The sequence below is a fragment of the Enterococcus sp. 3G1_DIV0629 genome (assembly GCF_002141285.1).
Taxonomy (GTDB): domain Bacteria; phylum Bacillota; class Bacilli; order Lactobacillales; family Enterococcaceae; genus Enterococcus_B; species Enterococcus_B lactis.
On record NZ_NGLI01000003.1, the window covers coordinates 1 to 115343 of the forward strand.

Sequence of the window (115343 nt, forward strand, 5' to 3'; positions counted from 1 at the left end):
AACGGAGGCGCCCAAAGGTTCCCTCAGAATGGTTGGAAATCATTCGAAGAGTGTAAAGGCAGAAGGGAGCTTGACTGCGAGACCAACAAGTCGAGCAGGGACGAAAGTCGGGCTTAGTGATCCGGTGGTTCCGCATGGAAGGGCCATCGCTCAACGGATAAAAGCTACCCTGGGGATAACAGGCTTATCTCCCCCAAGAGTCCACATCGACGGGGAGGTTTGGCACCTCGATGTCGGCTCGTCGCATCCTGGGGCTGTAGTCGGTCCCAAGGGTTGGGCTGTTCGCCCATTAAAGCGGCACGCGAGCTGGGTTCAGAACGTCGTGAGACAGTTCGGTCCCTATCCGTCGCGGGCGTTGGAAATTTGAGAGGAGCTGTCCTTAGTACGAGAGGACCGGGATGGACTTACCGCTGGTGTACCAGTTGTTCTGCCAAGGGCATTGCTGGGTAGCTATGTAGGGAAGGGATAAACGCTGAAAGCATCTAAGTGTGAAGCCCACCTCAAGATGAGATTTCCCATTTCTTTAAGAAAGTAAGATCCCTGAGAGATGATCAGGTAGATAGGTCAGGAGTGGAAGTACAGTGATGTATGGAGCGGACTGATACTAATCGATCGAGGACTTAACCAATAGGTTAAAAAGAAAAGAACTCGGCAAAAAACTTATAGAACTTCAAATCCAGTTTTGAGTGAACAAAATTTACTCAATAAAAGATAACACCACAGTGTGGTGGCGATAGCGAGAAGGATACACCTGTAACCATGCCGAACACAGAAGTTAAGCTTCTTAGCGCCGATTGTAGTGAGGGGTTGCCCCTTGTGAGAGTAGGACGTCGCCACGCAAAGGTAAAAAGATGAACTAGAAATAGTTCATCTTTTTTTGTACCATTAAAAGGCTACCTGTTACAATAGATTGATGATGCGCTATCTATGAACATCGAAGTTCAGTTTTTCAAGTTTCCTTGTTCTTTTTTTAGCCGATTCATTCATTAAACAAAAGGTTACGTAAACGTATAATTAGTAAAAATAAAAAAAGAGAAAAGGGCGTTAAAGGTATGATAAAAATGACTAAAATTAGTTTATTTTTTTATATTAAATACGAACAAATTTTCGGTTATTGATGAAAAAAAACATTGAAAATGGTATGATAAAAGAAAAAAAGGAGGAAATTTTTAATGGTGAAATTTATCCATGCGGCAGATTTACATATGGATCGGTCATTTGAAGGACTGACAACTCTTGATAAAACTGTACAGGAAAAACTATTGAAGACGAATCTGATCGTTTTATCAAATATCATTGAACAGGCAATAATAAATAATGTTGATTTTGTTTTACTTGCAGGAGATAATTTTCATCAAAATCGTCCTTCATTAAAAATACAGAAACATTTTTTAGAACAGATGAAACGGTTAGAAAAGAACCATATACCTGTATTTATAATATTCGGAAATCATGATTTCTATCAAAAAGAGCGGTATTGGTTCTCCTTTCCTAAAAATGTCCATTTATTTACATCCGAAACGGTAGAGACAAAAAAAATAACGATAAAAAGTGGAGAAACTGTCTCTCTCAGTGGATTCAGTTATCGACAACCATGGATTCAAAAAGACAAAGTGATGGAATTTCCTTCTAGAGAACTTACAGATTACCATATTGGTTTGTATCACGGGGAACCGGGTACCTCGCAAAAAGGGAACTATGCCCCTTTCCAACCTTCAAAAATGCAAGAAAAAGGATACGATTATTGGGCTTTGGGGCATATCCATGTGCCAACAGTTTTAAATGAAAAGCAAACCATCGTTTATCCAGGTGCGCCTCAAGGACACACTAAAAAAGAACAAACTTCTACATCCATTCTACTTGTTGAATTAAGTAAAGGAAGTTGTCAAATACATCCGATTAAAGTAGCAGAGGTCTATTGGAAGACAAAGGAAATATCATTGAGGCAAGTGAGGACGACAAAAGAGGTGATTGTTCATATTCGTCAGCAACTTTCAAAAGTAGAGGATGGGTTTAGTTTAATTGAGATAAAATTAAAAGATTATGACCATCTCAATACAGATGTTCTAGAGCGAATACAATCAGGAGAGTTATTAGATTATCTGTTAGAGGAATTTTCAGATAGGATAAGTGATTTATTTATTTGGCGTATTTCTCTCATGGAGGATACTTTTTATACGAAGATTCCACTTGCTGCTTCTGCTAAATTGATGGAACAGCTATTTCAATACTATCAGACACCTCAAGATTTCCAACAAATTTTAAATGAAGTATATAGCCACCAAGAAGCAGCTAAAATATTGAGCGAACTGCCGGAATATCAAGAAGAAACACTTGAAAAAGCCAAGCAGCTACTTAATCAAGATTTTTTATTTGAGGAGGATCAGGAATGAAGATTTTAAGGATCGAGATTGCTGCTTTTGGAAAATGGCGTCAAAAAAGTTTTGATTTTTATTCAGGCAATCAGCTGATCTATGGGGGAAACGAAGCAGGAAAATCAACGATTTATCAATTTATCCAAGCCATCTTATTTGGATTCCCTTCAAAAGGCCGTAAAAAAAAGGATTATACACCAAAAGACGGCTCAGCCTATGGCGGCAAAATATGGCTTATACATCCTGTATACGGTGAATTTGCTGTCGAACGCTATAAACAGCAAAACCGTGGAAAATCGAAGGTATGGCTGGGGAATCAAGTTGGAAGTGATGAATTACTAGAAAAATTGATTGCACCTTTGACGAAAGAGTTATTCCAGCAGGTATTTACTTTCCAGCAAGAACAGCTGATGGAACTAGATCACTTGAGAGAAAAAGAGCTACATGATGCATTGATTTCTTTAGGGATTACGGGCAGTTCTCAAGTATTCCAAAAAAGACAAGAATATTATCAGAAAGCACAACAGTTATTCAAGAAAAAAGGCCAAAAACTGCTGATCAATCAAAAATTAAATGAATGGAAAGAGCTTCAAGAGAAAATCCATCTAAAACAAGAACAGGAAGCTTATTTTGGCAAGTTGATCCAACAAGAACAGGAATACGAGTCGCAACAGCAACAGTTACTGGAACAACTAAATGAAGCGAATAAACAATTTGCACTAGCCAGACAGCAAGAACTCAATTTTTCTTTATATGAAGAATGGCAATCCCTCAAAAAAAACATCGCCACAGGTCTTCCTGATGAACAACTTCTTCTTGATCTGGAGTCTTTTTCCAAACGATATCAGCAAACAAATGAGCGTTTAGAAGAATTAGAAGCAACTCTGGAAAAGCATAGCGGGATGGATCAGCAGTCAGCTAGATATTATTTTTATTTAGAGCAGGAGCAAGAACTAAAAGACCTCCAACAACTCCAGTTTACAACGGAACAATTAAGCGAAGAATGGCAAAGACTTCAAATAGAGACTAGAGAAACAAATTCAGAATTGAAGATCTTGGAACAAAGATGGCAGTGGCAGAAAAATCCGTTACCGGAAGAATTTTTATATGAAGAAGAGTGGAAGAATCTTCTGGCTGAAGAAAGAAGGATTGCTGATTTAGAAAGCCAGATTTCTGTGCGTCTCCAGATAGCTAAAGAACAGCAAAAAATGATCGAAGCAGAAGTGAATGAGTTGGAAGAGACTTATCCAGCATTATTACAAAATCAGTCAGAGATAGCACCAACCCCTTCATCTAAACCATATATGCTAATTGCTGGCGGAGCAATAATCATTGCAGGTATATTTGTACCAATGCCCTTAAAAGTGGTCTTTTTATTGATTGGTGCAGGCATGGCGGGCTATTTCTTCTACAAAAAGCAATCAAAGGTCAAACCTAAAAATGATTTATCAGAAATAAAAGGAATGTGGCAAGAAAAACTAGGTCAGCTTGATTTAGCTTTAGCCCAATTAGCAGAAGCAGAAGAAAAACAAAAGAGAATAGAAGAAGAAAAACAAATTCTTCAGCAAGAAGTATATCGTTTTGCTGATCATCGGCACTTAGGAAAGATGGATACACTCAAACTCATGAAAGAATATGGGCAAGAAGTCATAGATTATCAGAAATTGTATGGCGTATTTGTGCGGAAACATAAAAGAGAGCAGGAAATCCAAGAAAAACTACGACAGATTGATCAGAAATTTGAGTCTGTTAAAGAATGGCTACCCATACAAGATAAGACGATCTCAGAAAAAATGGCTATGCTTTCCCGTTTTATCCAAGAAATGGAACAGATGAAATTTGCTAGAAGCTATCAGCAAAATACTTTATTGAAGCAAGAAATCAATCAATTGAAAAAGAAACAAAAAGTATGGGTACAAGAATACAGCGAACAATTGAGCCAAGCTGGATTATCTTATCCTTCGGAAGTACCTGTCTTTTTACAAAAAGCCAAACAAGCCGAACATCAGATGAAAAGGTACAATGAACTGTCAGAAATGCTTCGCCCACTGTTTCCTGAAGAACTGACGAAAGAGAAATTATCTGTAAGACTGCGGCAACTGAAAGAAAAGCAAGCCCAGCTCCACCAAGAAGAAAAAGAAGCAAGTGAAAATCGGCAACGACTCCAACTTCAAGTAGAAGAGCTGCAAAGAGACGGCACATTGGACGAACTCTATCAACAAGCTAGCCGACAAAAAGCAAAATTGCAGGAATTGCTAGAGGAATGGGGCGCATTTGAAATCGCCGGGACATTTTTAGGCGATCTTTCAACAGAGATGAGTGAAAGACAATTACCTCAGTTGTTAAAAGCAGCGGGTGATTATTTAGGTATTTTAACAAAAGGAAATTATCAGAAGATATTACTGAAAAACGATACACTGACTTTAACAGACGGATATACAGACTTTCCAATCTATGAGTTGTCTACAGGTACGAAAGATCAGCTGATTATGGCGATGAGGTTTGCTTACCTCTCGTTAGAAGCCAATCGTTCGATATGTCCGATCATCATAGATGATGGCTGGCTTCATTATGATCATCAGCGAAAGTATCAATTAGCTGAACTTTTAGCTAAATTTGGAGAAAAGTATCAAATAATTTGTTTTTCTTCTGATAAAGAAATGGTAAGCTATTACCATGAGATGAACCAAACCGTAAAACAATTAGAAGGAGCAAATAATGAAAAAAATTCGTGATTTAGTAATCGATGAGCAGTTTGAGCAATTTGTCCTGATCAAAAGTGCAGATGTAAGAATCGCTAAAAACGGAAAAAAATTTATTGCTTTTACTTTCCAAGATACTTCAGGTACCATCGATGGCAAGTACTGGGATGCTTCGGAAGAAGAAATCAATAAATTTACAGCCGGCACAGTCGTTTTTCTAAACGGTAAAAGAGAGGTTTATCAAGGGAACCCGCAAGTAAAGATTCTTCACATGCGTTTAACAAGGATGGATGAGCCAGGGGAACCTAGTTTATACATGGAAAGAGCCCCTTTGAAGAAAGAAGAAATGGAAGAAGAAATCAATCAATTATTATTTGAAATCACAAATGCGCATTGGAATCGGATCGTTCGCTATCTACTCAATAAATACCAAAAACAATTTTTTGAGTTTCCGGCAGCCAAAAGAAACCATCATGCATTTGCCAGTGGATTAGCTTATCATACTTTGACAATGCTTCACTTAGGAAAATCAATTGCCGATGAATATCCTGAGTTGAATCGACCATTATTATATGCGGGTATCATTTTGCATGATTTAGGAAAGGTGATCGAACTTTCCGGTCCTATGTCGACAGAATATACGCTTGCAGGGAATTTAATCGGACATTTGGTATTGATTGACGAAGAAATAACTAAAGCCTGTCTTGCGCTGAAAATCAGCGAAGCTGACGAAGATGTTCTCGTATTACGACATATGGTTTTAGCACATCACGGCCTATTAGAATATGGTTCACCTGTACGTCCAAGAATAATGGAAGCAGAAATATTACATCAAATCGACAATATTGATGCTTCCATGCAGATGATGTTGACTTCGATTCGTCAAACAGAACCAGGAAAATACACAGATCGGATTTTCGGTATGGACAACCGAAGTTTCTATGTACCAAAAGATTTATAGCAAAAATTTATTTTTTTCATTCAAAACAAAAAAGCGAGACATAAGTCTTCGCTTTTTTGTTTTCTTTTATTTTGATGAATCAGTTGTTTCTTCAGTTGAAGATTCTTTTGTTGAATCAGTTGATTTTGTGTCAGAGCTCTTTGTTGAAGATGTGGCTTCACTTGAGTCTTTAGCACCTGATGAAGTTGTTGTGAATGCACTCAACACATTTTCAAAGGCATCGTCTTTGATTTTTACATTTGCATCTTTTAATTCTTCACCGATTACTTTAGTCGTGAATGCATTGTCACTTAATTTTGTTTCAGTAGCGATTTCTTTTAATTGATCTTTGTATTTATCCATGTCGTTGCCTTTATTTTGGTTTTTCACCATTTTGACAACATAGTATTCTGTTGCATAAGAAGTAGTGTTTGTTGCAGTAATAACGTCAGAGACTTCGCCGTCTTTCAATTTGAAAGCTGCTTCTTTTACTTCTGCAGGAATAGTTGTCGTCGTCGAGTCGAATTTGACTTTACCGCCATCTTCTTTTGTCTCTGAATCAGTTGATTTGTCTTCGGCTAATTTAGAGAAATCATCCCCATCGTCCGCTGATTTTTTTACATCTTTTGCTTCATCTTCACTTGATAATTTGATGATTTGTGCTTCTACTTCTGGATGGAAAGATTCCCAAGCAGTTTTCAGATCATCATCTGTAATATCTACATGAGCCTTCAAACCAGCTTCAAAAGCTAGATTGTTACGGATATATTCTTTGTAAGAATCTTTCGTATACCCAGCAGTTTCTAATTGTGATTCAAAAGTATCACCTAAAGATTTCGCTTGTTTGTCGTATTCTGCATCCACTTGTTTATCTGTTACTTTATCGCCGTATTTGTTATTGAATACTTTATAGATGATCATCCGTTGTACTAATGATTGGTTCGATGATTCGAGCTTTGCTTCATCGTAGAAATCAGATACAGTGATCGTTCCGCCTTTCATCGTTGCGATATCTTTATTGGTATCGCCTGAACAAGCCGCTAGAGTTAAAACAGCCAACGCACTAGTAGCTGCCAAAATAATTGATTTTTTTTTCATTAATGTTTGCACTCCTGTAATTAGTTATTATTTTTTATATATTAACTATACCATATCCCATGCCCTTTAAAAGCGTTCTCGTGATAGTTTCAAACAAAATTCAAAATTTCATCACATTCCTAGGAAATGTGCAATTATTCCTCTATTAGACAGTCGTATCTGTTGAGAAAATGATCATTATTGTATTTGATCAGGATACTCAGGCAGATCAGCTGTTAGTTTTTCTACTTGTTCATTGATTTGGGCGATACGTGGTTCGGCCTGGAATTTAAAATCTTCGATATCTTTGTTGATGGCTTCTTGGAAAGCGGGAATCACAGATTCAGCTGTTTCTTTTGTCTCGATCAATGCGCTTTTAAAATGATCCAAACTGTTATTTAAATCGTTTGTCAGAGTGGTTGCTTCTTCCAGTTCTTCAATCAGTTTTTTTCTTGTTTCGTTCCCGCTCCTAGGTGCAAATAACAGACCTCCGACAGTTCCAGCAGCAGCTCCGAATAACAGTCCTTTGAAAAAGTTTTTAATCATCGCTGTGCACCTGCTTTACGATTGTTTCTTGAATAGCTTTTAGTTCTTCGGGTCCATAACTGTCTTGATGGTTGCCAAAGTGGATAGAAAAATCGTCCTCTTTGCTATAGCGAGGAACTAAATGGATATGTGAATGAAAAACAGATTGATAAGCTAATTCACGGTTGTTATTCAAGATATTAAGACCTTTCATTTCTGGAAAAGCTTTTTCTAAAGCTTGAGCAATCTTAGGCACACGTGAAAAAACTTCTCCTGCAAGTTCAGGATCATATTCAAAAATATCTGCTACATGACGTTTAGGAACAACTAACGTGTGTCCTTTCGTTGCTTGAGAAATGTCTAAAAAAGCATAGACTTTGTCATCTTCATAAACTTTATAGCTTGGGATTTCTTGATTGATGATTTTGCAAAAAATACAGTTTTCCATAAAAAACATCCTTTCCATAAAGAATAAATACTTCAGCTTAACTTTACCATAAGTTAAAGCCATTGTAAGGAAAAAAACAAAATACCGTCATTTTCTTCGTGGTATAATAAATAAAAATAAATGGCGGAGGAAAAAGAATGAGTTTAATTATCGATCATGTCACAGGAGGGTATGGACATCTCCCTGTGTTAAAAGATATCAGTTTCAACGTACAGCCTGGAGAGATAGTAGGATTGATTGGGCTGAACGGAGCAGGGAAAAGTACAACCATCAAGCACATTATCGGTCTGTTGGAAGCTACAAAGGGAACGATAGAAATCAATCATCTATCTTTAAAGAAAAATACGGAAGAATATCGTAAACAAATTGGGTATATTCCAGAGACGCCTTCTTTATATGAAGAATTGACTTTGAGGGAACATATCGAAGTCACTGCGATGGCCTATGATATACCTATGGATACAGCAATGAAAAGAGCTGAAAAGCTGTTAGAGACTTTCCGTTTGTCTAATCGCCTTGACTGGTTTCCGGCTAATTTTTCAAAAGGGATGAAGCAGAAAGTGATGATCTTATGCGCCTTTTTGATCGAGCCTTCTTTATATATCATTGACGAACCATTCTTAGGATTGGACCCACTGGCTATCAATGCGCTGCTTGAATTGATGGTAGAGATGAAAAAAGAAGGAGCCGGTATTTTGATGTCTACGCATATTTTAGCTACTGCAGAAAAATACTGTGACCGTTTTGTGGTCTTACATAACGGAGAGATACGAGCAGATGGGACCCTTGAGATGTTGAGAAAAGAATTTCATCTGCCGGATTCTTCTTTGGACGAAATCTATATCGCTTTAACAAAGGAGCAGGCACATGAGTAGTTTTTTTCAAAAACGTTTAGCAAGGCATCAAAAGAAAATGATGAAATATATGCGCTATGTGTTGAACGATCATTTTGTTTTAGTTTGTCTTTTCTTAATTGGTGGCGTGGGATTGTACTATTCTAGTTGGTTGAAAACCTTGCATCCGCCTTTTGCACTTGGGGGAATGATAATCTCTGTATTTTGGATGCTCTGTTTATTTGTAGGCAAGATGGCTACTTTTGCGGAGGCAGCAGATATTGTTTTTTTACTTCCGAAAGAAAAAGAAATGCAGACCTATTTGGAACGAGCTTTTCGCTATTCTTGCATTTTTCCGATGATCATTTTGATATTGGCATGCGGATTTGCTATGCCATTAGTGGTGGTTAGTACTCAGCAAATCTTTTCGATGTTTTTCGTCTATCTGATCATATTATGGAGTTTGAAATTCAGTCATCTGCAAATCAAGCGAGCAGAATTGTTTCGACTAGATCAACAGGTCATTCGTTATTGGAAAACAGGTTGGTTACTTTCTTCTATGCTCATTTTGCTTCTTTCATTTTATTGGCTGGTCTGGGCAGGGGTAGCAGGTGCATTGGTACAGGCAAGTCTATATTACTGGTTTTTGTGGAAGCAACAGGAAAAAAGATTGGATTGGGAGAAAATGGTGCACGCAGAAGAACAAAGGTTGCATCAGATCTATCAATTTATTAATTTATTCACAGATGTTCCTGAAATTACGGCAAAGGTAAAAAGAAGACGCTACTTGGATCCTCTATTGACTCATATTAAAAGAGAATCAAAAAACACTTATCTTTATTTGTTTGCAAGAAGATTGGCAAGAGGTTCTGATTTTAGTGGTCTTTACTTCCGGTTAGTAATTATAGGTGGGCTATTGATTTTCGGAGTGATCGACTTTTATTTTAGTCTGATAATCGGTTCTTTATTTTTATATTTGATCGGTTTCCAATTGCTGCCTTTAGCGAGCCAGTTCCGCTATATGGTACTCGTTCAGCTTTATCCAATCCATGAGAATCAGAAGAAGCAGGCGATCCAGTATCTGCTCACATGGGTATTAGTTATCGCATCGGTTATCTTTGGGTTGATTGCTGCAGTCGTATTGGATGGTCAGCAACGATGGGTTCCGCTAGCGGCTTATTTGATTGTTACGGGTCTCTTTGTTAAACTATATGTACCAACTCGTTTGAAGAAGATGTCAGACTGAAAACAAAGCTGTGTAGGATAAAAATGAACATGAAAAATAGAGCGTTGACAGTAAGAATGCTGTTCGTTCTATTTTTTTTGAGAAAAGTCGGTTTTTTGAATGGCAAATAAATGAAAAAGAACGTATATGTGCTTGACGTGTAGTGATCAGGCGACTAGAATAATAAGTACTGCAAAACAAAGAGTAAGAGGACGGGAGAATGCATGATGGAGTTTCAGTTAGACCAAGAGTGGCGGTTACGTCCCATCAAAGGCGATACAGGAAAAACATACATAGGCATGCGTGATGAAGACAAAGTCTTTATTAAACGAAACACGACTCCGATGTTGGCTGCTCTTTCAAGGGAAGGAATTACACCAAAACTTGTTTGGACAAAACGAACGGGGAATGGCGATACCTTGACAGCACAAGAATGGCTAGAAGGCCGCTTGCTAACTCCTAATGAGATTGGTCAAAGAAATGACGTGATTGATGTTTTGTACCATTTACATCATTCAAATTCTCTTAAAACCATGCTGACCCGTATCGGCGGACGTGTTATGACGCCGGAGAAGATGTTGCAAAAATATGAAAAAGAATTACCAGAAGAACTCCAGAAAAATCAATTTCTGCAAATCGTCCATCGATTTCTTCGTGAGCAGATCCCGCCGATAGATAAGGAAAATCTATCAGTAGTGCATGGAGATGTAAATCATCGAAATTGGTTAGTATGTAAAAATTATTTATATCTCGTGGATTGGGATTCAATCATGTTTGCAGACCCTGCGGTAGATATTGCAACGATTTTAGGAAATTATGTGCCTCTATCCAGTTGGAATCAATGGCTGATCAGTTATGGCATACGTCCGACTGACGAAATGCTTGAAAAATTTCACTGGTATGCGGCCATGAATTTGCTCCAAGAAATCACTAGATACTGCAAACGTGAAGATCATCGACGAATGAACGAAGAAATTTTACAATTAAAACGAATTTTCAGTGGCTGAGGTTTGGCCCAAACTCTGCGGAGATTTGGCCAGACCTTTTTAATTAGAGAAAGGAATGGAGATAAATAATGCGTGTCCGAAATCGTCCGGGAGCAGCGGAAATGTTAGCGGCTCACCCGAATTTTGTAATTAGTGATCCAACATTGTGGAAGGGAAAATGGAATGAATTGTTTGGAAACGATCATCCAATCCACATTGAGATTGGAATGGGGAAAGGCCAGTTCATCACTGGAATGGCAAAAGCCCATCCTGAAATCAATTATATTGGAGTAGAAATGCAAGTAAGTGTTGTTTCTATAGCATTAGACAAGTTGATTGAACAACCGCTTCCTAACCTGAAGCTTCTGCATGTGGATGGATCAGCATTGACAGAATATTTCGCTGACAGCGAAGTAGATCAGATCTATCTGAATTTTTCTGATCCATGGCCGAAAAAACGACATGAAAAACGGCGCTTGACATACAAAACTTTTCTTGCTGTAGATGAACAGATCCTCCGCCCAAATGGAGAAATCCACTTCAAAACAGATAATCAAGGATTGTTTGAGTATTCGCTGGCAAGTTTTTCTCAATATGGCATGATCCTCAAACAGGTATGGTTGGATTTGCATCAAAGTCAATTTGAAGGCAATATTATGACGGAGTATGAAGAAAAATTTTCTTCGAAAGGTCAACGTATTTATCGAGTAGAAGCTCAATTTAAAGATAAGACCAAAAAGAAAAGTCTGTGAATGAACTTTTTACTTTCATAAAAAGATAAATCCCAGAAAACACATTACATCTGTCATGTGCATTTTCTGGGACTTTTTTGATTTAAGATATACCTATTTCCTCGGTTTTCAACAAGGTGGAATCAATTGGAATCGAGAGAATGAAAATAATCCTTTGTCGGTGATCTTCAATTCGGGTATGACAGATAATGTTAAGAAAGAAAGTGTCAAAAAAGGATCAAAGGTTTTAGCTGCCCCTAGTTGATGTGTTTCAGCTATTAATTCATTCAACTGTTCATTGACGATCGAAAAAGGTTCCTGTGTCATGATGCCGCCTATCGGTAGAGGAAGACAAGCTATTTCCTTCTGTTTGTTGACAACAGTCATCCCGCCACCTTTTTGAATCAAAAGATTAGCAGCATACAGCATATCCTCATCATTTGTCCCCACGACAACTAGATTATGAGAGTCATGAGCAATCGTTGTCGCTATCGCCCCTTGTTTCAGCTGAAATCCTTTTACGATGCCTAACCCAATATTTCCGGTTTGATGGTGACGCTCGATCACCGCAATCTTTAATTGGTCTTTTTCGATTGAAGGAATGAATCGTTCGCCTTGTCGGTCCACTTTTTCTACCAAATCGTTCGTGACGAGACTATTCGGGATAATTTCGATCAAATGGGCTTGCGAAGAAGGGAGAAGCAGCTCTAACGAACGAGGGTGCAACGGTTGAGCATTTAGGTTTGGTAGACAGCATGTATATGGATTTGAATGATCAGCAAATAAATGGTCTTCGAGTTGACCAGATTGGACGACCAATGTTCCCTTATAGAAAACTTCATGAATTGGCAACTTGGTAAGATCGTCTGTTAAGAAGAAATCAGCTTGATACCCAGGAGCAATCGCACCTAGTGTTTTCAAATCAAAACATTCTGCTGCATTCAATGTTGCCATCTGGATTGCCTGTAATGGATCCATTCCCATTGAAATAGCTTGACGGACGATATGGTCAATCGATCCTTCTTTAACTAAATCATTGATGAGTTTATCATCGGTGACAAAGAAGCATCTTCTTGAATTATCAGGCGTGATCGCCGGTAGTAGCGATGCCAGATCTTTTGCAACGGTCCCTTCTCGAACCATTAAATACATACCAAGATCCAAACGTTCTTTAGCCTCTTTTGCAGTTGTAGCTTCATGATCCGTCCGAATACCTGCTGCAGGATAAACATTTAATTCTTCCATGCCGATACCAGCTGCATGTCCGTCAATCTTTTTCTTATGCTGGTGCATCAATTGGATCTTTTCTAGGATATCTGCTTCATTATTTGCTACTGCTTGATAGTTCATGACTTCAGCTAAGCCTAAAACTTCGGGATTTTGTAAAAAAGGTGCTAGATTTTTGGCATTTAGATTTGCACCATTTGTCTCAAATGGGGTGACAGGTACGCAAGAAGGGAGCATAAAGAAAATATTCATAAGCGTTTGTCTTGCGTCTTCTATCATAAATTGAAGACCAGTACTCCCAGCGATGTTTCCTATTTCGTGGGGGTCCGTTACTACAGTAGTGACTCCATGAAGCAAGGATACTTTTGAAAATTCACTTGGTGATAAAAGTGAGCTTTCAATATGCACATGGCCATCAATGAATCCTGGTACTAGATATTGCCCCTTAGCATTATGTACGCTTTTTCCTTCATATTCACCAATCCCTACGATCATTCCTTCGTAAATCGCTACATCTTTTTCCATGATCTCTTTCGTAAAGACATTGACGATCTTAGCCTGTTTGATCACTAGATCAGCGGGCTTTTTTTTACTTGCTACTTCGATGTATCTCTTTAATGTTGATTCCAATGGAATGCCTCCCAAGATAAATTTTTATAAGTATAACATAAATTCGTTTTTTGCCAATGTTTTTTAATAAATTCATTTTATTTGAAACAAAAAGTTCAAAAAGACGTATGTTTTTTGTGGAGGGGAGAATAATGGAAATAAAACGATTATCAGATCAAATGATAAGTGAAAGTTTCGCCAAACATGCCCAAGACGTATATGTCTTGCCAGCTTCAGAAGTATTTTACATCTATTTTCGCTATGGAAAAAAACGAACATTCTGGAAGGAAGTATCTTCGGCAGATGGCCAGCAATTGATTTCAAGATTTAAGTATTTGGGACAAATGGATATCGGAGAAAAAAGAAAAGCTCAATTAGGTGCATTGACCTATTCTTTAGAAAAACAGAAGGTTCGGTTACGACTGTCTTCTGTAGGAGATTACCTTCAACGAGAAAGCTTAGTGATTCGGCTATTATACGGTATTTCTGAAACACTTCATCGTTGCTTTAGTTCTCGAGATTTTGCAACTATTTTGCAGAAAACCGCTAGACGTGGATTATACCTATTCAGCGGACCAGTCGGGTCAGGAAAGACGTCATTGATGTATCGGTTGGCTTTGAAAGAAAAACGACAAGTAATCACCATCGAAGATCCTGTAGAGATCGAAGAACCATTCTTTCTGCAATTGCAGATCAATCCCAAAATAGCACAGACTTATGACACACTTTTGAAGCTCGCATTACGGCATCGCCCTGATTTGTTGATCATTGGCGAGATAAGAGATGAATCAACTGCACATGCTGCGGTAAGAGCTGCACTAACGGGACATCGGGTATTCGCAACCGTACATGCACGCAATCTTGAAGGTACATTGATCAGAATCCATGAACTAACAAAGAAAAAAGAAGAGCTATCTGAATGTTTAGCTGGAGTCATTTATCAAGAACTTTTGGAAGATGCCGATCACCATCCTTCTGTCTTGTGGAGTTATCAATTTATGGAGGAAGAACCAGTAAAAAAATCATGGGAGGAAAGCTATGAAGAAGCTCAGAAAAAAACTTGGCAGTCAGAACTATTCTAAAGGATTGACAAGAAGCCAGCAAAATCAGTTTGCACAAACCATGGGAGAGCTGCTTTTAACTGGTTTTAGTTTGCAAGAATCCCTTTATTTATTACTCACGATCCGTTCGTTCCAGCCTGCTATTTTGGCAAACATCCAACATCAGCTAAAGGAAGGACAACCGTTTAGTGAAGTACTTTCGCAAACAGGGTATGGAGCAGAACAACTGGTACAGATCGAATTAGCTGAACTCCACGGGAATCTGCCGGCAACTTTGTTGGAAATTGCCAAACAGTTTCGTCTGGTCGAAGGATTTCGCAATGATTTGAAAAAGGTGCTTGCCTATCCGATGCTATTGCTCACCTTTTTGCTAGGTATCTTATTTAGTATGCGTTTGATCGTTTTGCCTCAGCTTATTGGTTCAGGGATGGTTATGGAAGAGCATTGGGGGATTCAGCTGATACAAGTCTTTCACTGGTACGTTCTACTATTTATCCTAGTGGTTACTTTATTGACTTTTCTAGTAAGGTATCGGCTGATGAAATTGTCTCCTATTGATCGGAGTGAATGGATAAGCAGACAATTGGTGATTGGGCCGATATATTCCTTGTATCAATCTGCTTATTTGTCGCTAGAGATTGGCAAACTTTTTCATGAAGGTTTCGAATTAAGGCAAATCATCGTTTGCTTGAAGGAGACGAAACAAGAAAGTCTCCTTCAACACCTTGCTTCCAAGATGATACAAGGATTGGAGGCAGGTATACCATTAGCTGATCAGTTCCAGAATTACCGTTTTCTATCTGAAGAATTCAGCAAGATTATTTTACAGGGAGAGGCAAAGGGAAATTTAGGGAAAGAGCTGATATTTTACAGCGGATGGACAAGAAAACAGCTTTTCAAACGACTTCAGCACTGGCTGCATTTTATTCAGCCAATTGTTTTTTTAGGCGTAGCGGTTTTGATTTTACTGGTTTATGCTGCTGTTTTATTACCTGTTTATGGAAGTATCGAGGAGGTCTTGCCATGAAAAAGAAAAGAACACCTTATTATAGCGGTTTTACATTAATCGAAATGCTGATCGTTTTACTGATCATCAGTGTACTAGTATTGTTGTTCGTCCCAAATTTGTCACGTTATAGGAATCATGTAGACCAAGAAAGTCGTGAAGCAATCATTCAGTTGGTAGACACACAAAAAGAGCTCTACGCGCTTCAAAACAATGGAAGAATCCCTACCGTGGAGGAATTATTGAATGAAGGCTATATCAAACGAGAACATGCAGACATCTACCAGCGACCTTGAAGGTAAAACATTAGCATCAGGATATACGTTGTTTGAGTCACTCTTACTGATTTTATTGCTTACAACAATCCTTTCTTTTCCAGTTCTCGCATTTTCTGCATGGAAGAAAGAAATGACAGTCTATCAATTTTTCAGCCAGTTTGAAAAACGAATCTATACCACTCAAAAAATCGCTATTGTGAACCAAATCCAAACAGATTTTTATTGGAACAATGACGAAAATCAGATCATTTTTCGTATGTCGCAACCCGATGAAGCGAGCTGGAAAGTATTAGATATTCCTGATGAGATTACCTTGAAACGCCATGCTTCCATCACTTTTGCTGCTGGAACTGGAAATGAAAGTTCACTAAAAGCGTATCAATTTTATTGGGAAGAAAAAGGGCAAACGATTACGTATCAATTCCAGATGGGGAGTGGACGCTATACAAAAAGAATTGAATAGAAAAGGGTTTATTTTATTAGAGTCCCTTACAGCGCTGATGATTGCTTCCGTCTGTGTGTACTTAGTGAGTTTTGGTCAGCTTTTTTTACTTCAGGCAGAAAAGAACAGTGGGGAGGAAATGCTACTTATTCGAATGGTTTACGAAGATACCAAGACACAGCGAATATATCACAAAAGACCAGAGCGAAGTGAAGAAATGATTATGTACGATATCCAAATTGTCGAAAATAATGGAGTAATCGAAAAAGTGCTTGTCAATATGGAGAAAGAAGCGATCAATATTGAAAAAACAAGAAATCCCGGCATTTACGCTGATTGAATGTCTGATTGGACTGATGATAGTAAGCAGTATATTGCTGTCATTCAATCTTTTGATCCAGCAAACCATCCAAGTAAGTGACTTTCTACAGCGTAAAGATCAAAAAGAGTGGCTGATATTTTTAGCACAATTAGAAGAAGAGCTTAACAGCAGTCACAATGTTTCTGTGAAAAATCAGCAATTGTATTACACTGTAGAGGATAAACAGTACATCATCGAAAGATATCAGACGATGATACGTAAAAGAAGAACTTCCGGCGGGCATCAACCTATGTTAACAAGTATCACTGAGCTTCAATTATTGGAAAAAGAACACACAATTTCTTTTTATGTACACTTTGAAAATGGAGAAGATGGATATGCCATATGGACAAAAAACGATCAATAGAAAATGTTGTAAGGGCTCTATTTTATTTTCTGTGTTGCTTTTATTTCTTTTATGTACGTTTTTATTGACGGCAGCATTAGAAAGCTATCGTTTGTCAATGGATCTGAATATACGAATAAAAAATTATTATATAGCAAAAATAATGAAACAGATGGCTCTATCGGAACAGTCTATACTTGCTGAGAAGTCCGAAGGGATTTTTTACTACACAACGGGATCTGTAACATATCAATGGGTACAACAGTCTCTATTCTTGGAGATAGAAGTCTCGCCGTTTATCTTTCGATTCATAGAAGAAGTAAAAAATGATACAGATACTGGTACAGAATGAGGGGTTGTTCGTGAAAACGCCCTCTTTTCTGTTATAACACTGTTTTTAATAAAAAAATGTTTGCCGTTTCACAAATAAAAAACAGTGAAAACGATTGAAATTTTGTCAATTGTTCGATAGAATTAAACAGGTGAAAAAATTGTTATAATATATCTAGAAATGAGGTGCACCATGTTACCAGAAAAAATGGAACAAGGGTTCAATCAGAACCTGGAAGCTATTCAGCTTTTACAGAATGCATTGGGAACTTCCTTTTTAGAAGCCTATGTCGAAAATGCAGAAAATCTAATAGATGATTATCAAGTACGTGTGGTGGATGGAGTGCCGACAAAAGAGACAGCACAACGGATCACAGCTCTTTATGAAGAGTTGAAAAAACTTTCTTTCGAGCCAGAAGAATGGCGCAGATTGTCTCAATTGCTTTTATTGAAGGGCAACCAGACAGAACATCTGCAGGCGAACCATCAACTCACTCCTGATAGTATCGGTTTTTTATTTGTTTTTCTTATTGAACAACTATACACAAATAAAAAGGAACCAGTTAAGATTCTGGATATTGCGGCAGGAATGGGCAACTTGTTATTAACAGTTCTTTTAAACCTATCGAATGCGGGGTATCAAACAGAAGGATTTGGTGTGGATATTGATGATACATTGTTGGCTGTGGCAGCTTCTACAAGTGATTTGACACAAGCAAATGTTCAATACTTCCATCAAGACGGGTTGCAGGATTTATTAATCGATCCTGTCGATTTTGCAATCAGCGATTTGCCGATCGGTTATTATCCGAATGACGAAAAAGCAAAAGAATTTTTAACAAGTACCGAAGAAGGCCACAGTTATGCACATCATTTATTGCTGGAGCAATCGATGAAATACGTGAAGCCGGATGGTTTTGGTTTGTTTTTGATGCCAAGCGGTTTTTTAGAAACGGATCAAAGCGAAGAAATCAAAAAATGGTTTAAAGAAGAAGGCTATCTTCAAGGAATGATTCAATTGCCAGATGAGTTGTTCCGCAACAAACAATCACAAAAAAGTATTTTGATCTTACAGAAAAAAGGACCACAAGCAAAACAAGTAAAAGAAGTGTTGCTTGTGAAACTTGCTTCACTAAAAGAACCAGAGAAGGTGACGGAATTTTTCAACGAGTTTAAAAACTGGAAATCATCTGCTCTGTAATCATTCAACGAGAAGGAGAGTCATATGTCTAAAACAATTGCAATCAATGCTGGGAGTTCAAGTTTGAAGTGGCAATTATATCAAATGCCAGAAGAAACCGTAGTTGCGAAAGGGATCGTCGAACGTATCGGTTTACAAGATTCTATTTTTACAATCAAGTACGGCGATAGTCAAAAATTCGAACAAATCATGGATATCGAAAACCACGAAGTAGCAGTAAAAATGCTGTTAGATCAGTTGATTGAACTGCAAATTTTAAGTTCTTATGATGAAATCACCGGTGTAGGGCACCGTGTTGTTCACGGAGGAGAAACTTATGGGGATTCAGTAGTGATCGATGAGGGAGTAATGGACCGCATTGCTGAGTTAGCAGAATTTGCTCCTTTGCATAACCCTGCTAACCTGATGGGAATCAAAGCCTTTAAAAAGATTTTACCTGACATTTTGAGCGTAGCTGTATTCGATACATCTTTTCACTCAACAATGCCAAAGCAAAATTATTTATACAGCTTGCCAGTGTCTTATTACGAAGATTTCAAAGTAAGAAAATATGGCTTCCACGGCACAAGCCATCGTTATGTATCGGAACGTGCAGCAAAATTATTGAACAAACCGATTGAAGAACTAAAAATCATTACTTGCCACTTAGGAAACGGAGTATCAATCACAGCTGTAAATGGTGGTAAATCCATGGATACTTCTATGGGATTCACGCCATTAGCTGGTGTGACAATGGGTACGCGTTCAGGTGATATCGATCCAGCTGTTCTTCCATACTTAATGGAAAAATTAGAGATTGATATTGATGAAATGATCAATGTTTTGAATAAGAAATCTGGTTTGCTAGGCCTAACAGGATTGTCTAGCGATATGCGTGATCTTGAAAAAAACTATGAAAAAGAACACATTCGTTTAGCTTATGATATCTTCGTGGATCGCATCCGAAAATATATCGGCGGATACGTGACAACGATGAATGGTGTCGATGCAATCGTCTTTACTGCTGGTATCGGCGAAAATGACGGACATGTGCGCAACGAAATCATTAAAGGTATGTCTTGGTTTGGCTGTGAAATCGATCCAGCGTTGAATGAATTGCATGGTGAAGAAGTAGATATCTCTACAAAAGAATCAAAAGTAAGAGTATTAGTGATTCCAACAGATGAAGAACTAATGATTGCCCGTGACGTGGAGCGTTTACGCGGCTAAAAATACACGCGTGTTTTCTTTAGAAAATGGATATTTTATATCCGTTTTCTGAGAGGACATGCTTTTTTATTTTTTACACAGAAGGATCTGAATATAAAGAAGTGAGTGAATCCAAGTATTCTTTGAATCGTGAGAGGAAAGACGCTCAATAAGCGACTTTATTTTTTGAAGAACAAAAAAAGCTGTGTCCAGACAAGTGATCTTCAAAAGTTTTACTTTTGAGATCCCCTCTGAAACACAGCTTTTCATCAATTAGTCTTTTTTAGGAGGCAATTGGTTTTCTAAATCAGTTCGAACAACAAGCACATCGCAAGCCGCGTTTCTAATAACATATTCAGAAACAGAACCAATAAATAAACGTTCTACAGCATTCAATCCTGTAGCTCCTAACATAATCAAGTCTACTTGATTATCTTCTGGGATTTCTTTCGCAATAATTTGTTTTGGTGAGCCATATTCTACGACAGAGGTTACATTATTCAAGCCCGCTTTCTTCGCGTTGCTTTCATAATCTGCCAATGTTTGCTTTGCCATTTCAGTAGCTTGTTCTGCCAACATTCCATCAAAAGATGAAACGGTTTGGAAAGAACGTGTGTCAATGACATGTGCTAATAGAAGTTCTCCGTTATTTCGGATAGCTACATTGACCGCCTTTTTAAAAGCTAATTCAGCTTCATCAGAACCATCTACGGCAACCATGATTTTTTTGTATTGTTGTAACATAAGCATTCACTCCTCAAGTCAATCGTGTTGTACTCTTTTATTGTAGAACACTTTGTGGAAAAAGAGAATTATTTACTGCTTTGGTTCAGCAATTTTTTTTGCAAAGCGGATACTGAAGGTGGCAGAAACGAGAATCACGATCAATAAAAAGATCAAAGCGATAAAGCGTTGATTGAAAAAAGCGGCTAAAATACCCATAACGCCTAAAACAGCATACGCAGCTCCATAGAATTGTAGGAATCCTTGATTTTTGTCATTTTTCTTGATCAATACAAAAAAGATATCCTGTTTATTAAATAAATAATAGCTAACGAATAATAATAGTAAAGTGGCGATAATCATCAAAATCCTAATCATGAACAAATCCTCCAAAATAAGCAACAAATAGAAAAAGCAATTTGCCAAGAGCAAATTGCTTTATTCTTTAAAAGATGGTAATCTCCGTTAATGCCGTTATTTGTCCTGTAGTATTGATCCCGCGAATTCAAGCAGGTGGGTCCCATGGTCGTAGCTTCGAACTACCAAATGATAAGGCATGTTACCAGCAGTGACACAAGACGGGTCCCAAGATATCAATAAAAATGTTCGGTCAACACACAAAGAGGACAATTCGAACATCACAGATTTCCCATCTCTATAGTAGCATATGAATTTAAAAAGAGCAATGAGAGAGCTCGCAGAAATAGAACCGTTTTCTTGTTTAATTTTTTGGGGGATGTTTTTTCCACTCTTTTATGCGGTAATACTGTTGACCTAGCGCCTGTTCATATTTTCCTGTATCCTTTGGCTGGTAATATTGAGCATTTTTTAACCTATCTGGTAAATATTGCTGATTGACCCAAGCATGATCGAAATGATGAGGATACTGATAACCCACACCGCGGTTGAGGGATTTCGCACCTTTGTAATGGCTATCTCTCAAATGGTCGGGAACATCACCAGCTTTGCCCTCTCGAATATCAGCAAGTGCTGCATCTAATGCCATATAGGCAGAATTGGATTTGGGCGACAAGCAAAGATCAACGACGACATCTGCTAGCGGGATACGTGCCTCAGGTAACCCTAATCGTTCAGCAGCTAATACAGCGTTTACTGTACGCGCAGCAGCAGCAGGATTGCCTAAACCTATATCTTCATAACCGATAACCATCAGGCGACGACAAATACTTGCCAGATCACCTGCTTCAACTAGACGGGCGAGATAATGAAGAGCAGCATCCACATCACTTCCGCGAATCGATTTTTGAAACGCTGAAATAACGTCATAATGAGCATCTCCATTTTTGTCATGGGTAAGAGCTTTTCTTTGGACACATTCTTCGATAATCGACAGAGTAAGATGAATCTTTCCTTCTTTATCTGGAGGAGTCGATCGTGCAGCCAGTTCCAACCCATTCAAAGCACTCCGCAAATCGCCATTCGTTGCACGCGAAAGGTGAAGAAGAGCCTCTTCATCTAACTGGATTGCTTGTTGACCAAGACCGCGTTCCTTATCCTTTAAAGCGTGTTTCACTGCCAACTGGATGTCTTGCTCTGTTAATGGCTTGACTTCAAAGATCTGTGTGCGGCTGCGAATCGCTGGATTGATAGTAATATAAGGATTTTCAGTAGTCGCTCCGATCAAGATGATTCGGCCACTTTCTAAATGAGGAAGCAGAAAATCCTGTTTTGTTTTATCTAATCGGTGTACTTCATCCAATAAGAGGATCACAGTACCACTCATTTTAGCTTCTTCCGCTACAACCTGCAGATCTTTTTTTGAATCTGTAGCAGCGTTCAGCATGCGAAATGCATAATTAGTAGAACCGGCAATCGCACTTGCGATACTCGTTTTTCCAGTACCAGGAGGCCCATATAAAATCATGGAAGAGAGCATGCGAGCATCGACCATGCGGCGTATGATTTTTCCTTCACCGACTAGATGCTGCTGACCAACGACTTCATCGATCGTTCGAGGTCGCATGCGATAAGCCAATGGCTGTTGCATAGGATTTTCCTCCTTCTTGTTTTTACGTTCCTTAATTATAACATATTTAGTAATATAGCTAGAAAGAACAGCCTTCTGTTGTTTTGTTTTCATAGCTTATCCAACTAATATTGTGTATGATAAAGTAGGTGAGAAAAATGACGGATAAACAAAAGATAGATGAATTTTTTTGGAATAAAACGACGCCGGAAGTAGCGCGGGATTTATTGGGGATGTATTTGGAGCATGACACACCAGAAGGAAGATTAGCTGGATATATTGTAGACGCGGAAGCATACTTAGGTCCAGAAGACGAGGCCGCCCATAGCTATGGTTTAAGAAGAACACCACGTGTGCGGGCAATGTATGAAAAACCAGGTACGATCTACCTTTACACGATGCATACTCATCGGATTTTGAACATCATCACTCAGCCAGAAGGGATTCCTCAGGGAGTAATGATACGTGCAATCGAACCAGCTGCAATGATTGAACGAATGAGTAAAAATCGTGGTGGAAAAACTGGTCCAGATATCAGCAACGGTCCTGGAAAATTAGTGGAAGCATTAGCAATTCCTCAAGAACTCTACGGTCAGTCTATAGCAGATAGTTCATTACGTTTAGTTTTTGAGAAAAAGAAGATACCAAAAAAAATCGATGCTTTGCCTAGGATCGGTATCCCGAACAAAGGGGAATGGACAGAAAAGCCGTTGCGCTTTGTTGTGTCTGGCAATCCATATATCTCTTTACAAAGAAAAAACCAAATCGAGGAAGATTGGGGTTGGAGGAAAGAAAATGAAAAAGAAGGATCTATTAACATACTTAGACGAAATAATCGAAAAACAAGTGACGGACTATGATGTGGCTTTAGATTGGGATACAAAAAACCATACGATCGAGATCGTTGTTCGTTTGTTTGCGGAAAATAAAGCACAATTTGAGATTGATGATGCAGAAGGGATTGTTTCGCAAGAACCAATTATCGAATTTGAAGATGGCGTACTCCTTTTTAATCCTCAGAAATCTGTTTTTGATGAACAAAATTATCTAGCAGTCATCCCCTATGAAGGAAAAAAAGGGTTGGCAAAATCAGTAGCTGATTCTTTAGTGGAATATTTGAATGAAGTATTAGCACAAGGGCAAAGTGATTTGCTTGATTTTTTAGATGAAGATGATGATGAAGCTGTATTCGAACTCCATTGGGATAATCAGAAACTAGCAGAGTTAGTAGAAGCAAAACAGCAAAATGACACAGATACTTATTTACCGTACCCAAGTTATTAAGGAGTGACAGACATGAAATGGAATGAAGTAAAAGTAGAAACCGAAAGTGAAGCAGTCGAAGCGGTCGCTAACATTTTGATGGAGGCAGGAGCGACTGGTGTTGCGATTGAAGACTCTTTAGATGTTGAACATTTTCAATCGGATCAATATGGTGAAATTTTAGATAAAAATGATTTTACATCGTTGAAAGAAGGCGCGCTAGTCATGGCTTATTTTCCAGAAACGACTTTTTTACCGGAAATCTTGCCTTTTATCAAAGATCGTATCACGCAATTGCCTGAGTTTGGTCTAGCGATTGGAAAAAACAAAGTAACTGTTAGCGAAGTAGAGGAAAGCAATTGGGCAACAGCATGGAAGAAATATTATCATCCGGTGCGTATTACGCGAATGCTGACGGTTGCGCCAAGCTGGGAAAATTATCAGACAGAAGATCCTCTAGAAAAAATCATCACATTAGATCCAGGTATGGCGTTTGGTACAGGCACCCATCCGACGACTTCCTTAACATTGACAGCACTAGAAACAGTATTGCGTGGTGGCGAAACATTGCTGGATGTTGGAACCGGGTCGGGTGTGCTAAGTATTGCAGCAAAATATCTTGGTGCAACAGATGTCTATGCCTTTGATTTAGACGAAGTAGCCGTTCGTTCAGCGAAAGAAAATATGGATATGAATGAAGTAGCCAAAGATGTCCACGTATCGGCTAATGATCTTTTGAAAGGAATCGAGATTGAAAGTGATGTAATCGTTGCGAACATTTTAGCAGATATCATCTTATTGATGATCCCGGATGCTTGGCGTTTACTAAAACAAACTGGGACATTGATCGTTTCAGGAATCATTGAAGAGAAGAAGCAAATGGTTCTAGATGCTATGATAGAACAAGGATTCATCGTGGATCAAATTTTCCAACAAAAAGACTGGTATGCAATTATTTTGAAAAAACCAGAGGTGGAATAGATGCAGCGATATTTTTTGAAAGAATCGTATGAACCAAAAGACCATTTTATTTTAAAAGGGGAAACCTATCATCACATTGTACGGGTTATGAGAATGGAACCGAAAGATGAAGTTTTTTTGGCATTCAATGATCAGATAGCCGTTGTTGCAGAAATCACAAAAATTACCGAAGATGCTGTTTATCTGAAAGAAATTAAAAAAGAAGAAAACCAAAAGGAACTGCCAAGTTCGATAACCATAGCAAGCGGCTATCCTAAAGGAGAAAAGTTGGATTGGATCATTCAGAAATCCACTGAATTAGGCGCACAAGCTTTTCTTGGGTTTCCGGCATCAGCCTCTGTGGTTAAATGGGATGCAAAGAAACGCATGAAGCGACAACAAAGGCTTGAAAAGATTGCTCAAGAGGCAGCGGAACAATCCCATCGGCAAATCGTGCCCTCAGTAGAGTTACTGGAAACGAAACGTGACTTATTTGAACGGCTAGATGATTATGATGTGGTCTTGGTTGCTTATGAGGAATCAGCAAAGCAAGGCGAAAAATCAAATGTAGCCAAAATTCTTAGTGAAACAAAACCGGGCAGTCGAATCTTAGCTGTCTTTGGACCAGAAGGCGGCTTATCCCACGAGGAAATCGATTATTTCGTAGAACACAAAGGGATACTATGTGGATTAGGACCAAGAATCCTTCGTACAGAAACAGCACCTCTTTATTTATTAAGTGCTGCTAGCTATCAATGGGAGTTAATGGATCCCTCTCATAGCTAACATTTTTCATCAATAAAAGAGTATCGACGGAAAGAATTGAAAAAATAGGGAACAATTTGTATAATAGAAACAATTATTTGTACAATGAATACGAAAAATTGTTTGAAAAAGCTTTTTAAAAGCGAACATTTCCGTAAAAAAATGTATAACTTCACGGATTTTGGGGCAACTATCAAACAGATATTTGTCCCGATTCCTGTTTTACCGAAAAAGAAAGGGGGATCGATTCCTGTGCCAAAAGAAGAAATTTTAACGGGTCCCGGTGTCATAAAGCTCGTTAGTCAATATATGGGGCCCGAACATGTAGCATTTGTTGAGAAAGCATGCGAATATGCGACTGCTGCACATGACGGACAGTTTAGAAAATCAGGAGAACCCTACATTATCCATCCTATCCAAGTCGCAGGTATATTAGCAGATTTAAAAATGGACCCCCACACAGTGGCTACTGGCTTCTTGCATGATGTTGTTGAAGATACAGAAGTCACCTTAGAAGATCTGAGAGAAGAATTTGGCGATGATGTCGCTATGTTAGTAGACGGAGTAACCAAATTAGGGAAAATAAAATACAAATCCCACGAAGAGCAGCTAGCAGAAAATCATCGAAAGATGCTGCTGGCAATGGCTCAAGATTTACGCGTTATCATGGTCAAATTAGCTGATAGACTACATAACATGCGTACGTTGAAACATCTGCGAGAAGATAAGCAAAGAAGGATTGCTCAAGAAACTTTAGAAATCTATGCACCTCTTGCACATCGTTTAGGGATCAGCCGAATCAAATGGGAATTAGAAGATACAGCACTTCGTTATCTTAATCCAAAACAGTATTACCGTATCGTTCATTTGATGCAGACGAAGCGAGAAGAACGTGAAAAATACGTGAATGGTACTGTTGAGGATATTCGAGTAGCAACAGAAGAGCTGGGGATTTTTGCAGAGATCTATGGACGGCCAAAACATATTTATTCGATCTATCGTAAAATGAAAGACCAGAAAAAGCAGTTCAACGAAATCTATGACTTGCTAGCTATTCGAGTAATCGTAGATTCAATCAAGGATTGTTATGCTGTATTAGGTGCGATCCACACAAAATGGAAACCAATGCCTGGCAGATTCAAGGACTATATTGCCATGCCGAAAGCTAATATGTACCAATCTTTGCATACTACAGTGATTGGTCCGGCAGGAAATCCAGTAGAAATCCAAATCCGTACACAGGAAATGCATGAAATCGCTGAATTTGGGGTGGCTGCGCACTGGGCGTATAAAGAAGGAAAAAATGAAAAAGTAGAACCAGATGGTATGACGAAACAATTAAGCTGGTTCCATGAGATACTTGAACTCCAAGATGAAAGCTATGATGCCTCTGAATTTATGGAAGGTGTAAAAGGAGATATCTTTAGTGATAAAGTCTATGTCTTCACGCCAAAAGGAGACGTTACTGAGCTGCCAAAAGGATCTGGACCACTGGACTTTGCATACAGTATCCATACAGATATCGGTAATAAAACCACTGGTGCAAAAGTAAATGGCAAAATGGTGCAACTTGATTACAAATTAAAAAACGGGGATATCATTGAAATCATGACTTCTCCAAATTCATTTGGTCCAAGTCGTGACTGGTTGAAATTGGTTGCAACTAGCAAAGCAAGAAATAAGATCAAGCGTTTCTTCAAAGCACAAGATCGGGAAGAAAATGTAATCAAAGGTCACGAGTCTGTGGTCAAGTGTATTACAGATTTAGGGTTTACCCCTAAAGATATTTTGACAAAAAACAAACTTCAAGAAGCAATTGATCGTTTTAACTATCAATCAGAAGATGATTTATATGCAGCTGTAGGATATGGGGAAGTCAGTCCTTTGACGATGGCCAATCGTCTGACAGAAAAAGAACGGAAAGAACAAAAAATCGAGCAGCAAAAGCAAGAAGCAGAAGAAATCATGAATCAGCCGAAAAAAGAACCTGAGAAAATGAAAGTACGTCATGAAGGTGGCGTTGTCATTCAAGGGGTAGAAAACTTACTGATTCGTATCAGCCGATGCTGTAATCCGATTCCTGGTGATGATATCGTTGGCTACATCACTAAAGGCAGAGGGATATCCATCCATCGTCGAGATTGTCCGAATGTTCAGCCTGATAAACCAAATGTAGCAGAACGTTTGATTGAAGTCGAATGGGAAGATACATCGAATACACGAAAAGAGTATGATGCAGACTTGGAAATCTACGGCTATAACCGTTCAGGCTTATTGAATGATGTACTTCAAACAGTCAATGCGCTGACGAAAAATCTCAACAGCGTCGAAGCTCGGACGAATAAAGATAAAATGGCGACAATCCATTTGACGGTTGGTATCCAGAATTTGTCCCACCTAAAAAGTATCGTGGATAAAATCAAAGCAGTACCTGATGTCTACAGTGTACGCCGGACGAATGGATAGGAGGGCCAGATATGAGAGCAGTCATTCAACGGGTGAGTCAAGCGGCAGTGTCAGTTGATCAGCAAGAGATTGGAAAAATTGGCTGTGGCCTACTCGTTTTATTAGGTATCCATGAAACAGATACGCCAAAAGATGTGGAATATCTAGTAAAAAAAATCGCACAAATGCGTATTTTTGAAGATGATCAAGGAAAAATGAATATTAGTGTAGAAGACGTAGGAGGACAAATTTTAAGTGTCTCTCAATTCACACTATTTGCGGATACGAAAAAAGGGAATCGACCAAGTTTTGTGGAAGCCGCACGACCAGAAATAGCTATTCCTTTATACGAATCGTTCAATGAAGGAATCAGAAGTCGCGGCATCACAGTCGCTACCGGACAATTCGGAGCAGATATGTCGATTTCTCTCGTCAATGATGGACCTGTAACGATTATTATTGATTCTAAAAACAAATAAAGTCAGTTGGTTTTCATCAATAAGAAATATGAATCAAGTCGCTTAAGTTAGACTGAAAAACTCTAACTTAAGCGACTTTTTTCTCGTCTACAAAAAGCGCTTCTTTTGTCAGCAGTCAGAAAAAAAGTTAAGCTTAAATTATACAAGTTATTTTTAGGAGGTTGCTGAAGATGAAAGAAGTACCAGTAGTAGATGTCAAAATCACGGATCTAAAAAGATTGTATCAAAAGGGATACAACATGTTGGAGGAGCTACGTCATGAAGCAGACGCTCCCGTTGTCAAAGCAAAGATTTTCAATAAAGAAGCTATTGTGATCTACGGATCGTCAGCGGCAAAAATATTTTATGACCCAAGAAATTTCAAACGAAAAGGTGCTATGCCAAAATTAGTGTTGAAGACACTTTTTGGTCAAGGCGGAGTACAGACTTTGGATGGAGCTGCCCATCATCATCGGAAAAATATTTTTATGGATCTGATGACACCCGAAAGAATGGAAGATTATCATCGTATCTTAGATAAGAACCTGACGCAAGCACTTGAAACACAGCATGGTCAATTTGAATTATTTGATTTAAGCAAGATGGTTTTCTTTACATCGATTTGTGAGTGGGCAGGTATCAATTTATCTTTGCTTTCTAAGGATGAAGTCGAAAAATTAGCAGAATATCAAATCTCTATGATCAGCGGAACGTTTACTTCTCCGATCGATCACATAAAAGGTGTCGAAAATCGCAAGAAATCAGAGAAATGGGCGCAAAGCTTGATTGAGGAAGCTCGGCAAAATCCTGTGGCTGGAAAAGAAAATGTGGCATTGTATGCATTTGCCAATGCCACAGATCTAGACGGACAGCTTTTGCCTTTGGAAGTAGCAGCTGTTGAATTATTGAATATCATCCGTCCGACAGTTGCTTTGACTGTATGGGCGGCGTTGATGGGACACGCGCTTTTCAGCAGACCTGATTTGTTCCAACAATTGAAAAACGACTTTTCTACGTTGCAAGATCCGTTCATTCAAGAAATGAGACGCTATTATCCGTTCTTTCCGATGTTACCTGCGATTTCTCTGAAAGAAGTAGAAGTCGATGGTTATCGTATACCAGAAGATAGTTGGGTCATTCTAGATTTATATGGAACAGATCATGATGAACGAACGGTTGAAGCACCAGATTCCTTTATGATCAAACGATATTTAGGAAAAGCAAAAGATATTTCATATAAAGAAGAATATGAGATGATTGCACAAGGTGGAGGAGACTTTCGACAAATGCATCGCTGCGCAGGAGAATGGATCACTCTCCACAGCCTACGTGTGTTTTCCGATCAGCTAGTAAACAAGTTTGAATTCTCTGTACCTGAACAAGATTGGACGATCCCATTCAATCAGTTTCCGACTTATCCAAATAGCCGAGCGCTACTTTATAAGAATTAGATTAGCATAAACTTATCGAAAATAGGAAGATCAGCACTGTTTGATCTTCCTTTTTTCATACTACTATAAGTGGATAAGGTCAATTGCTCAAAATCCGTGAAATGCTTCATCAATGGTTTGATAATCCTCATTGGATAAATGCAAATCTAAAGCTTGGACATTATCAGAGACTTGCTCTGGACGTTTAGCTCCGGGTATGACTACAGACACTCTTGGATTCTTTATATACCAGGCTAGAACAAGTTGTGCAGGGGTGGCTTGGTATCTTTTAGCAATGGGGCGAAGTATGTCGACAGCGGCTAAAATTTCTTTGAAACGTTCTCCTTGAAAATCCGGATTGCTTTTTCGAGGATCTCCTTCGCCGAATTGTTGTTCCTGACCACGTTCATATTTTCCTGTCAGTAAGCCGGAAGCTAGAGGAAAATAGGGGACAAAGCTGATTTTGTTTTTTTCAAGATAAGGAAATAATTCTTTTTCAGCCTCCCGATGGATCAAACTGTATTTATCTTCTACTACATCGACATATCCATCTGCATTCGCTTCTTTCAATTGTTCTAACGTGAAGTTCGATACACCAACTGCTCGGATTTTTCCTGCTTCTTTCAATTCATGCAATGCAGCAACTGCTTCATTTTTTGGTGTGCTTTTATCCGGAAAGTGGATATAAAAAATGTCGATGTAATCAGTTTGCAGACGTTTCAGTGCGTCTTCCACCGATTGTTTGAGAAACTCGGGTGAATTGTCAAATGTTCGTCCTTTATTTGGCACATGAGCAGCTTTTGTAGCAATGACGATACGTGAACGATCATATTCTTTTTCCTTCAATACCTCACCGATCAGTTCTTCAGAACGGCCGTTTCCATAAGCATAGGCGGTATCGATCAAATTGATTCCGCTATTCAAAGCTGTACGAACCACTTGTTTTCCTGTCTCGTCTTCCAAACCGTCAAAAAGATTGTGTCCCCCAACGGCATTTGCTCCTAGTCCAAGCTGTTCTGCATAGACTTGTGAATGTCCGATTCTTATTTCTGCCATAGCTGATTCCTCCTTTTTTGTCTAGTCTAAAACAAAAGAACAAAAAGCTGAACTAAAACGTTTTTGTGAGGGAAAATAGTCAGATAACTCTTGACTTTGAGATTGGTTTTTAGTAGGTTATAAGTAATATCGAAATGTCAATGAAAGAGCGAGTAAGTTTTTGAAACTTTACAAGAGAGGATCATCGAGGCTGAAAATGATCCAAAGTTTCATTAGCCCAAAGACACTCTGGAGATGGACGAGTGAAAAGCCGTCCCGCGTACGAGCGTTATTCGTAAGAGGAAAGAGAAATCTTTCAAAATTAGGTGGTACCGTGTATGAATTTCATTCACCCTTGTTCATGATGAACAAGGGTGATTTTTTTATTTACATAGCTAAGAAAGGGAGAGAAAACTATGAGTTTCCAAAGACCAAAAGGAACAAATGATATTTTGCCAGGCGAATCAGAAAAATGGCAGTTTGTCGAAGAAACAGCACGTTTATTGTTCAGAGATTATCAGTATAATGAAATGCGTACACCGATTTTTGAACATTATGAAGTGATATCCCGCAGTGTAGGTGATACGACGGATATCGTTTCAAAAGAGATGTATGATTTTTATGACAAAGGGGAACGTCATGTGACGCTTCGACCAGAAGGTACAGCACCAATCGTTCGTTCTTTTGTTGAGCATAAATTGTTCGGTCCAGAGTATGCAAAACCGTTCAAAACTTTTTATATGGGACCAATGTTTCGCTACGAACGTCCGCAAAAAGGACGGTTACGTCAATTCCATCAGATCGGAGTAGAAGCATTTGGATCAGAGAATCCTGCAACAGATGTGGAGAGCATGGTGATGGCACTCGATTTCTTCAAACAGTTGGGAATCACGCAAATCCGTCTAGTCATCAATTCATTGGGTGATAAAGACACACGTCAAGCCTATCGTCAAGCATTAATCGACTATCTTTTACCTTTTGAAGCAGAGTTGAGTGAAGACTCTAAACGCCGTCTTCACGAAAATCCATTGCGTGTGTTGGATAGTAAGGACAAACGAGATCAAAAATTTGTAGCAGATGCGCCGTCTATCTTAGATTATTTAAGCGAACCTGCTCAAAAACATTTTGATACCGTTGTTTCCATGTTGGATGCATTGGCTGTTCCTTATGAAATCGACAGTAACATGGTTCGCGGATTAGATTACTATACGCATACGATTTTTGAAATCATGAGTGACGCACCGAAAATGGGGGCACAAGCAACGATTTGCGCAGGCGGACGTTATGACAATCTAGTGGAAGAACTGGGTGGTCCTTCAACACCTGGCTTTGGATTTGCAATGGGTATCGAGCGATTACTCTTGACTATGGAGGCAGAGGAAGTAGTTATCCCTGCATTTAATGAGTTGGATGCTTATGTGGTCGCACTCGGAGACGAAACAAATATCGAAGCATTGAAAGTGGTCCAAGCGATTCGAAACTTCGGTTTTTCAGCTGACCGCGACTTCATGAACCGTAAAGCAAAAGCACAATTTAAGACAGCAGATAAAGCGAATGCCAAATTAGTATTGGTGATCGGTGAAGATGAGCTTGCTAGCCAAACGATCAATGTCAAAGCAATGGCAAGCCGAAAAGAAAAAAGTTTTCCATTAGAAGAAATATATGAGCATTTTGATGAAGTCTATGATGAAATGACTTTATTCGAGTAGGAGGAAAAAAGAAATGGCACAAAGAACGATTTATTGCGGATTAGTTTCCGAACAACAATTAGAACAAACAGTTACATTAAAAGGATGGGTACAAAAAAGACGAGACCTTGGGGGAGTAATCTTTATCGATCTACGTGATCGTGAAGGAATCGTTCAAATCGTCTTCAATCCTGAAATCAACAAAGAAGCATGGGAAATCGCAGATAAATGCCGCAGTGAATACGTGATTGAAGTAACTGGAGTAGTCAGAAGACGCGGTGAAAATGCAGTAAATCCTAAAATGGCCACTGGTGAATTTGAAGTGATTGCAAGTGAAATCGTGATTTTGAATCAAGCAAAAACACCGCCATTTCAAATTGAAGATGATCAAGCAATCAGTGACGAAATACGTTTGAAATATCGTTATTTGGATCTGCGACGTCCCAAAATGACTAAAAACATCAAATTGAGAAATGCGACAACAAAAGCGATTCGTCATTATTTAGACGATAATGACTTTCTAGATATTGAAACACCTTACCTAGGAAAATCTACACCAGAAGGCGCAAGAGACTATTTAGTTCCTTCACGTGTCCATGCTGGACATTTCTATGCGTTGCCGCAATCTCCTCAACTATTCAAACAATTGCTGATGAATGCTGGGTTCGACCGTTATTATCAAATCGTTCGTTGTTTCCGTGACGAAGATTTACGTGGAGATCGTCAGCCTGAATTTACGCAAGTAGATATTGAAACAACGTTCCTAACAGCAGAAGAAATCCAAACTTACACAGAGGGATTGATTGCGAAGGTAATGAAAGAAGTTCGCGGCATCGAAGTCACATTGCCATTTCCCCGTATGACCTATGATGAAGCAATGGCTCGCTACGGCAGTGACAAACCGGATACACGTTTTGAAATGGAATTGATCGATCTAAGCGAAACAGTCAAAGAAGTAGAATTCAAAGTCTTCCAAATGGCTCTTGAAAACGGCGGAGTCGTGAAAGCATTGAATGCGAAGGGCGCTGCAGATCGCTACTCACGAAAAGATATGGATCAGTTAGGACAATATGTAGGGCAATTCGGAGCTAAGGGACTTGCATGGCTGAAAGTGGAAGAAGACGGTCTGAAAGGCCCAATTGCTAAATTCATGGGAGAAGCAACAGAAGCAATCATCAAAGCAACAGATGCAGAACCAGGTGACTTGCTGATGTTTGGTGCAGATAAAAGTGAAATCGTCGCTGCTGCATTAGGGGCTATCCGAACACGTTTAGGAAAAGAATTAGGACTAATCGATGAATCAAAATTCAATTTCTTATGGGTAACTGATTGGCCTCAATTTGAATTTTCAGAAGAAGAAGGTCGATATGTCTCTGCTCACCATCCATTCACGATGCCAAAAGCAGAAGATATCCCATTACTGGCTGAAGACCCTGCAAAAGTCTATGCAGAAGCTTATGATATCGTCTTGAACGGTTATGAACTAGGTGGAGGTTCTATCCGGATCCATACTCGGGAACTTCAAGAAAAAGTGCTGAAAACTTTAGGCTTTACAAAAGAACAAATGGAAGAACAATTTGGTTTCTTGCTAACAGCTTTAGATTACGGATTCCCTCCACATGGCGGCATTGCATTAGGATTGGATCGTTTTGCAATGTTACTAGCAGGGGAAGATAATATTCGTGAAGTCATTGCCTTTCCTAAAAACGGGAAAGCAGCCGATGTGATGAGTGATGCACCAAGTATGGTTTCACCTTTACAATTGTTCGAATTGAATATTGATGTAACAAATATAGAAGAATAGCCGATAAAAAGGCAAAAAGGATTTGTCGAATCTGCTTCTTTTGGCAACCTTGATTTAATTGAAAAACACTTTATAATGAAGCCATAACATATAAAGCGGGGCTTTTCCATGAAAAAAACATTCGAAAATTGGGCTTACCATGATTACACGACCAAACTTTCGGTATCAATCGTTTATGCGTTGATTGCATCTGTCGCATTGAATTTCTTTTATCAACCAGGACATATTTATTCAAGCGGTATTACTGGTCTGGCTCAGATTTTGACGACTTTGTCAAAATCACTGATAGGGTTCGAGGTGCCGGTATCAACCACTTTGTATTTACTGAATATACCTTTGTTCGTCTTGGCGTGGTTCAAAATCGGGAAGAAGTTTACAATTTTCACTTTTATCACAGTCACTTTGACCTCCCTTTGTATCCATATTTTACCGGAAACAGTCTTATCTACCGATCCAATCATTTGTGCGTTGTTTGGTGGGGCTGTGATGGGACTAGGGATTGGGCTAGCGTTGAGAAATGGCCTATCATCGGGTGGTCTAGATATCGTGAGTATCACGATTCGTAAAAAAACAGGAAAGTCGATTGGTTCTATCTCGATCTACTTCAATGCATTGATCGTTTTTGTTGCTGGAATTCTATTTGGCTGGCAATACATGTTTTACAGTACGTTGTCTATTTTCGTCAGTGGAAAAGTAACTGATGTCGTTTATACTAAACAAAAGAAAATGCAGGTAATGATCGTAACGAAACATCCAGAAAAAGTAGTGAATGAAATCCAAAACTGTATGCGTAGAGGGATCACGATCATCAATGAAGCAGAAGGTGCTTATAAACATGATAAGCAAACAGTATTGATGACGATCGTTACACGATACGAACTGCCTCTACTCAGAGAAGCGATGAAAGCTTCTGATCCGCAAGCTTTTGTAAGTATTGCAGAAAATGTCCAGATACTTGGGCGTTTCTACGAGGATGGCATTTAGATCGGGTTTGACAAAAATTCATGAAATACTACTGTAGACAGACATTCGTTTGTCTGCAGTTTTTTTCTACCAAAGGACGGATCAGCAAATAGAAACTACTTTTTTATTTGAAATTTTCTTAAAGTTGAAAAAAAGCATGTTTATTTTTTTAAATTTATGGGATGATAGAAAAAAATAGTAGAGAAAGGACACGATTCTACTTGCTATTTTCACTTAATACCCGTATATTACGAATGAAAAAAGTTTATGAAAAGTTGGAATATTGAATGGAAAAACAAAAAAGGTTAAAAAACAGCCGCTACATCACTGGGTTTGATGGGCTCCGTTCATTAGCTGTGGTTGGTGTTATCTTATATCACCTTCTGCCAACTAGTATGAAAGGCGGCTATTTGGGCGTTCCGATTTTTTTCGTCGTATCTGGTTATCTGATCACAGATCTGCTACGGCAGGAATGGGAACAAAATGGAAAAATCAATATTTGGCAATTTTATGTCAGAAGAATGAAGAGACTCTATCCGGCACTCGTTTTTATGCTCGTTACAGCTTCGGCTTATATCACCTTGTTCCAGCGAGGATTGTTGAATAATCTTCGAGGAGTTGTCGTCAGCAGCTTACTGTATGTCAACAACTGGTGGCAAATCAATAACGGTTTATCTTATTTCGATCGATTTGCTAATGAATCACCGTTTACACATATCTGGTCTTTAGCGGTAGAAGGTCAAAACTATTTGGTTTGGCCAATCTTGTTTGTATTGTTGATGGTATTTGTTCGTAAAAGAAAATGGATCTTTTATACCGTGTTAGGTACATCTTTCCTCTCTGCGATCTTGATGATGATTTTGTATACACCAGGGGGCGATCCAACCCGTGTTTATTATGGAACTGACACCCGTCTGTTTTCTATATGGTTGGGAAGTGCGCTCGCTTTTGTTTGGCCAAGTACTCGTTTGAAGAAAAACATCCCAAAACAAGCAAAAAGTATCTTGAATATCGCTGGAGGAATCTCACTTCTGGCACTGATTCTTTGCTTCTTCTTTTTAGATGATCATTACAATTTCATCTATTATGGAGGGATGCTCCTAGTGAGTCTGTTATGCGTAGTACTAGTTGCAGTGACAGCACATCCTGGAGCAAGCTTGAATCGTTGGCTGACAAATCCAGTATTTACTTGGATTGGCAAACGAAGCTACGGGATTTATCTGTATCAGTTTCCAGTTATGATTTTTTATGAAGCAAAAGTGACTGATATTGCTGATCATGTTCTGTTCCATACTTTAGTGGAAATCACATTGATTTTAATCATCAGTGAACTTTCTTATCGATATGTGGAACGTCCGCTAGCACGTTTTGACTATGGTCGTACATTCCAAGTGATGAAAGGATGGTTCAGCAAACCAATCATCAGTAAGAGCAAACCATGGGTCGTTCCAGGCACATTACTTGTAGCAATTGCATTCGTTGGTTTCGTTACGGCACCGAAGAATGCTGTAACGGCCGATCAAAAACAATTGCAGGCAAAGATCGCTGAAAGTAAAAAATTAGCAGAAGAAACCAGAAACAATTCAGAAAATACCACTAGTTCAGTTGACCAAGCGATTCTTGATAAGTATGAGTTGTCTAAGGCCCAAGGAAACAAGGCACAAAAATTAGAGCTAACGGCATTTGGTGATTCAGTTATGCTAGATGCTGCAACTGATCTACAAGAGCTTTATCCAAAAGTAGTGGTAGATGGCGATGTGGGGCGACAATTATACGCCAGTGTACCGTATATTGAAAAATTAAAGGAACAAGATTTATTGAAAGACACTGTTCTAATTGGACTAGGAACGAATGGCTCATTCTCTGAAGCCCAGTTTGATAGCGTGATGGATGCAATCGGTGATCGAAAAGTATACTGGGTCAATGTCCGAGTACCGACGAAACGTTGGCAAAATGACGTGAATGCGATGCTTGAACAGATGACGAAAAAATACGACAATATGACGCTGATTGATTGGTATAGCTACAGTAATGACCATAGTGACTGGTTTTATGATGACCAAGTCCATCCAAATCCTGAAGGGATGACACATTACATTCACTTAGTCAGTGAAGCCTTGCTAGGAGGAAGTTCAAGTACGAACAGCAGTGAGACAAACGTATCAGAATAATAGCTACAAAAAACTTCAGGCAAAAACAGTTGTTTTTGCCTGAAGTTTTTTTATATTTATCGTGTTTTTAACAGTCATCTATTTTCAGGAAGCAAAACGGTTGAGTGTGTCTTCAAATAATGTTCTTTTTGTTTTCGGGTGAGTTTTTTGAATGCAGCTTCTGCTTTTGTTGCTTCGCTTCTTGAAGAAAATACTTCTGCATGGATCATCTTAACAGGTCTTCTTTTTTGAAGACGAGTATATTTAGCGCCAGTACCATTGTTATGTTCCCCTAGTCTCCTAGAAAGGTCTGTTGTGTACCCACCATAAAATGTCTGATCTTTACAGAATAATACGTAAAAATAATGTTTATTTGCCATAGAGCATCTCACGGATCTCTGCTGTGTATTCCCCGTCCGCATCGTAAGTGATCAATGGCGGAGCGACTTTGAATCCATCTAATTTACCTTCTTTGATTCCTTCAACTAACAAAATATTTGCCTCTTTTCCAGCTTTTGGGTAAACAAATTGGATCCGTTTAGGTGCAATCCGATGATTTTGCATAATTTGGATGATCTCTAAGAATCGTTCAGGTCGATGGACCATAGCGAAACGCCCATTTGTTTTTAGTAACTTACTTGAATTATCGATCACTTCTTCTAATGTTGTATGGATCTCATGACGGGCGATTGCTAGGTGTTTATTAGGGTTCGTTTTATTTGTTGGCAGTCCTTTGAAATAAGGTGGATTGCAGACGACTAAGTCACAAGAATTATGCCGAACGACGGATAAGCTGTCTTTCAGATCGATGGTGTGGACTGTCATCTGTTCATCTAGATGGTTCAGCGCGATGCTGCGTCTTGCCATGTCTGCTAGGCGAGGCTGAAGTTCGATAGCATCAATAGCTGCTTGAGTTCGTTTGCTTAAAAACAGGCCTACTGCACCATTACCTGCGCAAAGGTCAACAATCTGTCCTTTTTTAGGCACACGAGAGAAGTGAGCAAGTAGCACAGCATCTAAAGAAAAAGAAAATACTTGGGAACTTTGGATAATTTTGATATCTTCTGCGTATAATTGGTCGATTCGTTCGTCTTCGTGAAGCATGGATTCCCTCCAAAATGAAAAAAATAGTCGTTTGTATTATACTATTTTTATTAAAAAGAACCAAGGTGGCTTGTCAAACCTCTGTTTTTTATGCATACTATGACCATAAGAAGGGAAAGGAAGAGACTATGTTTTATCGATTTATGCGAGGGGTAGTTCGAGTACTATTAGCTTTAGTCAATGGAAATGCCCGTTATGAGAATAAAGAAGTATTACCGCAAGATGAGAATTACATACTAGTTGCTCCCCATCGTACTTGGTGGGACCCATTATATCTAGCGGTAGCTGCAGCACCGAAGGAATTCAGCTTTATGGCAAAAGAAGAACTGTTCAAAAATCCGGTTCTGCGATTTATATTAACTCGATCCAATGCTTTTCCAGTTAAAAGAGAGAATCCAGGACCAAGCGTCATTAAAACACCTGTAAAGATTTTAAAATCGACAAATTTAAGTTTAATCATGTTCCCCAGTGGGACAAGGCATGCTACAGAACTTAAAGGCGGGATGGCGTTGATCTCCAGAATGTCTAAAGCGAAAATCGTACCAGCCGTATACCAAGGTCCACTGACACTTGGGGATTTGTTCAAACGTAAGAGAGTGACAGTGCGTTTCGGTGAACCAATCGACCTATCAGATATCAAGAAAACGGATAAAGAAGGAATGGCGGAGATTGAACGACGAACACAAGCGGCTTTTGACAAATTGGACAAAGAAGTGAACCCAGATTTCAAATATGAAATCAAAAAAAAATAAAGTGATAAGTTTATGAATAGGCGGTCTTTTTGAATCTCCTGTTCTGTTCAGACTTTTCGATGAAAAACGAGGGAGAGACGTCAAGTCTGCCCTCTTTTTGCTTTCCAACGTGCAAAATAGAAGACAGGTGTCATGTAATGGATCAAAGTGTTATAATGATTAGAAGGACATTTTTTGAGGTGATTGGATGCGTTTTTTACATACAGCCGATTGGCATATCGGAAAAAAACTACAAGGTTATGACTTGATTGAAGACCAACGTCATGTATTATCTTCTATACTGGATATCGCGAAAGAAGAAAAAGTAGAGGCAATCGTGATTGCAGGAGACTTATATGATAGGAGTGTGCCCGCTGTTGATGCCGTAGCATTATACAATGAATTAATGGTTGATTGGAATTTAAAGGAAAGGATCCCAATTTTTGCTATATCAGGAAATCACGATAGCAGTACGCGACTTTCAGCTGGTACGCCATGGTTCAGTTATTCGAACTATTTTTTGCGAACGCAGCTAGCAGAAGCTTTCGAACCAGTCGAGTTTAACAACATACAATTTTTCTTTCTTCCTTACTTTGAACCAATTGCAGCCAGATTATATTTTGAAGATGACAGTATCCGCACGATCCAGCAAGCGGTAGCAAAAGTGATAGATAAAATGCAGGAGCTGTTTGATTCAGGGAAAAAACACGTATTGATTAGCCATTTTTTTGTAATGGGAAGTGTAAAATCTGATTCGGAAACGAAAATCGAAGTAGGGGGTCTGGATTCGATTCCAGGCGAACTGCTTGCACCGTTTGATTATGTAGCACTAGGACATTTGCATAATCAAGCTGCTTTAAGACAGGATAATGCTCGCTACAGTGGCTCGCCGTTGAAATTTTCTCTATCTGAGATCAACCAGAAAAAAGGCGTATGGATCGTTGACCTGACAACAGACCTAAAGTTGAATTTTAGGGAGATCGAACCACTGCATGATATTGAAGAAATAACAGCAAGTTTTAAAGAATTGTTGGATCCTGCCTTCTATCAGTCCGTCAATCGGGAGAATTATATCCATATCTATCTCACGGACAGAACGATCATCCCGAATATGATGAACCAGCTTCGGCAAATATATCCTCGTATTTTGGGGATTGAACGGGCAAACGGCCGAGCAGAACAAACAAAGCGCAAACGAAAAGTACTAGAAATGAAAGATCCTCAAAAATTAGCAGAAGCATTTTTTAGTGAAATGACGGAAGAACAGCTAACGGCAAACCAAGAAAAATGGCTCGGAGAAACGTTGCAAGAAATCATGGAAATGGAATGATCAAGAATGAAACCGAAAAAATTAAAACTTAAAAATTTTGGTCCTTTTATCAATGAGACCGTTGATTTTTCACGATTAACAGAAGCACCGCTTTTTTTGATCAGCGGGAAGACAGGAGCAGGAAAAACGACGATTTTTGATGGGATCACTTTCGCACTTTTTGGTGAAACTTCCGGAAGACTTCGTTCTGGAAAAGAGATGCGTTCCTTGTTTGCTACACCAGAAGAAGAAACAAGCGTGACTTTTTCTTTTGAACATCAGCAGATGAGCTATGAAATCGAACGAAAACCAGAACAAGTTTTAGCGAAACGAAAAGGAAACGGAACAAAAAAACAGGCGGCTAAAGTAACGTTGACCATCTTTGATGGGAAAGGAAAAGAAATAAAACAAATCACAAAACGTACAGAAGCAGACCAGTTGATCAGAGAACTGATGAATCTCGATGCGAAACAGTTTTCCCAAATCGTTTTACTGCCCCAAGGAGAATTCCGTAATTTTTTGGTTTCATCAAGCAGTGAGAAAGAGACTGTTTTACGTCATTTGTTCGGTACTCAGTTTTTCCAACAGTTCAATGAGCGATTAAAGGAAAAAGCAAAGCAACAGCAACAAAAACTAGATCATTTAGAGCAAGAACTTCATCTTCTGCAAAAAAGATTTGTTTTAGTCAAAGAAGAGGAAGCAGCAGCGGGGTTTGAAGCCGTTCTTTCCCAATGGACAAACCATCAGGCCATACTAGAAAAACAAATCACTGAAGAAAAAGAAGTTTTAGCAGACTATCAGGAGAAACAGAAACAATTAGAAAATTCCTACTATCGTTTTGAAACCTTGAAAAAAAGCTATGAAGAAAAAGCGACATTACTAAATAAGCAAAAGAAATTAGCCGCTCAAAAAGACGAAATAGAGGAAAAGAAACGATGGATTGGGTATTATGAATTTACACAACGCTTAATTGAACCAATCCAGCACCTGAAAGAAATAAAAGCTGAAAAAATAGAACTGTCACAAAAAAGCAGTGAACAAACAAAGAAACTAGCGATGACTACGCAACATTATGAAGAGTGGCAAAAAAATGAAACAGACCGCATACATCGGCAAACAAAAATCAAAGAAGCTGCTCAACAATTGCAAAACAAACAGATGATGGTACCGATTGTCGAAGCCTTGCGTAGTAAAAAACAAGAAGCAGAACAATTAAAACATTCATTAGATAAAGAAGAAACGAACGCCGAAAAGCTACATCAAAAACAGGCTATTTATCAGGAAAGAACTCGAATTCTTCAAGAAATCTTATTGGATCAGGAAAAACTGCAGGAAGATCGTCTTGCTTTTGGACAGTTAAAACATCTAGATGAAAAACAGCAGGAAATAGAACAACAAAAAACAAAAAGCATCGAATCACTCGAACAGATAAGAGAAGAGCTCAAAAAAGCAGCCGAAGAAACAACAAAAAATAATAAGCGATTGAAACAACAGATAGAACAAGCAGAACAGCTGAAAAGCCAATGGGCAAAGCAGCAAATTGCTCGTCTTCAGCTTTTTTTGCGTCCGGGGGAACCATGTCTGGTTTGTGGGTCGACAGAACATCCTGTACAACAATCAAAACATGAACAGCCAAATAAGGAAGATATCTTAAAAGTAGAGCAACAACTGGCAGAAGCTGAGTCAGCTGTAGAAAGAACCCAGCAAATCATTGCCAAAAATGAAGCATATGAAAATAATCTTCAACAGCAATTATCTGATTTAGAACAAAAAATCATGGAAACGAATATACAACTAGCTGGACAAGAAAAACACTTACAACAGGCTTTGCAACAGGCATTTCCTGCGATAACAGAACAAACAACAACTGCTCTTACAGTAATCGAACAATCTTTAGATAAACGAAAAAGCAAGATAGCCAATGCAAGAGCAGAACTGGAAGAAATAAGCCAACAAGTAGAAAAGGTTGAGCAGCAATTAGCTGTCTACAAGCAGCAACAGACAGCAAAAAATAATCAGCTTCAACAACTGCAAGGCGAAATCAAAAGTTTAGAAAAACAATTACAAGATACGGATAGCAACTGTTTAGAAGAAGAGATACGACAACTTGAAAAACAGTTAGAAGAAGACTCTAACCAACTTGCTGCTGAACAGAAAGCAGGAATGCAATTGTTGCAAGATCTGCATATGCTTCGGACACAACTTGATCTTCAACAGGAACAAATAGAAAAAACAGATGAAAAGATAGAAAAAGAACAGCAAAGAATAGCTGAAAAGCTGGAAAGCCAATCGTATTTTTCAACAACTGAGGAAGTCTGTGCATTCGCACAACAGCAAGCACAATACGAAGAGAACCAGCGCATAATCACTACTTATCATGAAGCACAATTAGTGACAGCTGACCGACTACGTCAATTAGAAAATATCCAGCTGACGGAGATAGTTCCAGATACAGAAGAGATCAGCCAGCAATTGGAAGAGATAAGAGAGATGATCGAAACAAAGCAAGAAAAGATATACAGTTTACAAGAACAAAAAATCAATAACCAGAAAATCTACGATGAATGTCTTTCGATTTATCACACAAGCCAGACGCAATTAGATGAACTTACGCAATTACAGCAGCTTTCGCAAACATTCAACGGAGAAAATCCTAAGAAGACTAGTTTAGAACGGTATGTGCTTCAAGTTTATCTACAAGAAGTGTTACAAGTAGCAAATGATCATCTCCAACGTTTAACGAAAAATCGTTATCAGTTTGAACTAGCGGATACGATCGGCAGTTATCGAGGGAAAACCGGATTAGAAATCAATATCTATGATGATCAGGCAGGCATGTCTCGAAGCGCGCATACGCTGTCTGGCGGTGAAAGTTTTATTGCAGCACTTTCTTTAGCATTAGCCCTTGCGGATGTGATCCAGACACAAGCTGGTGGGGTAGCAATCGATGCATTGTTTATTGATGAAGGTTTTGGGTCATTAGATGAAGAAGCTTTGGAAATGGCGATGGAAGCTTTAGAAACGATTGAAAGTGAAGGAAGAATGATCGGGATCATTAGTCATGTAAGAGAATTGAAAGAACGAGTATTACAGCAAATAAGAATTGATACAGAAGGTAGCGGACAAAGCAAAATACGCTATCAACTTGGATAAAAAGGGAGATTGGTAACTATGAAATGGAGTATTCCGGAAAAAGTCATTGCACGTGGGCGTCAATACTTGCAAGAAGGCCGAGTGTTATCGGTTGTCCCTGACCAAGAAGAAAACGTGTGGCATGCAGAAGTCTTGGGCAGTGAATTGTATATGGTTGATTTGGATGGGACAGCAAAAGAGATAGATTACTGCCAATGTCCATATTGGGAGGAACATAAATATTGTAAGCATACAGTTGCTGTGGAACTTTACTTACGGTCGAAAAATCTATCTCGTATCATGAAAAAAGACCAGCCGATGTTAGAACCGGTAAAAACAACAAGTGAAGGAGAAATCATTGCAAAAGGTTTTTCTCGTCTAAAAATACAAAAAAATCCTCAAGCGGTGCAACCCTTGATTATTGAATACCAAGTAGAAACGATTGAGACAAATCAGTATCATCCAGAGCTTTCTATTTTGGCGCTTTACTTACGTATCGGTTCTTTGGCATCGCCGAAAAAAACATATATCGTAAAAAACATCTATGATTTTTTACAGGCTTACACAGAAAAAGAAACCTACACAGTCAATAAGCAGTATCAGTTTCATCTAGACAAACGGGCTTTTCAAAAAGAAGATCAAAAAATACTCGCTCACCTTGCAGGAAGTGCCCAAACGCATCAATTATTAGGCACGAATGGCTTGCAAGTCAAAGGGAAACTAGATAAAAGATACCTGCTTCTCCCAGTAGAACAAGCCCGCTTCCTGCTAGAACAGATGAATCAGACGACACGTTTGCATCTGCAGATAAATGAACAAAACGATCAAGGAATCCAATTTTCCGATCAAAACAAGCCTTTATCATTCAAAGTGGAAAAACAGGGAGAAGATTACTTGTTACAAGCATTAAATGATTTTGATTTTTTCTTTATGCATTATCAGTGGGGACTTATCCAGGGAGTATTCTATTCTCTAACGAAGCATCAACAAACAGTTTATCAAACTTGGAAACAATTGATTCGCCGATTGGAGAAACCAGAAGTAGTATTCAAGAAAAAAGAACTACCGGCCTTGTTTAAAGAAATCATTCCTCTTCTTTCGGAGATTGGAGACGTAGTGGTTGCCTCTGAAGTAGAAAAGGAAGTAGCAGATATTCCAGTCGAATTTATTTTCTTTTTCCGAAAAGCCAAAGGAAAAATCCAAGCTCGAGTCGATTTCGTTTATGGCGAAGTCATCTATTCGACCGATCCAAAACATGAGGTCTCGGCCAATCAGGACTTTCAGGTGCTGCGTGACAGAGCTGAAGAAAAACGAGTCCTTGATTTATTCAGGATGTATCGCTACCAGAAAAATGAAACTGGCTATGAGCGTCCGTTGCCAAGCGGGGAGGAACTGTATGCCTTTTTCCGTACAGAACTATCTGTTTTCCGTCAGTTTGGTGAAGTCAGACTTGGTAGAAAGTTGCGGGAGTTGTATTTAGATGCGCATAAACATCAGCCGCAAATCGAAGTAACCGAGACTGGTTCATGGCTTGATATTCGGTTCGACGTATCGGGAATAGAAGAGCAAGAGATTGATCATGTACTGCAAAGCTTGTTGCGAAATGATGCTTTTTATACATTGGAAAACGGACAGGTTCTTTCTTTTGATTCAGAGGGATTCCAACAAACAAGCCAAGTATTGCAACAATTACGAGAGTCAATACGTTCAGAAGAAGGGACGATCCATGTACCTAAGAATCAAGGACTGATCATTCAAAATCAATTGGAAAAAAGCAATGCTACTTTTAGCGAATCGTTTCAAACGATGGTCCAAGATCTCATTCATCCAGAAGGGTATCAGGCGCAGCTTCCCAAAGGATTGAATGCAAAGATGAGAGAGTATCAGAAGCAAGGATTCCGATGGTTGAAGATGTTGGGCCATTATCAGTTTGGCGGTATCTTAGCCGATGAAATGGGACTTGGGAAAACACTGCAGACGATTGCCTTTTTACTTTCGGAAAAAGAAGAACGGGAAAGCTTTTCTGCTTTGATCGTAGCGCCGGCCAGCTTAATCTACAACTGGCAGGCAGAGGTAAAAAAATTTGCTCCTTCTTTGAGTATCCAAGTAATCAATGGGAATAAAAAAGAACGGGAAGAATTGCTGGCTAAAGACGCAGATATTCGAGTGACCTCTTATGCCAGTTTGAGACAAGATTTAGCTGATTACCAATCACAAAAAATTGATTATTTGATCCTTGATGAGGCGCAAATGGTCAAAAATAGTAGTACGAAAACTGCTCAAGCATTGAGAGAATTAGCTGTGCCTCAGCGATTTGCATTAAGTGGGACACCAATCGAGAATAATTTAGAAGAATTGTGGTCATTGTTTGCAACAATCATGCCAGGATTTTTCCCAACCAAAACAAAATTCAGAGAACTTGCCGCAGAAGAAATTGCGCAAATGATCCGACCGTTCATTTTACGGCGAGATAAACAAACTGTGTTGAAAGACTTACCAGAAAAAACAGAAATGAATCTATATTCTGCACTGACAGAAGAACAAAAGACCGTTTATTTAGCTTACTTGCGTCAAATGCGTGAAGAAATCTCGTCAATGGATTCTGAAGCATTCAAGAAAAACCGGATCGGGATACTAGCAGGTCTGACAAGGTTGCGTCAAATTTGTTGCGATCCCCGTCTGTTTATTGAAGATTACCAAGGTGGTTCTGGCAAGCTCGAACAAGTAAAAGATCTATTAGTTGCTGCCAAAGAGAACAAACGCAGAGTTCTGCTGTTTTCTCAATTTACAGGTATGCTTACTATCTTACAAGAAGAGTTAGCCGAGCTGGGGATCTCAACATTTTATTTAAGAGGCAGTACAAAACCGCAAGATCGATTAAGTATGGTAGATGCATTTAATGCAGGCGAAAAAGATGTTTTCCTGATTTCTTTAAAAGCCGGGGGAACGGGACTGAATTTGACAGGAGCAGATACGGTCATCTTGTATGACCTTTGGTGGAATCCTGCAATTGAAGAACAAGCTGCTGGTCGTGCGCATCGAATCGGACAGAAAAATGTGGTAGAAGTATGGCGTATGATTTCTGAAGGAACGATTGAAGAACGAATGGATTCGCTCCAACAAGAAAAACGCGAACTGTTCCAAAAAGTGATCCAAGGAAATGAAGAACAGCTGACAAAACTGACTGAAGAAGATATCCGCATGATCTTAAGTGTAGGAGAGATTGAGAAGTAAGAGATTCGAAACAATCGTTCAGTAATGGATAAGAAGATCTTTCGAAAAAAGCAAGTATTTAGTTGATTTAAGAAATAGCAAGGAAGTTGGGTTTCTGTTTTATCCCGATTTCCTTGCTATTATTTTTTGTTTTTATTTATAGGAGTTAAGCAAAGATTGTCTTCATTGTTTCTAATAGCTGATCAAAAGAAGAAATCTCGATATCGCAAATAGGTGTCTGGTCGATTTTGCGTTCTCGATGGTTGAACCAAAGTGCTTGCCAGTCGGCACTTTTTGCACCTAAAACATCATTGTCATAATTGTCGCCAACATATAGAGTCTCTCCTGGAAGCATATGAAATTCTTTCTCAGCAAGCTGAAAAATCTCTTTTTCTGGCTTTTGGAACCCTGTTGCTTGAGAAACCAGCATGTTGTGGGAAGGAATCCAATTATTCAATTGAAGTTGTTTTAATTTTTTTGTCTGATGGTCAGTCGGTCCATTTGTGATAATTCCTAATGGGACATTTTTTTCCTTCAAGAAGTCAAGTGTTTTTTTGACCTCCTCATGCAAACAGATATTATCAAGTTCTTCCTCGTAAATTTTTTGAAATAGGAGACCTTCTTCTTCTGTGATGTGAGGGTAGTCTAAATCTTTTAGTGATTGGCTGATTCGATGTGCTCGCATATATTCTAGCGTCCACTCTCCTGCCATTACTTTTGGAAAGTTTTCATCACTATGATGACGGAATCGGATATATAGTGGATGCATATCTTCATCTGAAACAAGCGGCACGACTCTTTTTACCGCGTTTCGAAATGGCTGCTGCTGATCATACATTGTATCATCAACATCAAACACAACTGATTTAATCAAAATTTTACACGCCTTTCGGTTTTCATTGATTTTTTCACAAATCCTTGACTATTGTAACAGAAAAAATTATCTAAAAAAGCTGATAAATAAAGGTTTTTCTTACTATATTTCTGTTTCCTTGACAGAATAAGGTTTTTAGATTTCAGTTTTTTTCACTAAAAATCATGAAACACGTCAATAGGTTTGATGAACAAATTAATCATTATTGTGTAACTCGGTTGGTTTATTTTAATGCAATCTCTGAGGAATTTTCGAAAGGTTTATTTTTTTAATACAGTCTCAATATAACTATTCAAACATAAAATAACGTTATTTAGTTTATTTGTTTATAGTAAATTTTATCTAGTAATCATTGCTTTAAAATATTCCGCTTATATAACAGAGAAAATAAGCGTTATAATAAAGAACAATATTATCTAAAATGACAAGAATCATTACTATCAAAGAAATAAAAAACATAAAAAATCTTAAGAAATCGGTTTCATTTGTGCTTTTAGATAAAATAATAGTACAGTTTTATTGGCTGTTTCATCGTCTTATAAAATTTGAATTAGATTTGAAAACTCTAATTTTTAAATGATAGAAAAAGCAAGAACGCTGGTTTTACTGTATATTAACCTTAGATAACTTTCATTTTTTTAAAAAAATTATGAAAAAAAGGTAGCTATTTAAAAGTTGATTATGTATAATAGAAACAGATGGGAGATCATTATGATCTTCTGTTACAAAAAAGTGATTCTTATCACGAAAAGGAGTGGTGCACGTTGTTAACATTATATACTTCCCCAAGTTGTACTTCCTGCAGAAAGGCTCGTGCGTGGTTGCAAGAACATCAGATTCCATTTGTTGAACGTAATATTTTTTCAGAACCATTGAACAGTTCTGAATTAAAAGCGATTTTACAAATGACAGAAGACGGAACAGAAGAAATCATCTCGACACGTTCCAAAGTATTCCAAAAACTGAACATGGATTTAGATGATCTGCCGTTACAAGAACTATTGGAACTTGTGCAAAACAATCCTGGATTGCTTCGCCGTCCAATCATGATTGATGATAAACGTCTACAAGTTGGTTTTAATGAAGATGAGATTCGTCGATTCCTGCCGCGCGATGTACGACAATTAGAATTGCGTCAAGCACAATTGATGGCTGGATTATAGAAGATAAAATGAAACTTGGAAAAACTATTTTGATGATAGTTTTTCCAAGTTTTTTTGTTTTTATAAATAGCGTTCTTTATTGTGGGCACAAAAAAAGGTGTGAGAGTGGTCATGGTATGAAAAACAGAAGTGATTGATTAGCTAAAAAGTCGGCTATATAGTATTCATCTCCCAAAAATGTTATAGTTAAATAAGATAGCTTGAACGATTGAAAAAATCTGCTGGTTTTATTAAATTCATTTAACAGCGGGATTTTTTTTCTTTACATTTAAGCTGATTTCGCTACAATGAATCTATATTGAACATTGCGGCAAAGTGAGGTGTAGCAAAATGGAAATGGAACATATTAATGAAAATACGATCCGTGTACTGATAGGTCATGAAGATTTAGAAGAACGGGGCGTTTCATTTTTGGATTTACTTGGCAATCACAAAGAAATCGAAAATTTCTTTTATAGTATTCTGGAAGAAGTTGATATCGAAGAGGAGTTCCGAGGAAGCGAAGCTGTCACTTTCCAAGTTTTGCCAAAAGGAGACGGATTAGAACTGTTTATCAGTAAAAACCTGCCAGATGAAGAAATTTCTCAATCAGAAGATTCTGCTGTTGATTCAGAAGACGTGAGCGAATTTCTCCGTCAGCAAATTATTGGTAGCGATCCGGAAGAAGAATTATCTGGAAGCGCCCTAGAAGAACAGGAAAGACAAGCAATTTTTGCTTTTGAAGATTTTGAGCAAGTGATCCAGCTGGCAACAGATGTTGAACTAGAATCTGCTTGGACTGATTTGTACTTATTCGAAGAGCGTTATTACCTAGTCGTTCATTTCTGGATGGAGAATCTCAACCAAGCGGATGTAGAGAATCAGATTGCTCGAATTTTGGAGTTTGCAGAAAAGAGCGATCGTACACCAGAAACACTGAATGAGTATGGAAAGTGTCTGATGGCGCGTAATGCTATCGAGCGTACGAAATTTTATTTTGTATAAATCACCATTATAGTAAGAGCCATATCGATCATATATCGATATGGCTCTTTTTCGTGTAAATAAATTGCTAGACGTAAATAAGTTCAGAGGGAGAAAAATGCTGCTTGCGATGAATGAATATCATGAATGCTGTTCTGCTAAATATGCAGAAAAAGAGAAAACGTATTATTGTCGTAGTTGTCGGAAAAGAGTGGTTTTGAAAAAGGGAAAGAAAAAATGTGCTCATTTTGCCCATCGAAAAACTGACAACTGTTCGGTTTTTAGTGAGGGGGAATCAGAAGAACACTTGCAGTTAAAGGAATGTTTCATGGATTGGCTAGGACAGTCAGCAGAACCTGCATTTTTGGAAGCCTATTTGCCAAGATTGAGACAGAGACCAGATATTTTATTGGCTAATCTAGCATTAGAAATCCAATGTTCTAGGTTGTCTCATCAGAGATTTGTTGAAAGAACCAAAAGTTATTTGAACAACGGTTACCAAGTATGGTGGATACTTGGTCATTCTTTTCTTGGACAACGGCAATTTTCATTGATAGAAAAAAGTTGCTGCTATTATAATAGAAAAAGGGGGATACATTGCTGGAAAGCTGACCTTAAGAACCAAAAACTTTATTTATATCATCATATTACAGAGACTGTATCAGGTCACATTTCTTTTTTCAGTAGCTGCTGGACTTTTTCTGGTAATGATCTTAAAAAAATATTTTCTAATAATGAAATCAAAATAAATCAGATGAAGAAAACAGACAAGTTAAGTGAGGATGGGAAGAAGTGGCTAGCGCGCCAGCTGATTTACAAACAAAAAAATACAGTATCCATACAAGAACAGTGCTACTTGCGTCACAAGCACCTTTTGGATCTATCACCGTGGATCTATCAAAACAGTCGGTTTTTCTTTTATTTACGAGAACAAGTTTTTCTTTATCGAATGTTGTACGAAGAATCCTTAAAACAACAGAAAGTACCTGATTTCAGCTCATGGTTTTGCCAAGTAAAAGAATATAAAATGAAGTGGCTTTTCCCTATGATTGAGGAAGAGATGGTCTATCGGCAATTTTTTGATGAATGCACACGTTTGTCCTCTTGGAAAATATAGTAAGTATAAAAATAGAACAGGAACCGGTTTTCTATGTAAAACAAGTTTTAGTTGTGCTAAAATTGATAGAAGCAGACACATAGATTAGTAGTAGAAAAATCAGATGCTGTAACATGTGGATGTTAGACAATGATCTATTTTGATAGACAGAGACAAAGGGATAAAAAGGAGTGGATTTCATGGAAGTAAAGCAGTTGCCAAAACGCGAAGAATTGCCTGAAAATTTAACTTGGGACTTGACCAAAATCTTTTCAAGCGACCAAGAATTTGATGAGAAATATCTAGAATTATCAGAAAAGTTAAAAAAATCTGAAAAATACAAAGGAACACTTGATCAAGGCGCTTCTCAATTTCTTGATGCGATTGAATTTGTTTTGAGTGTTTATCGCCAAACTGAAATCATTTATGTCTATGCGCACCTTAAAAACGATCAAGATACTGGGAATACAGAATATCAAGCGCTTTATGCAAGAGCAAGTAGTTTGTTTTCAAAGGTTAGTGAAGCTGTTTCCTGGTTTGAACCAGAAATATTGCAGTTATCAGATGAACGGATTTGGCAATATTTCAAAGAAGAACCGAAGTTAGAAGTCTATCGTCACTATATCCAGCAAATAGTGGATAATCGTGCCCATGTTTTATCTGCCGAGCAGGAATCGCTTCTTGCAGGAGCAGGTGAAATCTTTGAGGCTTCAAGTGATACATTTGCTGTTTTGAATAATGCAGATTTAGTTTTCCCAACGATCGAAGGAGAAAATGGTGAAAAAGTCCAATTATCTCATGGTGTGTACGGTCAGTTGCTAGAAAGCACGGATCGAAGTGTTCGCGAAGCCGCATTTAAAGGATTGTACAGTGTTTATGAGCAATTTAGAAATACGTTTGCGTCTACTTTAAGTACGCATATAAAAGGACATAATTTTAAAGCAAAAGTTCGTAATTACAGCTCTGCCAGAGAAGCATCTTTGAGCAATAATCATATTCCTGAAAGTGTATACGACACTTTGGTAGATGTAGTAAACAAGCATTTGCCTTTGCTGCATCGATATATGGAATTACGGAAACGTTTATTAGAAGTGGAAAAACTGCACATGTACGATCTTTATACACCGGTCTTAGGAGAAGCTCCAATCACCTTTACGTATGAAGAAGCAAAAGAGAAAGCTTTGGAAGCACTGAAGCCAATGGGCGAAGAGTACATGACTATTGTAGAAAAAGCATTCTCTGAACGTTGGATCGATGTTGTCGAAAATAAAGGAAAACGAAGTGGTGCCTATTCTTCGGGAAGCTATGACACAAATCCATATATTTTATTGAATTGGCATGATACATTGGATCAGTTGTTTACGCTTGTCCACGAAATGGGACATAGTGTCCACAGTTATTTCACACGGTCGAACCAGCCTTATGTATATGGTGACTACTCCATCTTTTTAGCAGAAATTGCTTCGACAACGAACGAAAATATCCTAACAGAATATTTATTGGAAACAGAAAAAGACCCTCGCGTCCGAGCTTATGTGCTCAACCATTACTTGGATGGATTTAAAGGAACAGTTTTCCGCCAGACACAATTTGCTGAATTCGAGCACTTCATGCATACGGAAGATGAAAAAGGTGTGCCATTGACTAGTGAATATCTAAGTGATAGTTATGGTAAATTGAATGCAAAATATTATGGTCCGGCAGTCGAAGAAGATCCAGAAATCAAATTTGAATGGTCACGGATCCCGCATTTTTACTATAATTACTATGTCTTCCAATACTCGACTGGTTTTTCTGCTGCTTCAGCGTTGGCGAAAAGAATACTTAGTCAAGAACCAGATGCGCTAGAGAACTATTTGGCTTATCTAAAAGCTGGTAACAGTGATTATCCTGTTGAAGTGATGAAAAAAGCAGGAGTAGATATGACACAGGCTGCGTATATCGAAGATGCAATGTCGATGTTTGAACAACGACTAAATGAATTAGAAGAATTGATTGATCGTTTATAAGATTTTTGATTTTTTCGAATAGAAACGAAAAAAATACGTCGGCTCTCTTGTAAGGGAGTCGACGTATTTTTTTAATTAGAAAGCAAGTGTAAATGGCTAGTTCGTGAATGGAACTGAGAATCATTTGTATGTAAATGTTCACCATTAAAAACTTGATACGAGTTATCTGTTGTTTTACACAGCTCTTTGATTCTCCAAAGGCTGCTTGTGCCTTCTACTTCTACTAAAACACCAAAATCACGATCGCAAGCGTAATTGTAAACGACTGCGGAAGGATGTTTCGTGATGCCCATTTCTCGAGCAATTTTTTGATCGGAAAAGAATACTTCTTTAACAAAGTCAGATTGCCGATCTTCTTTAAACATATTCAAATCGCCGCCAATCTCTTCAAATATCGATTCAGCAAGTGCATGAGAATATGGTATGTTATTGCAGCCGACTGCTTCTTGCAGTTTGATCAAAAAACGGCGGCCTTTTTTCTTTCCTTGGAATTGAGCCGCTTTGCAGTCTAATGCGGCAGAATAAGTCGTTGAGAATAAGTGGTTACGTTTCTCAAGATTGTTTTGAGAAATTCCTTTTTGTTGCATGACATCCCCAATTGTCTGCAAATTGACCAAAGGAAGAAAGCGAAATTGCATCTTTTCTTTTGATGGTGTTCCGTACTCTTCTTCAATAAATTGTAATAACTGTTGCTCCATTTCGAAACAATATTCCCCTAAAGGATTAACAAATAAATAGATTTCGATCATATGAATCTCCCCCAAAATAGATTCTATACAACTAGTGACTAGATTCTTTCACATCCTATAACTTAACAGAAAAAAGTAAAAAAATGAACTCAAGTGCCTTGTGAAAATGAAAGGTTTCTAATTTTTAGCCTCAAGCATACGTTGGATCTTGTTCTTAGCAGGACGATAAGGCAAAGAAAAACGTTTTAAAAAATTTATAAAAGCAATTTTTCCCGCAGATGCATCCCCTACCTCTAGTTCTAGTTCAAAATCGTGAAGATTGTCTCCCCAGCTTTCATCGATAGCTAAAAGTCCTTCTTCAATGGGGAACTCAGCCCGTTTTGTTGTAAGCTTTCCTGTTTGGATCAATGAAGCAGGATCGATATTCAAATCAGAAAGTTTTTGAAAAACTGCGCCCGAGCGAGGCAAACGTTTTTGAAAGATGAATGCTTCTGCTTCTTCTGTTATAAAGGTATCCGTCGTTTCGAGACGCCCTTCCTCAGCAGGTGTTTTTAATGTATATTCAGCTTGATGACCAACGAAACGGATCCGTAGACCACAATTTTGTTTCTTCAGCTGTTCATCAACGGTATCGAAGTAAATATTAGTCTGTACACGGAAATCTTTATCTGTTAATTGATAGTGAGCGATGAATATCTCGTACTCTTGCTTTGTCAGCATAGATTTATATTCGATTTCAAGCATTTGCGTCATTTGATCGACTCCTTTTTGTCTATTTTGCCTAATTTTCTTTTTTTGGTCAATGCATAAATCAAGAGTACGAAAAAACTTTGCATATATGGTAGAATAAACAATGAATGTTAATGAAGTAGAGGTATCAGCTATGGAACGAGATTGGGAAGCATTTTTAGCACCATATGAACAAACTGTATCAGAATTGAAAGTGAAACTGCGGGGAATCCGTAAACAGTTTCGTGAACAAAATCGTCATGTTCCAATTGAATTTGTCACTGGGAGAGTCAAACCAGTTGACAGTATCGTAACAAAGTCACAGTTACGTCATATTCCGATGGGACGCTTAGAAGAAGAAATGTCTGATATTGCCGGCTTAAGGATCATGTGTCAGTTTGTAGAAGATATCCATCAAGTTGTTGAGATTATCCGTAAAAGAAAAGACATGAAAGTTCTTCAAGAACGGGATTACATCACTAATAAGAAAGCAAGTGGCTACCGTTCGTATCATCTGGTGATCGAGTATCCTGTACAGCTGATCAGTGGTGAGAAGAAAATTTTGGCGGAAATCCAAATACGGACCCTTGCGATGAATTTCTGGGCAACGATCGAGCATTCGCTGAATTATAAATATCAAGGCGTTTTTCCAGAAGAAATGAGCGAACGACTTCAGCGTGCGGCAGAAGCTGCGTATCAACTGGATGAAGAGATGTCCAGTATCCGTGAAGAAATCCAAGAAGCACAGCGATTGTTCTCCCATGGAAGAGGAAAATCAGATGATGTCTACTATCGAACGCTTTTGAAGAAAGAAAGCGAAAGAGAGGAGGCAGGGAATGAAAGTAGCGATCGTTCACAATAAAGAAGCAAAGACCATAGAAGTGGCTGAGCGTTTGAACACACTATTAGAACAAGCTGGGATCCAGCGAGATGATCATGAACCAGAGTTGGTCATCTCAATTGGTGGAGATGGCACATTATTATCGGCATTTCATCACTACAGTCATTGTCTGAATGACGTGCGTTTCTTAGGCGTGCATACAGGTCATTTAGGGTTTTATACTGATTGGCGAGATTACGAACTGGAAGAACTAGTAGACAGCTTGCGAACAAATCGGGAACAAAGTGTCAGCTATCCCTTGCTGGATGTTCGGATCAGTTATTTGGATGAAACGCCTGATCAGCATTTTTTAGCACTAAATGAATCAACGATTAAACGGGCCAATCGTACGATGGTAGCCGATGTATACATTAAAAATGAATTGTTTGAAAGTTTCAGAGGAGATGGATTGACAATTTCTACACCCACTGGTTCGACTGCCTATAATAAAAGTGTCGGCGGTGCAGTGATCCATCCTAGTATCAATGCCTTTCAATTGGCTGAGATTGCTTCGCTGAATAATCGAGTGTTTCGTACTTTGGGTTCTCCGATCGTGATTGCCCATGATGAGTGGTTGGAAATAAAATTGGAAAATACAGAAGATTATCTTGTAACGGTTGATCAATTGAATGTCGCAAAAGCAGATATCCGTTCTATTTATTATCGCATAGCAGAAGAACGGATCCATTTTGCTTCTTATCGACATATGCATTTTTGGCATCGCGTGAAAGATGCCTTTATTGGTGAGGATTAATATGCAGTTTACATGGGATTATGAGAAAGATCATTCTCAGCAGGTAAAATATTTTTTAAAAGAAAAAGGGATCTCAAAAGGTCTGTTAGCGAAAATAAAATTTCAAGGCGGTCAAATCAAAGTCAATGATCAAGTAGAAAATGTCTTGTTTTCTCTATCCAAGGATGATAAGGTAACCATTGTGATTCCTGCTGAAGGAGAACATGAAACCGTACTTTTGGACGAAACGCCGATCGATATCGTGTATGAGGATGAACATGTTCTGGTAGTAAACAAACCAGCAGGCGTTTCGTCCATTCCTGCCCAATACCATCCAAATGGGACAATGGCTAATCGTGTAAAGGCTTATTACAAAAAACAAGGGTACGAAAACCAAGTAATCCATGTAGTTACACGACTAGACCGTGATACGTCTGGCTTGATGCTTTTTGCCAAGCATGGGTTTGCGCACGCGAAATTAGACACGCAGCTTCGTGAAAAGAAGTTTGTAAAAAAATATCAGGCATTAGTCAGTGGAATGCTTTCAAATTTATCGGCACATGGACATATCGATTTGCCGATTGCCCGAGATTATTCTTCGCTACTGAAGCGAATGGTCTCTGATGAAGGACGTTCTGCACAGACGGAGTACTGGATAGAGAAGCGACTAGCAGAAATCGCGTTAGTTGATATCCAGTTGCATACAGGAAGGACACATCAAATAAGAGTTCATTTTTCCGCCATTGGCTGTGCACTGCTCGGTGATGATATGTATAGCGGACGAATGGATCTGGGAATAAAAAGACAAGCCCTTCATTGTTATGATCTGCGTTTTTACCACCCATTTACAGAAGAGCTGCTGGAGTTCAAGCAGCCTTTAGCCGCAGACATGGAGGCAGTTGTGAGACGGTTTGAAGAATAAGGCGAGGTGAGATTGGTTTGGATGAAAATCAAGAATTAGAGGAAAGATTTGCCCAGTTGACTCAAGATTTAAGGGAAAATAATATTCAGGCATTCAGAAACAGTTTTTTAGAGATGCATATCTATGAGCAGGGGCAGTTCTACCAATCTCTTACAGAAGAGAACAGGCAGCTGATCTATTCCTATCTGTCGCCTAAAGAATTAGCGGATATGTTCGATGTGATTGAAGAAGACAACGAACATATGAAAGAATATCTGGATGAGATGCGTCCTAGCTATGCAGCGGATATGCTTTCTGAGATGTATACAGATAATGCTGTCGATTTGCTTAATACGTTAGATAAAAAGCAAATTGCTAAATATTTAAGTTTGATGTCTGCAGACGATGCCAGTGAAATCAAGGAACTGCTCCATTACGAAGACGAAACAGCTGGTGCAATCATGACTACTGAATTTGTTTCGATCGTAGCAAATCAAACCGTTCGCTCTGCGATGTATGTGTTGAAGAATGAAGCAGATGTTGCTGAAACAATCTATTACATCTATGTCGTTAATCAAGAAGGTCAACTAGTGGGGGTTATTTCTCTACGCGACCTAATCGTGAATGATGATGATGCTATGATTTCTGATCTGATGAGCGAGCGGGTACTTTCAGTTCATGTAGGCGACGACCAAGAAGATGTGGCACAAACATTCAGGGATTATGACTTCTTAGCTCTTCCTGTCACCGATTATGATGATCATTTGTTGGGAATCGTCACAGTCGATGACATCATTGACGTTATTGATGATGAAGCTGCCAGCGATTATTCAGGACTTGCCGGGGTCAATGTAGAAGAAATCAATGAAAATCCAGTAAAGGCAGCATCTCGACGTTTGCCTTGGCTAATCACTCTGTTGTTTTTAGGTATGTCTACTGCTTCTTTAATCAGTCATTATGAAGACTTGGTAAGTGAAGCGAGCATTTTAGCGGTCTTCATTTCGCTGATCACAGGAACAGCTGGTAATGCTGGAACCCAGTCGCTAGCTGTGGCTGTCCGTCGACTTGCAATCTCTGATGACAAAGATCACGGGTTTGTCCGACTTGTTTTGGCTGAAGTCTTGACCGGCGTCGTAACAGGAGCTGTTACAGGGATTACGATTTTTCTGATCGTGGGCTTTTGGAAACATAATTTTATCTTAGGGTTTGTGATAGGAATGGCCATGTTGTTTGCGATAACAGTGGCGAATCTTGCAGGTAGTTTGATTCCGATGCTGATGGATCGTCTAGGATTTGATCCAGCGGTAGCAAGCGGTCCATTTATCACGACCTTGAGTGATTTGACAAGTGTACTGATTTATTTCAATATTGCCTCTTTATTTATGGGGTATTTTATGTAAAAAGCAAAAACATTGGCAACAAGCAGTATACTTGTTGCCAATGTTTTTTTGTTTATAAGATTATGGCTGAAGTTCAACGATTTTAGTTCCGTGGACTTCACTCACGTTTAATTCTTTAGCTACATGTGCTGCATTCGCTGCTGTTACGCCACCACCGGGCAAAATAATCAAACGGCCATCTGCATAGTCAATCAATTCTTTGAGCCGTGGGAAATGTTCTTCAATCGTTTGATCAGCAGGGCCGCCATGCGTCAAGATACGGTCAACACCGTGCGCAGCTAGCCAATCGATTGCTTCAAATTGCCGTTCTTCAGGAATACTGTCAAAAGCCATATGGAAGGTGATCTGTACGCCTTCTGCGGTTTCGATCAATAGTTCCAATGCTTCTTCGTCTAGCCATCCTGAGGGAGTAAGACAACCAAAAACTACGCCATCCGTCCCTAATTTCTTTGCTTCAATCAAATCAGTATGCATAATTTTCAATTCGATATCGTTATAGACAAAATCGCCCCCTCTAGGACGGATAATCGTCATTACAGGGATATTTTTTTCCCCTGCGTAACTTAATGTTTCTTCGATCACACCAGTACTTGGGGTCGTTCCGCCGACCGCTAAGTTGTCACATAATTCGATTCGGTTAGCTCCTCTGGCAATTGCCAGAGGAATAGATGTGTAGTTTTCAGCACAAAATTCTTTGATCATCTGATCTTCTCCTTTGTCTTTCACTTTCTTGTAGGCATTGTATCATATTTTTACCAGTTGCCAAAGTGAGCATCTAACGGTAAGATAAAACAGAAATGAGGGGGAACTATGTTAAAAAAAATTGACCGAGGACGCCAGTTTTTGGCAGAAAAACATCAGCTGTTCCGCTGTCCAGTTTGCCAAGAAGAGGTAGAAAAGTCTGATAATGGCTTGATATGTAAAAATAATCACCGTTTTGATCTGTCCAAAAAAGGAACACTTTACTTTTTATCCCACGCGGTTAAAACAGAATATGATCAAGAAATGTTCGTTCCAAGGCGTAGAATGATCCAATCAGGCATGTATCAGCCTGTTATTGAGACTATCGCACAGCATCTGCCTAATGAAGTCTCACTATTAGATGTCGGCTGTGGAGAAGGAAGCTTCTTGAATGAACTTTCAAAATTGAAAAAGATTCAAACTGCTGTTGGATTTGATATTTCAAAAGAAGGGGTCTATGCAGCTACGGAACAATCTGTCGAGGCATTTTGGTGTGTAGCGGATTTGACCAATTTGCCATTTGCTGATCAGACATTTAACACGATCTTAAATATCTTTTCGCCTTCTCATTACCAAGAATTTCAACGTGTACTGTCAGAAGATGGAGAGGTGCTGAAGGTAGTGCCGCAAGAAAATTATTTAAAAGAACTGCGTCAGGCTTTTTATCCGAATCAACCTGAAAAACAAAGCTATTCCAATGATCGTGTAGTCGCAAAGTTTACTGAATCGATGAAACTAACTGAACGTCAGCGTGTGACCTATGAATTTGAGATACCAGAAGAAAATCGAAAAGATCTTTTAGCAATGTCGCCCTTAGAGTGGCAAGTGGAGGAGGAAATCAAAGCAGACTTGTACAAGAATCCTTTGAATAAGATTACAATTGACATAGAATTATTAAAAGGAACTAAGAGAAAACGGTTTTCTAGTAGTTTTTAAAGAGTAGAGGTTGCAAAAGTAAGTTGAGGGTGTTATAGTAGCAACAAGTTGTTTTTTCATTGGTTTTTATCAGGTTCCTGTTCTGATAAAAGTTAGTGAGAAGAGCTTCACTAACGTAACGACTCGCAGTGACTGACACCGAGTTGATACGTTTTTTTTTATGCAAAAATCAAATTGTCAGAAAATAGAAACGAACATAAATATGAGAGGAATGATCCTGATGAATCATATCGTTTTATTCGAACCGTTAATACCTGCAAACACCGGAAATATTGCCCGTACGTGTGCGGCCACGAATACGCCGCTTCATTTAATTGAGCCCCTAGGTTTTTCAACGGATGACAAACATCTGAAACGAGCAGGGTTAGATTATTGGAATGATGTAAATATTACTTATCACAGTGATTTAGAAGCTTTTTTAGCATTTTTAGGTGATCGTAAACTACACTTGATCTCAAAATTTGCCCATAAGGTATACAGTGAAGAAAATTTTGCTGATGGAGAAGAGCACTTCTTTTTATTTGGAAAGGAAACAACTGGCTTGCCAGAAACGTTTATGCGCGAAAACGAGGAAAAGTGTTTGCGCATCCCTATGAATGATGAGCATGTTCGTTCATTGAATTTATCGAATACAGCTGCAATGATTGTGTACGAAGCACTTCGTCAGCAAGGATTCCCTAATTTAGAATTAACGCACCATTATGAAAATGACAAGCTGGATTAGACAGTTTATTATAGAGTAAAATAAAAGAAAGACAGGAGTTTGCTGTGTATGGAACTATATTTTACCCGACATGGGAAGACACAATGGAATCAGGAAAGACGTTTTCAAGGGAGCAATGGCGATTCTCCGCTTTTGCCTCAAAGTTATGAAGAAATCAAAGCATTTGGGAAAAAAGTAAAATATGTTCCTTTTAAAGCAATTTATTCCAGTACAGCAAAACGAGCACGCGATACAGCAGAAGGTATCAATAAAGAGCTTGCTCGTCCGGTAGAGATTTTTTATACAGATAAACTGCGAGAACTAGGGCTAGGTACTTTAGAAGGACAATCAATCGATGAAATGTATCAGAAATACCCAGATAATCTGCCGAATTTGCGTAATCACTTAGATCTATATGATCCTTCTCCTTTTCATGGAGAAACGATTGAATCAGCAATCACACGTATTGAAACTGTTGTAGCGGATGCGGTTGCTCAACATAAAAACGGACCTCTTTTATTCGTAGGTCATGGGGCCTCATTAACTGCTGCCATTCAATGGATGACAGGGAAAGAGCTAAGTGAGTTGCGGGAAATGGGCGGTTTGTTCAATAGCAGCCTGACGATTTTAGAGACTGAAGAGCCTTGCAAATTATTGCCGTATGAACTGAAGGTATGGAACCAAACAGATTTTTTAGGAACTGAAACAGCACCAGAACCTTTACTATAGAAGAAGGAGGCGGCTTCCGATGCAGCCAGAAGAAATGCCTTATTTCGTTGGTACAGTTGCCGCGATTTTTTTTCAAAATCCTAGTAATTTTTACAAAGTGCTTTTGGTACACATCAGCGAAACCACAGCTGATTACCGTGAAAAAGAGATTGTAGTTACCGGAAGCTTTGGCGATATCCAAGAAAATGAGACCTATCGATTTTATGGAGAACTAGTGGATCACCCTAAATACGGAAGACAGCTTAAAGTCGAAAGATATGAGCAAGAAAAACCAACAACTGCGAATGGGATCGTAGCTTATCTTTCCAGCGAAAAATTCCCTGGAATCGGTAAGAAAACAGCAGAGAAAATCGTCGAGTTGCTGGGAGAAGATGCTATCGAAAAAATCATTGCTGATCCTTCGGTATTAAAACAAATCGCTGGTTTAACGAAGCCAAAAAGAGAAATGCTTGCTGAGACCATTCGTCTAAATCACGGGATGGATCAAGTAATCATGGGATTGAATCGTTATGGATTCGGTAGTCAGTTAGCCTTCAGTATTTATCAGACCTATAAGAACGAGTCTTTGGATATCATCGAAGAAAATCCGTATCAGCTAGTCGAAGACATAGAAGGAATCGGGTTCAAACGTGCAGATAATCTAGCCGAACAAATCGGTATTGCAGCAGATTCACCTAGAAGAATCCGAGCAGCCATCTTGCATCAGATTTTTCAGCATGCTGTTCAAACAGGAGATACATACGTACCGGCGGAAACATTGCTTCAGCAAACCATCCGTATTTTAGAAACAAGTCGTCCAATCGAAATTCTGCCTGATCAGGTTGCTACTGTGATTATCCAGCTTGTTGAAGAAGGAAAAATCCAACAAGAAGAAACGAATCTTTACGAAAACAGTTTGTATTTTTCTGAATGGGGAATCGGCAATTCCATCCAACGTCTGCTCAGCCGTAAAAAAGAAATCCATTATCCTGAAAAAGAAGTGCAGAAAAATATTCGGCGTATCGAAAAATTATTCGGTATACAGTATGGACCCTCGCAAGAACAAGCAATCGCTGAAGCCATCCGTTCCCCTCTATTTATTTTAACAGGAGGGCCAGGTACGGGGAAAACTACTGTGATCAATGGAATCGTCAATCTTTTTGCAGAGTTGAATGGTCTGGAATTGGATCCGTCAAAATATACCCAAGAAATTTTTCCTATTCTGCTTGCAGCACCCACTGGCCGGGCAGCTAAACGAATGAACGAGACAACAGGTCTGCCTGCCAGTACAATCCATCGTTTACTTGGGCTGAATGGACGGGAAAAAACACCTTCAGTCAGCACGAAAGAATTAGAAGGCGGACTTTTGATCGTTGATGAGATGTCTATGGTCGATACATGGCTGGCTAACACATTATTCAAAGCGATTCCGACGAATATGCAGGTTATCCTAGTAGGAGATAAAGATCAGCTTCCTTCTGTTGGTCCTGGACAAGTGCTACATGACCTTTTGGAAATCGAACAAATTCCTAAAATGGAACTCAATCAGATTTATCGACAAGGTGATGGTTCTAGTATTATTCCTCTTGCCCATGAAATCAAAGAAGGACGTCTACCAAAAGATTTCACAAAGAATCAAAAAGATCGTTCCTATTTCCGAAGCGACGCTTATCAAATTGAACCCTTGATTTCTAAAATTGTGGAAAAAGCGAAAAATAAGGGATTCCGTGCACAAGATATCCAAGTATTAGCACCAATGTATCGGGGACCTGCAGGGATCGACGCGTTAAATAAAATGATGCAAGAGATATTCAATCCAGGGAGACCTGGGAAAAAGGAAGTGCATTGGAACGACACCGTTTATCGGATAGGAGACAAAGTACTCCAGTTAGTCAATACTCCTGAATTGAATGTATTCAATGGAGATATGGGAGAAATCACTGGGATTATCTTGGCAAAAGATTCGGAAGATAAAGTGGATGAATTAGTTATCCAATTTGATGCAAATGAGGTCACTTATAAAAGAAACGAGTGGAATAAAATTACTCTTTCTTATTGTTGCTCGATCCATAAATCACAGGGCAGTGAATTCAAAATGGTTATTTTGCCCATGGTCCATCAATATCAGCGCATGCTTCAGCGTAATCTACTCTACACGGCGGTTACTCGGAGTAAGGAACTGTTGATTTTGTTAGGGGAAGAGCAAGCGTATGCCACTTGTGTAGCGAATGAATCGGCAAGCCGAATGACTACGCTGAAATCAAGAATCATCGATAATGAAGAAATGACTATCACTCTGCGGACAAAACTAGCAGCTTATGAAGATTCTTTGATTGGAAATGATCCATTTGAAGATGGGACCTATACGAAAGAGTCGCAGGACATAAAAGAAAAGTTACCTATAAAAGACGACAGTGGAACGAATGAATCGAAAAACCAAGTAATGGAAACAGTGGAACCAGATCTGTTCTCTTCATCGGTTGTAGAGGAAAAGAAAGAAGAGATAGAACCTGCTGTTCCTAAGGAGTTCGTTCTTACTGCAGAAGCGATTAATCAGAAATTAGTAGATCCAATGATTGGTATGGAAAACATTACACCTTATACATTATAAACGAATCTGACGATACGTATGCGCTATTTATTGGCAATATTGATCACTTAAAAAGCGGATGTGACACGACGTGTGCCTCATCCGCTTTTTGAAATTATTCTTGGTGACTTGGAGTGAAATTGTAGGCTCATGCCGTCTTGGTAAACGGTGTTCAAAAGACAGTTTCTCGGTATGAAGTCAAATTTATGCAAAAATGTGAACAGCCATTTCCACAAAATTTTTCTTCATACTCGAAACTACTTGAAAAATAACTGATTTTTTGTAGAAAACTGCAGATCAAAAGGACGAGGAGCGACATCTTCTCCATCTTCTTGACCATATTGCGGCGTTGTTGAAACGATTCGTAATCTGTTTGTTGTGTAGTGATGGAAATATTTCGATTTCAATTGTTTTTTCTGCATAAGTAAAAGGATAAGCCATATGATTTTAAAAATATTGATTCGTTCGACCACGACAAAATCAATGACTGGTTTAGACGCATCTGCAGTTGGAGCAATTGCGATTCCTCCTCCAAAAAAAGGATGCTTCGTTGCTGTACATAAAAATGCATTTGAAAAACTTAACTGCTTTCCTCCTGCATCCACTAGAATTGGAAATCCTTTTTGAGTAAATAAAGTCCGGAGAATAGAGAACAAGTACGAAAAAGAACCTAAGTTGTATTTGTTCAATCGCTCTTTTGTAGAAGAATGATTTGTCGCGTGGACGATAGCCGCATCTAATCCAATACCGAAATTATTAACAGCTATTCCTTTTTTTTCACTTATTTTTTCTTCATAAGCCATTATATGGACTTTATCTGGTGATTGAGCTGCTAAAATCAGCTGAAGTGCTTTTTTAGGATTCTTGGAAAGTCCCGCTCCTCGAGCAAAATCATTTCCAGAGCCTGCTGGAATATAAGCGACAGGAAATTCAACTTCCATCTGATAGAAAGTATCAAGTACCTGATGCAAGGTACCGTCTCCTCCTACGATGATCAAAAGAGGGAAAGTTTCGATTGTTTCCTGTTCTTCTGTCCAAGGTACTAATGTTTCTTTTGCCAGAATTTCAGCAATCTCCGCATCATGTCCTTTGTATTCACTGTAATGAAGGGTATAGTCGACATGTTTATTTTTTAATACCGGCAAGATTTTTTCTGCTACTTTATGGCCGTTTCCACTGCCTGCCGATGGATTGATCAATAAATGATAATGGAATTTCATATTTTCCTCCTGCTATTCAATACAACAAGATATTTTAATCATCCTGTTTGCTGGTTAACCAATAATTAGCAAGCTTTTTCTATTTTTGGAATGAAAGAAACTTGTTTTTTACAAAAAAACACCTGTTACAAAATTAATTCTTGGTTATTATAGCAGAAGACTAGGAGAATGAAAAAGGCCTGGAGACCGAAAAACACAAAAAAGCCTAGCAAGCGCATCATCCATTACTTACGTAAGGAGAAGTTCCAAGGTTCGGTATGTCCACTTAGATCTTCAGCTGCTTGCTAGACTATTCTCTAGTAAGAGGTTGCTCAAATTCCCACATCCTTTTTTATTTATTTAAGTTTCACAACAATTCTTTTCGTGCAGAACCTATTTCGTCTGCTTTACTGGGAATTCTTATGACCCCTTACACTTATCTTATACCATATTTTGAGACTTTTAGCAAGCGTTTACATTTTTGTTTATTTACTTTTTTCAAAAGTAGATAAGACAGATTGAAATAAATGAAAAGTCTGTTATAATTATTGTTTGTTTCACATAATCGCGGTTCATCAACCATCCCGCGTTAAAAAAACTAGGAGAAACGAGGAGAGAAAATGCAAAAAACGAAAAGCAGACAACGGTTGTCCGTAATCGTTGTAAATGGTATCATCATGGCTCTTTATCTAGCGCTAACTATTTTAGTTGCGCCTGTATCCTCAGGGCCGATCCAGTTTCGTATTTCAGAAAGTTTGAATCATTTAGTTGTCTTTAACCGTAAATTACTTTGGGGAGTTTTGGGCGGGGTCATCGTCTATAATGCTTTCTTTGGATTTGGTATCATGGATGTGGTTTTTGGCGGTGGCCAAACATTGCTTTCTTTAGGTCTGACAGCTTTATTGCAAAACAAAGTGACAAATGTAAAGATGCGTTTAGTATTGAACACGATCTTCTTTACTATCAGCATGGGATTGATTGCTTATATGCTAGTTCCGACAGGTGGCCAAGCATTTTGGACAACCTATGGTACACTTGCATTAAGCGAGTTCATCATCATGGCTGTTTCAGCACCACTGATGTATTATTTAGATCGTTCGCTTGATTTTGAAAAGCGTATCTAATTGTAAAAAAACGACAAAAGAAAGCAGCTGAGCTGTACTTCTTTTGTCGTTTTTATTATGCTTCTTGGTTTTGCAAATTTTCGATTTCTACCACTTTATAATTCTTTTTCTCTAAGTGGTTGACGATCGTTTCACATACTTTCGGTTCAGTGTTTGCCGGCAGCGTAATCAACGTACGTCGGATGTATTCGTCTTTTTCGATATCAAGAGTAATGCAGCTGGCAATGCTACTGTGTTTTGAAATGATTTTTGCGATAGCAGCCAGATCTCCTTGCTTTCCTGTAGAAGCAATTGTCAGCACATAGCTTCCTTGTTCTACGCTCCAAGATTGAGAGAGCATATTAAGTAATGTGCTATGTGTCAAAATACCATAAAAATGATTTTCACTGTCAAGGACAGCAATGTAAGGAAGCTCTTTGATCGTAAAGAATACTTTGAAGAAAGAAGTATCCAGATAAATGAACTTTGTGGCATTTTTCAAAAGATGAGTGACAGGAAGCGTCATATCACCGCCGTTTGCTTTATGACGATAGATGTGCATTTTGTAAATATTTCCACGGAAAATATTACCTGAAGAATCTAAGATCGGCACACAACGGTATCCGGAAGTTTCTAAAATTTTTAATGCTTCTTCTAATGTACTAGTCTCTGTAACGGTTGTCAGATCTTTTTTCTTATATACAAGTGTTTTTAATAGCATCGCTATACCTCCAATTGTCTCATTTTAGCTTAATTTCAAATTAATCATATCATAATTTTATCTAAAACAATAGATAGTTTATTTCACAAATTGACAAGTAAAAAGTTACGTGATACTGTTATTAAGTATAAGTCTGATTCTCAGCAAGGGGGCAGAAGTAAATGGCAAAGAAAAAAGCAGCACTCGCTTGTTCCGTTTGTGGGTCTCGTAACTACACAAAATCAGTCAGTGAAGGAAAAAGCGGCGAACGTTTAGAAATCAACAAATTTTGTAAATATTGTAATCAATATACATTACATAAAGAAACGAAATAAACAGCAGCAAAGGAGGATGTCTCATGAAATTTCTAAAAAGCGTAAAAGATGAAATCAAACAAGTAACTTGGCCAAGCAGAAAACAACTTCGTAAAGATACGTTGGTAGTTATCGAAACTTCTATTCTTTTCGGGTTGATGTTTTACGTAATGGATACAGCAATCCAAAGTTTATTTGGCTGGATCTTAAAATAACTCGCTAGCCACAACGTGCTTTTAGTGCTATAATGAAGCGAAAGAAAAACTTCGGGTGTACTGAGGTTTTTTTATTTTACAATGAAATGAGGAGCCTTCAATGGAATCTTTTGAAAAAAACTGGTATGTCTTGCATACATATTCAGGATATGAAAACAAAGTAAAAGCAAATATCGAATCTCGTGCGCAAAGTATGAAAATGGCCGACTTTATTTTCCGTGTCGTTGTTCCTGAAGAAAAAGAAACAGAAGTCAAAAATGGGAAAGAAAAAGAAATCGTTCATAAAACATTTCCAGGATATGTTCTTGTTGAAATGATCATGACAGACGCTTCCTGGTATGTTGTCCGTAACACACCAGGCGTGACAGGATTCGTTGGTTCACACGGAGCTGGAAGCAAACCAGCACCACTACTTCCAGAAGAAGTCAATCATATCTTGCGTTCTATCGGAATGAGTCTACGACAAAATGATCTAGAAGTAGAAGTTGGCGAAGTTGTGAAAATCATCGAAGGCGCATTTGCTGGATTAGAAGGACAAGTAACAGAAGTTGACGGAGAAAAAGAAAAATTGAAAGTCAACATCGATATGTTTGGTCGTGAAACAAGTACAGAACTTGATTTCGATCAAGTAGATAAAATCGATTAATAAAGAGACTTGAAATGTCGATCATACGATTGACCTTTCAAGTCTTTCTTTTTTCTATATGGAAAGGAAGAGGCGAATGACAAATCGAATCAAAAATGTATGCAAACATGCGGCTACAGCAGCTTTAGTGCTTATCAGCTTGTTTGCGATAAGTGGTTGCCAGACGACGAAGACTACTGTAGTTTCTGATAAAGAAAAAACGGTAGAATCCAGTAAAGTGATAGAAAAAACCACTATTCCAACACTTTTTTTCCATGGCTACAGCGGGACAGAAAATTCCTTTAAAGGGATGTTGCAACGTTTGGAAAAAAATCAAAAAGCAGTAAAAGAATTAGTTTTAATAGTAGGAGCAGATGGACAAATACAAGCAGAAGGGGACTTGTCTGGAAAAGCAGACAACCTGATGGTCCAAGTATTGTTTGAAGATAATAAAAACAACGAGTGGAACCAAGCAGAATGGATCAAATCTTGTCTTTTGTATCTGAAAGAAAACGAGGGCATAGACAAAGTCAACATAGTGGGGCATTCCATGGGAGGAGTTAGTGCATTACGCTATTTAGGAACATATGGACAGGATACGTCATTGCCGCAAGTTCAGACATTTACGGCAATTGGTGCACCTTTTAATGATTTTGTCGATGACAGTGGGCAATCTCTGACAGAGGAGTTAGCAAAGGGGCCTGCTGTTGTTTCTAGCCGCTATCAAGATTATCAGCAAATGATCGGAAATATGCCTACAACTACTCGATTTTTCCTGATTGCCGGACAATTAGATGAAGCAGACTTGAGTGATGGGACAGTACCGTTAAACAGTGCATTAGCTGTCTATGCGTTGTTGAAACAACACGGAAATGAAGTAGAAGAAAAAATAGTAAAAGGCGAAAATGCCGCTCATAGTATGCTTCATGAAAACCAAGAAGTAGATCAGCTTGTTAGTCGATTTGTTTGGAACGAATAGCAAGAAAAGGATCCGAGAGTAAAAATTTGCTTACTTTTTGTAAGGATAGTATGATTTATATGTAATCAAGAAGATGAAAGAAGGATCTACTATGACTTATCATACAAGTAATGAAGAACATCCAATCGATATTGTAAACATTGCCTCACTAGAAGGTCGTGTAAAAGAGCGCATGGAAGCAGGAGCTTTTGGCTATATTCGCGGTGGTTCTGAAGATGAGTGGACGATGAAAGAAAATACGACTTCTTTTAATACAAAAAAAATCATGCCACGGATATTACGCGGAATCGACTCAGCAGATTTGCATACATCAGTTTTTGGAATTGAATTAGACACACCGATTATCCAAGCGCCATCAGCGGCCCAAGGATTGGCACATGAAAAAGGGGAAGCTGATACAGCTAAAGGGGTAGCTGCTGCTGGATCAATCTTTTCCATCAGCACTTATGCAAATACGACAATCAAAGATGCAGCAGATGCAGCGCCAGGCGCACCGCAGTTTTTCCAATTATATATGAGTAAAGACGATGGATTCAATGAGTTCATTTTGAAAAAAGCAGTAGAAGCAGGGGCCAAAGCCATTATTTTAACGGCAGATTCAACGCTCGGTGGTTACCGTGAAGAAGATGTGATCAATCAATTCCAATTTCCATTACCAATGCCTAATTTAGCTGCTTATAGCGAACAAAGTGCAAGTGGGAATGGCGAAGGAAAAGGAATTGCAGAAATTTATGCAGCCGCAAAACAAGGCTTGACACCAGATGACATCAAAACAATCAAAGAAATCACCAATCTTCCAGTCATCGTAAAAGGAATACAATCGCCAGAAGATGCAGTAATCGCTATCTCTGCAGGGGCAGATGGTATCTGGGTATCTAATCATGGGGGTCGACAATTAGACGGAGGTCCTGCTTCCTTTGAAGTATTGCCAAAAATTGCCGAAGTAGTCAATAAACGTGTGCCAGTGATTTTCGACTCTGGCGTCCGTCGAGGAGAACATGTCTTTAAAGCTTTGGCAAGTGGTGCTGACTTAGTTGCGATTGGTCGACCAGTGATTTATGGATTGAATCTAGGTGGGGCAGAAGGAGTAACTTCTGTTTTTGAACATCTGAACAAAGAATTGTCGATCACGATGCAACTTGCAGGAACAAAAACGATTGATGAAGTAAAAAATACGAAATTGATGGATTAATAAAAAAACGAAGAGAGGCCTAACTGTGCGTCTCTTCGTTTTTTTGTGATGGAAATAACTAATCTCTTAATACTCGAAACTAAGCAGCTTTTTTACGACCTCTTATTTAAAATCTCTTCCGTAAGTCGCTTAGCAGTTGGCGTAACAGCTAAGCCGCCTTCTGCTGTCTCTTTGAAAATCGATGGCATTTGACGTCCGACTTGATACATCGCAGCAACGACTTCATCCGGTGGAATGACACTTTCGATACCCGCTAATGCCATATCAGCAGAGATGAAAGCTTGAGAAGACCCTAAAGCATTACGTTTGACACAAGGTACTTCAACTAAACCTGCAACAGGATCACAAATCAGTCCCATCATATTTTTCAATGTGATGGCTACTGCTTGAGCTGCTTGATGAGGAGTTCCGTTTTTTGCGCAAACCAAAGCTGCCGCTGCCATTGCACTTGCAGAACCAACTTCTGCTTGACAACCCCCTTCTGCGCCACTAATAGAAGCGTTGTTCGCGATTACTAACCCGAAAGCGCCAGCAGTAAACAAAAATTCCAATTGTTGTTCATGTGACAAACCAAGCCGATCTCGGACAGCCATTAACACACCAGGAACAACCCCCGCACTGCCAGCAGTCGGTGTAGCACAAATCAATCCCATTTTTGCATTGACTTCGTTAACAGCTACAGCGTTGCGTACAGCCTTTAAGATCGTTTCTCCGCTCAAAAAATCTGCCTCGTTCAAATAATCATCTAATTTTTTTGCATCGCCACCGGTAATCCCTGTGACGGAGGTGACACCTTCTTTTCCCTCGTTGATTGATTGTTCCATTACTGAAAGATTTTTTTCCATAATCGCAATGATCTGACTACGGGAACGGCCGCTCATTTCCATTTCAACTGCAATCATCAATTCTGCTACACTTGAATAAGCTTTCGCTTGGTCTACTAATTCTTCAATCGATAAAAACATTTTTTCAGCTCCTTAATCGAAATAGTTTACGCTGTCGATATTTGGCAGCTGTTTGAGTCTTCTTACTGTTTCTTCAACTTGAGGATTATCTACTTCAATGATCATGATGGCACTTTCGCCTTTTGATTCCCGTGTCACTGTCATAGTACCGATATTCGTATTGGTTTCAGAAAGTATACCAGTCACTTTAGCGATCATCCCTGGAACATCCTGGTGGACAACGATCAAGGTAGGTGTTCCCATGCTTAAAGAAATTTTGAATCCATTCAATTCAGAAATCTGGATATTGCCACCGCCAATCGAAATGCCAGTAACTGAAAGCTTTCGTGTTCCTTTTTTTAGAAGCATCTTTACAGAGTTTGGATGTTCGGCTTTTTCACTCTTAGGAACAAACAAGACTTCCATGCCAGCTTCATATGCCAATTTCAAAGAATCAGCTAAACGTTCATCATCAGGTTCCATTCCTAATAGACCGCCAACTAATGCAATGTCTGTTCCGTGCCCCCGATAGGTTTTTGCAAATGATTCATATAGATAAATATCTACAGAATCAGGTTGCTCGCCAAATATACTGCGTACGATCTTCCCAATTCTAGCTGCTCCAGCTGTGTGGGAGCTACTTGGACCAATCATCACAGGTCCAATAATATCAAAGACACTTCTATACCTTAAATCTTTCATTTTCTCCACCTCATTTTATTATGTAGGAATCTTTGTACAAGGGTCTAAAAAACCGCGTTATTGTTTGTTTTCATCTGTTGAACCATGCTAGCGCAAGTGTAACATAAAAGAAGAAATGGGAACGAAAAATTGTTGTTTTTTTAGAATAAATTTAGCGTTTATTCAAGCAAAATGTAAAAATAGCAGAAAAAAATCTTGAAAAAACAAATAAATTTGCTATACTGTACCAGTGTGCATTGTTTTGCACATTATTTGTCTGGATTTTTTCAGATCAGATAAAACGTGGGAGGAGAAATATGCATCTCCAATTAACCACATCACGGACTTAAGGAGGTATGTCTCGTGGCAAAGAAAGTAGAAAAAATCGTTAAATTGCAAATTCCTGCAGGGAAAGCAACTCCAGCTCCACCAGTAGGTCCTGCACTAGGTCAAGCGGGTATCAATATCATGGGATTCACAAAAGAATTCAACGCTCGTACAGCTGATCAAGCAGGTTTGATCATTCCGGTTGTTATTTCTGTATACGAAGACCGTTCATTCACATTCGTTACAAAAACACCGCCAGCTGCTGTTCTATTGAAAAAAGCAGCTAAAATCGAAAAAGGTTCAGGTGAACCAAACAAAAATAAAGTTGCGAAAGTTTCTAGCGATCAAGTAAGAGAAATCGCTGAATTAAAAATGGAAGACCTAAACGCAGCTAACGTTGAAGCAGCAATGCGCATGGTTGAAGGAACTGCACGAAGCATGGGGATCACTGTAGAATAATCTCTACACCCTAAGACAGCAGCTTCTCAGTTGGCTCTATATTGAAAGATATAGAACACGTGGGAGGTACAACCGTTATAACCACAATCAAGGAGGAACCAAAATGGCTAAAAAGAGCAAAAAAATGCAAGATGCATTAAAAAAAGTTGATTCAAGTAAAGTTTATCCTGTTGCCGAAGCAGTAGCTTTAGCAAAAGAAACAAACATTGCAAAATTTGATGCAACAGTTGAAGTTGCATACCGTTTGAACGTAGACCCTAAAAAAGCAGACCAACAAATCCGTGGTGCTGTTGTATTACCAAACGGAACTGGTAAAACACAAACTGTTTTAGTTTTTGCTAAAGGAGACAAAGCAAAAGAAGCTGAAGCAGCTGGTGCAGATTTCGTAGGTGACGACGACATGGTTCAAAAAATCCAAAACGGATGGTTTGACTTTGACGTAGTTGTTGCAACACCTGATATGATGGCTACTGTAGGTCGTCTAGGACGTGTATTAGGACCAAAAGGCTTAATGCCAAACCCTAAAACTGGTACAGTTACAATGGATGTAACAAAAGCAGTAAACGAAGTGAAAGCTGGTAAAGTAACTTACCGTGTAGACAAAGCTGGAAACATCCATGTACCAATCGGAAAAGTTTCATTTGATGATGAAAAATTAGTTGAAAACTTTGCAACAATCCATGATGTATTGCTAAAAGCTAAACCATCAGCAGCTAAAGGTCAATACATGAAAAATGTAACGATCACAACAACATTTGGACCTGGTATCCATGTTGACCAAGCTTCTTTCTAATCAAATATTAGAACGTTGATTGATCCAACTGAAAAATAATTCTTGACTCGACTAGTTTAGCATGCTAAGCTAGTTGAGGTTAATAATTAACTTGTACCGAAGACAGTAGGTGGCTCCAAGCCTTAATTTCCTACCGAGGACGTTTATTGAATATATTCAATAGTCCCTCTATGTCTGCGGTGGCATAGAGTTTTTTATTGTGAATCACTATGAACGAAGTGAAGAGATGATGAACAATACTGGTTGAGCAAAGCGAAAGGAGTTTCCTTTCGAGCAAAGCGAGTAGAATCACTATGAACGAAGAGAATAGATGATAAACAATACTGGTTGAGCAAAGAAACTATACAAGTGATTTGCCTTTTCAGTTCAAAAAACTCTTCCATCAAAATTCAGGAGGTGAAACTCAAAAATGAGTGAAGCAATTATCGCAAAAAAAGCAGCAATCGTTGATGAAGTAAGCGAAAAATTTACAGCAGCTGCATCAGTAGTAGTCGTTGACTACCGCGGATTAACAGTTGATGAAGTAACACGTTTACGTAAACAACTTCGTGATGCTAACGTAGAAATGAAAGTTATCAAAAACTCAATTCTTTCACGTGCAGCTAAAAAAGCTGGCCTTGAAGGCATGGACGAAGTATTCACTGGACCTACAGCCGTTGCATTCAGTAACGAAGATGTAGTTGCACCAGCGAAAATCATGGACGAATTTGCTAAAGAAGCAAAAGCATTAGAAATCAAAGGCGGTATCATCGAAGGTAAAGTATCTTCATTGGAAGAAATCACAGCATTGGCAAAATTGCCAAATCGCGAAGGACTTCTATCTATGTTGCTATCTGTACTACAAGCGCCAGTCCGCAACGTGGCTTACGCTGTCAAAGCAGTGGCAGACAAAGAAGATGGAGATGCAGCTTAATTGCCGCATAAAGTATTAAATAAAAAAGAACATTTAAACGGAGGAAATTATAATGGCATTGAACATTGAAAACATCGTTGCTGAGTTAAAAGAAGCAACTATCCTAGAACTTAACGACCTAGTTAAAGCTATTGAAGAAGAATTTGGCGTATCTGCTGCTGCTCCTGTAGCTGTAGCTGCTGCTGGTGGCGCTGCTGCTGCTGAAGAACAAACAGAATTCACTGTAGAATTAACTGCAGCTGGAGACCAAAAAGTTAAAGTTATCAAAGCAGTTCGTGAAGCAACTGGCTTAGGCTTGAAAGAAGCTAAAGCTGTAGTTGATGGCGCTCCTGCACCAGTTAAAGAAGGCGTATCTAAAGAAGAAGCTGACGAATTGAAAGCTAAACTTGAAGAAGTTGGCGCATCTGTAACTGTTAAATAATTTTTTAACTATTTGAAAGCACTGAGATCCTATCTTGGATTTCGGTGCTTTTTTGTTTTTATGTTAAACTATTATTTAATGAATATAGTTTTTTTCAGGAGGTAATATGAAAAAGAAAAAAATCCGATTGATTTTGATCACGTTGGGAATCGTTCTGATACTGATGGTGGGTTATCGGTTGTATTTAGAATACCAGACAGATATACAATTATTTTTAAACCCTAGAGCAAGTAAGGAAGAGCTGCTTGCACATATTCGTTCTCATGGTTTTTCTGCATCGCTACTCTTGATTGTGTTGACAGCGGTGATGTGTGCTGTTCCGGGTATCCCTACTTCGGTTATTGGTGTCATTGCCGGATTGAGCTTTGGTCCGTTTATTGGGGCAGGTATCAATGTTTTAGGGAATGCTTTGGGCAATATCTCCGCTGTGTTTTTGATGCACCGATTGAAATTTTTAGATAAGAAAACCGAAACGAATCATTGGGTGCAATCCATTCGGCAAATGAAACATCCAAAAATAGGCGTAATGTTAGGTTACATGATACCGGTGATCCCATCTTCTATGGTCAATTTTGCTGCAGATGCGATGAAGTTGCCTCTTCAGCAAATCGTAATGTCGATCGTGATTGGAGTCATCCCTTCATCTGTGTTGTATGCGTGTGGGGGAGAAGCTCTGTTTCACGGATATAACAAAACTGCAGTCACGTTGGTTGCAAGTGTTACTGTGCTAGTAGGGTTAGTTGTCTTCATTTATAAAGATCGCAAGAAAAAACAAGGAAAACAAAGACAAAAATAATAACTGTGGCGAATAGTTGTATTTTTCTATTTCCAATCTTTTCCATAAGTTGTAAACTAAGATAGGAAATGGGGGAAATCAATGGAGAGTAAAGAAAAAACACCTTTAACAATATCGCTTATTTTATTATTATCAATCACTTGCGGCGTCGTTGTTGCCAATATGTATTATATCCAGCCGATTGGAACAAAAGTAGCAGCTAGTTTATCTGTTAGCACAAGTGCAGTCGGGATATTGACAATGTTGACTCAGTTAGGCTATGCACTAGGGCTACTGTTTTTAGTTCCTTTAGGGGACGTGGTGGATCGTCCAAAATTAATTATACGAATGGCAGCGTTATCTGCTATCTCGCTGTTGGCCGCTTTTTTTGCGCCTTCGTTTGCGTTATTTGCGTGCGCTTCTTTTTTAATAGGATTACTTTCGATCGTGCCGCAAATCATCATTCCTTATGGTGCGGTACTAGCGGGACCAAAAGCAAGAGGAAAAGTCATGGGAACATTGCTTAGCGGTTTACTCGTGGGGATTTTGCTTTCTCGGACAGTATCTGGTATTGTTGCCAGTCTTTTTTCTTGGCGGATGATCTATTTATTTGCTTTATGTGCCGTCGGGATTCTTACACTTCTGCTTTACTGGAAGATGCCGCGTTCTGTCCAGCAAAGTAGTACATCTGTTTCATACCTTGATTCACTCAAAAGTTTGCCGCATTTAGTTGCCTCTCAACGTTTATTAAGAGAAGCGGCAGTCAGCGGATTTTTTATGTTTGGCACATTTTCAATCTTTTGGTCTACGTTGATTTTTTATATCAGCAGTCCCGCTTACAATTGGGGGACTTTTGAAGCAGGGATATTAGCGATTTTTGGGTTGTCTGGAGCAGTCGCTGCACCTATCGTGGGACGACTGGCAGATTCTTATTCTGAAAGAAAAATTGTATATATGGGACTTGTTATGCAAACAATAAGTTTTATTGCTTTATTGGTTGGCGGAAGCCATTTGGCCATTTTGCTTTTAGCTATTATTTTATTAGACGTCGGGAATCAATTTGGTCAAGTCGCCAATCAAACACGAGTACAAGGACTAGGTGAAGCAGCAAGCAACCGAAATAATACTGTATTTATGTTTATGTACTTTATTGGAGGTGCGGCTGGTTCATTGCTAGGGACGACCATGTGGCAACAGTATGGTTGGTTAGGTGTAACGGTTAGCGGACTTGTTTTTCAGGGATGTGCGTTTTTCTTTCAAACAGTTGTTTTTAAAGGAAAGAGAAATCTCAAAAATAAAAAATAGACGAAAAGAGGTTGTGAAAAAGCTGTTATGCATCAAGTAATAAGAACAGCCAAACAAAAATAGTTCCTCATATTTTTTGTTTTGGTTGGGCTTATTACTGCAGATGCAAGCTTTTGAACACCGTTTACAAAGAGGTTGTAAAAAAGCCGCTTAGTTTCGAGTATTAAGAAAAATTTTGTGAAAATGGCTTTCCACATTTTTGCATAAATTTGGCTTAATACCGAGAAACTGGCTTTTGAACACTGTTTATCGAGAGGTTGTAAAATCAGCGGTTTGAGCTAATACGAAGGTCAGCTAATTGAACACCATTTATTCAGAAGAAGGAGCTGTGACAAGACTTTTGTCACAGCTCCTTCTTGCCACTATTCAATCAAACATTTATTTCGGTTCAATCTCAATGACTCGTTGAACAAGATCTTGATAAAATTCTTGTTCATGAGAGACGATGATCACCGTTCCTGGAAATTTCTGAATGCCATCTTGTAAGCTTTCTTTCGTTTCTTGATCAATATGGTTCGTCGGTTCATCGAGAATCAGTAAATTACCTTGGTTCATTGTCAACTGTGCAAGTTTCACCTTGGTTTGTTCTCCACCACTTAATGTAGTGAGAGGTTCGCTTGCTAATTGATTGACTAGTCCAGCTTTAGCTAATTGGCGACGTAATTCTTTGATAGTCGCTTTTGGAAATTGACTACTTAAGTATTGTAGTGGTGTTTCTAATGGATTTTCCCAGTATAGATCTTGTGAAAAGTAATTGATTTTTGTGTTATCTGGGAAGTGGAAATCGCCACTTATTTTTTCAATCTCACCAATCAATGTTTTTAACAAAGTAGATTTCCCAATCCCGTTGAAGCCTCGAATGGCAATATTTTCACCAAACCGGATGGTCAAATTAATGGGTGCAAGTAGCGGTCGATCATAGCCGATGACTAAATCAGTTGTTTCCACTGCCAACGTCGTGACAATAGGAGAGAATGGAAAATCAAAGACAGCTTTACTTGCTGAAGCGGGAGGCGTCAGCCGTTCGATTTTATCTAATTGTTTTTGTCGGCTTTTTGCCATTGTTGATCGGGAACCGGCTTTGTATTTCCGAATATAAGCTTCGGTCTTTTCGATTTGTTTTTGTTGAGCATGATATTGGCGCAAATAGCTTTCGCGATTTTGTTCCTTTTGTTTCAATGCTTGTTTTAGATGACCAGTATACTTAGTAATCTTTCCAAACTCGATGTCTGCGATATGGGTGGTGATCTGATCAAGAAATTCTTGATCATGGGAAATCACGATATACGCACCGTCAAAATCCTGAAGAAACTGCGTCAGCCATTGGATATGCTGATCATCTAAGTGATTGGTTGGTTCATCTAAGATCAGAACATCTGGGTTTTCTAAAAGTAGTTTTGCTAAAATCACCTTTGAACGTTGTCCACCACTTAGATTTTTCAACAGTGAATCTAAACCTAAGACATCGATCCCCAACCCGCTGCTCATCTCAGCAACTAAGGTGTCGATTTGATAAAACACTCCTTGGTCTAATTCCGTTTGGAGTTTCCCAGCTTTTTCCAGCAAGGAATCATCGAAGGTCTCGCTATATGTTTGGTAAAGAAAAGCAATTTTTTTTTCCTTTTCGTATTCTTTTGCGTACGCAGTTTTTAGAAATTCTTCGATCGTTAATGTTTCATCGACTTCTACATATTGATCGAGGTAACCTTTATGAATATTTTTTTGCCAATGGATCTGTCCGTCATCTGGCAGGATCTCACCAGTGATGATTTTAATCAATGTACTTTTGCCGGCTCCGTTTTGTCCGATCAGCCCAAGATGTTCGCCAGCGTTTAATTGCAGATCGACTCCTTCATAGAGGATTTTATCGCCGAACTGCTGGGTGATGTTGTTTAATGTCAGTATACTCATAATAACTCCTTTTTCATAAAAAAACTGCAGACATAAAGCGTCCACAGTGAATCAATTGCTTGGTTTTCATGCAACATGGATTGTTTGATTGAACCATCTTATGAAACCTAACACGGATGCCCTTTTGTTGTCAAGAAAATGAAAAAAATAGAATTTGGTCTATACTGATTATTGTAAAAAGAAAAAAAGAATGCTATAATTGGGCTATACCAAAACACAAAGGAGCAATCACTATGGAAATCATTCGTGTAAAAAACGCTGAAGAAGGCGGAAAAAAAGCATTTGAAATCATCAAAGAAGGTATGAACAAAGGTGCAAAAGTATTAGGATTGGCAACAGGAAGCACACCAGTTACTTTATATAAAGAAATGACTTCAAGCGATTTGGATTTCAGTGAAATGACTTCTGTAAACTTAGATGAGTACGTTGGACTAGGTGGTTCAGATGAACAAAGCTACCGCCATTTCATGGATGTCCAATTATTTGATAAAAAACCATTCAAAGAAACATTTGTACCAGATGGGAAAGCAGAAGATCTGGAAGCAGCATGCAAAAAGTATGATCAAATCATCGATGCTCATCCAATCGATATCCAAATTTTAGGAATCGGGCAAAATGGACATATCGGTTTCAATGAACCTGGTGCTTCATTTGACGGAACAACTTCAGTAGTTGATTTGACAGAATCAACGATCAATGCAAACAAACGATTCTTTGATAAAGCAGAAGATGTACCAACAAAAGCTGTTTCAATGGGAATTGGCTCGATTATGAAAAGTAAAGAAATCGTCTTGATGGCGTTTGGCGAAAGCAAAGCTGATGCAATCAAAGGGATGATTGAAGGACCTGTAACGAATCATTTACCAGCAAGTGTATTGCAAAACCACGACAATGTCGTTGTGATCATCGATGAAGAAGCAGCAAGTAAATTGTAATTTTCAAAAGAGGCTGGGACAGAAGCGTTTAACTCCAAGAAATAAGAAGGAATTCACGAAAATTGCTTTTCAAATTTTTGTGAATTTCAGCTTATTTCCGAAGGAGTTGCTTCTGCTTCCGCCGTTTACACATGTTTAGAGCGTGAGACAAAAGTTTTTCTTTACTTTTGTCCCACGCTCTTTTTCGTAAGAGGTAAAAATTGCACTTTTTTTGTCTGCTCCTTTCAGACATGATATATTGGACTGGAGGGTGTTTAGATGAATGATATGGTATTGACAATTCCAGAGATTATTTTACGTTTAGGGATCGCTATGCTATTTGGCGGAGCAATCGGTTTTGAGCGACAATATAAAAATCGTCCAGCAGGGATGCGTACACATATTTTAGTTTGTATGGGAGCATGTATCATTGCATTGATACAAGTCGAGATCGCTAGTGGAGCATTAAGAGATGCTTTAGCGTATCCACAGCTTGCTGGAACGATCCGTTCAGATGAAGCAAGGCTGATTGCTCAAGTAGTAAGTGGCGTCGGTTTCTTAGGTGCTGGAACGATCATCGTCACGAAACAATCGGTGACGGGACTTACGACTGCCGCTTCTTTATGGGCTATTGCCGGATTAGGGATCGCCATCGGCATGGGTTACTATTCCATTGCGATCATCAGTTTTATCGGGATTGCTATTGCACTCACAGTAGTGAAACGCGTGATTCACGTACCTACGACTAAAAAGTTAGAAATCCAATTTATCCATAGAAAAGAAACCAAAGATTTTCTTACCGATTATTTTGAAGAGAAAAATATCGTGATCGAAGATGTGAATTTTGATGTGAAATTCGTTGATGACTATCGTGTATATAAAAATATATATACGATCGATCTTCCTAAAGGACTCACTTATGCCGATGTGATCGAAGAGTTGTCTGTACACAAAAATATCACAAAGCTGCATTTAGTCAGTATTGCGCAATAAACGATCTGCCCAAAACGATTTTTATTTTGGGCGGATCGTGTTTTTTTTGAAGTACTCTTCTGATCAGTAAAATACCTTTCCTTTTTTATTTTGTTTTTTTTAAGCAAATGAAAATCTCAGCGCGTAATTCTTTGTTAAATGATAGAATAGAAGTATCAAAGGAACTTGGAGGAGATGTATGCAATCACGTTTTAAACAATCAAAATTATTTTTCTGGACAGTGGAGCTAGTACTCACGATCGTCGGCGTGTATTTCATTTTACAAATGCCGAATATTTTTAGTCCAATATTGAAAATGCTTTCGGCTATTTTTTTGCCGTTGCTTGTTGCTGGTTTTATCTATTATATGTTCGATCCAATCGTTGTTTTTCTCGAAAAGCATCGGATTCCGAGAGTGTTTGGATTTTTATTGACATTTTTGGTCGTAATCATTTTAGTTGTTTTGACTGTCATGAATGTAGTGCCTCAGTTAGTGGAGCAGACGATTCAATTGACTCAGAGCCTGCCAATCTATGCAGATGAAACAAGCAAATGGTTAAATGAATTGGCGCAGCGAGAAGAGTTTAAAAATTTCAATTTGGAAGAACAATTAGCATCAGCGAATTTATCTCTCAGTAATTTGTTCAATATCATATTGGTCAGTTTATCTGCAAGTGTCACTAAAATCATTTCATTCATGATGCAATTTTTTATTTTGTTATTTACCGTTCCATTTATTTTGCTGTTTATGTTCAAGGATGGACACAAATTTATTGATGCGTTGTCTCATTTCTTTCCGAAAGCGATTCGTAAAGAGTTGCGCCAAACAGTGAAAGAATTAAATGAAACATTGTCTGCCTATATCAGCAGTACGATCTTAGATGCTTTGATTATTGGTGTGATGAGCTTTTTGGCAATGAGAATATTCAATCAGCCTTATAGCTTATTGCTTGCGGTCATTTGCGGCATCACGAATATTATCCCATATGTCGGCCCTTTTATTGGAGCAGTACCAGCAATCATTGTCGGTTTGTTTATCTCTCCATTTCAAGCTTTGTACATGGCGTTGTCGATTTTAGTGATCCAACAATTAGATGGAAATTTGATCAAGCCGTTGTTGTTTGGGAAATCAATGAATATCCATCCACTGACGATCATCTTGGTATTGATTGGAGCAGGAAGTGTCGCAGGAATATTAGGCATGCTGATTTGTATACCTGTATATGCAGTGATTAAGACGATAATATTAAATATTCGGAAAATCTATTTATTGAGAAGAATGGAACATGTTTCTGAAAAGTTAGATAGTCCAAAAGTGCTGGAAGAAACAAGTGAATAAGCCTATTTAAAAAGGGATCTTAGCGTTCATTTTATTTAGATGTACGTTGAGATTCTTATTTATATGATCCAGTTGATGCTTTTTTATAACCTAACCGATCCGTCCTAGTTAGGGTGGACGAATTAGCAAATCATAGGGTAAATATTGTTTACTGGAAATGGCTCAAAGGTATATTAGATTTCTTTCATTTTAGATAGAGTAAGTAAAACGAAGAAATCACAAGAAATGCTTCCCCAAAAAACAATACTAAGTGTGCTAACATATTAAGTTTTGACTATTCTGCTTTCTCACTCATTTCATTTTCATCTCACTCAGAAGTCTCTCCTGAAACCGATTTTCTACCATGGTATCCTAAAGAAAAAGAATTCGGAGGGTTGTCATGAATCAATTAAAACAAAATTTATTTTTGACGCGGCGTGATTTCGAAGAAGCACTAGAAGAGATGATTCTGCCTTTAAAACAGGAACTATTCAATAGTGAAAAACCAGGAGTACGTCTAGGGAGTAGCGGCGCTGTTTATGACGAGAAGAGAGCAGAGATGGAGGCATTTATTCGTCCATTATGGGGACTGGCACCTTATTGGATGAATAATGGGACGAAAGATGAGTTGAAAGACGTCTATCGAAAGAAAATCTTGAAAGGGATGAATCCAAAAGATTCATTTTATTGGGGAGATATTAACGATTATGATCAATATATCGTAGAAATGGCAGCGTTATCTTTGAATCTGTTATTGAATCGAAACTATTTCTTTGATGAACTGTCAGGCACTTCCAAACAACAGTTGATTCATTGGCTAAAACAAGCCTTAGATAAAAAAATACCTAAAAATAATTGGACATTTTTCAAAATTTTGATCCGAATCGCTTTAAAACATTGTGGTGAATCATTAGATAAAGAAAAAATAGAAGCAGAATTACGCTTTATTGATACGATGTATGTAGGAAAAGGCTGGTATATCGACGGTAAATCTTCGCAAAAAGATTACTATGTTCCTTTTGCTTTTCATTATTATGGATTGATTTTTGCCAAGTTAATGAAAGACGACTTTCCTGAATGGTCAGAAAAATTCATCTATCGTGCAAAAGAGTTTACGAAGGACTATATTTATTATTTCGATTCCGACGGAGAAGCGTTACCTTATGGACGAAGTCTCATCTATCGATTTGCACAAGGTGCTTTTTTTTCTGCATTGATTTTTGCAGAAGTGGAAGCAATCCCTTGGGGTCAGATAAAGACGCTTCTTTCCAACCATATGAAGCAGTGGATGACACATGATATCTTTACTTATGACGGACGGCTATCCATTGGGTATCATTATGAGAACCTTGTGATGGCAGAAGGCTATAACGCACCGGGGTCTCCCTATTGGGCATTAAAAGTATTTTTATTACTAGCAACAAAAAAAGAACATCCGTATTGGAAAGCCAAACCTGAACCAGTCAATACCAAAGAGAAAAGATTGATTGATAATGGAAATATGCTTTTGTGTCAGGCAAAAGAAGGAAAACATGTACTTGGTTATCCATATGGTTTGATGATCGATGGCCAAGCGCATGCCCCAGCGAAGTATAGTAAGTTTGTCTACTCTACTAAATTTGGCTTTAGTGTGCCAAAAGCGGGAATCACATATGAAGAAGGGGCATTTGATAATACATTAGCTCTTTCAAGAGACGGTGAATATTTCAGGACAAAGAAAAAGGTACGAAGTAGTGGAGCAACAGAGACTTCTGTTATGTATGAATGGCAACCATTCCAAGACGTGCTGATCCAAACAGAAATTTACCCATTTGGTGAATGGCATGTTCGATTCCATGAGATATATACGACGATTCCTTTAGAGATAAGAGAAGGCGGATTTAGTCTTTTGGTAAAAGAACCAGAAATAACTTTGTCGAAAGACTGTGCAAAAATAAAAGAAACGCATGTGTCTCAAATCATTGCAATCGAGGGGTATGAAGAAGCAGGGATTCAGGTGCTAGAACCAAATACTTCTGTATTCTTTCCAAGAACCAATCTTCCCTATTTGAAAAAGAAAATCGAACCTGGTACCCATCGCTTTATTTGTTTAGTTGGCGGAATAATAAATGGAGGAGAAAAAAATGATCCAAATTGATCTAAAAAATAAAAATAATCAAGTAGTTATTGGCAAAATCGATCACGAGAAAAAAGAAACCGCATTTTCTGCAAATGGAGAAGAAATAGCAGTGTGAGCAATCAAAAATCACACATATGAAGTAGGAGACAAACTGGTCATAACGAAAGAGAAAAATGATCACTATTTTGTTGTGCAATTAGATGAAACATTGGCACCAACACTTCTTTATATTCCAGAGAAGAAATGGGAATATGTGATTCCGCTAGAAGAAACGAAATCTTCAGTAGAGACGGGATTTCGTTCAAAAAGACATCACATATATGTTCGTAAAGCCTATGATTTTGAAGTGGAAAGCTATCGGAATGTATCTACAAACCCTCATGATCAAAAATTGATCAGTGGAGCATATCCACATGCATATGCTAATGTAGAGACGACAAATGATGTGACTTTTTTTGCTAAAAATGCGATTGACGGAAAGTTTGGTAATCGCTCACATGGATCCTATCCATTTACTTCTTGGGGAATCAATCAGCAAAAAGATGCAACTTTGACGATCGACTTTGGACGCTCAATCCAAACCGATCGAGTAAATCTTTTGTTTCGAGGAGATTATCCACATGATAGCTATTGGACAGAAGTTTCTATTTGTTTTTCTGATGGAGAAACAATAAAAGTAGCAACAACAGATACGCTTGAATTTCAATCGTTTTACTTTCCCGAAAAAATGACGAGTTCAGTTACTTTGAAAAATTTGAAAAAAGCAGAAGATACGTCACCATTCCCAGCATTAACACAAATTGAGATTTTCGGACGAGAAGTAATCACTTGTACTTGATTAAGAGAAATAATGATAGAAAAGCTATTCACTATAAAAGGGAATCCGTTTTGAAAATCGAACAATGATTTTCGTAGGACTCCCTTTTTGTATAAGCTAATTTACAGGATGATTATTTTGGATCGTTCATGACAAATCTTTTTTTATTGGTTGATCTGAAAAAATCAATGTATCAATCGATATACCTTCTGTTTCAAAAATAACCACTTCATTTCTGCCTTTTTTTAGTACATCTTTTGGACAATATAGTGATAAAACAGGCCCATGATTCCAGTACCTCCCGAGATTGAATCCGTTGACGATGACGACTCCCTTACCATATAAAGAACAATCGATATAAGTATCTGCTTCTTCAGCAAGATCAAATTCAAATTGATAAAAAGAAGGCTGTGATGGGTCTTTGCCAGCGGAATAGTCGATTTTATCTAGTTGAGCTTGTTCGAAAGTCAACGGGTAATGGCGGTATCCAAGATGGAAATGGATATCTTGCATGACACCATTGCGAATCCCTTTTGATTGGGAGGGACTATTCAATTTTGCACCGTAATTGACTCTTCCTAAATTCTCAACTAGAACATCTAATGCGATAGTGGGCTGATTTTTTTGTCCTTCAATCATCATTTCATCACCTAGTGTTTCTTGTGTTTGCGTTTGATCGTATTTGCCGTCAATATATATTTGTGCACGATCGTTTGTTTCGATTAAACGTAGTTTATTTTTATGTCCGTAATTTTTTAAGGTAAGTGAATATAATAAATAGCCGTAGCCATTGCTTGCTTGTTCCATTGTCAAAGGGTAATCTGTTTTGATTTCTTCACAGATCTGTTCTTTTATATGAAATAGAGAAACGCTTCTATTTACCGGATAAGTCCCTAGATTTTTTAACGTTTTTGTTCGGGGCTCTGCTTGCCAAACAGATGGACAAACTTCTTTGATGACCCTTTGAACTGCATAATATTTCTCAGTAGGTTGTCCAGCTTCGTTTAATAGTGCATCGTAATCATAGCTTGTGATTTGCGGAAGATCTGTATTGCCTCGAGCAGAACACCCATTATAAAAACCAAAATTTGTTCCCCCGTGGAACATATAAAGATTCAAGGAACCAATTTCTAACATCTTTTTTACTTCAGTTGCTAATTCTTCGGGATCACGTGTAATGATAGGTTCTCCCCATCGATTAAACCATCCATCCCAATACTCCATACACATGATCGGCCAATTTTTTTGATGATTCTGCATAAATTCTTTTAAGACCTGCGCATTTTCTTTTGAGTGGCTTCCAAAATTACCAGTCACAAAAATGTCTTCATCAATTAATGTACCAGCATCTAACACCTCTAGCCAAGCACCATCGGAGGTAAATAAAGGAACATTAATCGAATGTGCAAGCATCAATTCTTTTGTTTGGCGTAAATAAGATTTTTCCATTCCGTAAGAACCGTATTCATTTTCGAGCTGCATCATGATGACTGGACCACCTTGTGTGATCTGAAGAGGTGCAAGTTTTGGTAGAAGTACTTGATAATAATTTTTCAATTTTTCCATAAATCGAGGATCGGTAGAACGTACTCTTATATCAGGTTCTTTCAACAACCAAGCAGGTAATCCACCAAATTCCCATTCAGCGCAAATGTAGGCGCAAGGACGTAAAATTACCATCAAGTCTAATTCTTGAGCAATTTTTACAAATTGAACGACATCTTTGAATCCGGAAAAATCAAAGGAACCTTCTTGTGGTTCGTGAAGATTCCACGGAATATAAGTTTCAACCGTATTTGCTCCTAGTGCTTTTAAATTATATAAACTGTGCTCCCATTGAGAAGGGGGTATTCTGAAATAATGGATTGCCCCACTAATGATTTTTGTAGGAATACCGTCGACTAAAAATTCGTCTTTTATTTTAAATGTTTGCATGTCTATTCATTCTCCTTACCAGTAAGTGTTCCATTCAGGTTTTGCTAAACGCATAAGCGCTTCTAAATAAAAGTAGTCGCCCCATAGATTTGGCTCATCGACTCCTTTTCCTTCCGCATGAGCATAAACGCCATGTAAAAGAATTCCTTCATTTTCTGGATCATTTTTAGCAGTATAGTGTGTTCCTAATTGATAAATCATTCCTTTTGCTATTTCTTTTGCTTCAGGATACGCTTCCATTTTTTCTGCTTCTAATAATCCACATGCAGCAATCGCTAGAGAAGAACTGTCTTTATCTGATGGAAAATCATCATTGAAATCAAAATCCCAGTAAGGTACAAGATCTTGAGGTAAATGTTCTAAGAAAACATCGACGATTGCTTTGTAGTTCAACGGAAAAGGAACAGAATGCAAGTATCGCTCGTTTAGTGGAATCCCTAAAATCGCCCAACTTTGCCCTCTAGCCCAGATCGACTCATCACTATGACCTTGATGCGTTGCACCATGTGTTGGAACTCCTGTGTTTGAGTCAAAGTAATAGGTATGGAAAGTCGTGGCATCTTCACGAATCACGGTATGCAACAATGTCTGGTAATGCTTGAAAGCCACTTCTTTATAATGTGGGTCATTAGAAAGCGTACATGCTTGGAACAACAAAGGAAGGTTGATCAAAGAATCAATAATCAAACGGTATTCGAGAGGATCACCGGATGCTCCCCAAGCTTGAATAAAATTCCCTTTGTTCTGAAATCTTGCCACTAAAATATTTGCAGCTTGTAAGAGCGATTCTTTACACAACTGACTATCCACGACTTTATACCCGGCTCCAGCGGATAAACTATAAAGAAAACCGATATCATGATGATCAAGGACGAAGTGTTGGTCTAAGCGTTTTTGAAAGCTATGGATATTTTCCATTGCACGTACTAGAAATTTCTCTTCTTTTGTCCATTCATAAGATAACCAAAGCATTCCCGTCCAAAAACCATTTGTCCAATCATCATTTTTTTTGATTCGATATTTTCCGTTTGTTGCACAAGCTGAAGGGAAATCTAACCCGAAACGAACCATATTTTTTTTGATACGCATCATGCACCATTCAAATTGTTCATCCAACCAATTTTTATCTACAAATGTTCCCAATTCAATCAACATTTCCTTTTTTTGTTGAATATTCATAGCTACCTCCTCTTAAAATGTTAACATATTAACTTAAAAGTAGTATAACGTATTTAGAAAAAAAAAGCGAGTATTCAAGAGGATTTAAAAAAGTTTATTAGATGAGAGCAAACAAAAAAGTGAAAGCTATTCCGCTTCCACTTCAATTTTTGTTTTAAAATATTTCCAATGTTTATAACTGATGATATATTCTGCCACACTTTGATCTGCTAAGTAAGAGTGTTTGATTTGTTGTACAACAGGTTCTCGGAAACTTAGATTCAATAGATTAAGTAGTTCTGCATGCTCTGGGAAAACAATTTCATTTGTTTCCACAGAAGCAAGGGAAAAAAGATCAATCCCAAAATCTTTACGAACTTTTTCGTATATACTTGAATAGACAGAAATATCTTTTGCTATTGGTTCTTTCACTAATTTTTTTGGTAAGTGAGTGATGTGGACCAAAAAGGGTGTGTCTTCAAAGAAACGAACACGTTTAATTTTATAGTAAGAAGCATTTGCTGGTAAGCCCAATTCCTTCAAAATATCCATTTCATTTTCTTCCTCAATCGAGAGTACTTTAACTTTTTCTTTATCTAAAGAATGTAGTTCGATATCAGAGAATTTCACACTTTGAGAAACTTTTGATTTTGAAACGAATGTTCCTTTTCCTTGGATACGATAGAGATAGCCTGCAGCAGTTAGTTCATTGAGAGCCTTGACTGCAGTAATTGAACTAACAGAATATTTCCGTTTGATATCTGCTTCTGAGTAAAATTTATCACCAGGAATAAAGTGGTGGTTTTTGATTTCTTCAAGTAAGTCTTGCTTGATTTGCTCGTATTTAGGAATCATACTAGAAGTCTTCCTTTCTTTCATCATCATTATCTAATAGGATAACATGTTAACATATCCAAATCAATTAAAACCCATGAAGTCTGCTATTGCAGAAGTAAATAAAATTATGACGGTAGATGAATTTAGTGGAACTTTATAAAAATAATAGAAGTAAAATTGGGATAAAACATCACACTCTAGAAAGCGGATACAAAAATGTCTGATGCAATGGACAAATTTCAGTGAAACAGATGGAGTAAAAATGGTTATGATAAAGATGCAAAGGGGGAAGGATCATGACTAGTCAAATGAATCGAGAAAATAAATTAGTGCTACTATTGTCAAAACAAAATCATTACATGACTTCAGAAGAATTAGCTGATTTATTAGATACCTCGACTAAAACGGTCTACCGCTTAGTAAAAAAAATAAATACAGAATTTCAAAATGGTCACTTGATTTTATCAGAAAAGGGGAAAGGGTATAAATTAGACTACGAAAAATTTATTGAACGAAACAAAGAAACAAATAATCTATCAATTAGTCTATCGCCAAATGAACGTCAGAATCGTGTAATTGAGGAACTTTTACTGTCTTCACCAAGAGCAATCAGGATATCTGAGCTTTTTAATGCCTACGAGGTGGGTGATTCGGCAATTTCCAATGATGAGAAAAGTATCGCACAAAAGTTGAGGAAGTTTGATCTTCAATTGATTCGAAAAAATCGGACATTAGCCATCAAAGGTTTAGAAGAAGATATACGTAGAGGGCTTGCAGAAGTTATTTGGCGCATGAATATCCTTGATATCGATGAAATAAATGCTTCGAAAACGTTCAACTTCAATCGTTACGATGTCTTGTTCGTTTCAGATCAATTAAAGCTAATCGAAAAAATATTAGAAGGTGGACTTCCTTATCCTTACAATGTCAATATTTTTTCACATCTGTATATCTTGATCAGTCGCTCAAGGAAAAGGAGTGCTCCCGCCAGAGAAGAGGAACTAACCACGGAACAAATTGAATTCTTTGAAAAAGATAACCAAATTAAAAAAACGGCCGAAATCGTTATACAAAATGTTGAAAAATATCTTACAACTTCGTTATCTGTGAATGAATCTTACTATCTCTATCAGTATCTAGTTTCCTCAAGAATGGAAAAAACAACAAAAGAAATAAAAAAATTTCCAGAAGAGGTAGAAAAAATCACTACTTACTATTTAACAGAAGTAGGAAAACGAATCAATATGAAAGTGACAAATGAAAGTATTTTTATTGATCTAGCCAATCATATCAAACCAATGATCAATCGCTTAAAAAACCGTATCCACGTAAAAAATGGCTTGTTGGACCAAATTCAGCTGACCTATGAAAAAATCTATAACAGTGTGTCTGAAGTATCTAAAGAAGTCAGTCAGCACTTCAAATTACCTCTAATCAATGCAGATGAGATTGGCTTCATAACGTTGTATTTCGCACGGATGTTAGAAACACAACAATTACCGATTCAAACTTTGATTATGTGTACGACAGGTATTGGAACTTCTGAATTGCTGAAAGCAAAAATCATCAAAAAATTTCCAGATTTAAATATAGTAGATGTCATTGCGACAAAAAACTATCGTACGGCTTTAGAAAAAAATCCGAACATCGAATTGATTTTGACAACTGTTGGAATCCACTCACGATTAGGAGTCCATACATTACTTGTTAGTGCGATGCTAACAGCAGATGATCAATCACGAATCCAGAAAAAGATTGGGGAAATCTATAATGAAAGATGAGTTCATCGAAAGAATCGAAGTATCCGTTACTTCTCAACGAGAGACATATCATTGGTTAGCAAGTTCACTTTATCCTGGAGAAGAAGAGAAAATAAGTATATTGATGGAAGCTTTTCTTATGCGTGAACAAAATGGAAATATTCAAATCGAAGAGGGGATCATTCTTCCTCATATTGAACATGAGTTGATTACTGAATCAAAAATCATCATTTTGTATCCCCAAAAAACCAGTATTCAATGGAACGAAGCAATCGAACAAGTCGATTTGATTCTTTTTGTATTGCTTTCGCCAAACGAAACTACGGAAAAAAAGAAGAAAATAGCGAATTTCATGAGATGTTTAGCGGACGAAAGATTTATTCAAACATTAAAGAAAAGAAAATAAGGAGAGACAAAAGATGAAAATTGTAGGTGTAGCCGCATGTACAGTTGGGATTGCCCATACGTATATTGCACAAGAAAAATTAGAAAATGCAGCCAAAAAAGCAGGATACGAGATGCACATCGAAACGCAAGGAACGATTGGTATCGAAAATGAATTAACCCCAGAACAAATAAAAGAAGCAGATCTCGTGATTCTGGCAATTGATGTAAAAATAAGTGGCAGAGAAAGATTTGAAGGAAAACGTATCATTCAAGTACCGACAGAAATCGCCATCAAATCACCCAATAAACTAATCGAAAAAGGCGTTGAAGTCGTAAAACAAGCGTGAAGGAGTGGAAATGCCATGGAAGTAACAAACATCATCGATCCGAATACGATCAAAACAAACTTAGCAGGAACGACAAAAGAAGAAGTACTTGAAGAATTAGCAACTATATTGTTGGAAAATGCGTATATCACCGATGTAAAAGAATTTATGAAAGATATATATGCTCGTGAGAAAGAAGGGCAGACAGGTATTGGGAACTACATTGCAATTCCTCATGGAAAAAGTGCATCTGTCAAAAAGATCGGGGTAGCAATTGGAGTGACAGCTCGAGAAATCCCTTGGGAAACATTAGATGGTAAAGGGGTAAAAGGAATTATTTTGTTTGCTGTGGGTAATGATAATGAAGGGGCTAAAACTCACTTGAAGTTGTTATCTTTATTTGCAAGGAAACTAGGAAATGATGAAGTTGTTGAGCAATTGATTAAAGCAAAAGAGACAAAAGAGGTCATCGCAGCATTTGCATCATAAAAAGGAGGAAGAAAACATGAAGATCATAGGAGTAGCCGCATGTACAGTTGGGATTGCCCATACGTATATTGCACAAGAAAAATTAGAAAATGCAGCCAAAAAAGCAGGACACGAGATGCACATCGAAACGCAAGGAACGATTGGTATAGAAAATGAATTAACCTCAGAACAAATAAAAGAAGCAGATCTCGTGATTCTGGCAATTGATGTGAAAATAAGCGGCAGAGAACGATTTGAAGGAAAACGTATCATTCAAGTCCCCACTGAAATAGCCGTAAAGTCACCCAATAAACTGATCGAAAAAGCACAAGAAATAATTGAAAAACAACTTGTTTGATCATAAGGAGGGAAAAAAAGATGGAAAAGATAAAAAAGTTAAATTTAAAGGGACATTTATTGACAGCGATTTCTTATTTGATTCCAATCGTTTGTGGAGCAGGGTTCTTGATTGCTATCGGGATGGCGTTCGGTGGAACAAGTCAAGGAACACTGGTACAAGGTGAATTTTCTTTTTTTGATGCTTTAGCAACAATGGGGGGCGCTGGTTTAGGGTTACTTCCTGTAGTCATCGCAACGGGGATTTCTTATTCTATTGCAGCAAAACCAGGGATTGCTCCAGGGTTCATCATCGGGTTGACAGCGAATGCTATTGGGGCTGGTTTTATTGGGGGGATATTAGGTGGCTATCTTTCTGGATTTCTCGTGTTAGCTATTTTAAACCATGTGAAAGTCCCAAATTGGGCAAAAGGACTGATGCCAACATTGATTATTCCCTTTGTTGCTTCCATCCTAGGTGGGTTAATCATGGTCTATATCATTGGAACCCCTGTTGCCTTGTTTACGTCTATTCTTACGAATTTCTTAGATGGATTAGGTAATTCGTCCTTGTTGATTTTTGGCGGTGTGATCGGCTTACTAAGTGGCGTTGATTATGGTGGGCCAATTAACAAAACGGTTTTTGCTTTTGTTCTCACAATGCAAGCAGAAGGAATCAATGGGCCAATTACAGCCCTCCAATTGGTGAATACGGCGACGCCTATCGGTTTTGGATTAGCTTACTTTGTCGCAAAAATATTTCGGAAAAACATCTATACAAAAGTGGAAGTCGAAACATTGAAATCAGCTGTTCCAATGGGTGTGATCAATATTGTCGAAGGTGTGATCCCACTAGTGATGAATGATATCGTTCGAGGCGTGGTTGCTACGGCCATTGGCGGATTTGCTGGTGGTGCAACGACAATGATCCTAGGCGCCGATGCAACAGTCCCCTTTGGCGGTGTATTGATGATTCCGACGATGTCCAGACCTTGGGCAGGCGTGATAGCAATCTTAGTGAATGTTCTTGTGACAGCCGTTGTTTTGGCAATTATCAAAAAAGATGTGGGGAAAGAAGTCGAATCCGTAGTGGAAAAGGAAGAAGAAGATATTGACTTGGGGGACATTCAGATTTTCTAAATCCTTCATTTAGTCGGGGATTCAAGCATTGATTTTTAAATAAAGGAGTCTTATATATGAGTAAAGTTTTGTTCTCACCGTCTTTAATGACGATGGATCTAGATAAATTTAAAGAACAAATTGAGTTTTTGAATCAGCATGTCGATTCTTATCATATCGATATCATGGATGGACATTATGTACCTAATCTGACACTGTCTCCATGGTTCATTGAGGAAGTACGAAAAATCAGTCATTTACCAATGTCTGCCCATTTAATGGTCACAGACCAAAGTTTTTGGGTGAATCAATTGATTTCACAAAAATGCGAATGGATTTGTATGCATGTCGAATGTTTAGACGGGCTAGCCTTTCGATTGATCGATCAGATCCATGATGCAGGGTTAAAAGCAGGAGTCGTATTAAATCCTGAAACACCTATTGAAACAATGTTCCCTTATATTGATTTAGTGGATAAAATCACCATCATGACAGTCGATCCCGGTTTTGCTGGGCAGCGCTTCATCGAAAGCACATTAGATAAAATCGTTGATTTAAGAAAACTTCGTCAAGAAAAGGGATATCATTATTTGATCGAAATGGACGGATCTTCGAATCGAAAATCATTTAAGCGAATTGATCATGCCGGACCAGATATCTATATCATCGGACGTAGTGGATTATTTGGTTTAGACGAAGACATTGAGACATCATGGGCCATCATGAAAAGAGACTATGAGGAAACAACTGGAAAAAGTATAGAGTAAGGAAATAGTTAAAAAGGTAAGAGGCAAAAGTTTAAGAGCTACTTTTGCCTCTTACCTTTTTTGTATGCTGATCCTTTTCAGATAATTGTACAGAAATAAAAAACATAATATGTTAAGATGTTAGGTTTACGAATGAGATAAACTATGTTATAGTGTGCTTGTACAAAAGATAATATGTTAAGTAAGATTTTATTTTTGGGGAGGAAAAGTGATGCAGAATATTATATTGATTAGTCATGGCAGTATGGCTGAAGGCGTCAAGGCAAGTCTAGAAATGATCGTCGGAAAGCAAGATCATGTTCATGTCGTTGCGTTGACGCCTGATGGGGACAATCGGCAATTCGAAAAAGAATTATTAAAAAAAATGAAAGCCCTTAACGGCTCATCCTTGATTATTGCAGATCTTTTAGGTGGTACGCCATGTAATGTAGCATTAAGCAACTATCTAGAATCAGAAAATGTAGAAATTATTGCAGGGATGTCTTTACCATTAGTCATAGAAGCAACGTTGAATTCAACTGCTACGGTAAAAGAATTGATCCAAGCAGCAACAACTGGCATTGTTGATGTGAAGCAAAAAATGGAACAAACAGAAATCGAAAAAGAACCAAGCCTACCAATGGATAATAGCCAATTGTATGAGGCATATAAAGGAAAAGAAAATATCGTGAATGTCAGGATAGACGAGCGTTTGATTCATGGACAAGTTGCGGGCATCTGGGCGCCCAGTTTGCACACACAGCGAATCATTGTGATCAACGATGAAGCAGCAGCAGATTCGTTACAAAAATCTTCCTTAAGAATGGCAGCGCCTACATCGATGAGACTTTCAGTTTTGCCGGTTGAATCTGCTGCGAAAAATATACGTTCAGGAAAGTATGGAAAACAGCGTCTATTCCTAGTATTCAAAAATCCAACAGATGTCTTACGTTATTTGAAAGCTGGAGGAAAGCTAACACACGTAAATGTTGGAAATATGAGTTATAAAGAGGGGTCAAAAGACATAACCAAAAGTATCAAAGTATTAGAAGAAGAAATTGATGTGTTCGAATCAATTGCAGCAATGGATATAAATGTAACCGCTCAATTGGTACCAAATGATCCAGTTATTGACTTCATGGATAAACTGAGAAATTAAACAAAAATGAGGAGGAAGAAAGTATGCACTTAGCAGCGTATCAAATTATTCTTATTACGGTTTATGCTTTTATTGCAATCAATGATTCGCTTATTTCAAATACATTAACACAACCAGCCATCGCAGGTATGATTTCAGGAATGATCATGGGAGACTTAAAAACAGGATTGATGGTTGGAGGTACATTGCAACTAATGAGACTAGGGATTGCGGCTTTCGGTGGGGCATCAGTTCCTGATTATTTCACAGGAGCCGTCTTGGGAACAGTATTTGCGGTTATCTCTGGGAAAGGTGCAGAGTATGGTATAGGATTGGCTGTTCCAGTATCTTTATTGATGTTGCAACTTGATGTAGTCGCTCGCTTTTGTAATGTTTATCTCTTGCATCGTGTAGATAGAGCAATTGATGATATGAAAATCAATCGTATACCGCGATTAGTCTTATCTGGCTCTTTTCTTTGGGGATTATCACGAGCCATTCCGATTTTATTGATGCTTTTAGTCGGTGATGCTGCTGTTTCAACGATCACAGAAAATACACCAGAATGGTTGATGAATGGACTAAAAACTGCTGGTGGGGTGTTACCAGTCGTTGGTGTGGGAATCTTGTTGCATTACCTTCCAACAAAACAATATATTCCTTATTTACTATTGGGTTTCTTTTTAGCCGCTTATTTACAAGTGCCAATGCTTGGTATCTCAATCGTCGGTGTGATTGCTGCAATTATTGTATTTAAAAAAGATAGTGAAAAAGCAGAACATCCGACAGTGACAGCCACAAATAATGGAACATTTGAAGGAGGATATGATGGGGATGAATAACCAGAAATTAACAAAACAAGAGCTGAATGCGATTAGTTGGCGCTATATTTTAGGAAGTCAGCTGAACTGGAACTATGAACGAATGATGAGTTCTGGCTATTTATATGGGATATTACCAGTATTGAAAAAATTCTATGGTAATGACGAATCACAATTACAGGATATGATGCGTACACATAATCAATTCTTCAATACCAACGCGATTTTCGGAAATTTAATCATGGGGATTGATGTGGCAATCGAAGAAGAAGATGGTTACAAAGCAAAAGACACAATCATTGCCTTAAAAACAGCTTTAATGGGTTCTCTTGCTGGCGTAGGTGATTCATTGTTCCATGTGATTTGGGGAACGATTTTTGGCTCGATTGCAGGAACATTAGCTCAAAGCGGCTCAATTGTTGGGTGTGTGATTTGGGTCATCGCGAATATCGCTTTATTATTTGGACGGGCTGCGTTATTACCATTAGGATACAAACAAGGAGTCAAACTTGTCACAACTTTGAAAAACAAATTATCTGCATTCACTAATGCCGCAACAGTTTTAGGTGTCACGGTAATTGGTGCTTTGATTCCTTCCGTGGTAAAGGCAACGGTCCCATTTGTTTACAAAAAAGATGGTGTGGAATTAGTTATCCAAGATACATTAGACGCTATTTTACCCTCTCTTGTTCCAGTGTTACTTGTTTTATTAACTTATTGGATGTTGGGACAAAAGAAATTAAATTCCACACGAGTAATCTGGATCATTTTGATTCTTTCCATTGCATTAAGTGCGGTTGGTATTTTAGCTTAAAAGGAAAAGTGAGATACGTCCGTTCACACATTTGTCCAAAAAGTAGAGGCTAAGCGGTTTTCTCATTCACTAAGATAAATGTGATTTTAGCCTCTGTATATTCATACAATCTGATGAGAAAGAGGGAGCAAAGATGGAGAAAAAAGGTTTGGGTAAAAGGATTCTTTTGATGAGTATGCTTAGTTTAATTAGTTTATTTGGAATGAGTATATCAACCTTTGCCGAGGAAGATGAATTTCAAAAGATGGAAGAACGATGGAAAAGTCAACTTGTCTTTGAAAAAGAAAGTCCGGAAAATGAGTCATTAAGAGCATATATAGAAACGTTATCAAAAGAAGCGGGAAATTTATATCAAACATTGGATCAATCACCTGACCGGACCTATCTATGGCCACTTGAATCGGGAAATACTTCTTCAGCAGATTTGACGACACAATTTACGAAACTCCAGAAACTTACTTATGCCTATAAAACAAAAGGGACAACACTTTATCAACAGCCAGAGGTTGCTGCAGCAATTAAAGAGGGAATCGATTTTATGATTACCAAAAAAGGATATGATGGGAAAAAGTATTATGGAAATTGGTGGGATTGGCAAATTGGTATCCCACAAAAATTTGTGAATATCCTTCTACTGTTGCACCAAGAGCTATCCAGTGAAAAAATCCAACAATATACAGCTATTTTAAATCAATATGTACCTGATCCATTCCAGCAATTATATACTAAACCACAAGATTCATTTGTAGACCTTGCATTTATCCCTAACTTTTCAACGACTGGTGCCAATCGAACAGACTTATCATTGACTGTTTTAGGAGTAGGTATTTTACAAAAAGATGCCACAAAAATCCATCAAGCAGTGAATGGGCTCAAAGATGTTTTTCAACTCGTGACAAGTGGAGATGGGTTTTACGCAGATGGTTCCTTTATCCAGCATAATGATATTCCTTATACAGGTTCTTACGGGAATGTACTAATCAAAGGAGTCGGACAGATTTTTACGATTGTGGATGGGACTTCTTATACAGCAGCTTCTGATGACATTCACGCTTTCGTAGAAAATGTAGAGAAGGCCTTTATTCCTTTGATTTACCAAGGTGAAATGCTTCCCATGGTGAATGGACGCGCTATTTCACGTGCGCCTTCAAAGACGAAGGTAGGATACGGGTCTTCAACGATGTATAATTTATTGATTGTTTCAAAATTTGCACCAGAAGATAAGCAAAAGGAACTAAAAGAAGCAGTCAAATATTGGATGCAATTGAACCCTTCGTATTATATAACGAATGTAAGAGATTATAATGATCTGGTCATGACACTATCCTTATTAGAAGACCAGACGATTTTAGGGAAGGATTTACCATTCATAGGGACAAAAATGTATCATAAAATGGATCGTTTTGTTCAGCGTACCAGTAAGTATATGGTAGGAATCAGTATGTATTCGAACCGTATCTCTTCTTTTGAAGCAGGAAATAAAGAAAACAAACGTGGCTGGCATACATCGGATGGGATGGTCTACTTATATAATGAGGATGATGTACAATTCGGTAAAAGCTATTGGCCGACTGTCGATCCTTATCGATTGCCAGGAACAACGGTCGATACAGTCCCTTTAAAAGATGAAATCTCTTCTTTTACGACTGTGCGATCAAATGAGAAAGCCGTTGGCGGTGTATCAAATGAAGGTCAGGCAGTGGTAGGTATGGCTCTAAATAAAACTGGAACAAAGAATAATGGGGCAATTTTGCCAATGGATGTCAAAGGGAAAAAATCGTGGTTTGTGCTTGACGATCAATTGATTGCGCTTGGTTCGGGAATTACCGGTAACACAAATGCGTCGATTGAAACGGTTATAGATAATCGTTTATTAAACGATCAGTTTACTTATAAAGTTGTAACAGAAACAGGAGAAGTTACCCAGCCAACCGAACAAAGTGAAAAAGAATGGTTATTGTTACAATCAAGTCAACCAGAAACATCGATCGGTTATTATTTTCCTGAGAAAGAAACAGTAAAAGTGATGAGTGAAGAACGGCAAGGTACTTATAGGGAAATCAATGAATCATTTCCTAGTGATGAAGTTTATCATGGAAGTTATCGGAAGTTTTTGATCAATCATGGAAAACATCCAATCAATGAAGCTTATGCATATGTGATATTACCAGGAGTGAACGAAAAAGGATTAAAAGAATATGCAGAAAAAGAACCAGTTACTATTCTTCAAAATACTCCAAAAATTCAAGCAGTAAAAGTAAAAGAATCCGGTTATTTGGGTATCAATTTTTGGGATAATACTGGTGGAGAATTAGATGGATTAAAAACAGATAAACCACTTTCTGTATTAAAGAAAATAAACGAACAAGAAAAAAGTTATACGTTTGCTGATCTTGCTCATACAAAGACGAAAATAACGATTGAATTACCAAATGATTTTGAAGCTATTCGAAGCATGAGTGAAGGAATTACCTATGATGAGCAGATGGGTCGCTTTACTATTGATTTTTCGCAAACATCGGATACACAAAAACAAATTGTCGTGGAATAAAAAAGCGCACAAGAATAGAATATTCTTGTGCGTAATTTTTTTCCTTATTCCAATCCAATCAAATAATCGTCATCTTTCATCGCTTCTACATGACCTAACAAATAGCCGTTTCCGACTTGTGAGAAGAAGTCATGGTTGCTTGTGCCTGTTGAAATCCCGTTCATTACGATTGGGTTGACATCATTGGCAGTATCTGGGAAGAGTGGATCCATCCCTAGGTTCATCAATGCTTTGTTGGCATTATAGCGTAGGAATGTTTTGACTTCTTCTGTCCAACCGATTGGATCGTATAATTCTTCTGTATAACGTTCTTCGTTTTCATAAAGCTCATAAAGAAGATTGTACATCCAGTCTTTCAACGTTTCTTGTTCTGCTTCAGGCAATTCGTTGAAACCTAATTGGAATTTGTAACCGATGTAGGTTCCATGTACCGATTCATCTCGGATGATTAGTTTGATGATCTCTGCTACGTTTGCCAATTTGTTGTTTCCTAAATAATAAAGTGGAGTATAAAAACCTGAATAGAACAAGAATGTTTCTAAAAAGACGCTGGCAATTTTCTTTTCTAGCGGTGTACCGTGTTTGTAGATTTCATTGATACGCTCAGCTTTTTTTTGCAGATAAGGATTCGTATTCGTCCAGTCAAAAATTTCTTCGATTTCTTTTTTCGTGTTCAGTGTACTAAAAATAGAAGAATAACTTTTGGCATGAACGGATTCCATGAATTGGATATTGTTCAAAACGGCTTCTTCATGGGGAGTGCGGACATCTTTACGCAACTGATCCATGCCGCTTTCAGATTGGACAGTATCCAGCAGTGTCAAACCGCCGAATACATGTCCTACTGTATCTTTTTCCAATTGAGACAATGTGCGCCAATCATCTAGGTCATTTGAAAGTGGGATACGTGTATCTAGCCAAAATTGCTCCGTCAGCTTCTCCCAAGTGGATTTATCAATGATATCTTCAATTTCATTCCAGTTTATTGCTTCATAATATGTTTCTGACATGAGAATGCTCCTTTAATTAAAATATGAATAAGCGAATCTATCTATGATATTAGATCACGCAGCTTTCACATTGATTGCTTCCGATTTCTTCTGCATCATCAGTAAAGGTACGTACATAATAAATGGATTTGATTCCTTTATGGAAAGCGTAATGTCTTAAAATATTCAAATCACGTGTCGTTTGCTTCGTTGTTGTCTTCCATTCATAAATACCTTCTGGGATTTCAGAACGCATGAATAAAGTCAAACTCATGCCTTGATCGACGTGTTGTTGTGCCGTTGCATAAACATCGATCACTTTACGCATGTCCATATCATAAGCAGAAGTGTAATATGGAATCGTCTCATTGGATAAATAAGGCGCTGGGTAATAAATTTTACCGATTTTCTTCTCTTGGCGTTCTTCGATCATGCGAGTGATAGGATGAATGCTTGCACTCGTATCATTGATATATGAAATTGAGCCATTTGGTGCTACTGCCAAGCGATTTTGGTGATATAGCCCATCTTTCATTACTGCTTGTTTCAAGGCATTCCAATCTTCAGCAGTTGGAATAAAAATCCCTTCAAACAATGCTTTGACTTTTTCTGATTTTGGCTGGAATTCTCCAGTTACGTATTTTTCGAAATAAGTGCCGTCAGCATAAGCTGATTTTTCAAAATTATGGAAAACTTGTTTTCTTTCACGAGCGATATTGTTGCTTTCAACAAGTGTCCAATAATTCAACAGCATGAAGTAAATATTTGTAAAGTCTAATGAATCCTCTGAGCCATATTCCATTTGTTCTTTTGCAAGATAAGTGTGTAGACCCATGGCACCTAATCCAATCGTATGATTCAGATTATTTCCGTTTTGGATCGGTGGTACGACATCGATATCAGATGCATCTGTAATAAATGTCAATGCACGAGTCATCGTACGCACAGATTGACCAAAGTTAGGGCTTTGCATCAAATTCACGATATTTGTCGAACCTAAGTTACATGAGATATCTGTTCCTAATACTTCATACTCCTGTTTGCCGTTGATCACAGAAGGCGTTTGAACTTGTAAAATCTCTGAACATAAATTACTCATGATAATCTTACCGTCGATTGGATTCTCGCGGTTCGCTGTATCAATATTGATTACGTAAGGATAGCCAGATTCTTGTTGTAATTTTGAGATTTCATTTTCAAGATCACGCGCTTTGATTTTTTGTTTGCGAATGTTTGGATTTGCAACTAGATGATCATACTCAGCTGTAATATCTACATAAGAGAATGGGACACCATATTCTTTTTCGACACTATATGGACTAAATAAATACATATCTTCGTTTTTGCGTGTCAATTCATAAAATTTATCAGGTACGATCACACCAAGAGAAAGAGTTTTTACGCGAATCTTTTCATCTGCATTTTCTTTTTTTGCTGAAAGGAAAGCAATAATGTCTGGATGGAACACATTCAAATAAACCACACCAGCTCCTTGACGCTGACCTAATTGATTAGAATAGCTGAAACTATCTTCGAATAATTTCATGACTGGAACGACACCACTCGCAGCACCCTCGTATCCTTTGATAGGAGCGCCGGCTTCACGAAGATTTGATAAAGTAATCCCCACGCCGCCACCAATACGGGACAATTGCAAAGCAGAGTTGATTGAGCGCCCGATAGAGTTCATATCGTCAGTGACTTGAGTCAAGAAACAAGACACCAATTCGCCCCGACGTTTACGTCCAGCATTCAAGAAAGAAGGTGTAGCTGGCTGATAACGTTGATGGATCATTTCATCTGCAAGAGCAAGTGCTAATTCTTCATCGCCGTTTGCAAAGTAAAGCGCATTGAAGGCTACTCGATCTTCATAAGTTTCCAGATAAGCGGAACCGTCGTTGGTTTTCAACGCATATTGAGAATAAAATTTGTAAGCAGCCATAAAAGATTTGAAAGAAAAATGTTGTTCGTCCAAAAATTGATATAGCTTTTCAATAAATGATGGTGAATATAATTGGATGAATTCTGCTTCTATATATTCTTGATCGATCAAGTAATTGATTTTTTCCATAATAGATGAAAAAGTCATCGTATTTGGTTTGACATTTTCTTCAAAAAAGGCAGCCAAAGCTTCTTTATCCTTATTCAAAGGGATTTGACCATTGACTGGTCGATTGATTTCATTATTCAGCTTGAAATAACTGACATCTTGTAAATTTTTAAGACTCATACGTACGCCCAACCTTCATTTCGTATTTGATGATGCTTGATTGCAAATCATTGCATTGTTTTTAAGCTTTAAAAAAGGATTTGGAAGTTTGCGACAAAAACTGGTGCTGTCTCAAGCCCTTCAAATCCATGTAACTTGTTTTGATTCTTTTAGTCATGTTAGCTGGCAAGTTTACGCAACTGATCAGGACGGAATCCGATAACTGTTTCTGCATCGGAAGTAATGACAGGAACACTTTGGAATCCTTGTGCTTTCAACCAGTCTACTGCTTCCGGTTGTTCATCGATATTGACTTCTTCAAAAGCGATTTGATTTTCTGTTAAAAAACGTTTGACCATCTTGCATTGCATGCAATTATTTTTAGAAAAGATTTTTACGTTCATGATGAGTGCCTCCTCTAAACACATTCTTATTATCTATAATAGATAGTATAAAACTCTTAGTAAAAAAGTCAAACAACAAACACTACATATTGTGTTGTGGAAACTGTGGAATACTAAGTTTTGTGTTTTTGAAAAAAGAGCTGAAAACAAGTATCGTGTGGGAAAATAGCAAATCTAATAGAGAAAAAATTGTGGAAAACTATGAAGAAATATTTTTTTCTCATTTTTATCTATCAATAATAAAGAATCGCTCATAATATCACAAGTGTAATTGACATTCTCAATTACCGAGAGTATTCTATGTGAGAATGATTCTCATTTATTTGCGTAATACGTAAGAAAACTAGAACATATAATGAATGATTTCAATACATGATTTATTTCACAAGAGAGGAATCAATATGCAGACCTTAGCTCAGGCAAAGCAAAACATCGTTTATCAAGTCGAACGAATCGAAACAGAAGAAAAAACAAAACGCCATTTGCAAAATATTGGGGTCGTTGCCGGAAGTAAAATCGTCGTCGTCAATTTATCAGGCAACAATGCCATTTTACTGGTAAAAAGTCATCGAGTGGCAGTAAGTCGGGAAATACTAAGTCAGATCTTTGTCAATAAAAAGACTGCTTCCTCTGAAAGCTGGACCTCTCTTGATCAATTAAAAGCAGGAGAGACTGGGATCGTCGTAGCCATCCACGGACAAGGCGCAGTGAAGCGGCGGTTGATGGATATGGGATTGACGCGAAATGTAAAAATAGTCATCCGAAAACTAGCCCCTCTAGGAGATCCAATCGAACTGACAGTGCGAGGATATGAATTGACGTTACGAAAGTCAGAGGCTGAATTAGTCTTGGTACAAAGGGAGGAAAACGAATGAATATCGCGTTAGTCGGAAATCCAAACAGCGGAAAAACGAGCTTGTTCAATCTCTTGACTGGTTCGAATCAATATGTAGGGAATTGGCCGGGCGTAACAGTAGAAAAAAAAGAAGGATCGTTGAAAAAAAATCCGAACATTCATATTCAAGACCTACCTGGCATCTATTCTTTGTCTCCTTATACACCCGAAGAAGTGATTGCAAGAGATTATTTGGTTCATGAACAGCCTGAACTGATCATCAACATTATTGATGCTACCAATTTAGAGCGGAATCTATATTTAACTACGCAGTTATTAGATTTAGACATTCCTATGATCATTGGTCTGAATATGATGGATGTCATCAAAAAAGAAGGAAAAAAAATCAACCTAGAAAAGCTTTCCTATGGTCTTGGTGTACCAGTTTTACCAATCAGCGTATTGAAAAAGCAAGGAATCGAAAAATTAATCGAAAAGATGCAGGAGTCTGCAAAAAAACGGCCCTCTATTCCTGTTCCCTGTACATACGATTCGCGTTTAGAAGCAGCTTTACATGAAATTGAAGATGTACTAGGAGAAAAAAGCAGCAAGAAACGCTGGTATGCAATGAAATATTTTGAAAGAGATCAGAAGGTGAATGAGGATGATGAGATAACAATTTCTCAGCAAAAAGAAATCGAACAACTGATCCAGTTGACAGAGAAACTATTGGATGACGATAGTGAAACGATTCTAGTCAATGAACGTTATGAATTTATTACCCAATTATGTGCACTATCTGTCGTGTCAAATGATTCTTTCCAATTATCGATGAGTGACAAAATCGATCAGATTGCAACGAATCGTTGGTTAGCCTTGCCAATCTTTGCATTTGTGATGTGGCTGATTTATTACTTGGCTATTCAAACAGTAGGAACAATGGGGACAGATTGGATCAATGATACATTGTTTGGAACGTGGCTACCAGAACATGTTGGCAGACTGTTAGCTGAATGGCAAGTAGCTGGATGGATGCAGGAGCTGATCTTGAACGGCATCATTGCAGGCGTGGGAGCAGTATTAGGATTTTTACCGCAATTGATCGTATTGTTTTTATGCTTGAGCTTTCTAGAAGACTGCGGATATATGGCGAGGATCGCTTTTGTCATGGATCGACTTTTCCGGAAATTCGGGCTTTCAGGAAAATCCTTTATTCCTATGCTGATTGCCACGGGATGTGGAGTACCAGGCGTCATGGCTACTCGCACGATTGAAAACGAGCAAGATCGTCGGTTGACGATCATGGTCACGACATTCATGCCTTGTTCTGCAAAGTTGCCGATTATTGCCTTAGTAGCAGGGGCCTTTTTTCCTCACCAATCTTGGGTAGCTCCTTCTGCCTATTTTCTTGGGATGACTGCAATTATTTTCTCTGGAATCAGCTTGAAAAAAACGCGTTTGTTTGCCGGAGAAACAGCTCCGTTTATCATGGAATTGCCTGCATATCATTTTCCTCAATGGTCAACGATCCTAAGACAAACCTATGACCGCAGCAAGTCTTTTGTTAAAAAAGCAGGAACGATTATCTTTGTTTCTAGTATCGTGATCTGGTTTAGCTCTTCTTATAATTTTTATGCTCAACCTGTTCCTGAAGACCAAAGTATCCTAGCCTTTTTCGGACGAATCCTGGCTGTTGTTTTTCAGCCGCTTGGTTGGGGGAATTGGCAAGGAACTGTCGCAGCGATTACAGGATTAGTTGCTAAAGAAAATATTATTGGCACATTTGGTATTTTATTTGGACATGCGGAAGTATCCGAAAATGGCAGAGAAATCTGGCAAGTGCTACAACACACATATACTCCCGCAGCAGCTTATTCATTGTTAGCCTTCAATTTACTTTGTGCGCCTTGTTTTGCGGCAATTGGGGCTATCCATCGGGAAATGAATGCCAAGAAATGGACTTGGATCGCCATAGGCTATCAATGCGGTTTAGCTTATTTAGTTAGTTTTGTGATCTATCAGTTGGGACACTTATTGGAAGGTGGACAGGTAGCCTTAGGGACGTATCTTGCTATTTTACTGATGATAGGTCTCGTTTATGTTTTGTTCCGTCAGCCAAAATCCAAGAACCAGTTTTATACTATATTGTCATTAGAAGGAGAGGAATAGGATGGCGACATTCTTATTAAGTGTATTAATCTTTGGAAGTGCAGGAGCGATTGTCTATACTCGTTTAAAATCCGGAAAGAATTGTGATGACTGTCAAACAGCTTGCCCAGTAAAAAAGGAACAGATCAAGCGATGATCAGTCGTTGCAAGAGGCTGTTCTCCCCTTTTTTGCTTATTTTGCTAGAGCATAGTAAGATGAGGGAAAGTAAAAAAAGAAAGAGGAAAGAAAATGTCTGGAAAGAAAAAAATCGTCCGCCCGCGCTATCAACAGATTGCTGTCGATTTAGCCGAACGTATCGTTGAAAACCGATATAAAGTGGGTGAGAAGATCCATGCTCGCTCAACGCTTGCCAGTACGTACAATGCTTCTCCTGAGACTACCCGAAAGGCTATCAATGTGCTGGTAGATCTTGGGATCATGGAAGTACGGCATGGGAGTGGGGCATTTGTTGCCTCGAAAGAAAAAGCAAAAGATTTCCTATTGCAGTATCAAGATGTACAATCTATCCAAGATACAAAAGCAGAAATCATGGCGAGTGTGGAGAAGCAACAAGATGAGCTGAATCATTTTTCTCAATTATTGGATCAGCTGGTCAATCAAACGAAGCGAATACATAAGATGAACCCGTTACTTCCGTTTGAATTGTCTTTATCAGAAAAAGCAATGCATCTGGACCGTTCGATTAGCGAGTTGAATATCTGGCAGGCGACTGGTGCTACAGTTATCGCAATTTCTCATAACGAAGAACTACTTGTTTCACCTGGACCTTATGCTAAATTTACGGCAGGGGATATCGTTCATTTTATTGGAAATGAGTATACGCTACAGCGTATGACAAACTTTTTTTACCCGGAACATCAGCTTGCAGAATGATTGTGTGAAATATTATAAAAATATTAACTTGGCTAAACCTTTTATTTATAAAGATTTAACCAAGTTTTTTTCTGTTTAGACAAGCAAATTTCTTTCATTTTTGACAAAGTGACTACATGATGTTAACATAGTGTGGTCACTTTTTTCAGAAAGAAAAATGAATTTACATAAAAAAGGAGAATTTGTTTGGTAAAAGTAGAAGTAAAACATTTAACAAAGATATTTGGTAAAAAGACACAAGCCGCTTTAGATATGATGAATGATCACCAGCCGAAAACGGAGATTTTAAAGAAAACCGGTGCGACGGTTGGTGTGTATGACGTGAATTTTGACGTAAAAGAAGGAGAAATCTTCGTGATCATGGGGCTTTCCGGGAGTGGGAAATCCACATTGATCCGTCTATTGAATCGTCTGATCGAACCAACTTCGGGCAGTATCTATATTGATGGAGAAGATGTATCGAAGTTAAGTAAAGAAGAATTGCGAGAAGTCCGTCGTCATAAAATCAATATGGTTTTCCAAAACTTCGGTCTGTTTCCACACCGAACGATCTTGGAAAATACAGAATACGGGTTAGAAGTCCGTGGTGTACCTAAAGAAGAACGACAAGAAAAAGCAGAAAAAGCATTAGAAAATTCTAGTCTGCTTTCATTTAAAGACCAATATCCTAATCAGTTATCTGGTGGGATGCAGCAACGGGTCGGCTTAGCCAGAGCTTTAGCGAATGATCCTGAGATCTTGCTGATGGACGAAGCGTTCTCGGCTCTTGATCCGCTGATCCGACGAGAAATGCAAGACGAATTACTGGACCTGCAAGCCAATGTTCAAAAAACGATTATTTTCATTACCCATGATTTGAATGAAGCTTTACGGATTGGGGACAGAATCGCATTAATGAAAGACGGCGAAATCATGCAGATCGGAACAGGTGAAGAAATATTGACCAATCCAGCAAATGATTACGTACGTGAATTTGTGGAAGAAGTTGATCGTTCCAAAGTGCTTACTGCTCAAAACATCATGGTACCTGCATTGACGACGAATATCGAATCTGATGGACCAAATGTCGCATTGACAAGGATGCGTAATGAAGAAGTCAGCATGCTGATGGCTGTTGACCGAAAGAGACACCTGAAAGGAATCATTACTGCAGATCAGGCGTTAGAAGCTAGGAAGCAAAAACGTCCATTGATCGACTTCTTAGATGAAAATGTGACGGTGATCGGAAAAGACATGGTTGTAAGTGATATTTTCAATATTATTTATGATTCACCGACTCCGCTTGCAGTTGTAGAGGATGGAAAATTAAAAGGTGTCGTCATCCGAGGTAGTGTGATTGAAGCATTAGCAGAAACAAGCGAGGTGAGTGAACATGAATAATCTATTAAACTATCAATTACCAGTGGCAAACTGGGTAGAAAATATCACAGAATGGTTTACGACAACTTTTTCTGGCCTATTTTCATTTTTACAAACGATCGGACAGGCAGTGATGTCGGGGATTACAAATTTACTGTTAGTGATCCCAGCGCCTTTGTTTATCTTGTTATTGACGATAGCAGCTTTCTTTATTTCTAAGAAACGTCCAGGACTTACGTTGTTCACATTGATTGGTCTATGGTTTATTTATAACCAAGGCCTATGGAATGACTTGATGAATACTGTCACACTTGTTCTTTTATCTAGTGTGATCTCAATCATCATAGGTGTACCGTTAGGGATCTTGATGGCAAAAAGCAGTAAAGCTCAAAGCATCATCAAGCCAATCCTTGACTTTATGCAGACGATGCCAGGATTCGTTTATTTGATTCCGGCAGTTGCATTTTTCGGTATCGGGATGGTGCCAGGGGTATTTGCCTCAGTCATCTTTGCTTTGCCACCAACCGTTCGTTTTACGAATTTAGGGATTCGACAAGTACCGAAAGAGTTAGTAGAAGCTTCTGATTCATTCGGGAGCACAAGTCGTCAAAAACTATTCAAACTAGAATTGCCTTTAGCTAAAAGTACGATCATGGCAGGGATCAATCAAACAACGATGCTGTCACTTTCAATGGTCGTTATTGCCTCTATGATTGGTGCACCCGGCTTAGGACGGGGAGTATTGTCCGCTTTACAAAGAGCACAAGTCGGGAATGGATTTGTCAACGGGGTTGCATTAGTTATCTTAGCAATCATCATTGACCGTTTTACGCAGCATTTGAATCAGCCAAACAATAAGAAAGTTGCAGGAGCTGCAACACAAAAAAGTAAAAAACGTCAAGGTTTGATCATTGGTGCTGTAGTAGTAGTGATCTTAGGTGCGATTGGTATAGGAAGTTTTTCTTCTGCCAAAGAAACAAAACGTATCAACTTGTCTTATGTCGAATGGGATACAGAAGTTGCTTCAACAAATGTAGTCGGTGAAGTATTGAAACAAATGGGCTATGATGTAACGATGACACCGCTAGATAATTCAATCATGTGGAAATCTGTTTCAAATGGTGAGTCAGATGCCATGGTTTCAGCTTGGCTACCTAAAACTCACGGTTCACAGTATGCACAATATAAAGATCAAGTCAAAGACCTAGGTGCCAATTTGACAGGAGCAAAAGTCGGTTTAGCAGTACCAGCCTACATGGATGTAAATTCGATCGATGAGTTAACCGATCAGGCAGGTAAGAAAATCATAGGAATCGAGCCAGGAGCTGGTGTAGTTACGGCTGCTGAAAACACGATCCAAAAATATGACAACTTGAAAGACTGGAAAGTCGAGACATCTTCTTCAGGAGCAATGACCGTTGCACTAGGACAAGCAATCAAAAAACACGAACCAATTGTAGTTACAGGATGGACACCTCATTGGATGTTTGCCAAATATGATCTGAAATACTTGGAAGATCCTGAAAACGGAATGGGAAGCGAAGAGCAGATCCATACGATGGTTCGAAAAGGATTGAAAGAAGACCAGCCAGAAGCTTATAAAGTATTAGACAATTTCCATTGGTCAGAAAAAGATATGGAAAAAGTTATGTTGGAAATCAACAATGGAAAAGATCCACAGCAAGCAGCAAAAGACTGGATCAAAGAGAACCAAGAATTAGTCGAAAGCTGGAAAAAATAAAAAGAAAGACACGAGATAAATGGAGCTTCCAAAATTGGATCAAATATCCAAATTTGGAAGCTCCATGTTCGTCTCTATCTTTTTTGTCTATAAAAAAAGAGAATGCGTAGCTCATCTTCGAAACGTCCAAAGACGCCGACAAACTATTATGAATTTATGGGTGCGAGTCAAAGAGATTGATCGTAGGTATGAAAGACTAATGTGATTAAAGTTTATTATGTACGAAGTGCATTCTCAAAAAATATTAAAGAATATACATAGTTTATATACTTAAAAGTGATTAAATTCTTATTCAGGAATTATTTTGCTACGTTTCAAGAAGGAATTGTTTTTTGAAATTTAATGAATGTTAGAATAATAGTCTAAAAAAATTAATTTAGGGGTGATTAGATTATGAAACATTTAAAAATTTTGTCTATTAAAGAGACACAACTTATCTATGGGGGTACCACTCATAGTGGAAAATATTATGGAAATGGAGTGTATTGCACTAAAAATAAATGTACGGTCGATTGGGCCAAGGCAACTACTTGTATTGCAGGAATGTCTATAGGTGGTTTTTTAGGTGGAGCAATTCCAGGGAAGTGCTAAAATGAAAAAAAATGCTAAGCAAATTGTTCATGAATTATATAATGATATATCTATAAGTAAAGATCCTAAATATTCTGATATTCTTGAGGTTTTACAAAAGGTATATTTAAAATTAGAAAAACAAAAATATGAATTAGATCCCAGTCCTTTAATAAATAGATTGGTGAATTATCTATATTTTACTGCTTATACTAATAAAATAAGATTCACTGAATATCAAGAGGAATTAATAAGAAATTTGAGTGAAATTGGAAGAACTGCTGGAATAAATGGTTTATATCGAGCAGATTATGGAGATAAATCTCAATTTTAATGATACTTATAATATTAAATATGTCTCAAAATTTTTTGATTAGAAAAATAGGTATATTGAATCAGTGCCATAAAAGTATTTATAGTTTGTAGGGGGAATCGTAATGGAAGAAAAAAATAGACTAAATGCTAAACAATGTTCAGATCAAGAGCTTAAAAAAATTAAAGGAGGTGCTGGAACAAAACCTCAAGGAAAACCGACATCAAATTTAGTGGAATGTGTTTTTTCATTATTTAAAAAGTGTAACTAAAATTTTTTTTATGATATCCTAAAATCAGGAGGGGATCTCTTGATTACTATCGATACAAAAGCTTATCTATTAAGAATGTTCGTGGGAAACTTTTTCTTTTTTCTCTTATTTTATATGACTAATACTGATATTAACAAAAGAAAATATCTTTTTGTATGTTTATTGATACCACTCACTTTTTTTGTTGAATTATTTACTGATGTTTCCGCAGCTATACCTATAATCGGAAGTTATTTTATATTAAAGGAAAAGAAGAAAACTAATATAGTGCTTTTAAATAAATTACTATTATGTATGCTTATTGATGATTTCAGATCTATTATTACTTCCATGGTTATGACGTATATGTTTTCATTTGAAGGGATAAAAGGGTATGGTTATGTAGTATTCCAGATAATGCTTGATTCTTTGTTCTTACTGATGTTTATTTGGTTATATAGAAAATTAGCTATAAATAGGATTGTTGAACAGTCCAGTTCTAAACTTACTGCTATATTCATGATTTATTTACTTACAATTGGTTTATTTGTTTCTTATGTTGCTCATCAATATCAAGTATTTGATCATTTTGTGTTTGGTGTCTTAATATTTTTAATCATTCAAATGTTTGTTGTTCTATTTTTATTTATTAGAATAACTATTAGGCAACGAGAACAATATGAACAGCAATTGAAAAGAAAGGAATTGGTTTATCTAAAAAAATATACTGATTCACTGGAAAAAGATCAAGAAAAATTTGCCAGATTTAGACATGACTATAAAAATTTATTGCTGAGTTTAAAAGAAATCGCTAATCAAAACCATGATTCGATATTGGAAAAAGAAATAAAAGAATTAGAGATCTATTCTAATTCTTATCTAACCAATAAGTTTGAATATCGTTATTTAAAAAATATAAAAAATGAATATTTGAAAAGTTTGTTGATAGCGAAGCTATACCAAGCAAATAACAATAAGATTTGTTGTAAATTCGAATGTCCAAGTACTATTATTGAAGTTCCTGTTCCAATATTTGACTGTATTAGGGTGCTTGGAATTATTCTCGATAATGCAATTGAAGCATCTATAGAGAGTCAAGATAGAGAACTGTCTCTAGCTATTTACCGAGATGATAAACAGATAGAAATTTCGATATCGAATAGTTGTAGAGAGATACTACTCTCTATAGATACTCTAATGAAAAAAGGTGTAACAACAAAAAAGGGACATCAAGGGTTAGGTTTATCTAGTATAGAGGAAATCAATAAAAAGAATCCCAATATGTTTGTGAACTATCAAAACGATCCGTATCAATTTACTACTCAAGTTATTTTGTTGTTTTGAGGGAAGGAGGGTTTATGAGTTATCCAATAATATTATGTGAAGATCAAATTATACAATTAAATCAGTTAGAACGAATTATTGATAATTTCATTCTTTTTCACGACGAAGTATTTAAGATAGTATTGAAAACACAAAGTCCGTTAGAAGTTAAAAAATACCTCAAACAATTCCGACCAAAGCAAGGAATATATTTCTTAGATATTGATTTAAATCATGAAGTTAACGGTATAGAATTAGCAGAAGTAATCAGAAAATATGATGTTCAAGCAAAAATCATTTTTACAACTACTCATGATGAGATGTTACCCGTAACAATAAAAAGAAGAGTTGAAACGTTAGGATTTGTAACAAAAGATCAAACACTAGATGAGTATCGAAACGAGATTGTTGAGTTATTGTTATTAGCGCAAGAAAGGATAGATGCAACAAAACAGGTTACGAATCAAGCATTTGTTTTTTCCATAGGTTCTCAAACATTTACTTTTGATATAAATGACATTTATTTTGTAGAAGCTTCAAAATTACCACATAGATTATCATTGTGTACTAAAGATGGGCAGTACGAATTTTATGGAAGAATTAGTGAGCTTGAAAAGAAATATCCTATGTTAACAAGAATTAGTCGAGCGTGTTTAGTAAATATCTTTAACGTTAAAGAAATAGATTTTAAAAAACGTTCACTATATTTTGATTCAGAGTTGGCCAGAAACTTTACTTTAGGGAAAGCACAAAAAATTAAGGAGAAGTTGAAAGAAAGCACTGTTTAGTGGTTTTTTCTTTAGGGAGATTGCATTTTTCTAATAAAATAGATTCCTTCACTAGTGCAAATTTTTCTGAATCCTATTAAAGTTGTACCAATTTTTATAGCTGTTATTAGTTACGTGCATAACAGCAATATTAGTTACTGGAGGAATATTTCTATGGTCTGGAACCAAAAAAGGGCCAAATGAATAGTTCTTTTCTTGTTTTTATTAAGTACCATAAAGGGGAATTAAAATTAAATGTATGGTGGAAGATGCGAAAGATTTGGCAAATTCTACTAATTTTTAGAAAGTGTTTTTCATTTTTTAGTTAAAAAATTTGTCCTGTCAAGTGCAATCCTATGATTGTACTTGATAGGATTTGAGATAATTACTTTCCTGTTTTTATAAATTTAACTTGCAGGAACAGGCTTTAATGCACATCCGACAAGTACATTACCAATACCTCCTGTAACGGCCGAAATAGGTCCTCCTGCAGCACCAACTACAGCGCTGCCAAGTCCTTTTGTAAAAATATCTCTACCATTACATTTCCAAAGAATTTTTATCTGACTTTAATAAAAGATAAAAATTTAATATAATTATAAAAACTAGCACAAGAAGCTTTAGTAAAAAGTTCTGTCCATTCCAAACTTTTGAAAAGATAAAGAACATACCTATGTTCGTAATCGACACAAACCAATCTTGAGGTTTGATATTTTTTAATTGTTTACGGCACCGGTCCACATGCCGAATCCAGCACCTAATAAAGCTCCACCTACACCACAAGCAGCTATTGCATAAGGTCCTCCGGCTGAACAAAGTTTTACTCCTGCTGTTGCCCCAGAAAAAGTAGTGCCTAAAACTCCCACGGCACTCCCACCTTGAATATTTTTCAACTCTTCTGAAGATAATATAAATGTTGTTTTTGTGTTTTTAATATGCATAATACTTATTCTCCTTTTTTATTTTTTTCGAGCATCCCAGCCAGCTGCAGCACCTCCAGCGACAGCTCCATATAACCCTCCAACAACACCGCAAGCTGGTCCGCAAATTGCTGTTCCTAAACCTGCACCACCTACTGCCCTTGTGGTAAGTCCACCTACAACTTGCCCCAATTTTCCCCAAACATTATTGCCTCCACCAACAGTTTGTGCATTTCCACAATACTTAGTTCCTTTACATTTTGCATGTTTAAACACGCTTCTTTAAATAATATTTTTTACGGTGCTACTGTAACATACGTATTTGATTAACAGTAAAAATCTTCCTGAAACTTATCAAGTTTATTCTTGAATAGTAAAATTTCCAAAATAAATTTGATTCAGGAATGAAAAAGTTAGTGTTCAAGAACTGTTTTCAAAGTTTTTGTGGAATTATGAGACAATATTTTCACTGTATTAAAGCTATATTGAGAATTTTTCTATAAAAATTTTTTAGAAGGAGTTGTGTTAGATAAGCGATAAAATCATTTCCTTTTCTTGATGCCAGTGAGATTATTGATGCTTTAGCAAGTGCTACGTTATCAATATTTTTAGATATTGGTATGGTGTTGCTTGTTGGGGTTAGGTTAGCTATTCAGAATAGTACGTTGTTTTTAATCACTCTATGCTCTTTGCCTTTTTATGTAGTTGCAATATTCGCTTTCGTGAAAAGCTATGAAAAATCGAACAGGGAAGAAATGGCAGCCGGTGCAGCTGTAAATTCTAGTATCATAGAAAGTCTTAAAGGAATAGAAACAATTAAAGCATATAGCGGTGAAGAGAAAGTATATAACCGTATAGACCATGAATTTGTTAAATTAATGAAAAAATCATTTCGTACGGTTACGCTTGATAATATTCAACAAGGAATTAAACATTTGATTCAATTAATTAGCAGTGCATTAATTTTATGGCTAGGTTCTTATTTTGTTATGGATAATAGAATTAGTCTAGGTCAACTTATCACATACAATGCTTTACTAGTATTTTTCACAGATCCTTTAC

The 115343-nt window shown here is 38.0% G+C and carries 109 protein-coding genes, 2 rRNA genes, 1 other RNA gene, 1 pseudogene, 1 riboswitch and 1 other annotated feature (1 of these 115 running past the window's edge); of the genes and pseudogenes, 85 read left to right on the forward strand and 28 right to left on the reverse strand.

The window, feature by feature from the left end:
• From A5816_RS12235 to A5816_RS12255, 5 genes are all read left to right on the forward strand, one after another.
• Window positions 1–628, forward strand: a 23S ribosomal RNA gene (locus tag A5816_RS12235); the annotation flags it as partial.
• A 95-nt stretch (window positions 629–723) separates the two neighbouring features.
• Window positions 724–839: ribosomal RNA gene (gene rrf, locus A5816_RS12240) — 5S ribosomal RNA — on the forward strand.
• A 333-nt stretch (window positions 840–1172) separates the two neighbouring features.
• Window positions 1173–2393, forward strand: coding sequence for a DNA repair exonuclease (locus A5816_RS12245; protein WP_002373019.1), 1221 nt, complete (start codon window positions 1173–1175; stop codon window positions 2391–2393).
• The gene (locus A5816_RS12250; RefSeq protein ID WP_086311444.1) at window positions 2390–5110 is read left to right on the forward strand and encodes an AAA family ATPase; all 2721 of its coding nucleotides are present in this window, start codon (window positions 2390–2392) and stop codon (window positions 5108–5110) included. Before A5816_RS12245 ends, A5816_RS12250 begins: the two co-directional genes overlap by 4 nt.
• Entirely contained in the window at window positions 5094–6038 is a 945-nt protein-coding gene (locus A5816_RS12255; RefSeq protein ID WP_002291331.1) for a 3'-5' exoribonuclease YhaM family protein, read from the forward strand. Before A5816_RS12250 ends, A5816_RS12255 begins: the two co-directional genes overlap by 17 nt.
• Window positions 6039–6104: 66 nt before the next feature.
• On the opposite strand, the gene A5816_RS12260 is transcribed toward A5816_RS12255, so the two are convergent.
• From A5816_RS12260 to A5816_RS12270, 3 genes are all read right to left on the reverse strand, one after another.
• Entirely contained in the window at window positions 6105–7115 is a 1011-nt protein-coding gene (locus A5816_RS12260) for a peptidylprolyl isomerase (protein WP_002316849.1), read from the reverse strand.
• A 177-nt stretch (window positions 7116–7292) separates the two neighbouring features.
• Entirely contained in the window at window positions 7293–7640 is a 348-nt protein-coding gene (locus tag A5816_RS12265; RefSeq protein ID WP_002373026.1) for a YtxH domain-containing protein, read from the reverse strand.
• A complete protein-coding gene (locus A5816_RS12270; protein ID WP_086311445.1) occupies window positions 7633–8067 on the reverse strand; it encodes an HIT family protein in 435 nt (144 codons plus the stop codon). Before A5816_RS12270 ends, A5816_RS12265 begins: the two co-directional genes overlap by 8 nt.
• Window positions 8068–8204: 137 nt before the next feature.
• Here A5816_RS12270 and A5816_RS12275 point away from each other — a divergent pair, with 137 nt between their 5' ends.
• The 4 genes from A5816_RS12275 to trmB all read left to right on the forward strand — a co-directional run bounded on the left by A5816_RS12275 (window position 8205) and on the right by trmB (window position 11863).
• Entirely contained in the window at window positions 8205–8942 is a 738-nt protein-coding gene (locus tag A5816_RS12275) for an ABC transporter ATP-binding protein (protein WP_002309930.1), read from the forward strand.
• Window positions 8935–10146, forward strand: coding sequence for an ABC transporter permease (locus A5816_RS12280; RefSeq protein ID WP_086311446.1), 1212 nt, complete (start codon window positions 8935–8937; stop codon window positions 10144–10146). Before A5816_RS12275 ends, A5816_RS12280 begins: the two co-directional genes overlap by 8 nt.
• Window positions 10147–10349: 203 nt before the next feature.
• The gene (locus tag A5816_RS12285; RefSeq protein ID WP_002291341.1) at window positions 10350–11132 is read left to right on the forward strand and encodes a phosphotransferase family protein; all 783 of its coding nucleotides are present in this window, start codon (window positions 10350–10352) and stop codon (window positions 11130–11132) included.
• 68 nt (window positions 11133–11200) lie between these two features.
• Window positions 11201–11863, forward strand: a complete 663-nt coding sequence (gene trmB, locus A5816_RS12290; protein WP_086311447.1) for a tRNA (guanosine(46)-N7)-methyltransferase TrmB — start codon at window positions 11201–11203, stop codon at window positions 11861–11863.
• Between the two features lie 108 nt (window positions 11864–11971).
• Here trmB and ade read toward each other — a convergent pair whose 3' ends face one another.
• Complete coding sequence (ade, locus tag A5816_RS12295) at window positions 11972–13699, reverse strand: adenine deaminase (RefSeq protein WP_086311448.1); 1728 nt, start codon at window positions 13697–13699, stop codon at window positions 11972–11974.
• A 131-nt stretch (window positions 13700–13830) separates the two neighbouring features.
• On the opposite strand from ade, the gene comGA reads away from it, so the two are divergent.
• The 9 genes from comGA to A5816_RS12340 all read left to right on the forward strand — a co-directional run bounded on the left by comGA (window position 13831) and on the right by A5816_RS12340 (window position 19912).
• On the forward strand, window positions 13831–14760 hold the full coding sequence (gene comGA, locus A5816_RS12300; protein WP_010732854.1) for a competence type IV pilus ATPase ComGA: 930 nt from the start codon (window positions 13831–13833) through the stop codon (window positions 14758–14760).
• Entirely contained in the window at window positions 14717–15766 is a 1050-nt protein-coding gene (gene comGB / locus A5816_RS12305) for a competence type IV pilus assembly protein ComGB (RefSeq protein ID WP_086311449.1), read from the forward strand. The genes comGA and comGB overlap by 44 nt, the downstream gene beginning before the upstream one ends.
• Entirely contained in the window at window positions 15763–16041 is a 279-nt protein-coding gene (gene comGC / locus A5816_RS12310; protein ID WP_002309938.1) for a competence type IV pilus major pilin ComGC, read from the forward strand. The genes comGB and comGC overlap by 4 nt, the downstream gene beginning before the upstream one ends.
• Window positions 16016–16486, forward strand: coding sequence for a competence type IV pilus minor pilin ComGD (gene comGD, locus A5816_RS12315; protein WP_172891925.1), 471 nt, complete (start codon window positions 16016–16018; stop codon window positions 16484–16486). The genes comGC and comGD overlap by 26 nt, the downstream gene beginning before the upstream one ends.
• On the forward strand, window positions 16458–16805 hold the full coding sequence (locus A5816_RS12320) for a hypothetical protein (protein ID WP_002315634.1): 348 nt from the start codon (window positions 16458–16460) through the stop codon (window positions 16803–16805). Before comGD ends, A5816_RS12320 begins: the two co-directional genes overlap by 29 nt.
• Window positions 16768–17193: a competence type IV pilus minor pilin ComGF gene (gene comGF, locus A5816_RS12325; RefSeq protein WP_256925874.1), complete on the forward strand. Its 426-nt coding sequence runs from the start codon at window positions 16768–16770 to the stop codon at window positions 17191–17193. The genes A5816_RS12320 and comGF overlap by 38 nt, the downstream gene beginning before the upstream one ends.
• Entirely contained in the window at window positions 17165–17524 is a 360-nt protein-coding gene (gene comGG, locus A5816_RS12330; protein WP_086311451.1) for a competence type IV pilus minor pilin ComGG, read from the forward strand. The genes comGF and comGG overlap by 29 nt, the downstream gene beginning before the upstream one ends.
• A 171-nt stretch (window positions 17525–17695) precedes the next feature.
• The gene (locus tag A5816_RS12335; RefSeq protein ID WP_002291354.1) at window positions 17696–18703 is read left to right on the forward strand and encodes a class I SAM-dependent methyltransferase; all 1008 of its coding nucleotides are present in this window, start codon (window positions 17696–17698) and stop codon (window positions 18701–18703) included.
• A gap of 24 nt (window positions 18704–18727) precedes the next feature.
• Window positions 18728–19912, forward strand: a complete 1185-nt coding sequence (locus tag A5816_RS12340; protein WP_002291355.1) for an acetate/propionate family kinase — start codon at window positions 18728–18730, stop codon at window positions 19910–19912.
• 252 nt (window positions 19913–20164) lie between these two features.
• Here A5816_RS12340 and A5816_RS12345 read toward each other — a convergent pair whose 3' ends face one another.
• From A5816_RS12345 to A5816_RS12360, 4 genes are all read right to left on the reverse strand, one after another.
• Complete coding sequence (locus A5816_RS12345; protein ID WP_002335230.1) at window positions 20165–20635, reverse strand: universal stress protein; 471 nt, start codon at window positions 20633–20635, stop codon at window positions 20165–20167.
• 72 nt (window positions 20636–20707) lie between these two features.
• A complete protein-coding gene (locus tag A5816_RS12350; protein ID WP_002291361.1) occupies window positions 20708–20992 on the reverse strand; it encodes a hypothetical protein in 285 nt (94 codons plus the stop codon).
• Between the two features lie 77 nt (window positions 20993–21069).
• Window positions 21070–21264, reverse strand: a non-coding RNA gene (ssrS, locus tag A5816_RS12355) — 6S RNA.
• A 71-nt stretch (window positions 21265–21335) separates the two neighbouring features.
• A complete protein-coding gene (locus tag A5816_RS12360) occupies window positions 21336–22622 on the reverse strand; it encodes a replication-associated recombination protein A (RefSeq protein ID WP_010732860.1) in 1287 nt (428 codons plus the stop codon).
• Between the two features lie 137 nt (window positions 22623–22759).
• On the opposite strand from A5816_RS12360, the gene A5816_RS12365 reads away from it, so the two are divergent.
• The 7 genes from A5816_RS12365 (at window position 22760) to A5816_RS12400 (ending at window position 29943) form a co-directional block, all read left to right on the forward strand.
• A complete protein-coding gene (locus A5816_RS12365; protein WP_010732861.1) occupies window positions 22760–23461 on the forward strand; it encodes a DNA-3-methyladenine glycosylase in 702 nt (233 codons plus the stop codon).
• Window positions 23397–23885, forward strand: coding sequence for a DUF3013 family protein (locus A5816_RS12370; RefSeq protein WP_002373054.1), 489 nt, complete (start codon window positions 23397–23399; stop codon window positions 23883–23885). The genes A5816_RS12365 and A5816_RS12370 overlap by 65 nt, the downstream gene beginning before the upstream one ends.
• Window positions 23886–23897: 12 nt before the next feature.
• Window positions 23898–24845 carry a 50S ribosomal protein L11 methyltransferase gene (gene prmA / locus A5816_RS12375; RefSeq protein WP_002373056.1) on the forward strand — a complete coding sequence of 316 codons (948 nt, stop codon included), beginning with the start codon at window positions 23898–23900 and terminating at the stop codon, window positions 24843–24845.
• The gene (locus tag A5816_RS12380) at window positions 24846–25610 is read left to right on the forward strand and encodes a 16S rRNA (uracil(1498)-N(3))-methyltransferase (protein WP_002373058.1); all 765 of its coding nucleotides are present in this window, start codon (window positions 24846–24848) and stop codon (window positions 25608–25610) included.
• A gap of 231 nt (window positions 25611–25841) precedes the next feature.
• On the forward strand, window positions 25842–28055 hold the full coding sequence (locus A5816_RS12390) for a bifunctional (p)ppGpp synthetase/guanosine-3',5'-bis(diphosphate) 3'-pyrophosphohydrolase (protein ID WP_086311452.1): 2214 nt from the start codon (window positions 25842–25844) through the stop codon (window positions 28053–28055).
• Between the two features lie 11 nt (window positions 28056–28066).
• Window positions 28067–28513 (forward strand): D-aminoacyl-tRNA deacylase, encoded by a 447-nt coding sequence (gene dtd, locus A5816_RS12395; protein ID WP_002291377.1) that lies wholly within the window; start codon window positions 28067–28069, stop codon window positions 28511–28513.
• 170 nt (window positions 28514–28683) lie between these two features.
• A complete protein-coding gene (locus A5816_RS12400; RefSeq protein ID WP_002373062.1) occupies window positions 28684–29943 on the forward strand; it encodes a cytochrome P450 in 1260 nt (419 codons plus the stop codon).
• A gap of 87 nt (window positions 29944–30030) precedes the next feature.
• Here A5816_RS12400 and A5816_RS12405 read toward each other — a convergent pair whose 3' ends face one another.
• Complete coding sequence (locus A5816_RS12405; protein ID WP_086311453.1) at window positions 30031–30978, reverse strand: aldo/keto reductase; 948 nt, start codon at window positions 30976–30978, stop codon at window positions 30031–30033.
• A gap of 395 nt (window positions 30979–31373) precedes the next feature.
• On the opposite strand from A5816_RS12405, the gene hisS reads away from it, so the two are divergent.
• The 4 genes from hisS (at window position 31374) to A5816_RS12430 (ending at window position 37583) form a co-directional block, all read left to right on the forward strand.
• A complete protein-coding gene (hisS, locus tag A5816_RS12415) occupies window positions 31374–32666 on the forward strand; it encodes a histidine--tRNA ligase (protein ID WP_002291383.1) in 1293 nt (430 codons plus the stop codon).
• A gap of 13 nt (window positions 32667–32679) precedes the next feature.
• Window positions 32680–34449, forward strand: a complete 1770-nt coding sequence (gene aspS, locus A5816_RS12420; RefSeq protein WP_002335225.1) for an aspartate--tRNA ligase — start codon at window positions 32680–32682, stop codon at window positions 34447–34449.
• Between the two features lie 108 nt (window positions 34450–34557).
• Window positions 34558–35433, forward strand: coding sequence for a YitT family protein (locus A5816_RS12425; protein WP_002291388.1), 876 nt, complete (start codon window positions 34558–34560; stop codon window positions 35431–35433).
• 266 nt (window positions 35434–35699) lie between these two features.
• On the forward strand, window positions 35700–37583 hold the full coding sequence (locus A5816_RS12430) for an acyltransferase family protein (protein WP_038399114.1): 1884 nt from the start codon (window positions 35700–35702) through the stop codon (window positions 37581–37583).
• Between the two features lie 74 nt (window positions 37584–37657).
• Here the strand turns inward: A5816_RS12430 and A5816_RS12435 are convergent, their stop codons facing one another.
• Together A5816_RS12435 and A5816_RS12440 are read right to left on the reverse strand one after the other, a co-directional pair.
• Window positions 37658–37942 carry a GIY-YIG nuclease family protein gene (locus A5816_RS12435; RefSeq protein WP_002309959.1) on the reverse strand — a complete coding sequence of 95 codons (285 nt, stop codon included), beginning with the start codon at window positions 37940–37942 and terminating at the stop codon, window positions 37658–37660.
• Entirely contained in the window at window positions 37932–38666 is a 735-nt protein-coding gene (locus tag A5816_RS12440) for a tRNA1(Val) (adenine(37)-N6)-methyltransferase (protein ID WP_002373071.1), read from the reverse strand. The genes A5816_RS12435 and A5816_RS12440 overlap by 11 nt, the downstream gene beginning before the upstream one ends.
• 128 nt (window positions 38667–38794) lie before the next feature.
• Here A5816_RS12440 and A5816_RS12445 point away from each other — a divergent pair, with 128 nt between their 5' ends.
• The 4 genes from A5816_RS12445 (at window position 38795) to A5816_RS12465 (ending at window position 47072) form a co-directional block, all read left to right on the forward strand.
• A complete protein-coding gene (locus tag A5816_RS12445) occupies window positions 38795–39418 on the forward strand; it encodes a 1-acyl-sn-glycerol-3-phosphate acyltransferase (RefSeq protein ID WP_002309961.1) in 624 nt (207 codons plus the stop codon).
• A gap of 187 nt (window positions 39419–39605) precedes the next feature.
• Window positions 39606–40727: an exonuclease SbcCD subunit D gene (locus A5816_RS12455; protein ID WP_002373074.1), complete on the forward strand. Its 1122-nt coding sequence runs from the start codon at window positions 39606–39608 to the stop codon at window positions 40725–40727.
• Window positions 40728–40733: 6 nt separating this feature from the next.
• Complete coding sequence (locus A5816_RS12460; protein WP_086311454.1) at window positions 40734–43859, forward strand: AAA family ATPase; 3126 nt, start codon at window positions 40734–40736, stop codon at window positions 43857–43859.
• Window positions 43860–43877: 18 nt separating this feature from the next.
• Entirely contained in the window at window positions 43878–47072 is a 3195-nt protein-coding gene (locus A5816_RS12465; protein WP_086311455.1) for a DEAD/DEAH box helicase, read from the forward strand.
• Between the two features lie 145 nt (window positions 47073–47217).
• Here the strand turns inward: A5816_RS12465 and A5816_RS12470 are convergent, their stop codons facing one another.
• Window positions 47218–47925: an HAD family hydrolase gene (locus tag A5816_RS12470; protein WP_002309968.1), complete on the reverse strand. Its 708-nt coding sequence runs from the start codon at window positions 47923–47925 to the stop codon at window positions 47218–47220.
• A gap of 764 nt (window positions 47926–48689) precedes the next feature.
• Between A5816_RS12470 and spxA the strand changes: the two genes are divergently transcribed.
• The 4 genes from spxA (at window position 48690) to pepF (ending at window position 53156) form a co-directional block, all read left to right on the forward strand.
• Window positions 48690–49088, forward strand: a complete 399-nt coding sequence (gene spxA, locus A5816_RS12475) for a transcriptional regulator SpxA (protein WP_002296384.1) — start codon at window positions 48690–48692, stop codon at window positions 49086–49088.
• 330 nt (window positions 49089–49418) lie between these two features.
• Entirely contained in the window at window positions 49419–50072 is a 654-nt protein-coding gene (locus tag A5816_RS12480) for an adaptor protein MecA (RefSeq protein ID WP_002335220.1), read from the forward strand.
• A gap of 97 nt (window positions 50073–50169) precedes the next feature.
• On the forward strand, window positions 50170–51168 hold the full coding sequence (locus A5816_RS12485) for a competence protein CoiA (RefSeq protein WP_086311456.1): 999 nt from the start codon (window positions 50170–50172) through the stop codon (window positions 51166–51168).
• Window positions 51169–51347: 179 nt separating this feature from the next.
• Window positions 51348–53156, forward strand: a complete 1809-nt coding sequence (gene pepF, locus A5816_RS12490) for an oligoendopeptidase F (protein WP_086311457.1) — start codon at window positions 51348–51350, stop codon at window positions 53154–53156.
• Window positions 53157–53227: 71 nt separating this feature from the next.
• Here pepF and A5816_RS12495 read toward each other — a convergent pair whose 3' ends face one another.
• A complete protein-coding gene (locus A5816_RS12495; RefSeq protein ID WP_002373092.1) occupies window positions 53228–53905 on the reverse strand; it encodes a ClpXP adapter SpxH family protein in 678 nt (225 codons plus the stop codon).
• Between the two features lie 117 nt (window positions 53906–54022).
• A complete protein-coding gene (locus tag A5816_RS12500; protein WP_086311458.1) occupies window positions 54023–54598 on the reverse strand; it encodes a CYTH domain-containing protein in 576 nt (191 codons plus the stop codon).
• A gap of 130 nt (window positions 54599–54728) precedes the next feature.
• Here A5816_RS12500 and A5816_RS12505 point away from each other — a divergent pair, with 130 nt between their 5' ends.
• From A5816_RS12505 to mgtE, 4 genes are read left to right on the forward strand one after another with little or no spacing between them, the layout of a single operon-like run.
• Window positions 54729–55436: a GTP pyrophosphokinase family protein gene (locus A5816_RS12505; RefSeq protein ID WP_086311459.1), complete on the forward strand. Its 708-nt coding sequence runs from the start codon at window positions 54729–54731 to the stop codon at window positions 55434–55436.
• Window positions 55411–56208, forward strand: coding sequence for an NAD kinase (locus A5816_RS12510; RefSeq protein WP_002315658.1), 798 nt, complete (start codon window positions 55411–55413; stop codon window positions 56206–56208). Before A5816_RS12505 ends, A5816_RS12510 begins: the two co-directional genes overlap by 26 nt.
• Before the next feature lies 1 nt (window position 56209).
• Window positions 56210–57109, forward strand: coding sequence for an RluA family pseudouridine synthase (locus A5816_RS12515; RefSeq protein WP_086311460.1), 900 nt, complete (start codon window positions 56210–56212; stop codon window positions 57107–57109).
• Window positions 57110–57126: 17 nt separating this feature from the next.
• Window positions 57127–58488 carry a magnesium transporter gene (mgtE, locus tag A5816_RS12520; RefSeq protein WP_002315660.1) on the forward strand — a complete coding sequence of 454 codons (1362 nt, stop codon included), beginning with the start codon at window positions 57127–57129 and terminating at the stop codon, window positions 58486–58488.
• Between the two features lie 60 nt (window positions 58489–58548).
• Here mgtE and A5816_RS12525 read toward each other — a convergent pair whose 3' ends face one another.
• The gene (locus A5816_RS12525; RefSeq protein WP_002309986.1) at window positions 58549–59190 is read right to left on the reverse strand and encodes a copper homeostasis protein CutC; all 642 of its coding nucleotides are present in this window, start codon (window positions 59188–59190) and stop codon (window positions 58549–58551) included.
• A 108-nt stretch (window positions 59191–59298) separates the two neighbouring features.
• On the opposite strand from A5816_RS12525, the gene A5816_RS12530 reads away from it, so the two are divergent.
• The 4 genes from A5816_RS12530 to A5816_RS12545 all read left to right on the forward strand — a co-directional run bounded on the left by A5816_RS12530 (window position 59299) and on the right by A5816_RS12545 (window position 64187).
• Window positions 59299–60165, forward strand: a complete 867-nt coding sequence (locus A5816_RS12530; RefSeq protein ID WP_086311461.1) for a methyltransferase domain-containing protein — start codon at window positions 59299–59301, stop codon at window positions 60163–60165.
• A gap of 220 nt (window positions 60166–60385) precedes the next feature.
• Window positions 60386–60889 carry a tRNA (uridine(34)/cytosine(34)/5-carboxymethylaminomethyluridine(34)-2'-O)-methyltransferase TrmL gene (trmL, locus tag A5816_RS12535; RefSeq protein ID WP_029682507.1) on the forward strand — a complete coding sequence of 168 codons (504 nt, stop codon included), beginning with the start codon at window positions 60386–60388 and terminating at the stop codon, window positions 60887–60889.
• 48 nt (window positions 60890–60937) lie between these two features.
• A complete protein-coding gene (locus A5816_RS12540) occupies window positions 60938–61597 on the forward strand; it encodes a histidine phosphatase family protein (RefSeq protein ID WP_010732878.1) in 660 nt (219 codons plus the stop codon).
• 19 nt (window positions 61598–61616) lie between these two features.
• Window positions 61617–64187 carry an ATP-dependent RecD-like DNA helicase gene (locus A5816_RS12545; RefSeq protein ID WP_086311462.1) on the forward strand — a complete coding sequence of 857 codons (2571 nt, stop codon included), beginning with the start codon at window positions 61617–61619 and terminating at the stop codon, window positions 64185–64187.
• 236 nt (window positions 64188–64423) lie between these two features.
• Here the strand turns inward: A5816_RS12545 and A5816_RS12550 are convergent, their stop codons facing one another.
• The gene (locus A5816_RS12550; RefSeq protein WP_002373119.1) at window positions 64424–65386 is read right to left on the reverse strand and encodes a diacylglycerol kinase family protein; all 963 of its coding nucleotides are present in this window, start codon (window positions 65384–65386) and stop codon (window positions 64424–64426) included.
• A gap of 540 nt (window positions 65387–65926) precedes the next feature.
• Window positions 65927–65973, forward strand: a riboswitch (PreQ1 riboswitch).
• Window positions 65974–65985: 12 nt separating this feature from the next.
• On the opposite strand from A5816_RS12550, the gene A5816_RS12555 reads away from it, so the two are divergent.
• The gene (locus A5816_RS12555) at window positions 65986–66489 is read left to right on the forward strand and encodes a QueT transporter family protein (protein WP_002373120.1); all 504 of its coding nucleotides are present in this window, start codon (window positions 65986–65988) and stop codon (window positions 66487–66489) included.
• Window positions 66490–66544: 55 nt separating this feature from the next.
• On the opposite strand, the gene cbpA is transcribed toward A5816_RS12555, so the two are convergent.
• Window positions 66545–67189: a cyclic di-AMP binding protein CbpA gene (cbpA, locus tag A5816_RS12560; RefSeq protein ID WP_002315667.1), complete on the reverse strand. Its 645-nt coding sequence runs from the start codon at window positions 67187–67189 to the stop codon at window positions 66545–66547.
• 161 nt (window positions 67190–67350) lie between these two features.
• On the opposite strand from cbpA, the gene rpmG reads away from it, so the two are divergent.
• The 5 genes from rpmG to A5816_RS12585 all read left to right on the forward strand — a co-directional run bounded on the left by rpmG (window position 67351) and on the right by A5816_RS12585 (window position 70493).
• Entirely contained in the window at window positions 67351–67503 is a 153-nt protein-coding gene (rpmG, locus tag A5816_RS12565) for a 50S ribosomal protein L33 (RefSeq protein ID WP_002294578.1), read from the forward strand.
• A gap of 23 nt (window positions 67504–67526) precedes the next feature.
• Entirely contained in the window at window positions 67527–67697 is a 171-nt protein-coding gene (secE, locus tag A5816_RS12570) for a preprotein translocase subunit SecE (RefSeq protein WP_002373121.1), read from the forward strand.
• A gap of 100 nt (window positions 67698–67797) precedes the next feature.
• On the forward strand, window positions 67798–68343 hold the full coding sequence (gene nusG, locus A5816_RS12575; RefSeq protein ID WP_002294580.1) for a transcription termination/antitermination protein NusG: 546 nt from the start codon (window positions 67798–67800) through the stop codon (window positions 68341–68343).
• Window positions 68344–68401: 58 nt separating this feature from the next.
• Window positions 68402–69301, forward strand: coding sequence for an alpha/beta fold hydrolase (locus A5816_RS12580; protein ID WP_179189723.1), 900 nt, complete (start codon window positions 68402–68404; stop codon window positions 69299–69301).
• Between the two features lie 91 nt (window positions 69302–69392).
• Window positions 69393–70493, forward strand: a complete 1101-nt coding sequence (locus tag A5816_RS12585) for a lactate oxidase (protein ID WP_002315669.1) — start codon at window positions 69393–69395, stop codon at window positions 70491–70493.
• A gap of 92 nt (window positions 70494–70585) precedes the next feature.
• On the opposite strand, the gene sdaAA is transcribed toward A5816_RS12585, so the two are convergent.
• Together sdaAA and sdaAB are read right to left on the reverse strand one after the other, a co-directional pair.
• On the reverse strand, window positions 70586–71458 hold the full coding sequence (sdaAA, locus tag A5816_RS12590; RefSeq protein ID WP_002309997.1) for an L-serine ammonia-lyase, iron-sulfur-dependent, subunit alpha: 873 nt from the start codon (window positions 71456–71458) through the stop codon (window positions 70586–70588).
• A 12-nt stretch (window positions 71459–71470) separates the two neighbouring features.
• A complete protein-coding gene (gene sdaAB, locus A5816_RS12595) occupies window positions 71471–72139 on the reverse strand; it encodes an L-serine ammonia-lyase, iron-sulfur-dependent subunit beta (protein WP_010732884.1) in 669 nt (222 codons plus the stop codon).
• A 342-nt stretch (window positions 72140–72481) separates the two neighbouring features.
• On the opposite strand from sdaAB, the gene rplK reads away from it, so the two are divergent.
• The 6 genes from rplK (at window position 72482) to A5816_RS12625 (ending at window position 77111) form a co-directional block, all read left to right on the forward strand.
• The gene (gene rplK, locus A5816_RS12600) at window positions 72482–72904 is read left to right on the forward strand and encodes a 50S ribosomal protein L11 (RefSeq protein ID WP_002291638.1); all 423 of its coding nucleotides are present in this window, start codon (window positions 72482–72484) and stop codon (window positions 72902–72904) included.
• Window positions 72905–73007: 103 nt separating this feature from the next.
• On the forward strand, window positions 73008–73697 hold the full coding sequence (rplA, locus tag A5816_RS12605; protein ID WP_002291636.1) for a 50S ribosomal protein L1: 690 nt from the start codon (window positions 73008–73010) through the stop codon (window positions 73695–73697).
• Window positions 73698–73775: 78 nt separating this feature from the next.
• Window positions 73776–73903: a sequence feature (ribosomal protein L10 leader region), on the forward strand.
• Window positions 73904–74106: 203 nt separating this feature from the next.
• Window positions 74107–74610, forward strand: coding sequence for a 50S ribosomal protein L10 (gene rplJ / locus A5816_RS12610; protein WP_002291634.1), 504 nt, complete (start codon window positions 74107–74109; stop codon window positions 74608–74610).
• Window positions 74611–74662: 52 nt separating this feature from the next.
• Window positions 74663–75031, forward strand: coding sequence for a 50S ribosomal protein L7/L12 (gene rplL / locus A5816_RS12615; RefSeq protein WP_002291633.1), 369 nt, complete (start codon window positions 74663–74665; stop codon window positions 75029–75031).
• A gap of 106 nt (window positions 75032–75137) precedes the next feature.
• On the forward strand, window positions 75138–75827 hold the full coding sequence (locus tag A5816_RS12620) for a TVP38/TMEM64 family protein (RefSeq protein ID WP_086311464.1): 690 nt from the start codon (window positions 75138–75140) through the stop codon (window positions 75825–75827).
• Window positions 75828–75908: 81 nt separating this feature from the next.
• Complete coding sequence (locus A5816_RS12625) at window positions 75909–77111, forward strand: MFS transporter (RefSeq protein ID WP_086311465.1); 1203 nt, start codon at window positions 75909–75911, stop codon at window positions 77109–77111.
• A 378-nt stretch (window positions 77112–77489) separates the two neighbouring features.
• Here A5816_RS12625 and A5816_RS12630 read toward each other — a convergent pair whose 3' ends face one another.
• Complete coding sequence (locus A5816_RS12630) at window positions 77490–79022, reverse strand: ABC-F family ATP-binding cassette domain-containing protein (protein ID WP_086311466.1); 1533 nt, start codon at window positions 79020–79022, stop codon at window positions 77490–77492.
• A 233-nt stretch (window positions 79023–79255) separates the two neighbouring features.
• Here A5816_RS12630 and nagB point away from each other — a divergent pair, with 233 nt between their 5' ends.
• The 5 genes from nagB to A5816_RS12655 all read left to right on the forward strand — a co-directional run bounded on the left by nagB (window position 79256) and on the right by A5816_RS12655 (window position 85183).
• The gene (gene nagB / locus A5816_RS12635) at window positions 79256–79957 is read left to right on the forward strand and encodes a glucosamine-6-phosphate deaminase (protein ID WP_002287787.1); all 702 of its coding nucleotides are present in this window, start codon (window positions 79256–79258) and stop codon (window positions 79955–79957) included.
• A 258-nt stretch (window positions 79958–80215) separates the two neighbouring features.
• Window positions 80216–80929: an MgtC/SapB family protein gene (locus A5816_RS12640; RefSeq protein WP_002290559.1), complete on the forward strand. Its 714-nt coding sequence runs from the start codon at window positions 80216–80218 to the stop codon at window positions 80927–80929.
• A gap of 178 nt (window positions 80930–81107) precedes the next feature.
• Window positions 81108–82247, forward strand: a complete 1140-nt coding sequence (locus tag A5816_RS12645; protein WP_002290560.1) for an AI-2E family transporter — start codon at window positions 81108–81110, stop codon at window positions 82245–82247.
• A 379-nt stretch (window positions 82248–82626) separates the two neighbouring features.
• Window positions 82627–84363: a DUF2264 domain-containing protein gene (locus A5816_RS12650; RefSeq protein WP_086311467.1), complete on the forward strand. Its 1737-nt coding sequence runs from the start codon at window positions 82627–82629 to the stop codon at window positions 84361–84363.
• Window positions 84364–84463: 100 nt separating this feature from the next.
• On the forward strand, window positions 84464–85183 hold the full coding sequence (locus A5816_RS12655; RefSeq protein ID WP_256926095.1) for a hypothetical protein: 720 nt from the start codon (window positions 84464–84466) through the stop codon (window positions 85181–85183).
• Between the two features lie 126 nt (window positions 85184–85309).
• Here the strand turns inward: A5816_RS12655 and A5816_RS12660 are convergent, their stop codons facing one another.
• The 3 genes from A5816_RS12660 to A5816_RS12670 all read right to left on the reverse strand — a co-directional run bounded on the left by A5816_RS12660 (window position 85310) and on the right by A5816_RS12670 (window position 89110).
• Window positions 85310–87097 (reverse strand): beta-galactosidase family protein, encoded by a 1788-nt coding sequence (locus A5816_RS12660; RefSeq protein ID WP_086311468.1) that lies wholly within the window; start codon window positions 87095–87097, stop codon window positions 85310–85312.
• Window positions 87098–87112: 15 nt separating this feature from the next.
• Window positions 87113–88276 carry a glycoside hydrolase family 88 protein gene (locus A5816_RS12665; protein WP_002374868.1) on the reverse strand — a complete coding sequence of 388 codons (1164 nt, stop codon included), beginning with the start codon at window positions 88274–88276 and terminating at the stop codon, window positions 87113–87115.
• A gap of 126 nt (window positions 88277–88402) precedes the next feature.
• Entirely contained in the window at window positions 88403–89110 is a 708-nt protein-coding gene (locus tag A5816_RS12670; protein ID WP_002290565.1) for a GntR family transcriptional regulator, read from the reverse strand.
• A 278-nt stretch (window positions 89111–89388) separates the two neighbouring features.
• On the opposite strand from A5816_RS12670, the gene A5816_RS12675 reads away from it, so the two are divergent.
• The 11 genes from A5816_RS12675 to A5816_RS12725 all read left to right on the forward strand — a co-directional run bounded on the left by A5816_RS12675 (window position 89389) and on the right by A5816_RS12725 (window position 99558).
• Complete coding sequence (locus A5816_RS12675; protein WP_086311469.1) at window positions 89389–90873, forward strand: PRD domain-containing protein; 1485 nt, start codon at window positions 89389–89391, stop codon at window positions 90871–90873.
• Window positions 90863–91258: a PTS sugar transporter subunit IIA gene (locus A5816_RS12680; protein WP_002374866.1), complete on the forward strand. Its 396-nt coding sequence runs from the start codon at window positions 90863–90865 to the stop codon at window positions 91256–91258. The genes A5816_RS12675 and A5816_RS12680 overlap by 11 nt, the downstream gene beginning before the upstream one ends.
• Before the next feature lie 13 nt (window positions 91259–91271).
• The gene (locus A5816_RS12685; protein ID WP_038399099.1) at window positions 91272–91586 is read left to right on the forward strand and encodes a PTS fructose transporter subunit IIB; all 315 of its coding nucleotides are present in this window, start codon (window positions 91272–91274) and stop codon (window positions 91584–91586) included.
• A gap of 15 nt (window positions 91587–91601) precedes the next feature.
• Window positions 91602–92054, forward strand: coding sequence for a fructose PTS transporter subunit IIA (locus tag A5816_RS12690; RefSeq protein WP_002290571.1), 453 nt, complete (start codon window positions 91602–91604; stop codon window positions 92052–92054).
• A gap of 16 nt (window positions 92055–92070) precedes the next feature.
• Window positions 92071–92391: a PTS fructose transporter subunit IIB gene (locus A5816_RS12695; RefSeq protein WP_086311470.1), complete on the forward strand. Its 321-nt coding sequence runs from the start codon at window positions 92071–92073 to the stop codon at window positions 92389–92391.
• Window positions 92392–92411: 20 nt separating this feature from the next.
• On the forward strand, window positions 92412–93509 hold the full coding sequence (locus tag A5816_RS12700; RefSeq protein ID WP_010732896.1) for a PTS fructose transporter subunit IIC: 1098 nt from the start codon (window positions 92412–92414) through the stop codon (window positions 93507–93509).
• A gap of 56 nt (window positions 93510–93565) precedes the next feature.
• Window positions 93566–94255, forward strand: coding sequence for a D-allulose 6-phosphate 3-epimerase (alsE, locus tag A5816_RS12705; RefSeq protein WP_086311471.1), 690 nt, complete (start codon window positions 93566–93568; stop codon window positions 94253–94255).
• Window positions 94256–94466: 211 nt separating this feature from the next.
• The gene (locus A5816_RS12710) at window positions 94467–95393 is read left to right on the forward strand and encodes a PTS mannose/fructose/sorbose transporter subunit IIAB (RefSeq protein WP_086311472.1); all 927 of its coding nucleotides are present in this window, start codon (window positions 94467–94469) and stop codon (window positions 95391–95393) included.
• A 23-nt stretch (window positions 95394–95416) separates the two neighbouring features.
• Window positions 95417–96214 (forward strand): PTS sugar transporter subunit IIC, encoded by a 798-nt coding sequence (locus A5816_RS12715; protein WP_002341162.1) that lies wholly within the window; start codon window positions 95417–95419, stop codon window positions 96212–96214.
• A complete protein-coding gene (locus tag A5816_RS12720; protein ID WP_025478531.1) occupies window positions 96201–97007 on the forward strand; it encodes a PTS system mannose/fructose/sorbose family transporter subunit IID in 807 nt (268 codons plus the stop codon). Before A5816_RS12715 ends, A5816_RS12720 begins: the two co-directional genes overlap by 14 nt.
• Window positions 97008–97140: 133 nt before the next feature.
• On the forward strand, window positions 97141–99558 hold the full coding sequence (locus A5816_RS12725) for a polysaccharide lyase 8 family protein (protein WP_086311473.1): 2418 nt from the start codon (window positions 97141–97143) through the stop codon (window positions 99556–99558).
• A gap of 44 nt (window positions 99559–99602) precedes the next feature.
• On the opposite strand, the gene nrdF is transcribed toward A5816_RS12725, so the two are convergent.
• The 3 genes from nrdF to nrdH all read right to left on the reverse strand — a co-directional run bounded on the left by nrdF (window position 99603) and on the right by nrdH (window position 103160).
• Complete coding sequence (gene nrdF, locus A5816_RS12730) at window positions 99603–100568, reverse strand: class 1b ribonucleoside-diphosphate reductase subunit beta (RefSeq protein ID WP_002287792.1); 966 nt, start codon at window positions 100566–100568, stop codon at window positions 99603–99605.
• A 49-nt stretch (window positions 100569–100617) separates the two neighbouring features.
• Window positions 100618–102777: a class 1b ribonucleoside-diphosphate reductase subunit alpha gene (gene nrdE, locus A5816_RS12735; protein ID WP_002374859.1), complete on the reverse strand. Its 2160-nt coding sequence runs from the start codon at window positions 102775–102777 to the stop codon at window positions 100618–100620.
• A gap of 158 nt (window positions 102778–102935) precedes the next feature.
• A complete protein-coding gene (gene nrdH, locus A5816_RS12740; RefSeq protein WP_002287795.1) occupies window positions 102936–103160 on the reverse strand; it encodes a glutaredoxin-like protein NrdH in 225 nt (74 codons plus the stop codon).
• Window positions 103161–103561: 401 nt separating this feature from the next.
• On the opposite strand from nrdH, the gene A5816_RS12745 reads away from it, so the two are divergent.
• The 11 genes from A5816_RS12745 (at window position 103562) to A5816_RS12805 (ending at window position 113382) form a co-directional block, all read left to right on the forward strand.
• The gene (locus A5816_RS12745; RefSeq protein WP_025478530.1) at window positions 103562–104035 is read left to right on the forward strand and encodes a ferrous iron transport protein A; all 474 of its coding nucleotides are present in this window, start codon (window positions 103562–103564) and stop codon (window positions 104033–104035) included.
• A complete protein-coding gene (feoB, locus tag A5816_RS12750) occupies window positions 104032–106164 on the forward strand; it encodes a ferrous iron transport protein B (RefSeq protein WP_086311474.1) in 2133 nt (710 codons plus the stop codon). Before A5816_RS12745 ends, feoB begins: the two co-directional genes overlap by 4 nt.
• A gap of 1 nt (window position 106165) precedes the next feature.
• Window positions 106166–106300, forward strand: a complete 135-nt coding sequence (locus A5816_RS12755) for a hypothetical protein (protein ID WP_002290587.1) — start codon at window positions 106166–106168, stop codon at window positions 106298–106300.
• A 93-nt stretch (window positions 106301–106393) separates the two neighbouring features.
• Complete coding sequence (locus A5816_RS12765) at window positions 106394–107038, forward strand: GntR family transcriptional regulator (RefSeq protein WP_002287801.1); 645 nt, start codon at window positions 106394–106396, stop codon at window positions 107036–107038.
• 186 nt (window positions 107039–107224) lie between these two features.
• Window positions 107225–108418 (forward strand): glycine betaine/L-proline ABC transporter ATP-binding protein, encoded by a 1194-nt coding sequence (locus A5816_RS12770; protein ID WP_010732904.1) that lies wholly within the window; start codon window positions 107225–107227, stop codon window positions 108416–108418.
• On the forward strand, window positions 108411–110138 hold the full coding sequence (locus A5816_RS12775; protein WP_086311475.1) for an ABC transporter permease/substrate binding protein: 1728 nt from the start codon (window positions 108411–108413) through the stop codon (window positions 110136–110138). The genes A5816_RS12770 and A5816_RS12775 overlap by 8 nt, the downstream gene beginning before the upstream one ends.
• A 393-nt stretch (window positions 110139–110531) precedes the next feature.
• Window positions 110532–110729, forward strand: coding sequence for a class II bacteriocin (locus A5816_RS12785; RefSeq protein ID WP_002304799.1), 198 nt, complete (start codon window positions 110532–110534; stop codon window positions 110727–110729).
• 1 nt (window position 110730) lies between these two features.
• Window positions 110731–111042 (forward strand): bacteriocin immunity protein, encoded by a 312-nt coding sequence (locus A5816_RS12790; RefSeq protein ID WP_002287810.1) that lies wholly within the window; start codon window positions 110731–110733, stop codon window positions 111040–111042.
• 103 nt (window positions 111043–111145) lie between these two features.
• A complete protein-coding gene (locus tag A5816_RS12795) occupies window positions 111146–111292 on the forward strand; it encodes an EntF family bacteriocin induction factor (RefSeq protein WP_086311476.1) in 147 nt (48 codons plus the stop codon).
• Between the two features lie 75 nt (window positions 111293–111367).
• A complete protein-coding gene (locus A5816_RS12800) occupies window positions 111368–112615 on the forward strand; it encodes a sensor histidine kinase (RefSeq protein ID WP_002374847.1) in 1248 nt (415 codons plus the stop codon).
• A 14-nt stretch (window positions 112616–112629) separates the two neighbouring features.
• The gene (locus A5816_RS12805) at window positions 112630–113382 is read left to right on the forward strand and encodes a response regulator transcription factor (protein ID WP_002325334.1); all 753 of its coding nucleotides are present in this window, start codon (window positions 112630–112632) and stop codon (window positions 113380–113382) included.
• Between the two features lie 695 nt (window positions 113383–114077).
• Here A5816_RS12805 and A5816_RS12815 read toward each other — a convergent pair.
• Together A5816_RS12815 and A5816_RS12820 are read right to left on the reverse strand one after the other, a co-directional pair.
• On the reverse strand, window positions 114078–114302 hold the full coding sequence (locus A5816_RS12815; protein WP_002374842.1) for a Blp family class II bacteriocin: 225 nt from the start codon (window positions 114300–114302) through the stop codon (window positions 114078–114080).
• 18 nt (window positions 114303–114320) lie between these two features.
• Window positions 114321–114557, reverse strand: coding sequence for a bacteriocin (locus A5816_RS12820; RefSeq protein ID WP_086311477.1), 237 nt, complete (start codon window positions 114555–114557; stop codon window positions 114321–114323).
• 275 nt (window positions 114558–114832) lie between these two features.
• Between A5816_RS12820 and A5816_RS12825 the strand changes: the two are divergent.
• Window positions 114833–115343: pseudogene (locus A5816_RS12825) on the forward strand (peptide cleavage/export ABC transporter); its annotated part runs 848 nt beyond the window's last position; the annotation flags it as partial.

Bases quoted from the DNA above. Each gene is read 5' to 3' on its own strand.
- prmA (WP_002373056.1), top strand. From the start codon at position 23,898: ATGAAATGGAATGAAGTAAAAGTAGAAACCGAAAGTGAAGCAGTCGAA.
- A5816_RS12685 (WP_038399099.1), top strand. From the start codon at position 91,272: ATGAAAATTGTAGGTGTAGCCGCATGTACAGTTGGGATTGCCCATACG.
- A5816_RS12280 (WP_086311446.1), top strand. From the start codon at position 8,935: ATGAGTAGTTTTTTTCAAAAACGTTTAGCAAGGCATCAAAAGAAAATG.
- A5816_RS12335 (WP_002291354.1), top strand. From the start codon at position 17,696: ATGTTACCAGAAAAAATGGAACAAGGGTTCAATCAGAACCTGGAAGCT.
- A5816_RS12745 (WP_025478530.1), top strand. From the start codon at position 103,562: ATGCAGACCTTAGCTCAGGCAAAGCAAAACATCGTTTATCAAGTCGAA.
- A5816_RS12690 (WP_002290571.1), top strand. From the start codon at position 91,602: ATGGAAGTAACAAACATCATCGATCCGAATACGATCAAAACAAACTTA.
- A5816_RS12440 (WP_002373071.1), bottom strand. From the start codon at position 38,666: ATGCTTCACGAAGACGAACGAATCGACCAATTATACGCAGAAGATATC.
- feoB (WP_086311474.1), top strand. From the start codon at position 104,032: ATGAATATCGCGTTAGTCGGAAATCCAAACAGCGGAAAAACGAGCTTG.
- A5816_RS12540 (WP_010732878.1), top strand. From the start codon at position 60,938: ATGGAACTATATTTTACCCGACATGGGAAGACACAATGGAATCAGGAA.
- A5816_RS12680 (WP_002374866.1), top strand. From the start codon at position 90,863: ATGAAAGATGAGTTCATCGAAAGAATCGAAGTATCCGTTACTTCTCAA.
- A5816_RS12645 (WP_002290560.1), top strand. From the start codon at position 81,108: ATGCAATCACGTTTTAAACAATCAAAATTATTTTTCTGGACAGTGGAG.
- A5816_RS12815 (WP_002374842.1), bottom strand. From the start codon at position 114,302: ATGCATATTAAAAACACAAAAACAACATTTATATTATCTTCAGAAGAG.
- comGA (WP_010732854.1), top strand. From the start codon at position 13,831: ATGGAAATAAAACGATTATCAGATCAAATGATAAGTGAAAGTTTCGCC.
- A5816_RS12340 (WP_002291355.1), top strand. From the start codon at position 18,728: ATGTCTAAAACAATTGCAATCAATGCTGGGAGTTCAAGTTTGAAGTGG.
- A5816_RS12795 (WP_086311476.1), top strand. From the start codon at position 111,146: ATGGAAGAAAAAAATAGACTAAATGCTAAACAATGTTCAGATCAAGAG.
- A5816_RS12675 (WP_086311469.1), top strand. From the start codon at position 89,389: ATGACTAGTCAAATGAATCGAGAAAATAAATTAGTGCTACTATTGTCA.
- A5816_RS12485 (WP_086311456.1), top strand. From the start codon at position 50,170: ATGCTGCTTGCGATGAATGAATATCATGAATGCTGTTCTGCTAAATAT.
- A5816_RS12380 (WP_002373058.1), top strand. From the start codon at position 24,846: ATGCAGCGATATTTTTTGAAAGAATCGTATGAACCAAAAGACCATTTT.
- A5816_RS12625 (WP_086311465.1), top strand. From the start codon at position 75,909: ATGGAGAGTAAAGAAAAAACACCTTTAACAATATCGCTTATTTTATTA.
- A5816_RS12715 (WP_002341162.1), top strand. From the start codon at position 95,417: ATGCACTTAGCAGCGTATCAAATTATTCTTATTACGGTTTATGCTTTT.
- A5816_RS12270 (WP_086311445.1), bottom strand. From the start codon at position 8,067: ATGGAAAACTGTATTTTTTGCAAAATCATCAATCAAGAAATCCCAAGC.
- A5816_RS12435 (WP_002309959.1), bottom strand. From the start codon at position 37,942: ATGGCAAATAAACATTATTTTTACGTATTATTCTGTAAAGATCAGACA.
- A5816_RS12405 (WP_086311453.1), bottom strand. From the start codon at position 30,978: ATGGCAGAAATAAGAATCGGACATTCACAAGTCTATGCAGAACAGCTT.
- secE (WP_002373121.1), top strand. From the start codon at position 67,527: ATGAAATTTCTAAAAAGCGTAAAAGATGAAATCAAACAAGTAACTTGG.
- A5816_RS12350 (WP_002291361.1), bottom strand. From the start codon at position 20,992: ATGATTAGGATTTTGATGATTATCGCCACTTTACTATTATTATTCGTT.
- A5816_RS12365 (WP_010732861.1), top strand. From the start codon at position 22,760: ATGACGGATAAACAAAAGATAGATGAATTTTTTTGGAATAAAACGACG.
- A5816_RS12460 (WP_086311454.1), top strand. From the start codon at position 40,734: ATGAAACCGAAAAAATTAAAACTTAAAAATTTTGGTCCTTTTATCAAT.
- A5816_RS12265 (WP_002373026.1), bottom strand. From the start codon at position 7,640: ATGATTAAAAACTTTTTCAAAGGACTGTTATTCGGAGCTGCTGCTGGA.
- nusG (WP_002294580.1), top strand. From the start codon at position 67,798: ATGGAATCTTTTGAAAAAAACTGGTATGTCTTGCATACATATTCAGGA.
- A5816_RS12725 (WP_086311473.1), top strand. From the start codon at position 97,141: ATGGAGAAAAAAGGTTTGGGTAAAAGGATTCTTTTGATGAGTATGCTT.
- A5816_RS12250 (WP_086311444.1), top strand. From the start codon at position 2,390: ATGAAGATTTTAAGGATCGAGATTGCTGCTTTTGGAAAATGGCGTCAA.
- A5816_RS12695 (WP_086311470.1), top strand. From the start codon at position 92,071: ATGAAGATCATAGGAGTAGCCGCATGTACAGTTGGGATTGCCCATACG.
- A5816_RS12660 (WP_086311468.1), bottom strand. From the start codon at position 87,097: ATGCAAACATTTAAAATAAAAGACGAATTTTTAGTCGACGGTATTCCT.
- A5816_RS12525 (WP_002309986.1), bottom strand. From the start codon at position 59,190: ATGATCAAAGAATTTTGTGCTGAAAACTACACATCTATTCCTCTGGCA.
- A5816_RS12790 (WP_002287810.1), top strand. From the start codon at position 110,731: ATGAAAAAAAATGCTAAGCAAATTGTTCATGAATTATATAATGATATA.
- nagB (WP_002287787.1), top strand. From the start codon at position 79,256: ATGGAAATCATTCGTGTAAAAAACGCTGAAGAAGGCGGAAAAAAAGCA.
- A5816_RS12785 (WP_002304799.1), top strand. From the start codon at position 110,532: ATGAAACATTTAAAAATTTTGTCTATTAAAGAGACACAACTTATCTAT.
- A5816_RS12775 (WP_086311475.1), top strand. From the start codon at position 108,411: ATGAATAATCTATTAAACTATCAATTACCAGTGGCAAACTGGGTAGAA.
- sdaAA (WP_002309997.1), bottom strand. From the start codon at position 71,458: ATGTTTTTATCGATTGAAGAATTAGTAGACCAAGCGAAAGCTTATTCA.
- sdaAB (WP_010732884.1), bottom strand. From the start codon at position 72,139: ATGAAAGATTTAAGGTATAGAAGTGTCTTTGATATTATTGGACCTGTG.
- nrdH (WP_002287795.1), bottom strand. From the start codon at position 103,160: ATGAACGTAAAAATCTTTTCTAAAAATAATTGCATGCAATGCAAGATG.
- aspS (WP_002335225.1), top strand. From the start codon at position 32,680: ATGGCACAAAGAACGATTTATTGCGGATTAGTTTCCGAACAACAATTA.
- A5816_RS12480 (WP_002335220.1), top strand. From the start codon at position 49,419: ATGGAAATGGAACATATTAATGAAAATACGATCCGTGTACTGATAGGT.
- A5816_RS12360 (WP_010732860.1), bottom strand. From the start codon at position 22,622: ATGCAACAGCCATTGGCTTATCGCATGCGACCTCGAACGATCGATGAA.
- A5816_RS12515 (WP_086311460.1), top strand. From the start codon at position 56,210: ATGCAGTTTACATGGGATTATGAGAAAGATCATTCTCAGCAGGTAAAA.
- A5816_RS12530 (WP_086311461.1), top strand. From the start codon at position 59,299: ATGTTAAAAAAAATTGACCGAGGACGCCAGTTTTTGGCAGAAAAACAT.
- hisS (WP_002291383.1), top strand. From the start codon at position 31,374: ATGAGTTTCCAAAGACCAAAAGGAACAAATGATATTTTGCCAGGCGAA.
- A5816_RS12255 (WP_002291331.1), top strand. From the start codon at position 5,094: ATGAAAAAAATTCGTGATTTAGTAATCGATGAGCAGTTTGAGCAATTT.
- comGD (WP_172891925.1), top strand. From the start codon at position 16,016: ATGCAGACATCTACCAGCGACCTTGAAGGTAAAACATTAGCATCAGGA.
- A5816_RS12640 (WP_002290559.1), top strand. From the start codon at position 80,216: ATGAATGATATGGTATTGACAATTCCAGAGATTATTTTACGTTTAGGG.
- A5816_RS12370 (WP_002373054.1), top strand. From the start codon at position 23,397: ATGAAAAAGAAGGATCTATTAACATACTTAGACGAAATAATCGAAAAA.
- A5816_RS12710 (WP_086311472.1), top strand. From the start codon at position 94,467: ATGCAGAATATTATATTGATTAGTCATGGCAGTATGGCTGAAGGCGTC.
- rplJ (WP_002291634.1), top strand. From the start codon at position 74,107: ATGAGTGAAGCAATTATCGCAAAAAAAGCAGCAATCGTTGATGAAGTA.
- A5816_RS12550 (WP_002373119.1), bottom strand. From the start codon at position 65,386: ATGAAATTCCATTATCATTTATTGATCAATCCATCGGCAGGCAGTGGA.
- A5816_RS12700 (WP_010732896.1), top strand. From the start codon at position 92,412: ATGGAAAAGATAAAAAAGTTAAATTTAAAGGGACATTTATTGACAGCG.
- A5816_RS12400 (WP_002373062.1), top strand. From the start codon at position 28,684: ATGAAAGAAGTACCAGTAGTAGATGTCAAAATCACGGATCTAAAAAGA.
- trmB (WP_086311447.1), top strand. From the start codon at position 11,201: ATGCGTGTCCGAAATCGTCCGGGAGCAGCGGAAATGTTAGCGGCTCAC.
- A5816_RS12275 (WP_002309930.1), top strand. From the start codon at position 8,205: ATGAGTTTAATTATCGATCATGTCACAGGAGGGTATGGACATCTCCCT.
- A5816_RS12510 (WP_002315658.1), top strand. From the start codon at position 55,411: ATGAAAGTAGCGATCGTTCACAATAAAGAAGCAAAGACCATAGAAGTG.
- A5816_RS12445 (WP_002309961.1), top strand. From the start codon at position 38,795: ATGTTTTATCGATTTATGCGAGGGGTAGTTCGAGTACTATTAGCTTTA.
- A5816_RS12455 (WP_002373074.1), top strand. From the start codon at position 39,606: ATGCGTTTTTTACATACAGCCGATTGGCATATCGGAAAAAAACTACAA.
- alsE (WP_086311471.1), top strand. From the start codon at position 93,566: ATGAGTAAAGTTTTGTTCTCACCGTCTTTAATGACGATGGATCTAGAT.
- A5816_RS12755 (WP_002290587.1), top strand. From the start codon at position 106,166: ATGGCGACATTCTTATTAAGTGTATTAATCTTTGGAAGTGCAGGAGCG.
- A5816_RS12800 (WP_002374847.1), top strand. From the start codon at position 111,368: ATGTTCGTGGGAAACTTTTTCTTTTTTCTCTTATTTTATATGACTAAT.
- A5816_RS12345 (WP_002335230.1), bottom strand. From the start codon at position 20,635: ATGTTACAACAATACAAAAAAATCATGGTTGCCGTAGATGGTTCTGAT.
- pepF (WP_086311457.1), top strand. From the start codon at position 51,348: ATGGAAGTAAAGCAGTTGCCAAAACGCGAAGAATTGCCTGAAAATTTA.
- comGB (WP_086311449.1), top strand. From the start codon at position 14,717: ATGAAGAAGCTCAGAAAAAAACTTGGCAGTCAGAACTATTCTAAAGGA.
- cbpA (WP_002315667.1), bottom strand. From the start codon at position 67,189: ATGCTATTAAAAACACTTGTATATAAGAAAAAAGATCTGACAACCGTT.
- rplL (WP_002291633.1), top strand. From the start codon at position 74,663: ATGGCATTGAACATTGAAAACATCGTTGCTGAGTTAAAAGAAGCAACT.
- A5816_RS12805 (WP_002325334.1), top strand. From the start codon at position 112,630: ATGAGTTATCCAATAATATTATGTGAAGATCAAATTATACAATTAAAT.
- A5816_RS12245 (WP_002373019.1), top strand. From the start codon at position 1,173: ATGGTGAAATTTATCCATGCGGCAGATTTACATATGGATCGGTCATTT.
- A5816_RS12425 (WP_002291388.1), top strand. From the start codon at position 34,558: ATGAAAAAAACATTCGAAAATTGGGCTTACCATGATTACACGACCAAA.
- A5816_RS12285 (WP_002291341.1), top strand. From the start codon at position 10,350: ATGATGGAGTTTCAGTTAGACCAAGAGTGGCGGTTACGTCCCATCAAA.
- A5816_RS12665 (WP_002374868.1), bottom strand. From the start codon at position 88,276: ATGAATATTCAACAAAAAAAGGAAATGTTGATTGAATTGGGAACATTT.
- A5816_RS12505 (WP_086311459.1), top strand. From the start codon at position 54,729: ATGGAACGAGATTGGGAAGCATTTTTAGCACCATATGAACAAACTGTA.
- rplA (WP_002291636.1), top strand. From the start codon at position 73,008: ATGGCTAAAAAGAGCAAAAAAATGCAAGATGCATTAAAAAAAGTTGAT.
- A5816_RS12720 (WP_025478531.1), top strand. From the start codon at position 96,201: ATGGGGATGAATAACCAGAAATTAACAAAACAAGAGCTGAATGCGATT.
- rpmG (WP_002294578.1), top strand. From the start codon at position 67,351: ATGGCAAAGAAAAAAGCAGCACTCGCTTGTTCCGTTTGTGGGTCTCGT.
- A5816_RS12545 (WP_086311462.1), top strand. From the start codon at position 61,617: ATGCAGCCAGAAGAAATGCCTTATTTCGTTGGTACAGTTGCCGCGATT.
- A5816_RS12580 (WP_179189723.1), top strand. From the start codon at position 68,402: ATGGAAAGGAAGAGGCGAATGACAAATCGAATCAAAAATGTATGCAAA.
- A5816_RS12765 (WP_002287801.1), top strand. From the start codon at position 106,394: ATGTCTGGAAAGAAAAAAATCGTCCGCCCGCGCTATCAACAGATTGCT.
- A5816_RS12585 (WP_002315669.1), top strand. From the start codon at position 69,393: ATGACTTATCATACAAGTAATGAAGAACATCCAATCGATATTGTAAAC.
- A5816_RS12465 (WP_086311455.1), top strand. From the start codon at position 43,878: ATGAAATGGAGTATTCCGGAAAAAGTCATTGCACGTGGGCGTCAATAC.
- dtd (WP_002291377.1), top strand. From the start codon at position 28,067: ATGAGAGCAGTCATTCAACGGGTGAGTCAAGCGGCAGTGTCAGTTGAT.
- trmL (WP_029682507.1), top strand. From the start codon at position 60,386: ATGAATCATATCGTTTTATTCGAACCGTTAATACCTGCAAACACCGGA.
- A5816_RS12495 (WP_002373092.1), bottom strand. From the start codon at position 53,905: ATGATCGAAATCTATTTATTTGTTAATCCTTTAGGGGAATATTGTTTC.
- A5816_RS12650 (WP_086311467.1), top strand. From the start codon at position 82,627: ATGAATCAATTAAAACAAAATTTATTTTTGACGCGGCGTGATTTCGAA.
- A5816_RS12555 (WP_002373120.1), top strand. From the start codon at position 65,986: ATGCAAAAAACGAAAAGCAGACAACGGTTGTCCGTAATCGTTGTAAAT.
- A5816_RS12430 (WP_038399114.1), top strand. From the start codon at position 35,700: ATGGAAAAACAAAAAAGGTTAAAAAACAGCCGCTACATCACTGGGTTT.
- A5816_RS12670 (WP_002290565.1), bottom strand. From the start codon at position 89,110: ATGATTCCTAAATACGAGCAAATCAAGCAAGACTTACTTGAAGAAATC.
- A5816_RS12260 (WP_002316849.1), bottom strand. From the start codon at position 7,115: ATGAAAAAAAAATCAATTATTTTGGCAGCTACTAGTGCGTTGGCTGTT.
- nrdF (WP_002287792.1), bottom strand. From the start codon at position 100,568: ATGTCAGAAACATATTATGAAGCAATAAACTGGAATGAAATTGAAGAT.
- comGC (WP_002309938.1), top strand. From the start codon at position 15,763: ATGAAAAAGAAAAGAACACCTTATTATAGCGGTTTTACATTAATCGAA.
- nrdE (WP_002374859.1), bottom strand. From the start codon at position 102,777: ATGAGTCTTAAAAATTTACAAGATGTCAGTTATTTCAAGCTGAATAAT.
- A5816_RS12500 (WP_086311458.1), bottom strand. From the start codon at position 54,598: ATGACGCAAATGCTTGAAATCGAATATAAATCTATGCTGACAAAGCAA.
- comGG (WP_086311451.1), top strand. From the start codon at position 17,165: ATGCCATATGGACAAAAAACGATCAATAGAAAATGTTGTAAGGGCTCT.
- A5816_RS12630 (WP_086311466.1), bottom strand. From the start codon at position 79,022: ATGAGTATACTGACATTAAACAACATCACCCAGCAGTTCGGCGATAAA.
- A5816_RS12620 (WP_086311464.1), top strand. From the start codon at position 75,138: ATGAAAAAGAAAAAAATCCGATTGATTTTGATCACGTTGGGAATCGTT.